At 63.8% G+C, this 114,534-nt stretch carries 91 protein-coding genes, 2 tRNA genes, 1 other RNA gene and 2 pseudogenes (1 of these 96 only partly in view); 54 read left to right on the forward strand and 42 right to left on the reverse strand.

Going from position 1 to position 114,534, the window contains the following annotated elements:
- A pseudogene (locus tag AABB87_RS16620) lies at window positions 1-627 on the forward strand (hypothetical protein); the annotation flags it as partial.
- Between the two features lie 36 nt (window positions 628-663).
- Here AABB87_RS16620 and AABB87_RS16625 read toward each other — a convergent pair.
- Window positions 664-1,077: an SRPBCC domain-containing protein gene (locus tag AABB87_RS16625; protein WP_341972385.1), complete on the reverse strand. Its 414-nt coding sequence runs from the start codon at window positions 1,075-1,077 to the stop codon at window positions 664-666.
- Between the two features lie 296 nt (window positions 1,078-1,373).
- Here AABB87_RS16625 and recC point away from each other — a divergent pair, with 296 nt between their 5' ends.
- The 4 genes from recC (at window position 1,374) to AABB87_RS16645 (ending at window position 11,030) form a co-directional block, all read left to right on the forward strand.
- Entirely contained in the window at window positions 1,374-4,943 is a 3,570-nt protein-coding gene (gene recC / locus AABB87_RS16630; RefSeq protein WP_341972386.1) for an exodeoxyribonuclease V subunit gamma, read from the forward strand.
- Window positions 4,936-8,745: an exodeoxyribonuclease V subunit beta gene (gene recB, locus AABB87_RS16635; protein ID WP_341972389.1), complete on the forward strand. Its 3,810-nt coding sequence runs from the start codon at window positions 4,936-4,938 to the stop codon at window positions 8,743-8,745. The genes recC and recB overlap by 8 nt, the downstream gene beginning before the upstream one ends.
- Complete coding sequence (recD, locus tag AABB87_RS16640; protein WP_341972391.1) at window positions 8,742-10,718, forward strand: exodeoxyribonuclease V subunit alpha; 1,977 nt, start codon at window positions 8,742-8,744, stop codon at window positions 10,716-10,718. The genes recB and recD overlap by 4 nt, the downstream gene beginning before the upstream one ends.
- Window positions 10,719-10,790: 72 nt before the next feature.
- Entirely contained in the window at window positions 10,791-11,030 is a 240-nt protein-coding gene (locus AABB87_RS16645) for a hypothetical protein (RefSeq protein ID WP_341972393.1), read from the forward strand.
- A gap of 223 nt (window positions 11,031-11,253) precedes the next feature.
- Here the strand turns inward: AABB87_RS16645 and AABB87_RS16650 are convergent, their stop codons facing one another.
- The 3 genes from AABB87_RS16650 to ispB all read right to left on the reverse strand — a co-directional run bounded on the left by AABB87_RS16650 (window position 11,254) and on the right by ispB (window position 13,152).
- Window positions 11,254-11,856, reverse strand: a complete 603-nt coding sequence (locus AABB87_RS16650; protein WP_341972395.1) for a 2-hydroxychromene-2-carboxylate isomerase — start codon at window positions 11,854-11,856, stop codon at window positions 11,254-11,256.
- A gap of 184 nt (window positions 11,857-12,040) precedes the next feature.
- Window positions 12,041-12,117, reverse strand: a tRNA-Pro gene (locus tag AABB87_RS16655).
- A gap of 105 nt (window positions 12,118-12,222) precedes the next feature.
- A complete protein-coding gene (gene ispB, locus AABB87_RS16660; RefSeq protein ID WP_341972582.1) occupies window positions 12,223-13,152 on the reverse strand; it encodes an octaprenyl diphosphate synthase in 930 nt (309 codons plus the stop codon).
- Window positions 13,153-13,464: 312 nt separating this feature from the next.
- Between ispB and rplU the strand changes: the two genes are divergently transcribed.
- The 4 genes from rplU to proB all read left to right on the forward strand — a co-directional run bounded on the left by rplU (window position 13,465) and on the right by proB (window position 16,452).
- A complete protein-coding gene (rplU, locus tag AABB87_RS16665; RefSeq protein ID WP_058720709.1) occupies window positions 13,465-13,776 on the forward strand; it encodes a 50S ribosomal protein L21 in 312 nt (103 codons plus the stop codon).
- 42 nt (window positions 13,777-13,818) lie between these two features.
- Complete coding sequence (gene rpmA, locus AABB87_RS16670; protein ID WP_058720708.1) at window positions 13,819-14,076, forward strand: 50S ribosomal protein L27; 258 nt, start codon at window positions 13,819-13,821, stop codon at window positions 14,074-14,076.
- A gap of 163 nt (window positions 14,077-14,239) precedes the next feature.
- The gene (gene obgE, locus AABB87_RS16675; RefSeq protein WP_058720707.1) at window positions 14,240-15,328 is read left to right on the forward strand and encodes a GTPase ObgE; all 1,089 of its coding nucleotides are present in this window, start codon (window positions 14,240-14,242) and stop codon (window positions 15,326-15,328) included.
- A complete protein-coding gene (proB, locus tag AABB87_RS16680; protein WP_341972397.1) occupies window positions 15,325-16,452 on the forward strand; it encodes a glutamate 5-kinase in 1,128 nt (375 codons plus the stop codon). Before obgE ends, proB begins: the two co-directional genes overlap by 4 nt.
- A 120-nt stretch (window positions 16,453-16,572) precedes the next feature.
- On the opposite strand, the pseudogene AABB87_RS16685 reads toward proB, so the two are convergent.
- Window positions 16,573-17,100, reverse strand: a pseudogene (locus AABB87_RS16685) (RNA pyrophosphohydrolase); the annotation flags it as partial.
- A gap of 140 nt (window positions 17,101-17,240) precedes the next feature.
- Here AABB87_RS16685 and AABB87_RS16690 point away from each other — a divergent pair.
- Window positions 17,241-18,986, forward strand: a complete 1,746-nt coding sequence (locus AABB87_RS16690; protein ID WP_341972400.1) for a proline--tRNA ligase — start codon at window positions 17,241-17,243, stop codon at window positions 18,984-18,986.
- Window positions 18,986-19,612 carry a lytic transglycosylase domain-containing protein gene (locus AABB87_RS16695; RefSeq protein ID WP_341972583.1) on the forward strand — a complete coding sequence of 209 codons (627 nt, stop codon included), beginning with the start codon at window positions 18,986-18,988 and terminating at the stop codon, window positions 19,610-19,612. The genes AABB87_RS16690 and AABB87_RS16695 overlap by 1 nt, the downstream gene beginning before the upstream one ends.
- 61 nt (window positions 19,613-19,673) lie before the next feature.
- Here AABB87_RS16695 and AABB87_RS16700 read toward each other — a convergent pair whose 3' ends face one another.
- The 6 genes from AABB87_RS16700 to hemA form a co-directional block, all read right to left on the reverse strand.
- Window positions 19,674-20,249, reverse strand: a complete 576-nt coding sequence (locus AABB87_RS16700) for a UbiX family flavin prenyltransferase (RefSeq protein ID WP_341972403.1) — start codon at window positions 20,247-20,249, stop codon at window positions 19,674-19,676.
- A gap of 8 nt (window positions 20,250-20,257) precedes the next feature.
- Complete coding sequence (grxD, locus tag AABB87_RS16705) at window positions 20,258-20,575, reverse strand: Grx4 family monothiol glutaredoxin (protein ID WP_058720702.1); 318 nt, start codon at window positions 20,573-20,575, stop codon at window positions 20,258-20,260.
- Window positions 20,576-20,638: 63 nt separating this feature from the next.
- Window positions 20,639-21,310 carry a hypothetical protein gene (locus AABB87_RS16710; RefSeq protein ID WP_341972406.1) on the reverse strand — a complete coding sequence of 224 codons (672 nt, stop codon included), beginning with the start codon at window positions 21,308-21,310 and terminating at the stop codon, window positions 20,639-20,641.
- Between the two features lie 138 nt (window positions 21,311-21,448).
- Window positions 21,449-22,291: a peptide chain release factor N(5)-glutamine methyltransferase gene (gene prmC, locus AABB87_RS16715; RefSeq protein WP_341972408.1), complete on the reverse strand. Its 843-nt coding sequence runs from the start codon at window positions 22,289-22,291 to the stop codon at window positions 21,449-21,451.
- On the reverse strand, window positions 22,288-23,376 hold the full coding sequence (prfA, locus tag AABB87_RS16720; protein WP_341972409.1) for a peptide chain release factor 1: 1,089 nt from the start codon (window positions 23,374-23,376) through the stop codon (window positions 22,288-22,290). Before prfA ends, prmC begins: the two co-directional genes overlap by 4 nt.
- Window positions 23,377-23,468: 92 nt before the next feature.
- Window positions 23,469-24,785, reverse strand: coding sequence for a glutamyl-tRNA reductase (gene hemA / locus AABB87_RS16725; RefSeq protein ID WP_341972410.1), 1,317 nt, complete (start codon window positions 24,783-24,785; stop codon window positions 23,469-23,471).
- Between the two features lie 136 nt (window positions 24,786-24,921).
- Here hemA and AABB87_RS16730 point away from each other — a divergent pair, with 136 nt between their 5' ends.
- Window positions 24,922-25,197, forward strand: a complete 276-nt coding sequence (locus tag AABB87_RS16730; protein WP_341972412.1) for a hypothetical protein — start codon at window positions 24,922-24,924, stop codon at window positions 25,195-25,197.
- Window positions 25,198-25,210: 13 nt separating this feature from the next.
- Here AABB87_RS16730 and miaB read toward each other — a convergent pair whose 3' ends face one another.
- From miaB to AABB87_RS16745, 3 genes are all read right to left on the reverse strand, one after another.
- On the reverse strand, window positions 25,211-26,575 hold the full coding sequence (gene miaB, locus AABB87_RS16735) for a tRNA (N6-isopentenyl adenosine(37)-C2)-methylthiotransferase MiaB (protein WP_341972413.1): 1,365 nt from the start codon (window positions 26,573-26,575) through the stop codon (window positions 25,211-25,213).
- 113 nt (window positions 26,576-26,688) lie between these two features.
- Window positions 26,689-27,072 carry a hypothetical protein gene (locus AABB87_RS16740; protein WP_341972415.1) on the reverse strand — a complete coding sequence of 128 codons (384 nt, stop codon included), beginning with the start codon at window positions 27,070-27,072 and terminating at the stop codon, window positions 26,689-26,691.
- A 197-nt stretch (window positions 27,073-27,269) separates the two neighbouring features.
- Window positions 27,270-28,649: a DUF2325 domain-containing protein gene (locus tag AABB87_RS16745; protein ID WP_341972417.1), complete on the reverse strand. Its 1,380-nt coding sequence runs from the start codon at window positions 28,647-28,649 to the stop codon at window positions 27,270-27,272.
- Between the two features lie 298 nt (window positions 28,650-28,947).
- Between AABB87_RS16745 and AABB87_RS16750 the strand changes: the two genes are divergently transcribed.
- The gene (locus AABB87_RS16750; protein ID WP_341972418.1) at window positions 28,948-29,295 is read left to right on the forward strand and encodes a CzcE family metal-binding protein; all 348 of its coding nucleotides are present in this window, start codon (window positions 28,948-28,950) and stop codon (window positions 29,293-29,295) included.
- 41 nt (window positions 29,296-29,336) lie between these two features.
- On the opposite strand, the gene AABB87_RS16755 is transcribed toward AABB87_RS16750, so the two are convergent.
- The 4 genes from AABB87_RS16755 to AABB87_RS16770 all read right to left on the reverse strand — a co-directional run bounded on the left by AABB87_RS16755 (window position 29,337) and on the right by AABB87_RS16770 (window position 32,276).
- On the reverse strand, window positions 29,337-30,686 hold the full coding sequence (locus tag AABB87_RS16755; RefSeq protein ID WP_341972420.1) for a heavy metal sensor histidine kinase: 1,350 nt from the start codon (window positions 30,684-30,686) through the stop codon (window positions 29,337-29,339).
- Entirely contained in the window at window positions 30,683-31,369 is a 687-nt protein-coding gene (locus AABB87_RS16760; protein WP_341972584.1) for a heavy metal response regulator transcription factor, read from the reverse strand. Before AABB87_RS16760 ends, AABB87_RS16755 begins: the two co-directional genes overlap by 4 nt.
- Window positions 31,370-31,539: 170 nt before the next feature.
- Window positions 31,540-31,980, reverse strand: coding sequence for a MerR family transcriptional regulator (locus tag AABB87_RS16765; RefSeq protein ID WP_341972422.1), 441 nt, complete (start codon window positions 31,978-31,980; stop codon window positions 31,540-31,542).
- Complete coding sequence (locus AABB87_RS16770; protein WP_341972424.1) at window positions 31,977-32,276, reverse strand: SCP2 sterol-binding domain-containing protein; 300 nt, start codon at window positions 32,274-32,276, stop codon at window positions 31,977-31,979. Before AABB87_RS16770 ends, AABB87_RS16765 begins: the two co-directional genes overlap by 4 nt.
- Before the next feature lie 146 nt (window positions 32,277-32,422).
- Here AABB87_RS16770 and AABB87_RS16775 point away from each other — a divergent pair, with 146 nt between their 5' ends.
- From AABB87_RS16775 to AABB87_RS16805, 7 genes are all read left to right on the forward strand, one after another.
- Window positions 32,423-33,310: an SDR family oxidoreductase gene (locus AABB87_RS16775; protein WP_341972426.1), complete on the forward strand. Its 888-nt coding sequence runs from the start codon at window positions 32,423-32,425 to the stop codon at window positions 33,308-33,310.
- Complete coding sequence (locus tag AABB87_RS16780) at window positions 33,307-34,917, forward strand: acyl-CoA carboxylase subunit beta (RefSeq protein WP_341972427.1); 1,611 nt, start codon at window positions 33,307-33,309, stop codon at window positions 34,915-34,917. The genes AABB87_RS16775 and AABB87_RS16780 overlap by 4 nt, the downstream gene beginning before the upstream one ends.
- A 24-nt stretch (window positions 34,918-34,941) precedes the next feature.
- Entirely contained in the window at window positions 34,942-36,087 is a 1,146-nt protein-coding gene (locus tag AABB87_RS16785; RefSeq protein WP_341972429.1) for an acyl-CoA dehydrogenase family protein, read from the forward strand.
- A gap of 84 nt (window positions 36,088-36,171) precedes the next feature.
- Window positions 36,172-36,972: an enoyl-CoA hydratase/isomerase family protein gene (locus tag AABB87_RS16790; RefSeq protein WP_341972430.1), complete on the forward strand. Its 801-nt coding sequence runs from the start codon at window positions 36,172-36,174 to the stop codon at window positions 36,970-36,972.
- A gap of 274 nt (window positions 36,973-37,246) precedes the next feature.
- Entirely contained in the window at window positions 37,247-39,160 is a 1,914-nt protein-coding gene (locus tag AABB87_RS16795; RefSeq protein WP_341972431.1) for an acetyl/propionyl/methylcrotonyl-CoA carboxylase subunit alpha, read from the forward strand.
- Window positions 39,161-39,168: 8 nt separating this feature from the next.
- Window positions 39,169-40,050: a 3-keto-5-aminohexanoate cleavage protein gene (locus AABB87_RS16800; RefSeq protein WP_341972432.1), complete on the forward strand. Its 882-nt coding sequence runs from the start codon at window positions 39,169-39,171 to the stop codon at window positions 40,048-40,050.
- A 53-nt stretch (window positions 40,051-40,103) separates the two neighbouring features.
- The gene (locus AABB87_RS16805) at window positions 40,104-41,918 is read left to right on the forward strand and encodes an AMP-dependent synthetase/ligase (protein WP_341972434.1); all 1,815 of its coding nucleotides are present in this window, start codon (window positions 40,104-40,106) and stop codon (window positions 41,916-41,918) included.
- A gap of 663 nt (window positions 41,919-42,581) precedes the next feature.
- Here AABB87_RS16805 and AABB87_RS16810 read toward each other — a convergent pair.
- The 4 genes from AABB87_RS16810 to AABB87_RS16825 all read right to left on the reverse strand — a co-directional run bounded on the left by AABB87_RS16810 (window position 42,582) and on the right by AABB87_RS16825 (window position 46,377).
- The gene (locus AABB87_RS16810; protein ID WP_341972435.1) at window positions 42,582-43,616 is read right to left on the reverse strand and encodes a plasmid recombination protein; all 1,035 of its coding nucleotides are present in this window, start codon (window positions 43,614-43,616) and stop codon (window positions 42,582-42,584) included.
- A gap of 281 nt (window positions 43,617-43,897) precedes the next feature.
- A complete protein-coding gene (locus tag AABB87_RS16815; protein ID WP_341972436.1) occupies window positions 43,898-45,238 on the reverse strand; it encodes a site-specific integrase in 1,341 nt (446 codons plus the stop codon).
- Window positions 45,239-45,318: 80 nt separating this feature from the next.
- A tRNA-Met gene (locus tag AABB87_RS16820) sits at window positions 45,319-45,395 on the reverse strand.
- Window positions 45,396-45,456: 61 nt separating this feature from the next.
- A complete protein-coding gene (locus AABB87_RS16825; protein WP_341972437.1) occupies window positions 45,457-46,377 on the reverse strand; it encodes a delta(1)-pyrroline-2-carboxylate reductase family protein in 921 nt (306 codons plus the stop codon).
- Between the two features lie 143 nt (window positions 46,378-46,520).
- Between AABB87_RS16825 and ftsY the strand changes: the two genes are divergently transcribed.
- Window positions 46,521-47,852 (forward strand): signal recognition particle-docking protein FtsY, encoded by a 1,332-nt coding sequence (gene ftsY / locus AABB87_RS16830; protein ID WP_445944882.1) that lies wholly within the window; start codon window positions 46,521-46,523, stop codon window positions 47,850-47,852.
- A gap of 109 nt (window positions 47,853-47,961) precedes the next feature.
- Here ftsY and ffh read toward each other — a convergent pair whose 3' ends face one another.
- Complete coding sequence (gene ffh, locus AABB87_RS16835; RefSeq protein ID WP_058720678.1) at window positions 47,962-49,347, reverse strand: signal recognition particle protein; 1,386 nt, start codon at window positions 49,345-49,347, stop codon at window positions 47,962-47,964.
- Between the two features lie 51 nt (window positions 49,348-49,398).
- Here ffh and AABB87_RS16840 point away from each other — a divergent pair, with 51 nt between their 5' ends.
- From AABB87_RS16840 to AABB87_RS16870, 7 genes are all read left to right on the forward strand, one after another.
- Window positions 49,399-50,283 carry a cytochrome C assembly family protein gene (locus AABB87_RS16840; protein WP_341972438.1) on the forward strand — a complete coding sequence of 295 codons (885 nt, stop codon included), beginning with the start codon at window positions 49,399-49,401 and terminating at the stop codon, window positions 50,281-50,283.
- Window positions 50,284-50,323: 40 nt separating this feature from the next.
- Window positions 50,324-50,593: a PP0621 family protein gene (locus AABB87_RS16845; protein ID WP_341972439.1), complete on the forward strand. Its 270-nt coding sequence runs from the start codon at window positions 50,324-50,326 to the stop codon at window positions 50,591-50,593.
- A gap of 2 nt (window positions 50,594-50,595) precedes the next feature.
- A complete protein-coding gene (locus AABB87_RS16850; protein ID WP_341972440.1) occupies window positions 50,596-52,548 on the forward strand; it encodes a sensor histidine kinase in 1,953 nt (650 codons plus the stop codon).
- Window positions 52,549-52,601: 53 nt separating this feature from the next.
- Window positions 52,602-54,206, forward strand: coding sequence for a sigma-54-dependent transcriptional regulator (locus AABB87_RS16855; protein ID WP_341972441.1), 1,605 nt, complete (start codon window positions 52,602-52,604; stop codon window positions 54,204-54,206).
- 712 nt (window positions 54,207-54,918) lie between these two features.
- Entirely contained in the window at window positions 54,919-57,810 is a 2,892-nt protein-coding gene (locus AABB87_RS16860) for a ribonucleoside-diphosphate reductase subunit alpha (RefSeq protein ID WP_341972442.1), read from the forward strand.
- A gap of 423 nt (window positions 57,811-58,233) precedes the next feature.
- On the forward strand, window positions 58,234-59,439 hold the full coding sequence (locus AABB87_RS16865) for a ribonucleotide-diphosphate reductase subunit beta (RefSeq protein WP_341972443.1): 1,206 nt from the start codon (window positions 58,234-58,236) through the stop codon (window positions 59,437-59,439).
- Between the two features lie 314 nt (window positions 59,440-59,753).
- Window positions 59,754-60,440 carry a histone H1 gene (locus AABB87_RS16870; RefSeq protein ID WP_341972444.1) on the forward strand — a complete coding sequence of 229 codons (687 nt, stop codon included), beginning with the start codon at window positions 59,754-59,756 and terminating at the stop codon, window positions 60,438-60,440.
- A 193-nt stretch (window positions 60,441-60,633) separates the two neighbouring features.
- On the opposite strand, the gene AABB87_RS16875 is transcribed toward AABB87_RS16870, so the two are convergent.
- From AABB87_RS16875 to AABB87_RS16925, 11 genes are all read right to left on the reverse strand, one after another.
- Window positions 60,634-61,998, reverse strand: coding sequence for a zinc-ribbon and DUF3426 domain-containing protein (locus AABB87_RS16875; protein WP_341972445.1), 1,365 nt, complete (start codon window positions 61,996-61,998; stop codon window positions 60,634-60,636).
- A 47-nt stretch (window positions 61,999-62,045) separates the two neighbouring features.
- Complete coding sequence (gene prmA, locus AABB87_RS16880; protein WP_341972586.1) at window positions 62,046-62,939, reverse strand: 50S ribosomal protein L11 methyltransferase; 894 nt, start codon at window positions 62,937-62,939, stop codon at window positions 62,046-62,048.
- Window positions 62,940-62,986: 47 nt separating this feature from the next.
- Complete coding sequence (gene accC / locus AABB87_RS16885; protein WP_058720671.1) at window positions 62,987-64,336, reverse strand: acetyl-CoA carboxylase biotin carboxylase subunit; 1,350 nt, start codon at window positions 64,334-64,336, stop codon at window positions 62,987-62,989.
- Window positions 64,337-64,660: 324 nt separating this feature from the next.
- Window positions 64,661-65,125, reverse strand: a complete 465-nt coding sequence (gene accB, locus AABB87_RS16890; protein ID WP_341972446.1) for an acetyl-CoA carboxylase biotin carboxyl carrier protein — start codon at window positions 65,123-65,125, stop codon at window positions 64,661-64,663.
- 102 nt (window positions 65,126-65,227) lie between these two features.
- Window positions 65,228-65,686 (reverse strand): type II 3-dehydroquinate dehydratase, encoded by a 459-nt coding sequence (aroQ, locus tag AABB87_RS16895; RefSeq protein ID WP_058720669.1) that lies wholly within the window; start codon window positions 65,684-65,686, stop codon window positions 65,228-65,230.
- Between the two features lie 152 nt (window positions 65,687-65,838).
- A complete protein-coding gene (locus AABB87_RS16900; RefSeq protein WP_341972447.1) occupies window positions 65,839-66,420 on the reverse strand; it encodes a TlpA disulfide reductase family protein in 582 nt (193 codons plus the stop codon).
- Complete coding sequence (locus tag AABB87_RS16905) at window positions 66,417-67,043, reverse strand: hypothetical protein (protein ID WP_341972448.1); 627 nt, start codon at window positions 67,041-67,043, stop codon at window positions 66,417-66,419. Before AABB87_RS16905 ends, AABB87_RS16900 begins: the two co-directional genes overlap by 4 nt.
- Before the next feature lie 4 nt (window positions 67,044-67,047).
- Window positions 67,048-67,818 carry a transglycosylase domain-containing protein gene (locus AABB87_RS16910; protein WP_341972587.1) on the reverse strand — a complete coding sequence of 257 codons (771 nt, stop codon included), beginning with the start codon at window positions 67,816-67,818 and terminating at the stop codon, window positions 67,048-67,050.
- A 5-nt stretch (window positions 67,819-67,823) separates the two neighbouring features.
- Window positions 67,824-68,690, reverse strand: a complete 867-nt coding sequence (aroE, locus tag AABB87_RS16915) for a shikimate dehydrogenase (RefSeq protein WP_341972449.1) — start codon at window positions 68,688-68,690, stop codon at window positions 67,824-67,826.
- The gene (locus AABB87_RS16920; RefSeq protein ID WP_341972450.1) at window positions 68,687-69,541 is read right to left on the reverse strand and encodes a TonB family protein; all 855 of its coding nucleotides are present in this window, start codon (window positions 69,539-69,541) and stop codon (window positions 68,687-68,689) included. Before AABB87_RS16920 ends, aroE begins: the two co-directional genes overlap by 4 nt.
- A gap of 2 nt (window positions 69,542-69,543) precedes the next feature.
- The gene (locus AABB87_RS16925; RefSeq protein WP_341972451.1) at window positions 69,544-71,613 is read right to left on the reverse strand and encodes a ribonuclease catalytic domain-containing protein; all 2,070 of its coding nucleotides are present in this window, start codon (window positions 71,611-71,613) and stop codon (window positions 69,544-69,546) included.
- Window positions 71,614-71,732: 119 nt separating this feature from the next.
- Between AABB87_RS16925 and AABB87_RS16930 the strand changes: the two genes are divergently transcribed.
- From AABB87_RS16930 to AABB87_RS16940, 3 genes are all read left to right on the forward strand, one after another.
- The gene (locus tag AABB87_RS16930; RefSeq protein WP_341972452.1) at window positions 71,733-73,913 is read left to right on the forward strand and encodes a prolyl oligopeptidase family serine peptidase; all 2,181 of its coding nucleotides are present in this window, start codon (window positions 71,733-71,735) and stop codon (window positions 73,911-73,913) included.
- Window positions 73,914-74,050: 137 nt separating this feature from the next.
- A complete protein-coding gene (locus tag AABB87_RS16935) occupies window positions 74,051-74,533 on the forward strand; it encodes a hypothetical protein (protein WP_058720661.1) in 483 nt (160 codons plus the stop codon).
- On the forward strand, window positions 74,530-75,453 hold the full coding sequence (locus AABB87_RS16940; RefSeq protein ID WP_341972453.1) for a DUF2145 domain-containing protein: 924 nt from the start codon (window positions 74,530-74,532) through the stop codon (window positions 75,451-75,453). The genes AABB87_RS16935 and AABB87_RS16940 overlap by 4 nt, the downstream gene beginning before the upstream one ends.
- Before the next feature lie 12 nt (window positions 75,454-75,465).
- Here AABB87_RS16940 and alkB read toward each other — a convergent pair whose 3' ends face one another.
- A complete protein-coding gene (gene alkB, locus AABB87_RS16945) occupies window positions 75,466-76,104 on the reverse strand; it encodes a DNA oxidative demethylase AlkB (protein ID WP_341972454.1) in 639 nt (212 codons plus the stop codon).
- 21 nt (window positions 76,105-76,125) lie between these two features.
- Between alkB and rnpB the strand changes: the two genes are divergently transcribed.
- The 3 genes from rnpB (at window position 76,126) to AABB87_RS16960 (ending at window position 78,951) form a co-directional block, all read left to right on the forward strand.
- Window positions 76,126-76,498, forward strand: an RNA gene (gene rnpB / locus AABB87_RS16950) — RNase P RNA component class A.
- A gap of 111 nt (window positions 76,499-76,609) precedes the next feature.
- Window positions 76,610-77,827: a multidrug effflux MFS transporter gene (locus AABB87_RS16955; protein ID WP_341972455.1), complete on the forward strand. Its 1,218-nt coding sequence runs from the start codon at window positions 76,610-76,612 to the stop codon at window positions 77,825-77,827.
- A 92-nt stretch (window positions 77,828-77,919) separates the two neighbouring features.
- A complete protein-coding gene (locus tag AABB87_RS16960; RefSeq protein ID WP_341972456.1) occupies window positions 77,920-78,951 on the forward strand; it encodes a carbonic anhydrase in 1,032 nt (343 codons plus the stop codon).
- A gap of 98 nt (window positions 78,952-79,049) precedes the next feature.
- Here the strand turns inward: AABB87_RS16960 and AABB87_RS16965 are convergent, their stop codons facing one another.
- Window positions 79,050-81,476, reverse strand: coding sequence for a hybrid sensor histidine kinase/response regulator (locus AABB87_RS16965; RefSeq protein WP_341972457.1), 2,427 nt, complete (start codon window positions 81,474-81,476; stop codon window positions 79,050-79,052).
- 412 nt (window positions 81,477-81,888) lie between these two features.
- Between AABB87_RS16965 and mraZ the strand changes: the two genes are divergently transcribed.
- From mraZ to AABB87_RS17055, 18 genes are all read left to right on the forward strand, one after another.
- On the forward strand, window positions 81,889-82,317 hold the full coding sequence (gene mraZ, locus AABB87_RS16970) for a division/cell wall cluster transcriptional repressor MraZ (protein ID WP_341972588.1): 429 nt from the start codon (window positions 81,889-81,891) through the stop codon (window positions 82,315-82,317).
- Window positions 82,317-83,303, forward strand: coding sequence for a 16S rRNA (cytosine(1402)-N(4))-methyltransferase RsmH (gene rsmH, locus AABB87_RS16975; RefSeq protein WP_341972458.1), 987 nt, complete (start codon window positions 82,317-82,319; stop codon window positions 83,301-83,303). Before mraZ ends, rsmH begins: the two co-directional genes overlap by 1 nt.
- Window positions 83,304-83,306: 3 nt before the next feature.
- Complete coding sequence (ftsL, locus tag AABB87_RS16980) at window positions 83,307-83,609, forward strand: cell division protein FtsL (protein WP_341972459.1); 303 nt, start codon at window positions 83,307-83,309, stop codon at window positions 83,607-83,609.
- Window positions 83,606-85,408: a peptidoglycan D,D-transpeptidase FtsI family protein gene (locus AABB87_RS16985; protein ID WP_341972460.1), complete on the forward strand. Its 1,803-nt coding sequence runs from the start codon at window positions 83,606-83,608 to the stop codon at window positions 85,406-85,408. Before ftsL ends, AABB87_RS16985 begins: the two co-directional genes overlap by 4 nt.
- 7 nt (window positions 85,409-85,415) lie before the next feature.
- A complete protein-coding gene (locus AABB87_RS16990; protein WP_341972461.1) occupies window positions 85,416-86,933 on the forward strand; it encodes a UDP-N-acetylmuramoyl-L-alanyl-D-glutamate--2,6-diaminopimelate ligase in 1,518 nt (505 codons plus the stop codon).
- 20 nt (window positions 86,934-86,953) lie between these two features.
- Complete coding sequence (locus AABB87_RS16995; protein ID WP_341972462.1) at window positions 86,954-88,375, forward strand: UDP-N-acetylmuramoyl-tripeptide--D-alanyl-D-alanine ligase; 1,422 nt, start codon at window positions 86,954-86,956, stop codon at window positions 88,373-88,375.
- Complete coding sequence (gene mraY / locus AABB87_RS17000; protein WP_058720652.1) at window positions 88,365-89,543, forward strand: phospho-N-acetylmuramoyl-pentapeptide-transferase; 1,179 nt, start codon at window positions 88,365-88,367, stop codon at window positions 89,541-89,543. Before AABB87_RS16995 ends, mraY begins: the two co-directional genes overlap by 11 nt.
- Window positions 89,544-89,549: 6 nt before the next feature.
- On the forward strand, window positions 89,550-91,418 hold the full coding sequence (gene murD / locus AABB87_RS17005; RefSeq protein WP_341972463.1) for a UDP-N-acetylmuramoyl-L-alanine--D-glutamate ligase: 1,869 nt from the start codon (window positions 89,550-89,552) through the stop codon (window positions 91,416-91,418).
- Window positions 91,415-92,683 (forward strand): putative lipid II flippase FtsW, encoded by a 1,269-nt coding sequence (ftsW, locus tag AABB87_RS17010; RefSeq protein WP_341972464.1) that lies wholly within the window; start codon window positions 91,415-91,417, stop codon window positions 92,681-92,683. Before murD ends, ftsW begins: the two co-directional genes overlap by 4 nt.
- A 249-nt stretch (window positions 92,684-92,932) precedes the next feature.
- Entirely contained in the window at window positions 92,933-94,021 is a 1,089-nt protein-coding gene (murG, locus tag AABB87_RS17015; protein ID WP_341972465.1) for an undecaprenyldiphospho-muramoylpentapeptide beta-N-acetylglucosaminyltransferase, read from the forward strand.
- Window positions 94,018-95,454, forward strand: coding sequence for a UDP-N-acetylmuramate--L-alanine ligase (murC, locus tag AABB87_RS17020; protein WP_341972466.1), 1,437 nt, complete (start codon window positions 94,018-94,020; stop codon window positions 95,452-95,454). The genes murG and murC overlap by 4 nt, the downstream gene beginning before the upstream one ends.
- On the forward strand, window positions 95,451-96,434 hold the full coding sequence (locus AABB87_RS17025; protein ID WP_341972467.1) for a D-alanine--D-alanine ligase: 984 nt from the start codon (window positions 95,451-95,453) through the stop codon (window positions 96,432-96,434). The genes murC and AABB87_RS17025 overlap by 4 nt, the downstream gene beginning before the upstream one ends.
- A 19-nt stretch (window positions 96,435-96,453) precedes the next feature.
- Complete coding sequence (locus AABB87_RS17030; RefSeq protein WP_341972469.1) at window positions 96,454-97,278, forward strand: cell division protein FtsQ/DivIB; 825 nt, start codon at window positions 96,454-96,456, stop codon at window positions 97,276-97,278.
- A gap of 43 nt (window positions 97,279-97,321) precedes the next feature.
- Window positions 97,322-98,551 (forward strand): cell division protein FtsA, encoded by a 1,230-nt coding sequence (ftsA, locus tag AABB87_RS17035; protein ID WP_058720645.1) that lies wholly within the window; start codon window positions 97,322-97,324, stop codon window positions 98,549-98,551.
- 138 nt (window positions 98,552-98,689) lie between these two features.
- Window positions 98,690-99,934, forward strand: coding sequence for a cell division protein FtsZ (gene ftsZ, locus AABB87_RS17040; protein ID WP_341972470.1), 1,245 nt, complete (start codon window positions 98,690-98,692; stop codon window positions 99,932-99,934).
- 219 nt (window positions 99,935-100,153) lie between these two features.
- On the forward strand, window positions 100,154-102,217 hold the full coding sequence (locus AABB87_RS17045) for a sensor histidine kinase (RefSeq protein WP_341972471.1): 2,064 nt from the start codon (window positions 100,154-100,156) through the stop codon (window positions 102,215-102,217).
- Between the two features lie 17 nt (window positions 102,218-102,234).
- Window positions 102,235-103,170 carry a UDP-3-O-acyl-N-acetylglucosamine deacetylase gene (gene lpxC / locus AABB87_RS17050; protein ID WP_341972472.1) on the forward strand — a complete coding sequence of 312 codons (936 nt, stop codon included), beginning with the start codon at window positions 102,235-102,237 and terminating at the stop codon, window positions 103,168-103,170.
- 9 nt (window positions 103,171-103,179) lie between these two features.
- On the forward strand, window positions 103,180-103,365 hold the full coding sequence (locus AABB87_RS17055; protein ID WP_341972473.1) for a hypothetical protein: 186 nt from the start codon (window positions 103,180-103,182) through the stop codon (window positions 103,363-103,365).
- Between the two features lie 59 nt (window positions 103,366-103,424).
- Here the strand turns inward: AABB87_RS17055 and AABB87_RS17060 are convergent, their stop codons facing one another.
- The gene (locus tag AABB87_RS17060; protein WP_341972474.1) at window positions 103,425-105,197 is read right to left on the reverse strand and encodes an ABC transporter ATP-binding protein; all 1,773 of its coding nucleotides are present in this window, start codon (window positions 105,195-105,197) and stop codon (window positions 103,425-103,427) included.
- 10 nt (window positions 105,198-105,207) lie between these two features.
- The gene (locus AABB87_RS17065; RefSeq protein ID WP_341972475.1) at window positions 105,208-106,989 is read right to left on the reverse strand and encodes an ABC transporter ATP-binding protein; all 1,782 of its coding nucleotides are present in this window, start codon (window positions 106,987-106,989) and stop codon (window positions 105,208-105,210) included.
- A 294-nt stretch (window positions 106,990-107,283) separates the two neighbouring features.
- Between AABB87_RS17065 and AABB87_RS17070 the strand changes: the two genes are divergently transcribed.
- Both AABB87_RS17070 and AABB87_RS17075 read left to right on the forward strand, forming a co-directional pair.
- Window positions 107,284-110,325, forward strand: coding sequence for an ExeM/NucH family extracellular endonuclease (locus tag AABB87_RS17070; protein WP_341972476.1), 3,042 nt, complete (start codon window positions 107,284-107,286; stop codon window positions 110,323-110,325).
- Window positions 110,326-110,343: 18 nt separating this feature from the next.
- Complete coding sequence (locus AABB87_RS17075) at window positions 110,344-110,835, forward strand: PEP-CTERM sorting domain-containing protein (RefSeq protein ID WP_341972477.1); 492 nt, start codon at window positions 110,344-110,346, stop codon at window positions 110,833-110,835.
- 35 nt (window positions 110,836-110,870) lie between these two features.
- Here the strand turns inward: AABB87_RS17075 and ruvC are convergent, their stop codons facing one another.
- The 4 genes from ruvC to AABB87_RS17095 all read right to left on the reverse strand — a co-directional run.
- Window positions 110,871-111,419, reverse strand: coding sequence for a crossover junction endodeoxyribonuclease RuvC (gene ruvC, locus AABB87_RS17080; RefSeq protein ID WP_341972478.1), 549 nt, complete (start codon window positions 111,417-111,419; stop codon window positions 110,871-110,873).
- Between the two features lie 143 nt (window positions 111,420-111,562).
- Window positions 111,563-112,549, reverse strand: a complete 987-nt coding sequence (locus tag AABB87_RS17085; RefSeq protein ID WP_341972479.1) for a phosphatidate cytidylyltransferase — start codon at window positions 112,547-112,549, stop codon at window positions 111,563-111,565.
- Window positions 112,546-113,175 carry a lysophospholipid acyltransferase family protein gene (locus tag AABB87_RS17090; protein WP_058720634.1) on the reverse strand — a complete coding sequence of 210 codons (630 nt, stop codon included), beginning with the start codon at window positions 113,173-113,175 and terminating at the stop codon, window positions 112,546-112,548. The genes AABB87_RS17085 and AABB87_RS17090 overlap by 4 nt, the downstream gene beginning before the upstream one ends.
- 91 nt (window positions 113,176-113,266) lie before the next feature.
- On the reverse strand, window positions 113,267-114,534 hold the 3' portion of the coding sequence (locus AABB87_RS17095) for a GMC family oxidoreductase (protein WP_341972480.1). It continues 376 nt past the right edge of the window; only the last 1,268 of its 1,644 coding nucleotides appear in the window; its start codon lies off the right edge, out of view; the stop codon is at window positions 113,267-113,269.

Genomic DNA, 114,534 nt, shown 5'->3' on the forward strand with positions numbered 1-114,534 from the left:
GCTGAACGCGCTGCGGCTGAACGCGCTGCGGCTGAACGCGCTGCGGCTGAACGCGCTGCGGCTGAACGCGCTGCGGCACTCAAGGCTGAAGCTGAGGCCAAGGCTGCAGAAGAGGCAATGGCAAGGCAGGCCCAAGTCAAAGCCTTGGCCGAACAGCGTGCTGCTGACCAGGCCGCCGAGCTAGCCCTGGCCGAAGCGCGAGCAACGGCTGCTGCCCAACTGGCTGAAGCGCAGGAAACTGAAGCGCAGGAAGTGGCTCGGCGCGAACAGGCTCGCTTGGCACGCGAAGCTCAAGCCGAGCGCGAACGCGCTGAGCTGGCCGCCTTTTTGCACATCGATTTGAATGTGGGCCTGGCCAATGCCAAGTCTGCGGCTTTCGACCCCACTCAAATCCAGATCCGTGAGCTAGCGCCGCAGCAAGACGCAAGCACCGCACAGGCACTTGAGCTTGATCTGGCCAGCATCCAGCTGCCCCCAGCCACGCCGGCACCTGCGCTGGATCTGGGTGCGCTGGGTGACTTGAGCCAGATGCTGGCCAAGGTGGCGCAAACATCGCGCCAGGCTGCACCCGCGCCAGAAGCCTTGGATCTGCATAGGGTGGCGCAGGCCGCCCAGTTGCGGCGCTGACGGGTACGCGAAGCGGGCTGTAGAACTGCCGGGCCTTCAGCCCAGGCGCGTCTTCTCCACATGCCGCGCAAAGCTTTCGAGAATGGCCTGCCAGCCGCTGCGCTGTTGTTCCTCGGTGTGGGTGGCTTCGCCGTCGAAATTGACGGTTACCGTGACGCCTTCCAGGGTTTCGGCAAAGTCGACCACGCCGATCCGCTCGCCAAAGCGGTAGGCCAGGTGATGCGGCGCCTGGACCTCGGTGTACTCGCCGGCAAAGTCGAAGCCGAAGGAGCCGTCCTTGGCTTCCATACGCGATGAAAACTGGCCGCCCACTCGCAAGTCCACACTGGCCGCGGTGGTGTGCCAGTCCGGCGAGGCGGTGTTCCAAACCTTGATGTCCTCGGGCGAGGTGTAGGCGCGCCAGACTTCGGCAATGGGGGCTTGGATGAGCGTGGTGACGGTGATCTTCATGGGAACTCCGGTCAAGAAGGTGCGAAGAGGGGGGCGAAGATGGGGCAAAAGAGGGGCGGCCCGATTCTGTGCCAGGCGGGCAAAGAAAGGATGCAGGGGATTTCCCCGCCCGCCAGACAGGCATCGGCTTTTGTCGTGAGCATTGCCATTCCGGCGCAGGAAGTTCCATCTTCATGGTCAAGCCGCCTTCGCCCTGGCTGACAATGGCTCACGCCAGCGGAACACTGCCCGCCTTGCCATCCGTCTCGCCTTGAATTGCCGACACCAGCACCGCCGCTACAGCCACTGAAAACTCCATGACTGACCGCCCCTCGGCCTCGTCCGAACTCCCCGCCACTTCGATCACGCCCGGCCTTCTGGTTCTGCACGGCAATCGCGCCGAGCTATTGGGCGACGCTGTATTCGAGTGGTTGCGCCGCCAGCCCTTGTTGCCGCTGGAGGAAGAGATCTTTCTGGTGCAAAGCAATGGCGTGGCCGAGTGGTTGAAGATGACGCTGGCTCAGCAAACCGGCATCTGCGCCGCCACCCGGGTGGAGCTGCCTGGGCGCTTTTTGTGGCGGGCCTATCGCCAGCTGTTGGGCCGCGCGGCGGTGCCTGCGGAATCGAAGTTAGACAAGCTGCCGCTGACCTGGCGTTTGATGCAATTGTTGCCGCAGCTGCAAGGGCAAGCCGGCTTTGAGCCCTTGCTGGGATTTTTGAGCCTGGGCGGCATGGATAGGCGCTTGCAGCTGGCCCAGCGCCTGGCCGACTTGTTTGACCAATACCAGGTCTACCGCAGCGATTGGCTGGAAGCCTGGGGCGCCGGCCATGACACGCTACCCGCTCAACTCGGCCAAGACCCGGCCGGCGCGCCAGCCCTGGCCGCCGACCAGCGCTGGCAGGCCCTGCTGTGGCGCGCGCTGCAACAGCCGCTGAGCGCCAGCGAGCGCGGCGCCAGCCGGCCGCAGCTGCATCAGCGCTTTGTCGCCGCGCTGCATACGGGCCAGCGCCCGGTGACGCCGATGGCGCGCCGCGTGGTGCTGTTCGGCATGACCCATGTGCCTATGCAGACGCTGGAGGCGCTGGCCGCTTTGTCGGCGCATTGCCAGGTGATTCTGGCCATCCCCAACCCTTGCCGCTTCCACTGGGCCGACATCATCGACGGCCGCGAGCTGCTCAAGATGAGCCGGCGCCGCCAGCCCTTGCGCGCCGGCCTAGACCTGGCCGAGGTGGGACTGGAAGCCATGCACCAGCATGCCCACCCCTTGCTGGCCAGCTGGGGCCGCCAGGGCCGCGATTTTGTGCGCCAGCTTGATGCTTTTGACGATGCCTTGCAGGCGCAGGAGCGCTTTGCCCTGGCCAAGATCGATTTGTTTGACGAAGGCGAGGGCGCCAGCCTGCTGAGCCAGGTGCAGGCGCGCATCCGCGAGCTGGTGCCGCTGGCCGAGCACCCGGCGCTGGCGCAGCCGCTGCAGCCGGAAGATCGCTCCATCGTTTTCCACATCGCCCACGGTGCGCAGCGTGAGGTGGAAATTCTGCAAGACCAGTTGCTGGACCTGCTGGCCAAAACACCCGGCCTGCAGCCGCGCGACATCGTGGTGATGGTGCCCGATATCGATGCCTTCGCGCCGGCCATCCGCTCGGTGTTCGGCCAGTACGGTTTCAATGGGCGCGGTGATAAGCGCTTCATCCCCTTTGACATCGCCGACCTGAAAGACCGCGGTCACAACCCATTGATGATTGCGCTGGAGTGGCTGCTTCGCCTGCCGCAACAGCGCTGCCGTTTGAGCGAGGTGCGCGACCTGCTGGACGTGCCCGCCGTTGCCGCGCGCTTTGGCCTCACGCCCGCCGACCTGCCGCGTTTGACACAGTGGATGGAAGGGGCGGGCATACGCTGGGGGCTCAATGCCGAGCAGCGCGGCGAGCTGGGTCTGGCCGCTTGCGGCGAGCAAAACAGCTGGCTGTTCGGCTTGCAGCGGATCTTGCTGGGCTATGCGGTGGGCGACACCACGGCGCACCGCGAGCCCTTTGCCGGCATTGCCGCTTATGCCGAGGTGGGGGGCCTGGACGCCGCCCTGGCCGGCCATCTGGCTGAGCTGCTGGGCGCGCTGGAAGCCTGGTGGCGCCTGAGCAGCACCCTGGCCACGCCGCAGGCCTGGGGCGAGCTCGGCCGTGAACTGCTGGCGAACTTCTTCCTGGCTCAGGACGATCAGGAGCGCGCCACGCTCGCCGCCGCCGATGCCGCGCTGACGCAATGGCTGGCCGCTTGCGAGACGGCGGAGTTTGCCGATGACATCGAGCTGGTGGTTGCCCGCGAGGCCTGGCTGTCGGGCTTGGACCTGCCCACTTTGAACAAGCGCTTCAAGGCCGGCGGCATTACCTTTTGCACCTTGATGCCGATGCGCGCCGTGCCCTTTGAAGTGGTTTGCCTGCTGGGCATGAATGATGGCGATTACCCGCGCCGCAGCATGCGCAGCGACTTCGACCTCATGGGCCTGCCCGGCCAGCAGCGCCCGGGCGACCGCTCGGGCCGCGACGATGATCGGCAACTGATTTTGGAAGCCTTGCTCTCGGCCCGCCAGCGGCTCTACATCAGCTGGAGCGGCCGCAGCGTGCGCGACAACAGCGAGCAGCCGCCCTCGGTGCTGGTTTCGCAGCTGCGTGACTATCTGGCCGCAGGCTGGGGCCAGGCCGAGGTGGACACGCGCACCACGGCCCATCCCTTGCAGCCCTTCAGCCGGCGCTATTTTGAAAACGATGCGCGCTTGCTCAGCTATGCCCGTGAGTGGCGTCAAGCTCATGCGGTGAGCGAGGGCGCTGCCGACGCGCCAGCCGCGGCCCTGCCGCCGCAAGACTTGCCGGCCCTGAACATGGCCGCCCTGGTGAACTTTTTGAAGAATCCGGTGCGTGAGTTTTTCAAGCAGCGCCTGGACGTGCAGTTCCGCGATGAAGACGAAGCACTGGAAGATGACGAGAGCTTCGGCCTCGATGGCTTGCAGGAATGGAGCCTGCTGAGCGAGCTGACGCATGCGGTCTTGTTGGGCCTGGGCGAGCAGGACTTTGCTCAAGCTGCCGCCTCGCCCGAGCTCTTGCTGGCCCAGGTGCAAGAGCAAAGCGCGCGCATTCGCGCCGCCGGCCGCCTGCCAATTGGCGAGTTAGGCCGGCGCCAGGAACGCCTGCTGGCCGAGGCCCTGATGCCCATGCTGCATCGCTGGTGCGAGATGCAAAGCCTGTTCCCGCACAAGGCGGCGATGGCGCGGCTGCAGTTTGAGCTGCCAGCTGCCGACTCAGCCGACTCAGCCGATAGGGCGACTGATTTGCGCCTGGATGACTGGTTGGACGGCCTGCAGGCCACGCCCGCGCAAGAGCAGCTGGTGTGGCTGCATTTGCTGCCCAGCCGCTTGTGCAAAGACGCCAAGAGCCTGACGCCGCGTGCCGACCATCTCTTGGGTGCCTGGGTGCGCACCCTGGTGGCCAGCGCCTGCGGCGAAGCGGTGCAGGGTTTGCTGGTCGGGCGCGACGCGTTGGTCTACGTCAATCCGCTGGCGCAGGACGAGGCGCACGCCATCTTGACCGAACTGCTGCGTGCCTGGGGGCGCGGCATGCAAGCGCCGCTGCCTTTTGCGGCCAAGACGGCGCTGGCCCGCGTCAGCGAGGCCGCTGATGTGGCCGCCGTGTTTGAAGGCGGCGGCTTCGGCGCGCTGGCGCAAGGCGAGGGCAGTGAGGCCACGCTGGCGCGCTGCTATGCCGACTTTGCCGCGCTCAGCGCCGATGGCCAGTTTGATGAACTGGCCCAAGCCCTGTTCGCCCCCTTGCATCAGTGGATGCAAACCCATGTGACGCTGCAACTGCACGGCAGCGCCGAGCTGGCCCAGAACCATGACTGAAGCCCTTGACCCCTTGCGCTTCCCCCTGTGGGGTAGCCGCCTGATCGAAGCCAGCGCCGGCACCGGCAAGACCTGGACCATCGCCGCGCTGTATCTGCGCCTGGTGCTGGGCCATGGCGAGGCCGGTGCCAGCTTCACGCGCCCGCTCTTGCCGGCCGAGATTCTGGTGATGACCTTCACCCGTGCCGCCACGCGCGAGCTGTCTGACCGCATCCGCGAACGCTTGCTGGACGCGGCCCGCTGCTTCCGGGGCGATCCCCAGGCCAAGCCGGATCCCTTCATGCTCAGCTTGCTGGCCGGCTTTGAGTCCGGCCCGGCGCGCGAGCGCGCGGCCTGGCAACTCAGCCTGGCGGCCGAGAGCATGGACGATGCGGCCGTGCACACTATCGATGCCTGGTGCCAGCGCATGCTGCGCGAACATGCTTTCGACAGCGGCTGCCTGTTTGACGAAGAGCTGCAGGGCGACGAGGCCGAGCTGCAACTGCTGGCCGCGCAAGACTATTGGCGCGCCGAGCTTTACCCCTTGCGTGGCGACACGCTGGAACAAGCCTTGGCGGTGTGGCCCAGTGTGACGGCGCTGAGCCAGGACGCGCGCAGCCTGCTGGACTTCAGCATGCCCGAAGGTGCCGGCACGGGCAGCTTGGGCGAGCTGATTGCCCGCAGCATTGCCGAGCATGCGGCCGCCTTGGCCGATTTGAAGCTGGGCTGGGCGGCGCGGGCCGAGGCCATGCAGAACTGGCTCGACGGCCTGTTCGCCAGCAAGACCTGTCCCTTCAACAAAGCCAAGCTGGCGCAGCGCCATTACAGCAACTGGCTAACGGCCTTGGCGAGCTGGGCCAATGAGCCTGAGCTGCTGGTGCCGGATGTGAAAACCGGTGCCACCCGCTTCACGCCCGAGGGCATGGCCGAGGCTTGGAAAGAGGGTCAGCCCATGGCGCTGCCCGCCGAATTTGCGGCCTTCGCGCAATTGATGCAGGCGCTGGAGTGCTTGCCCCAGCCGCGCACCAAGCTGCGCGAGCATGCGGCGGCGCGCATCCAGCTACGCCTGGCCGAGCTCAAGCAAAAAGCCGGCACCTTCGGCTTCGCCGATATGTTGAGCCGGCTGGACCGTGCGCTCGATCCGGCGCTCAACGGCCCCAATGCCCTGCGCTTGCGCGAACGCATGCTCAAGCAGTATCCGGTGGCGCTGATCGATGAGTTCCAGGACACCTCGCCGCTGCAGCTGCGCATCTTCAACCGCCTCTACGCGCTGGAGGCCAACGATGCGCAAAGCGCGCTGCTGCTGATTGGCGACCCCAAGCAGTCCATCTACGGTTTCCGTGGTGCCGATATTTACAGCTATTTGCGCGCCCGCCATGCCACCGCCGGGCGGCATTACATGCTGGGCACCAACCATCGTTCCACCCAGGATCTGGTGGATAGCGTCAACACCTTGTTTGTGCAGGCGGAAAGCCGTGCCGGTGAGGGCGCCTTCATGTTCCGCGCAGCGGGCGATGAGGGCGCTGGCGCCGGGGATGATTTGCCCTTCGAGCCTGTGGCAGCGAAGGGTCGGGCCGAGCGCTTGGTGCTCAGCGGCCAATCTGTCACGCCAGCCCTGAGCTTTGCTTTCGACGCCGAGCTGCGTGACGGCAAAAGCAGCCAGCGCCTGTTCGCCGCCCATTGCGCCGAGCGCATCGTTACCCTGCTCAATGACGAGGGGGCTGGTTTTGAGTCCGCACAGGCCGGCAGCTTCGTGCGCCTGCGCCCGGCCGATATGGCGGTGCTGGTGCGCACCGGCCGCGAAGCCTTGGCGGTGCGGCGTGAGCTGCGCCGGCGCGGTGTGGCCTCGGTGTATTTGTCTGACAAGGACTCTGTCTTTGCCAGTGCCGAGGCGCTGGATCTGCTGCGTTGGCTCAAGGCCGTCGCCGCGCCGCTGGATACGCGCCTGGTGCGTGCCGCCCTGGCCACCGGCATGCTGGCGCTGAGCCTGGACGAGCTGGCCCGCCTGGCCGCTGACGATGAGGCTTTCGAAGCCCGCAGCGAGCAGTTGAAGGCCTTGCGCCAGGTCTGGCTCAAGCAAGGCGTGCTGGCCATGTTGCGCCAGACCTTGCACCGCCTGGACCTGCCCGCGCGCTGGTTGCAGGATGAGGCCGCTAACGGTGAGCGCCAGCTGACCAACTTCTTGCATCTGGCCGAACTCCTGCAGGCGGCCAGCCGCCAACTCGAAGGCGAGCAGGCCCTGGTGCGCTGGCTGGCCACCGAGATTGAAGACGCGGCCGTTGGCGGCGGGGCGGGCGGCGACGAGCAGGTGCTGCGCCTGGAAAGCGATGCCGATCTGGTCAAGGTGGTGACGGTGCACAAGTCCAAGGGCTTGGAGTACCCGCTGGTCTTCCTGCCCTTCGCCTGCAGCTACCGGGCGGTGGAGCAAGCGCGCAGCAGCTTCGTCAAGGTGGTGGACGAAGCGGGCGAAAGCCAGCTGCATCTGCAGCTGAACAAGGACTTGGTGGCCGCCGCTGATCGCGACCGCCTGCGTGAGGATCTGCGCTTGCTCTACGTCGCCTTGACGCGCGCCCGCCATGCCCTGTGGGTGGGCGTGGCGGCGCTGAATGTGCGCGGTGGTAAGGACTGCACGGCGCACCGCAGCGCCCTGGGCTATTTGCTGGGCGGCCCGGACAAGATGGATGCCGCGGAGCTGCAGGCATGCCTGGAACATGTCGTGCAGGGGCGAAGGGCTTTTGCCCTGCTGCCCATGCCCAATCAGGCGCCAGTGGCCAGCGCGCTGCGTTCGCGCGGCGCGCCCCCGGCCCTGTGTGAGCTGCAGACCTACGCCGCCGAGTTCGAGCGCAACTGGACCATCGGCAGCTTCTCGGCCCTGGTGCGAGCGTTGGCTCAGCCGGGTGCTGCCAGCGCAGCGGCGGCTGCGACAGCGGTCAGCGTGGCCGCTGCACGTGATGACGAGGCCGCCGAAGCAGCAGATGCCGGGCAGCCGGGCGGCAGCACGCTTGTCTCGGCCCTGAGTTTGGCGTCGAGTCCATCGCTGAGTGAGACCGAGGGGCAAGACCTGGCCCCCTGGCATGCGTTTCCCCGCGGCGCCTTGGCCGGTAACTTCTTGCACGACCAGCTGGAATGGCTGCTGAGCGAGCAGACGCCGGGCGTCGGCTTGGCTGGCTCGCCTGATCTGCAGGAGCAATTGCGCCGCCGTTGCGAGCGCGGCCTGTGGGCCAAGCATGAGCCCAAGGTGCAGGCCTGGCTGGGCCGGGTTTGCAGCCGGTTATTGCCACCGCTGGGGCTGGCCCTGCAAGACATTCGTCATGCGCTGCCCGAGATGGAGTTCTGGTTCCCCAGCGCCGGCCTGGCTGTGGACGAGTTGGATTCTCTCTGCCGCCAGCACCTGCTGGGCGGCCCAAGCCGCCACACCCGGCCTGAGCTGCCGCAGCGCCAGCTGCGCGGCATGCTGATGGGTTTTGCCGACTTGGTGTTCGAGGCCGATGGGCGCTACTTCGTGCTGGACTACAAGTCCAACGCCCTGGGTTGGCGTGATGAGGACTATCACCCGGAGGCCCTGGAAGCCGCCATGGCCGCGCACCGCTACGAGGTGCAGGCCGCCATCTACCTCCTGGCCTTGCATCGCTTGCTGCAAGCCCGTTTGGGCGCAGGCTATGACCCAGAGCAGCATTTGGGCGGGGCGGTGTTCTACTTTTTGCGTGGGGTCAACGGCCCGGCAGCGGGTTGCTACACCTTGCGCCCGCCCGTAGCCTTCTTGACCCAGCTGGATCGTTTGTTCCAGCAGCAATCTTTGCAAGACGAGGCGACCGCGCCATGACCGAGCTGATTTTGAGTGACTTGCAAAGCTGGCGCGAGGCCGGTTGGCTGCGCCGCCTTGATTTGGCGTTTGCCCGCTTCATGGCCGAGCTGGACCCCCAGGCCGCCCCAGAGTTGCTGCTGGCCGCCGCCTTGCTGGCGCACCAGGAAGGTCAGGGCCACAGCTGCCTGGATCTGGCTGAGCTGGTGCAGGAGCCAGACGGCTTGCTGAGCTGGCCGCAGGATGGCTTGACCGCCTTGCGTGACACCTTGGCCCAGCACCGCCAGGATGTGGCTGAGTTGCTGGCGCGCATTGGCGCGAGCCCCTTGCTGCAAGGCGAGAACTCGCCCCTGGTGCTGCGTGGTTCGCGCCTGTATTTGCGCCGCTACTGGGCTTACGAGGGGCGGGTGGCGGCGCAAGTCTTGCGGCGCTGTGCGGCGGTGGGGGGCGCATCAGATGCGGTCGATGTGAGCCGGCTGCGCGCCAAGCTGGATCAGTTGTTCCCGCCCAGGGAGCCTAAGTTTGATTGGCAGAGCTTCGCCTGCGCTGTGGCCATGCGGGCCAATTTGACCGTCATCACCGGCGGGCCGGGCACTGGCAAAACCTACACGGCCGCGCGTTTGCTGGCGCTGATCTTCGCGCTGGACGAGCAGCCGCAGCGCCTGCGTGTGGGCCTGGCCGCGCCCACCGGCAAGGCGGCGGCACGGCTCAAGCAATCGATTGAAACAGCGCTGGCCAGCATCCCGGCGGACTTTGATTGTGGCTTGCCGCGCGCAGCGCTGACCAGTGCCATTGGCCCAGCGCGTACCCTGCATTCCTTGCTGGGTGCTCGGCCTGACACGCGCAAGCTGCGCGCCGATGCGGCCAGCCCCTTGGCGCTGGATGTGCTGATCGTGGACGAAGCCTCGATGATCCATCTGGAAATGATGGCCGGCCTGCTGGAGGCGCTGCCGCCCGGCGCGCGCCTGATCTTGCTGGGTGACAAGGATCAGCTGGCCTCGGTGGAGGCCGGGGCGGTGCTGGGTGACTTGTGCAGCGGCGCACAAGCCGGGCATTACTCGGCCGCCACGGCCGCCTTCGCCCTGGCCGCCACCGGCCGCGCGCTGCCGGACGAGATGTTGGCGTTGGAGGGCACACAGCTGGCGCAGCAAACCGTGATGCTGCGCGAGAGCCACCGCTTCGGCGGTCCGATCGGCCAGCTGGCCCTGGCCAGCAATGCGGGTGACGCCAAGGCCGCCACTGCCCTGTTGCGCGAGGAAAGAGAGGGTCAGGTCTTGCGCTGGGTGAATGCCAGCTCGGCTCAGGCCGTGCTGCCGCTGGCGCTGCAGGGCCGGCTTGGTGCCGAGGGGGCTGAGTGCGGCTATGGCCTCTATCTGGGCTTGCTGCCGCAGCGTCCGGTGAACGCTGAGCGCGCCGCGTTCGACCGGTGGGTGGTCGCTGTATTGACGGCTTTTGAGCGCTTCCGCTTGCTATGCGCCGTGCGCGAAGGCGATTGGGGTGCTGCGGGCCTGAATGCGACGGTGGAGCGCGCCTTGCAAGCCGCCGGCCTGCTCAACAAGACGGGCGAGTGGTACGAGGGCCGGCCCATCATGGTGACCCGCAACGACGCCAGCTTGGGCGTTTTCAATGGCGACATTGGCATCGTGCTCAAGCCCTGGTCAGCGGGTGGATCAGGTACCGGCGCGGCCTCGCTGCGAGCTTATTTTCTGGACGGCACGGCGCTGCGCTCGGTGGCTGTGAGCCGGCTGGCTGATGTGGAAACGGCGTTTGCGATGACGGTGCACAAATCGCAGGGTTCGGAGTTCGAGCACACCGTGCTGGTGCTGCCCGACCAGGCCAGCCAGACCTTGTCACGCGAGCTGGTTTACACCGGCATCACACGCGCCCGCAAGGCTTTCACCTTGGTCACCGGCCGCGCACAAAGCTTTGATCAAGCCCTGGGGCGCCGCACGCGGCGGGCCAGTGGCTTGCTTGATTTGCTGGATCAGCGTTAGCTCCTGCGGTAGCAGGGCCGCAGTGCCTTGCCGCTCCAGTACAGTGGTGGCCATTCAAAGGAGCTCAACAGCATGGCCACCAATAATTCCTCTTCACCCAAGAAGATTGACGTCAAACAAATCGCCTCGGACAGCGGCGTGGCCGTGGAGGCCTATGACACTTACGACAGCGACGAAGAAACGCTGGCGGCGGCGCATCGCTTTGCGGTGGGCTTGCTGAACCGGGTGGCGCAGATTTGCGAAGCCCAGCCCGGCAAGACCCTGGATGCTGCCGCGCTGCGCAGCTTGGCGGCGAGTTTGCAGCCTAAGTAATGCGAGCAAGGCCCTTGGCCTTGGGTCGGTCCGGCCTCGGCGAGGCATTAGGCCCGTGTGTCGGTCCTGCCTCAGCCAAGCCGCTTGCAAGCGGCTCGGCCTTCGTCAGGCGTCGACAAGGCCGCAGGGCCTTGCCTCGGTCCTGACTCAGCCAATCCGCTCGTAGGCGGCTCGGCCTTCGTCAGGCGTCGACAAGGCCGCAGGGCCTTGCCTCGGTCCTGACTCAGTAAGGGCCGTTGGCGAGCCAGCGTTCGAGTTGGGGCAGGCGGTCATTGCCCCAGAAGCGCTCGCCTTCGACGATGAAGAAGGGCGAGCCGAACACGCCGCGCGCCTCGGCCATGTCCACCTCGGCCTTCAGGCGAGCCCGGCTGGCCGAGCCGCTGCTGGCTTCGTGGAAGTCCTCGGCGGAGATGCCCATGGCTTCGCAGATGGCCTGCAGCACTTCGGCTGCGGCGACGTTCTGGTCCTTGATGAAATAGGCCTGCAGCACATGCTTGGCGAAGTCGCGGCCTTGCTGCGGGTTGCGGTCGTTGATCCAGTGGAAGATACGCGCTGCTTGCTCGGTGTGCACGCCCAGGGTCGAGGGGGTCTTGTAATGGACACCGTAATAGGTGGCCAGGCGCTCGGCATCGCGGCGGATGTAGTCGCTGCGCATTACGTTGTGCGGTATGCGGATGCGCTCGAGCGAGTTGAAATTGGCGTCCAGCACGATCACATGCCAGTTGACGCTGCGGCCGTGCCGTTCCGCCAGTTGGTCGATGACGGCCGAGGCGATGTAGCCGTAGGGCGAGGCGAAGTCGAAGTAGAAATCAATCGGCGCGGACATGCGTGCTAGCTCCATCAGTTTGGCGCGGATTGTAGGGGCGAGGATCGCGAGGCCTGCGCAGGCCGCGGGCGCATAGCCAAACTCGGCTAAAAGCTACTAGCCAAGGCTGACGTAGGCAAGCTTGAACCAACGATGGATCGATTGATTTGAAAGACCGAGGATTTCTGCTGACTTGAGAAATTCCTGGTCGGGGTGAGAGGATTCGAACCTCCGGCCTCCACGTCCCGAACGTGGCGCGCTACCTGGCTACGCTACACCCCGATGTTCTGGCGACTGGGACTTGGTATTTCACAAGTCCAGCGCAAAACTTCTTGTACTTCGTCTTGTACTTCTTTTACTGCTTGTCTCGAGTGGCTGAGAGTCGACTCAGAAAGAGCGCTCAACCGACCGAGCCGCAAATTCTAGCAGGGATTTTCGCCATTTTGAGTCGGGCAAGAGATTGAGGCAGTCGCGCGCCAATTTTGCTTCGGCTCTTGCGGCCTCGCGGGTCGCTTCCAGTGCGCCGGTTTCGCGCACGATGGCGACGATCTCGGCCAGCTTTTCCTGCTCGCCATGCTCGATGGCGTGACGCAAGAGCTGGCGTTGCTCGGCATTGCAGCGTTCCATGGCGATCAGCAGAGGCAGGGTGGTCTTGCCTTCGCGCAGGTCGTCGCCAACGTTCTTGCCCAGGGCTTGGCTATCGCCCTCGTAGTCGAGCACGTCGTCGATCAGCTGAAAGGCGGTGCCGAGCGCGCGGCCATAGCCAGCGCAGGCCTCTTCGATCTCGGGCCCCGCATCGGCCAGCACAGCGCCCAGGCGAGCGCTGGCTTCAAACAGCTTGGCGGTCTTGTAGCGGATCACGCGGAGATAGGCTTCCACCGTGATGTCGGGGTCATGCATATTCATTAGCTGCAAGACCTCGCCCTCGGCGATTACATTGGTGGCCTCGGCCAGCACATCCAGCACGCGCAGCTTGTTCACCGACACCATCATCTGGAAGGCGCGCGAGTAGAGGAAGTCGCCCACCAGCACGCTGGCGGCATTGCCGAACAGGGCGTTGGCGGTTTTTTTGCCGCGGCGCATCGAGGATTCATCCACCACGTCGTCGTGCAACAGCGTGGCGGTGTGGATGAACTCCACCACGGCGGCGAGTTCAAAGCGCCCGGGCTGTTGATAGCCGAGTGCGTTGGCAAACAGCAGCACCAGCTTGGGGCGCATGCGCTTGCCGCCGGCATGCACGATGTAGCCGGCAATCTGATTGATCAAAGCCACGTCAGAGCTCAGGCGCTGGGCAATGACAGCATCGACTTCCAGCATCTCTGCTGCCAGTGTGGCAAGTGCCTCGCTCAGGAGGGGATCGGTGGAGGGGGACGAAGCAGTCGCAGCGTGCACTCTCGGCTCTCATTGGGACGGAAGGTGGATTATAGGAACAGCCGCGCGAACCCCGGCGCGGCGCGCTTGGGTTTGCACAGCGGCTGTCGTGCAAGCGCTGCGGCACGGTCGCCTGCTTGTCAAAGCAGCAAGCTGTGCTATACTCGCGGGCTCTGTTGCTCTTGGGTGGCAGGGGTTTGGCCTGGCTTGCTCTGATGAATTGACGAGTGCCGGGCAGGTTTAATTGAAAGGGCTGATATGTACGCGGTCATAAAAACCGGCGGTAAGCAATACAAAGTTGCTGCCGGCGAAAAGATCAAGATAGAACAGATTGCTGCGGATGTTGGCCAAGAGATTGTGATCGACCAAATTTTGGCTGTCGGCAACGGCGCTGAATTGAAGATTGGCACTCCCTTGGTTGCGGGCGCAAGCGTTTCCGCCACAGTTGTGGCTCACGGTAGGCACGACAAAGTGCGCATCTTCAAGCTGCGCCGTCGTAAGCACTACAAGAAGAGTCAAGGCCATCGCCAGAACTTCACCGAGCTGTTGATCAGCACGGTGAACGGCTGAGCGCGGTTTTCTTCTTTAGCTAACAGTTCAAGGAGCTGATCCATGGCACAGAAAAAGGGCGGCGGTTCAACACGAAACGGCCGCGACTCCAAACCAAAGATGTTGGGTGTGAAGGCCTTCGGCGGCCAACTCATCTCGGCAGGTTCCATCATCGTGCGTCAGCGCGGTACCAAGTTCCATCCCGGCACTAACGTCGGTATCGGCAAGGACCACACGCTGTTCGCCTTGGTTGACGGCCACGTGTCGTTCGCCATCAAGGGTGAAAAGAGCCGCCAGACCGTGTTCGTGACGGCTGCCTAAGCGCAGACTTCAGCGAATGCGATTCGCCGACGGGGGCTAGCCGCCCGCCGGCGACCCAAAGCCCCGGCTAGCCCGGGGCTTTTGCTTTTTGCGGCGGCAAACAATGCCTGTGCGCATTGACTTAATATTGGCCGCTGTCCGCAAGAAGCGCAGAGAAAGACATATGAAGTTCATCGACGAAGCCACCATCGACATCGTGGCCGGCAATGGTGGTGCCGGCTGTGCGAGTTTTCGCCGCGAAAAATTCATCCCCTTCGGCGGGCCCGATGGTGGTGATGGCGGACGTGGTGGCAGTGTTTATGCCGTCGGTGACGTCAACCTCAATACCTTGATCGACTACCGCTATGCGCGCCGCCATGAGGCCCGCAATGGCGAGGCCGGTCGCGGTTCGGATTGCTATGGTGCTGCCTCGGATGACGTCATCCTGCGCATGCCCGTGGGCACCATCATCAAAGACTTGGAAACCGACACGGTGATCGCCGAGTTGTTGGAGCCGGACGAAAAAATCCTGCTGGCCAAGGGCGGCGACGGTGGCTTCGGCAACTTGCACTTCAAGACCAGTACCAACCGCGCCCCGCGTCAGAAGACGCCGGGCTGGCCCGGTGAGGCCAAGAAGGTCAAGCTGGAATTGCGGGTGCTGGCCGATGTGGGCCTGCTGGGCCAGCCCAATGCGGGCAAGTCCACGCTGATCACGGCGGTGTCGAATGCGCGCCCCAAGATTGCCGACTATCCCTTCACGACCTTGTACCCAAATCTGGGTGTGGTGCGCGTCGGGCCGGAGAAGAGCTTTGTGGTTGCCGACATCCCCGGCTTGATCGAAGGCGCGGCCGAAGGTGCGGGCCTGGGTCACCAGTTCCTGCGTCATTTGCAGCGCACGCGTTTGCTGCTGCATGTGGTTGATCTGGCTCCCTTTGACCCGGCGGTTGACCCGGTGGCGGAAGCCAAGGCCATCGTGGCCGAGTTGAAGAAGTACGACGAGTCTTTGTACGACAAGCCGCGCTGGTTGGTGCTCAACAAGCTGGACATGGTGCCGGAAGACGAGCGCGCCAAGCGGGTCAAAGACTTCATCAAGCGCTACAAGTGGAAGGGCCCGGTGTTTGAAATCTCGGCCTTGACGCGTGATGGCTGCCAAAGCTTGGTGCATGCCATCTACGACCATGTGGCTTCGGCCCAGCGCGTCATCGTCGAAGTGGATCCCCGCTTCCCGGATGGCAAGCCGGCAGCTCCTGCGGCGGACGACGACGCAGCATGAGTGGCGCGCTGAAAGGCGCGCGGCGCATTGTCGTTAAAGTAGGTTCCAGCCTCGTGACCAACGAAGGTCGCGGGGTGGATGCTGATGCCATTGCCAACTGGTGTCGCCAACTGGCGGCCTTGGCGAGTGAAGGGCGCGAGCTGGTGATGGTGTCCAGTGGCGCCATCGCCGAGGGCATGAAGCGCCTCGGCTGGGCCACCCGCCCCAAGGAATTGCACGAGTTGCAGGCCGCTGCGGCGGTGGGCCAGATGGGTCTGGCCCAGATGTACGAAACCAAGCTGCGGGAGCAGGGCATGGGCAGCGCGCAAGTGCTGCTGACGCATGCCGACTTGGCCGACCGTGAGCGCTATCTCAATGCCCGCTCCACGCTGCTGACCTTGTTGCAGCACCGCGTGCTGCCGGTCATCAACGAGAACGACACCGTCGTCAACGACGAGATCAAGTTCGGTGACAACGACACCTTGGGTGCGTTGGTGGCCAATCTGGTCGAGGCCGATGCCTTGATCATCCTGACCGATCAGCGTGGCCTTTACTCGGCCGATCCGCGCAAAGATCCCAATGCCCGTTTTATTGATGAGGCTCAGGCTGGTACGCCTGAGCTGGAATTGATGGCTGGTGGCGCCGGTTCAAGCCTGGGGCGCGGCGGCATGATCACCAAGATCTTGGCCGCCAAACGCGCTGCCGGCAGTGGCGCCAACACCGTCATCGCCTGGGGCCGCGAGCCCGATGTCTTGTTGCGCCTGGTGGCCGGCGAAGCCATCGGCACGGCGCTGCTGGCCAGCACGCCGAAGTTGGCGGCGCGCAAGCAGTGGATGGCTGATCATCTGCAATTGCGTGGCGCCGTGACGGTGGACGCCGGCGCAGCGGCCAAGCTGCAGGGCGAGGGCAAGAGCCTCTTGTCAATCGGCGTGACCGATGTGCAAGGCGACTTCCGCCGCGGCGAGGTGATCGCGGTGCGTGACGCTTCTGGCTTGGAGTTGGCGCGCGGCTTGAGCAATTACTCCAGCGCCGAAGCGCGGCTGATTGCCCGCAAGGCCAGCAGCGAGATCGAGCGCGTGCTGGGCTATGTGGCCGAGCACGAGTTGATTCACCGCGACAACTTGGTCTTGACCGCCACCGTTTAAGCCTCAGCCACCCGACCCGGGCTGATGCCTGGTGTCGGCTTGGTTGCCCGTCTTGGCGTCCGCGTCCTTGGGCTCAGTCGGCGCGTTTTCCGTGCCCGACTGCACCTCTTCGCTGCGGCCTGCCTGATGATGGTGCGAGCGCAGGCCCGAGCGCAGATAGCGATTGTGCTGATTGAGTCGCGGCAGGTAGCGCGCCAATTCGGTCAAGGCGTTCTCGTACACGCCGCGCTTGAACTCGATCACCGCCTCCAGCGGCACCCAGTACTCGTTCCAACGCCAGGCGTCGAACTCGGGGTGGTTGGTGGCGCGCAAGTTCATGTCGGAGTCGCGCCCCACCAGCTGAAGCAAAAACCAGATTTGTTTTTGCCCGCGGTAGTGCCCACGCGCATCGCGGCGAATGAAATGATCGGGCACTTCATAGCGCAGCCAATCGCGGGTGCGCGCAATGATGCGCACATGGTCGGGCACGAGCCCCACTTCTTCGTGGAGCTCGCGATACATCGCCTGCTCAGGCGTCTCGCCGTAATTGATGCCCCCTTGCGGGAACTGCCAGGAATGGGTGCGGATGCGTTTGCCCCAAAACACTTCATTCCTGTGGTTGAGCAGGATGATGCCGACGTTGGGCCGAAAGCCTTCACGGTCGAGCATAATCAACCTCGAATCTATAGTTGGTTTGATTATTGCATTGGGATGCCACCCCGGCATCGTCCTCGCTTACCCTGACCCCACCCTTTGCCTTGTTTCGCCGTGTTTGCGAAGCATCTTTTTTGCCGAGTCCGCCAGCCATCATGAAAGCTTCCCAGTTCTTCATTTCCACCCTCAAAGAAGCTCCGGCCGATGCCGAGGTTGTCAGCCATCAGCTGATGATGCGCGCCGGCATGATCAAGCGCATTGGCGCGGGCATTTACAACTACATGCCCATGGGCTTGCGCGTGATCCGCAAGGTGGAAGCGATCATCCGCGAGGAGATGAACCGTGCCGGCGCCGTCGAGCTCTTGATGCCTATCGTGCAGCCTGCAGAGCTGTGGCAAGAAACCGGCCGCTTTGACAAGATGGGCCCCGAGCTGCTGCGCGTGAAAGACCGCCATGGCCGTGACTTCATCATCCAGCCAACGTCTGAGGAGGTGATGACCGACATCGCCCGCCAGGAGTTGCGCAGCTACAAGCAGTTGCCGAAGAATTTTTATCACATCCAGACCAAGTTCCGGGATGAGCGCCGCCCGCGTTTCGGCGTCATGCGTGGTCGTGAGTTCACGATGAAGGATGCTTATTCCTTCGACCGCGATGTGGCCACCGCCAAACTGAGCTACCAGAATATGTACGCGGCTTACCAGCGTATCTTTGATCGCTTTGGCCTGCAGTTCCGCGCCGTGGCGGCCGACACCGGCGCCATCGGTGGCGAGATTTCGCATGAGTTCCAGGTCATCGCCGACACCGGTGAAGACGCCATCGTCTATTGCCCAACCAGCGACTACGCCGCCAATATCGAATTGGCCGAAGGCGTGGCCTTGCTGGCGGAGCGCGCGGCTGCGACGCAAGACCTGACCCTCGCGCCCACACCGGGCAAGAGCACCTGTGAAGACGTGGCGGCCCTGCTGGGCTTGCCGCTGAGCCAAACCGTGAAGTCGATTGTGCTGGCCAGTGATGAGCTGGACAAAGACGGCGCCATCATCAAGTCCACCGTTTGGCTGCTGCTGCTGCGTGGCGACCATGAGCTGAACGAAGTCAAGGCCGGCAAGATCGAGGGTTTGAAGGGCGGCTTCCGCTTCGCGACGCATACCGAGATCGAGGAACACTTCGGCTGCAAGCCGGGCTATCTGGGCCCGATCAAGCTGCTCAAGCCGGTCAAGGTGGTGGCTGACCGCACGGTCGCGCTGATGAGCGATTTTGTTTGCGGTGCCAATCAGATGGATTGCCACTTCACCGGCGCCAACTGGGGCCGCGACCTGGCCGAGCCGGATCTGGTGGCGGACATCCGCAATGTCGTTGCTGGCGATCCTTCGCCGGACGGCAAGGGCGTGCTGGCGATTCAGCGCGGCATCGAAGTGGGCCATGTGTTCTTGTTGGGTACCAAGTACTCCAAGGACATGAATGCCACTTTCTTGGATGAGAACGGCAAGCCCCAGCACATGGTGATGGGCTGCTACGGCATCGGCGTGACTCGCATCTTGGGCGCCGCCATCGAGCAGAACCACGACGCCCGCGGCATCATCTGGCCGGACGCCTTGGCGCCGTTCAGCGTGGTCATCTGCCCGATCGGTATGGACCGCAGCGAAGAGGTCAAGGCCGCCGCTCACAAGCTCTATGACGAGTTGCGCGACTTGGGTGTGGATGTGCTGCTGGATGACCGTGGCGAGCGCCCCGGCGCCATGTTCGCCGACTGGGAACTGATCGGCGTGCCGCAGCGTGTGGTGCTGTCGGACCGTGGCCTCAAAGAGGGCCAAGTCGAAGTGCAAGGCCGCCGCGATGCCGAGGCCAGCAAGCTGGCTCTGGCCGATGTGCTGGCTCATCTGAAGGGCAAGCTGAAGCTTTGATGGGCCCTCAGGAGTTGCGCCGCCGCGGCCTCTTGCTGGCTGCCTTGGCGGCGGGCTGGCTGCCGCGGCCGAGTCAGGCCGGCGCCCAGGTTGAAGAGCCTTTGATTGACTCGGTGCGCTCGGCCCTGAGCGCGGCGGTGGCCAATAGCGCGCCACCCAAACCGCGCTTTGACGACGTTGAGCAGCGCTTGGTCTATCTGCGCTGGCTGGGTGAGATGAGCGAGCGGCTCAAGCGCCGCAAGAGCGAGACGCAGACCCGCATCGAGTTTCTCGAGACGATCTGGTACGAGGCCAAGCGCGCCGGGCTTGAGCCCAGCTTGGTGCTGGGCCTCGTGCAGGTGGAAAGCGGTTTTCGCAAATACGCCATCAGCTCGGCCGGCGCGCGTGGCTATATGCAGGTGATGCCGTTCTGGGCCAAGTCGATTGGCGACGGGCAGGCCTCACGGCTCTTCCATATGCAGACGAATCTGCGATTCGGCTGCGTGATTCTGCGCCACTACCTGGATCGCGAGAAGGGCGATATGTTCCTCGCCCTGGGCCGCTACAACGGCAGCCGTGGTCGCCCCGAATATCCTGATGCGGTATTCGCCTGCCGCCGCCAGTGGCTGATGCCGGGCGAGCGCTAGGGCCAATGTGAACTCGGTCCGCAAGGCAGTGCGCAGTTCGGTTGCGCTGCGCCTTGCAACTTCAGTTCTTGAGGCCGCCCCAAGCCTTGGGTGCGGCACCCAGCACACCCGCCAATTCCAGCACGCGCTCGGCGCTTTCGTTGATCAGCTCTTCGATGCTTTGCGGGTGGTGATAGAAGGCCGGCAGGGGCGGGAAGATGATGGCGCCCATTTCGGTGGCCGCCGTCATATTGCGCAGATGCGCCAGATTGAAAGGCGTCTCGCGCACCATCAGGATCAGGCGGCGGCGCTCTTTCAGGGTGACGTCGGCGGCGCGCGTCAGCAAGTTGTCGCCGAAGCCGTGGGCCACCGAGGCCAGCGTCTTCATTGAGCAAGGCGCCACCACCATGGCGGCGGTGGCAAAGCTGCCGCTGGCCACGCAGGCGCCCACATCGGCGGGGGAGTAGGCGAAGCTGGCTTCGCGCTCCAGGCTCGATCTGTCCAGGCCCAGCTCGTGGTACGCATTCAGCACCCCAGCGGGGGTGACGATCAGATGCGTTTCCAGGCCGAGCTCGCGGCCCCGGCGCAGCAGACGCAGCGCGTAGGCCGCGCCGGTGGCGCCGGTGATGCCAACAACAAGCCTTTGCGGCGTTGTCACTGAGGGGCTCAGGCGCTGGTGGCCAGGGTCTGTTGCAACTCGCCGGACTCGTACATCTCCATCATGATGTCCGAGCCGCCCAGGAACTCGCCGTTGACGTAGAGCTGGGGGATGGTGGGCCAGTTGGCGTAGTCCTTGATGCCTTGGCGCACTTCGGCGTCGTCCAGCACATTGAAGGTCTTCAGGTCGGTGACACCGGCGGCCTTGAGGATCTGGATGGCGCGGCCCGAGAAACCGCACATGGGAAATTGCGCCGTGCCCTTCATGAACAGGACAACACGGTTGTTCTTGACCAGCTCGTCAATGCGCTGCTGAACGTCGCTCATAGCTCTACACCCCTTGGTTAATTAACTGGGGTGGATTATCGGTCAGGCGCAAAGCCCCCGAATTCAGTAGCTGTACGACAGGCCGAGTTGCAGCACCGGCTGGAAACGCAGATCGCGCAGCAACTCGTCCATGCCTGGCCCGCGGCTATTGCCCAGGCGCAGGCCGGTGCTATTGCTCAGCAGCCCTAAGTCGGCGCTGAAGCCCCAACCGCCTCGCAGCGACTGGCCGGTGTAACCCAAGCCCAGGTAGGACATGGTGGTGGTCGGGTCGCCCGCGTCCAGGCCCGGTGAACTGCTGACCAAGCTACGCTGGCTGATGGACCAGTTTTGCCCGAGTCTGGCGGAGTTTCCGCCCATCGCTGAGCCCAGGCCATGCTGGCTCATCGAGCGCGGCCCCAGCAACATCCCGCCGGTGGCGCGCAGCCCGCCTTGTACGCCGCCAAGGCCGGAGCCGGTGAGGAAATAGTCGCCCATCAACTGGGCGCTGAGCAGGCGAGAGGCCGAGCCGCTGTAGGCCTTGTCGGCGTCCGGGCTACCCAGCTCCAAGCGGGCCTGCCATTTCAGGCTGTCGGTGGGTTTGGCCGCTGCGGCGATGTCGCTGGCTTGGGCGGGCTTGGGTGAAAGCAGCAGCACGCTGGCGGCGGAAAAGGTCAAGGCGAAGGCCAGGAGCAGGCCTGTTGAACACTGGGCGGCATGCAGGGAGGGCAGACGGTGAGCTGAACACGCGGTCTTCATGGCGGTCTCCTGCGGCAGTGGTTTTAGATTGATGCTACGTCAGGCTAGGCCGCAGGGAAATGACAAATTGCCGGTGAAGCGCTTCCTTTTGTGGCGATCAAGCCACCGCCACCATCAAACGATCAGGCCGTCAGATCATCAAGCCGGCCAGCGCCCGCCGGTGACGCGCGGTTGCTCGCCCAGATCGCGGCGCAGGCTCACGTCGGCAAAGCCGCGTGCCTGCAGCGCCGCAGCAACGGCCGGCGCCTGGTCGTAGCCATGCTCCAGCAGCAACCAGGCGCCGGGCAGCAGATGCTCGGGCGCCTCGTTGATGAGGGTGAGTAAGTCGCGCATGCCTGTGGCGTCATCGCGGCCGGGCGTCAAGGCGCTGAGGGGCTCAAAGCGCAGGGCGGGCAGGTGTTCGTCCTGCCCGGCGATGTAAGGCGGGTTGCTGACGATCAGCGCGAAACGCTGGCCGTCCAGCGGTTCCCACCAGCTGCCTTGGTGGAATTGCAGCGGCAAATTCAATTCGCGTGAATTGGCTTGCGCCACGGCCAGCGCGGCGGGGCTGAAATCCAGCGCGTGCACATCGGCTTGCGGGTGGCTGGCTTTGATGGCCAGGGCGATGGCGCCGCTGCCTGTGCCCAGGTCGATCACGCGCGGCAGGCCCGGGCATTCGGTGCGCAGGATCTCCAGCGCCCAGTCCACCAAGGTTTCGGTGTCGGGGCGCGGGATCAGGGTGTCGGGCGTGACGCGCAGGCGCAGGCCGTGGAATTCCTTTTCGCCGGTCAGATAGGCCAAGGGCATGCCCTCGGCGCGCTGGCGGAATTGCTGCAGCAGGTTTTCGGCCACCTCGGCGGCCAAGGGCGCATCGTCATGGCTGATCAGCCAGGCGCGCTTGCGTTGCAGGGCATGGCCAAGCAGCAGCTGGGCATCCAAGCGATCCAGGCCCATGGCTTGTGCTAACTGCAGGGCGGTGCTGACATCGCTCGGCGCCGTCATGCCGACTTGCCTTCTTCCAGAATCGCCAATTGCTCGGCCGCCTGCGCGGCTTGCAGGCCGGCGGCCACATCGTCGAGGTCGCCGTCCATGATGGCACCCAGCTTGTAGAGAGTCAGATTGATGCGGTGGTCGGTCAGGCGGCCCTGCGGGAAGTTGTAGGTGCGGATGCGGTCGCTGCGGTCGCCGGTGCCGATCAGGCTCTTGCGGGCCGCGGCGTCTTTGGCTGCGCGCTCGTTGCGGTCTTTGTCGCGCAGGCGGGCGCTCAGCACGGCCAGGGCCTTAGCCTTGTTGCGATGCTGGCTGCGGTCGTCCTGGCATTCGGCCACCAGTCCGGTCGGCACGTGGGTGACGCGCACGGCGCTGTCGGTCTTGTTGATGTGCTGGCCGCCGGCGCCGCTGGCGCGGTAGGTGTCGATGCGCAGTTCGGCCGGGTTGAGGGTGATTTCCTCGGCCTCGTCGGGCTCGGCCAGCACGGCCACGGTGCAGGCGCTGGTGTGGATGCGCCCCTGTGATTCGGTGGCAGGCACACGCTGCACGCGGTGGCCGCCGGATTCGAACTTGAGGCTGCCGTAGACCTTCTCGCCATCAATGCGCAGCACCAATTCCTTGTAGCCACCCAGATCGGATTCGCTGGCCGACAGCACCTCGGTCTTCCAGCCGCGCCGCTCGGCGTAGCGCAGATACATGCGGGCCAGATCGGCGGCAAACAGGGCCGACTCGTCACCGCCCGCGCCGGCGCGGATTTCCAAGAAGGCCGGCCGCTCATCGTCCGGGTCGCGCGGCAGCAAGGACAGCTGCAAAGCCGCGTGCAAGCGCGTCATCTCGGCCTGCGCGCTGGCGATTTCTTCCTTGGCCATATCGGCCATCTCGGGGTCAGCCAGCCAGGCTTGGGCCTCGGCCAGATCGGCCTCGCATTGCTGGTATTGGCGGTATTGGCTGACCAGCTCGGAGATTTCCGCCTGCTCTTTGGTGAGCGAGCGGTAGCGCTTCATATCGGCGGCGGCGCTGCCGTCGGCAAGAATGGTGTCAAGCTCGGCCAGGCGGTAGGCCAGGCGCTCGAACTGCTGGCGCAGTGAGTCTTTCATGGGGGCGAATTCCGGGAACAGGGCGACAAGCGCATGCGCCAAGCCTTGTAGCAGGGGCTGGCGGGCGGGCAGGGGGAGGTGAAGCGCTGTCGCTAATGCTCGCCGCTATTGCCGCTATCACTGGTAACCGCGTTGGCCGGGTTGCGGCTGCTGCCGCGCAGGAACAGGCGCGAAACTGTTTGCGCCAGCTGCATGCGCTGCTCGCCTTCGCTGGCGTGCAGCTCGGCCAGGGTGCCGTGCAGCATTTTCTGGGTCAGGCCGCGCGACAGCGCTTCCAGCACCACATCCACATCAGCGCCCTTGGCCAGCAGCTTGCGGGCGCGTTGAATCTCATGTTCGCGCCAGCCATCGGCTTGGGCATTGAGCGCCAAGATCAGCGGCACCGTGTGGCGCTGGCCCAGCCAGTGCACAAAGCTTTGCACACCGGTTTCGATGATGGCCTCGGCCTGCTGCACAGCGGCCTGGCGCTTTTCGCCAGCGGTCTGCACCAGGCTGGCCAATTCGTCCACGGTGTAGAGGTAAACGTCGTCCAGCTTGGCGACTTCGGGCTCGATATCACGCGGCACGGCCAAGTCCACCATGAACATGGGCCGGTGTTTGCGCGCCTTCAGTGCCCGCTCCACCGCGCCCAAGCCAATCAAGGGCAGGCTGCTGGCGGTGCAGGAAATGACGGCGTCGAACTCGTGCAGGCGCTGCGGCAAATCGGCCAGGCGGATCGCTTCCGCGCCCAGGCGGCCGGCCAGCTTTTCGCCGCGCTCCAGGGTGCGGTTGGCCACGGCCATGGCCTTGGGATTGCGGGCGGCGAAATGGGTGGCCACCAGCTCGATCATCTCGCCCGCGCCGACAAACAGCACTTTGATCTGGCTGAGGTCTTCAAACAACTGCGCAGCCAATCGCACCGAGGCGGCGGCCATGCTGATGGAGTGGGCGCCAATCTCGGTGGAACTGCGCACTTCCTTGGCCACCGAGAAGCTGCGCTGAAACAGCTGGTGCAAGGTGCTGCCGACGGTGCCGGCTTGATCTGCCTCGCGCACCGCCTGCTTCATTTGGCCGAGGATTTGCGGCTCGCCCAGCACCATGGAATCTAAGCCGCTGGCCACGCGGAAAGCATGGCGCGCTGCGGCGCTGCCTTCCAGCACATAAGCGTGATCCATCAAGGCACTGGAGCCCACACCGCCGATGCCGGCCAGCCAATCCACGGCGGGCTGCACCATGCCGGCCTCGCCCGCCACATAAAGCTCGGTGCGATTGCAGGTGGACAAAATGGTGGCTTCGGCCGGCCGACCCGCCGACATTTGCTGGCGGAAACCGAGCAAAGTGGGGGCCAACTGCTCCAGCGAGAACGCGAAACGGCCGCGCAAATCCAGAGGCGCGGAGTTGTGGTTCAAGCCGAGGGCGAAGACTGACATGGCAGGATTATAAAATTGACAACGATCAGACCAGCCGCCCAAGCCGGGCAAGAGCCCCTTTTGTGCATACAAATGTCTTGAGCTAGCTCAAGACTGCGCCTGATTTCCCTTCACCCCCAGCCCCAAGGCCGCCCACTTGAGTCCCATCGACGCCTTCTGGCACCTCTGCAATCTCTTTGCCCCGGCTTGGGCTGTGGCCGGCCTGCTGGCCTTATTCGCCAAGCTGCTGTGGCGGCGTGAACTCAAAGCCTTGGCTTGGCGCCGCTTGGCCACTTGGGGTGGCGTGGGCGGCAGCCTGGCCACCCTGGCCGCCCTGGCCCTGCTGGGCCGCGACGGCAAGATGCTGGGCTATGGCTTGCTGCTGCTGGGCATTTGCCTGCCGCAGCGGTGGCTGGCGTTCAGGCCCAAATAGCTTTCTTGCAGGCTTAGGCCAGGGCGGTTTGCTCGTCAGCGATCAAGACTTCGGCGCGCAATGAGTGCGCGAAAGCCTGGGTGATCTTGACGTCCACCAGTTGATTCATCAGGCGCGCATTGCCCTTGAAGTTGACGATGCGGTTGCACTCGGTGCGGCCCATCAGCTCGGACGCATCTTTGCGGGCATTGCCGGTGACGAGGATGCGCTGGGTCTGGCCAACCATGGTCTGGCTGATGGCCAGGGTGTTGGCCTCGATCACGGCTTGCAGTTCCTGCAGGCGCTTGACCTTGACTTCATACGGCGTCAGATCTTCCAGCGCGGCGGCCGGTGTGCCGGGGCGCGGGCTGAAGATGAAGCTGAAGGAGGCGTCGAAGCCGATATCGTCCACCAGCTTCATCAGCTTGGCGTGATCTTCTTCCGTCTCGCCGGGGAAGCCGACGATGAAGTCGCTGGCGATGCGGATGTCGGGGCGGATGGCGCGCAGCTTGCGAATCGTGCTCTTGAACTCCAGCGCGGTATAGCCGCGCTTCATGGCCATCAAGAGGCGGTCGCTGCCATGCTGAACCGGCAGGTGCAGATGGTTCACCAGCGCGGGGATCTTGGCGTAGGCGTCGATCAGGCGCTGGCTGAATTCATTCGGGTGGCTGGTGGTGAAGCGCAGGCGCTGGATGCCGGGGATCTCGGCCGCGTATTCCAGCAGCAGGGCCAGATCGGCGAATTCGTTCGTGCCGCCCATCTTGCCGCGATAGGCGTTGACGTTCTGGCCCAGCAGATTGATTTCCATCACGCCCTGGTCGGCCAGGCCGGCGATTTCGGTCAGCACATCGTCAAAAGGGCGCGACACCTCTTCGCCGCGTGTGTAGGGCACGACGCAGTAGCTGCAGTACTTGGAGCACCCTTCCATGATCGAAACAAAAGCCGAGGCGCCTTCTACCTTGGCGGGCGGCAGGTGGTCGAACTTCTCGATCTCGGGGAAGGTGATGTCGACTTGGGGCCGGCGCTGGTCGCTGCGCGCGGCAATCATGGCTGGAAGGCGGTGCAGGGTTTGCGGGCCGAAGACGAGGTCCACATAGGGCGCGCGCTCGATGATGGCCGCACCTTCTTGGCTAGCCACACAGCCGCCCACGCCGATCAGCACGCCTTTTTCCTTCAGGTGCTTGACGCGACCCAGGTCGCTGAACACCTTCTCCTGCGCTTTTTCGCGCACCGAGCAGGTGTTGAACAGAATCAGGTCGGCTTGCTCGACATCGTCGGTCTTTTCATAGCCTTGCGCGGCGCCCAGGACGTCGGCCATCTTGCCCGAGTCGTACTCGTTCATCTGGCAGCCGAAGGTTTTGATGAAGACTTTTTTGGTCGCGGGGGTGTTGGTGCTCATGGGGTGCTCGGGTGTGATGCGTGGGGGCGCGCTGTTGGCGGGCGCTGTTTGGAAGCGCTCGGGCGCGCCAGCTGACGTGGCCGCTGTGGCCACGATGGCCGTGGATCAGTGGCTCAGCGCTTGAGCCAGGTCTGGGTGGCGGGATCAAAAGCCCAGGTGGCGGCCTCTTGCGCTGTGCGCGGCCAGGTCTTGTTGGCCACTTCGGCCGGGTTCAGCACCCAGACGTCCATCAGCAAACCATTGGGGTCTAGCGTGTAATGCACGGTCAATTTCTGGCCCGCCACGCTGCCGGGCGGCAGGAGCATATGGCTGTCGCTGCGCAGGCGCGCGCCAGGCGCCAGGCGGGCCGGCTTGCCGTTCAGCGTGACATCGGGGCTTTGTTGCACCACCAGTTCGCCGCGCAAGGTTTGCGGCGTGAAGGGGCGGTGGGTTTGCGCGTGGGCCGTCAGGCTCACAGCGGCGGCCGCAAACAGGGCGGCAATGGCACAGCGGTTCATGGTATTTGTCCAGGGGCTGCGTTGATGGGATGAACCCACCATTGTAATTTACCCCTAGCGCCCGGGCCTTAGCCATCAATGCAGCGCCGTGCATCAATGCTCAGCGGCCACGCCTGGCAAGCGTGGGAAGGTGGACGTTTGCCTCCGCGCGCAGCCCCCGCAAAGCGCAAACCAGCGCCCAGCTGCTTTTGCGGCATTCAGTCTGAGCTGGCCTGCGCTTCCTTCGCCGCTGGCGCCAGGCTTGCCAGCGCTTTTGCCAGGCTGCTGGTGCTGGGCTTTTCGACGAAGACGCATTGCTTGCCGTGGCGCTTGCAATGGTCTTTGACGCGCCAGTAGGCGTCATGGCTGATGCAACCGGTCTGGCAGATCACCAGGTCGGCGGCGGCCAGGCTGGCGTCAAGCTTGGCGCAGGCGTCTTCCTCGCCGCCGTCGTGGTGCAGAAAGCGGCCACCGCTTCGTTCGACCAATTGACGATAGATGGGAATCACGCCGCGCCGGCCGCCCACGCAGAGGATGGCGCGCTCGCCCAGCTGTGGCGTGGTGCTGCCTGTTTCGCCCGATGTGCTGTTGCTGTTTGGGCACGCAGGCGTCGCTTGCATAGTGTCTTGAGCACCTTGCGCGGCCTTCGCCTCCTCGTTGCGGCGGCGTTCGCGTTCCAGCTGCTGCTGGCTGGCCAGCAGGGCGCGTTCCAGGTCTTGGATGCGGCTGAATTGATGTTGGATCTGCTCGGCCTGGGCGTGGCGCTGGCGCAAGCCCGGCACGGCGGCTTCCAGCTGCGCCAGCTCATCGCGCAAACTGGCGAGCAAGGTAGCGTTGCCCAGCAACTCCGCGCGCAAACGCATCAACTCGGCCGCTTGTTTTGCGTTCACCGTGGCGCGCTCTTCCAGCAATTTGCTGCTGCGGGCCTGGGCCCTGGCCAGTTCGCGGCCGAGGACCTGGTTCTCGGCCTCCAGTGCTTCCAGTCGCTGCAGATCAGCGCGGTTGGCACTGCCGACTTGGTGCTGCAGCATATGGATGTCGCGCAGCACCTGTTCTTGCAGGCCGGCATCACAGCGGGCATGGGTCAGCGTTGCCCACATGGCGCCCGCCACTTCTTGGCCCTGGCAAGCCTGTTGCCATGCCAGGCTCAATGCCTGAGTGCTCTTGTGCGCGGCGGCCGCGCGAATGCTGCGCACAAAGCGCTGCTCCAGCTCGGCTTGTAGCAACTCGGCGATGGGTGAGCGGCCATCGCAGGCATTGATGGCGCCGCAGTGGAGCTCGTAGTCATTCAGCCGCGTTTCGCCGCCCAGCAGCTTATCGACCCGGCGGCGCAGCACGGCCATGGGCAGGCAAACGCCAATCACCGGGCACAGCGCTTGGGTGGGCAGATCCCACAAGCGCCGCCGCCGGGAGCCGCCTTCGCTGCTAGCGTTGCTGCTGCCATTGGTGGCGGTGAGAGCGGTTGTTACGGTGGCTTGGATTGAGCCAGGGCGGGCGCTGCGGCCGAATGCGGCTGCGGTGGGCGTCAGGTGGCCCGGGTGGCCCGGGTGGCCTGGCGCAGGCTGTTGCTTGGGGCCACTGGCTTTGTGTTCACACATGATCTTGTTTCCTCCTTCGATACCGGCTCAGGCTCCGAATGTCTAAATCATAAATGAGAATTATTCGTATTTGTATTGTTTTCGTGGGATGTGGGATCAAACGGCGGGCTTTGCAGTTGCCCTTGGAGTTCTTGAGACTGCGCCTCCGACGGCCAAGATTTCTGGCTGAAGCTGATGACAAATTGGTCATCCCGCCGACGGCATTCTGTCGAGCACCGCTTCATAAAGTACTCCTGGGACGCATCAAAAGCGCTTGCGCAGTTGGCACAAGCCGCGTCTTGCAACAGGAGAGATTTGTATGAAGTTCCAGACCTTGAAAGCCGCTGTTCTTTTTGCTGGTATTGCCTTGACGGCTCAAGCCTCCTTGGCGGCGACCAGTGCTACCTTGCTCAATGGCAACTCGGTTTACGGCGTGCCTGCACAGGCGACTGCGGCAAGCAAAGTCATCGATGTGACGAAGGCGGCTCAACAAATCAATCTCAAGTGCGGGGAAGTCGTCAGCTTCCGCAATGGTGATAAATCCTTCACCTGGAAGTTCGACAGCGTCGGCCATGCGGCCGTTGACCTAGCCGCCATCGCGCCCGCAGGTTTCGCTAGCGCGGGCGTCAAGGTCTATGTGGAGCGCAACGAGGGTGAGCGTAACTAAGGCCTAGGGTTGCTAGGCAAGATGAGCGAGCTTCTCGCGGCTCATGGGTGCGGCGACTTCGCCGGCAGTGAGATGCCGATGCGCGTCACGCCGTCTTTTGAATCCGCGAAGGGCTCGCCACCGTGCATGCGCGAGATGGCGGCAACGATGGACAGGCCCAGGCCATGGTTCAAATCGGCGTTGGCGCGCGCGGGGTCGGCCCGGTAGAAGCGGTCGAACAGCCGGGGCAGATGGGCGGCGGCAATGCCGTCGCCTTGGTTGACGACGGCGATCTTGATCACATGGCCCGGGCCATCGGACTCAATCTCAATCCGCATGGCGCTGCCCGGCTTGGCATAGCGGGTGGCGTTGCCCAGCAGATTGGACAGCGCCCGGCGCAGCAGGCCGGCGTCGAACAAGCCGGAGGCATCACCAATGACCTCGGCGATGAGAGACGCCTCCTGCATCGCGGCTTCATGAAACTCGACCACATCGCTGGCGAGGGCGGCCAGGCTGTGAACAGGCGTGCGGCGAGCGCTGGCGCCGCGATCGGCCTGAGACAGAAAGAGCATGTCTTTGACGATGCCGGCAATGCGCTGCAAGTCGTCAAGATTGGCGGCCAAGACCTCGCGCAACTCTTCAACGCTGCGGGACTTTCGAAGTGCCAACTCGCTGCTGCTGATGAGTGTGGCCAAAGGGGTGTTCAGCTCATGCGCGACGTCGGCGTTGAAGCCTTCCATCCGGTGATAGGTCTGATCCAGCCGCTCCAGCAGGGCGTTGAACTGTTCGATCAGCGCTTGCAGTTCGCGCGGCTGGGCAGAGCCGTCCAGGCGCTTGTCGAGTTGGCTGGCCGACAGCAGCCGGGTTTGCTCCACCAGCTGGCGCAAAGGCGCTAGGCCCAAGCTCACCAAGTAGTAGCAGCCCAAGGAAACCGCGGCGGCACCGATGATGGCCGCTGCGGCCAGCGTCAGCGCCAGCTGCCGCAGCAAAGCGTCATCCGCTTGCGTGCCCAGGCTCAGCTCGGCACGAAGGGGCTCGCTGGCAATAGAGGTGGCGAGCACTTCGAAATGGCGCTGTTTGACCGCGCCCACCAGCGCGCGGGGCGGCGAGGAGGCGTAGATCGATTGGCCGCCCGGGGATTGCAGCTTGAGCGTCAGCTCTTCATGCCCGGCCAAAAAGTCGTTGAGCTGATGCTGCAAGCCGGGGTCATCAAGCTGCGCGCGGCCCTCGCTGAGCAAGTGCTGGACCATGGCAGCTTTTTGGTCCAGGGTTTCGTTCTGTCGGTTGCTGAGGGTTGTTGCGGTGACCAGGTAGACCGCGCTGCAGACCAGGCCAAGCCCGATCAGGGTTTGCAGGGCAAGCCAGCGCGACAGGCGTTGCCGCAAAGCCGGGGCGGATAGTCCGGCCCTCATGTGTCTCGCACTTCCAGCACATAACCCATGCCGCGCACGGTATGCAGCAGCGGGCGTTCAAACGGCAGGTCTAGCTTGCTGCGCAGCCGGCGCACGGCCACTTCGACCACATTGGTCTCGCTGTCAAAGTGCATATCCCACACCTGCTCGGCCAACTCAGTCCGGGAGATGACCTCGCCTTGGCGGCGCAGCATCAGGCTGAGCAGATTGAACTCCTTCACGGTCAGATCCAGTCTTTGCCCGGCGCGCGTGGCCTTGCGCCGGATCAGGTCGACGTCCAACTCGCCCAGCCGCAGCTGGATGGGTTCTGAGTCTGCGCGCACCGGATTGGCGCGCCGCAGCAGCACCTGAATGCGGGCAACCAGTTCGGAGAAAGCGAAGGGCTTGAGGAGATAGTCATCCGCGCCACTCTGCAAGCCCTTGACGCGATCCTCCACCTGCACGCGTGCCGTCAACATCAGCACCGGAGTTTGTTTGCTTTGCCGCAAGGCCGTGAGCACGGCCAAGCCGTCGATGCCGGGCAACATGCCGTCCAGAACCAGCAAGTCGTAGTCACCGGTGCTGGCGAGATGCAGGCCATCTATGCCGTTGTGGGCCAGGTCGACCACATAGCCTTCCTCACTCAAGCCCTTGCGCAGGTACTCGGCCAGCTTGAGCTCGTCCTCGATCACCAAAAGTTTCATGCCGCTATTGTTGCGGCTGAGGTGCAAGCCCAAGATGACGAATTTGTCATCCACGGGCGGGCGAGCGGCGATCTAGGGCGCACTTGAGTCAAGCGCCCTAGATGGGCGGCTTGAGCCGTGAAATGCCTGCCAGCTGTCGTGCGTCCGGGTTCAGGGGTGCGGAGCGGCGGCTACTTCTTGGCCGCGAGCTGGGCGCGCACGGTCTCGTTGATCAGGCGCAGCTCGGCCAGGGTGGCGTCGATGTGCGCACGCTTGAGCTCCAGCTCCGCAATGGCCACGTCGGTGCGCTCCAGCGTCCACTGCAGTTGCTTGGCGCGGCCCTCGCCATGCGAGCCGTAAAGATCCAGGTAATGCCTGATTTCTTCGAGCGATGAGCCAATGGCCTTGGCGCGCTGGATGATCTTCAGCCGCGCCCGGTCGCGCTGGGTGTAGACCCGCGCACCGTTGACGCGCCGTGGCGCCAGCAGGCCCTTGTCTTCGTAAAAGCGTATCGCCCGCGGCGTCAGCTCAAACTCATCGCACAGCTGGGTGATGCCGTAGAGCTGCTCTTGCGGCGCGCTATTGCTGCTCTCCAGCATTTCCCGCGCGGCGGCGTTCGCATGGCTACTCATCCCACCACGCGCTGCAGCTTCATGGCCACGCCCATATCGCCGCTGACCTTGACCTTGCCCATCATGAAGGCGTTCATGGGGTTGAGCTCACCGCTGAGCAGGGCGATCAGGTTCTCGCGCGTGATGGCCACGGTGCAGTCGGCCTCGCGGTCCTCGTTGCTGACGCTATTGGGGATGTTCTTGCCATCGATCACGGCCAGGCCATCGGCGCCCATATCGAATTTGAGGATGGCGTCGAGTCCGCTCTCGGAACCTACTTTGCCGCGCAGGGCTTCGGTAATCGCTTGCAGATCCATGGTTCAAAACTCCAGCAGAAGGAAATAGAAAAAGGGGATGTTCGCATGCTAGGGCCAATGACTTCCCTTTTAATGATGGTATTCACCGATATGAAAGATGCATGACGTTAAGGGAAGCTATCGACCATTCGCGTAATGGAGGCGGCATGAATCAAGCAAGCAGCGCAGCAGCGGCGCGCTATGACAGTGTCTTTCGTCCGGGCTTGTTCAGCGGGCACTGCATCTGGGTGACAGGCGCCGGCTCGGGCATCGGCCGATGCACCGCGCATGAGCTGGCGGCGCTGGGCGCCAAGGTGATCCTCTCCGGGCGCAGTGCCGACAAGCTCGAGCGCGTGGCGGCGGAGATACGGGAAGACGGCGGTCAATGCGACTGGCGCGCTTTCGATATCCGCGAGGAAGAGGCCGTCAAGGCCAATATCGCCGCGGTGCTGGCCGAGCATGGCGCCGTCACCGGCCTGGTGAACAACGCGGGCGGCCAGTTCCCGGCCCCGCTCATGGCTATTTCCAAGCGCGGCTTCGAGGCGGTGGTTGCCAACAACCTCACCGGTGGCTTTTTGATGATGCGCGAGCTCTTCAACCAGAGCCTGCAGCAGCACGGCGGTGCCATCGTCAATATGACGGCGGACTTTCGCAACGGCATGCCCGGCATGGCGCACAGCGGCGCGGCGCGTGCGGGCATGAGCAACCTGACCATGAGCGCGGCTTTTGAGTGGGCCCATGCCGGTGTGCGCGTGAACGCGGTGGCCCCCGGCTGGGTGGCGTCCAGCGGCATGGACAGTTATGGCCCCGCCATCCAGCCCTTGATCCGTCAGCTTAAAAGCCATGTGCCGCTGCGCCGCCTGGCCAGCGAGGCCGAGGTCTCGGCCGCCATCGTCTTCCTGCTCTCGCCAGCGGCGGCCTTCATCACCGGCGTGACCTTGCAGATCGATGGCGCCGCCTCGCTAGGCAACCCCATGTTCCCGAATATCGACCATGCCGGCACGGCGCCCTTCAATGGCTTTCACCGCGCTGCCACGCCGGAGGTGCTGAAGTGAGCACGCTGGTCAGCCGCCTGAATCCCAAGGCCAAGGCCTTTGCCGCCAATGCCGAGGCCATGGGCGCCAAACTGGCCGATCTGCACGCGCTGGAGGCCAAGGTGGTGGCGGAGTCGGAGTCCAAGCGCGACAAGTTCGAGGCGCGCGGCCAACTTCTGCCGCGCGAGCGGGTGGCGCGTTTGTTGGACCGTGGCTCGGGCTTTTTGGAACTCTCGTCCCTGGCCGGACTCGGCATGCACGACGATGACGGCAAGAAGGCCGTGCTGGGCGGCGGCTCCATCGCTGGCATTGGGGTGGTGGCCGGCAAGCGGGTGCTGATCTCGGCCAGCGACAGCGCCATCAAGGGCGGCACCATCGCGCCCATGGGTCTGAAAAAGGCCTTGCGTGCCCAGGAGATTGCGCGCGAGAACAAGCTCCCGCTGATCTATCTGGTGGAGAGCGGCGGCGCCAATTTGATGTACCAGAGCGAGATGTTCGTGGAGGGCGGGCGCAGCTTCGCCAACCAGGCGCGGCTCTCGGCCGCCGGCATTCCGCAGATCGCGGTGGTGCATGGTTCGTCCACCGCGGGTGGTGCTTATCTGCCGGGCCTCTCAGACTACGTGGTCTTGGTGCGCGATCGCTCCAGCATCTACCTGGCCGGCCCACCGCTGGTGAAGGCCGCCATCGGCGAGGACACGACGGACGAAGAGCTCGGCGGCAGCGAGCTGCACGCCAGCGTTACCGGCTTGGGCGAGTACCTCACCGACAACGATGCCCATGCGCTGGCGCTGACGCGCGAGCTGGTGGACAAGCTGAACTGGCCCGGGGTGAGGGCCCAGCCCCCCAGCCAGCCACCGCTCTATGACGCCGAGGAGTTGCTGGGCGTGGTGCCTGCTGACGAGCGCGAACCCTACGATGCACGCGAGGTGATTGCGCGCATCGTCGATGGCTCGGACTTTCTCGAGTTCAAGGCCTCTTATGCGAGCGAGACCTTGTGCGGACACGCCCGCATCGAGGGTCAGCTGGTCGGCATTCTGGCCAATAACGGCCCGATCCAGCCGCAGGGCTCGACCAAGGCCGCGCAGTTCATCCAGCTCTGCGACCAAAGCGGCACGCCTCTGGTGTTTTTGCAGAACACCACCGGCTATATGGTCGGCCGCGAGGCAGAGCGCCAGGGCGCCATCAAGCACGGCGCCAAGATGATTCAGGCGGTGGCGAATGCGCGCGTGCCTAAGTTCACCATCGTGCTGGGCGGCAGCTTTGGCGCGGGCAACTACGGTATGTGCGGGCGCGGTTTTGATCCGCGCTTCATCTTCAGCTGGCCCAGCGCACGCACCTCGGTGATGGGCGGCGCCCAGGCGGCCAAGGTGATGGACATCATCAACCGAGCCAAGCTGGAGCGCATGGGCGCACCCGTCAACGACGAAGCCCTGGCTGCGATGAGCGAGCAGCTGCGCCAGCGCATCGAGCGCGAATCCAGCGTGCTCTTCGGCACCGCACGTCTGTGGGACGACGGCGTGATCGACCCGCGTGAAACGCGCAGCGTGTTGGCTCTGGGCCTGGCGCTGGCGCGCGAGGCCGAGGCCCACAGCCTCAGGCCCAACGCTTTTGGCGTGGCCCGCTTCTAACGACACAACACCAGGAGACCCGCGATGCAACTCACCGCTGAACACCGTGCCCTTTACGACACCGTGGCCAAGTTCGTTGAAAAAGAGCTCAACCCCTATGTGCCCGAGTGGGAGAAGGCCGAGCAGTTCCCGGCCCACGAGGTCTTCAAAAAGCTCGGCAATCTGGGCTTGCTGGGCCTGAAATACCCCGAGGAGTACGGCGGCGCGGGCCTGGACTTCAGCTATTCCATGGTGATGGCCGAGGCCCTGGGCACGTGCGCCTGTGCCGGCGTGCCCATGGGCATCGGCGTGCACACCGATATGTGTACGCCGGCGCTGGCGCGCTTCGGTTCGGACGAACTCAGGCGCGAGTTTCTGGCGCCATCCATCGCCGGCGATGTGGTCGGTTGCTTGGGCGTCTCCGAGGCCGGCGGCGGCTCGGACGTGGCCGCCATCAAGACCACGGCCAAGAAGGAGGGCGGCGACTATGTGATCAACGGCAGCAAGATGTGGATCACCAACGCCATGCAAGCGGACTGGTGCTGCCTGCTAGCCAACACCAGTGACGGCTCGGTGCACAAGAACAAGAGCCTGATCATCGTGCCCATGGACACGCCCGGCATCACGCGCCAGAAGATCCACAAGATCGGCATGGATGCGTCCGACACCGCCCAGCTCTTCTTCGACAACGTGCGCGTGCCGCAGCGCAATCTGATCGGGCAAGAGGGCATGGGCTTTATGTTCCAGATGATGCAGTTCCAGGAGGAGCGGCTCTGGGGCGCGGCCAGCTCGTTGAAGAACCTGGACCGCCTGATCGACCTGACCATCGGCTACACCCGCGAGCGCAAGGCCTTTGGCAAGTCCATCCTCGACAACCAGGTGGTGCATTTCCGCCTGGCCGAGTTGCGCACCGAGGTGGAGGCGCTGCGCGCACTCACCTATACGGCGGTGGATCAGTATGTGAGTGGCAAAGACGTCACCAAGCTGGCCTCCATGGCCAAGCTCAAATGCGGCCGGCTGATTCGCGAGGTGTCCGATTCCTGTTTGCAGTACTGGGGCGGCATGGGCTTCACCTGGGACAACCCCATCAGCCAGGCCTTCCGCGATGGGCGCTTGGTCTCCATCGGCGGCGGCGCTGATGAGGTGATGCTGTCCATCATCTGCAAACTCGAAGGCACGCTGCCGAAATGACCCACCCCTACGCGCGTCGGGCGCCAAGGCCATGGGCTCGTGGCCTGCGACGGGCTGTCCCCTTTGGTGTAAGGACGTTCTCGTATGAGTGAACCGAAAACTGTTCTGCTGCGGCGAGAGGGCGGCGTGCTGCACCTCACGCTCAACCGGCCCGAGCTGCGCAATGCGCTGTCGATCGCCATGGTGGCCGAGCTGCGTGCCGCGCTAGCGGCGGCCGAGGCGGATGCCTCGGTGCGGGTGATCGTGCTGCGCGGTGCCGGTGGGCATTTCTGCGCGGGCGGCGACCTCAAGGACATGGCCGCTGCGCGTATGCGTTTGGCCGAAGACGGCCCGCGCGTGCTGGCCGAGATGAACGCCGCCTTCGGCCACCTCTGCGGCGCTTTTGCGGCCAGCAAGTTGGCCATCGTGGTGCTGCTGGAGGGTGTGGTGATGGGCGGTGGCTTGGGCCTGGCCTGTGTTGCCGATGTGGTGCTGGCGGGCGAGACGGCGAGCCTGCGCTTGCCCGAGACCTCGCTGGGTGTGGTGCCGGCACAGATTGCCCCATTCTTGGTGGAGCGCCTGGGCTACTCGCAGGCGCGGCGCCTGGCTGTCACCGGCGGCAAGCTGGACGCTCGCCAGGCCTTGGCCCTCGGCCTGGTGCACGAGCTGCATGTGGGCGCTGAACTGGACGCGGCCCTGCAGCGTGTGTTGGGCGAAATCCTGCGCTGTGCACCCGGCGCACTTGCGGCCACCAAGGCCTTGATGGCCAGGGCGCGCTTGCATGCCCCGGCCAGCCTGGTGGATGAGGCGGCCGAGGCTTTCACCAAAGCCGCGCTGGGCCCCGAGGGCATGGAAGGGGTGAGCGCCTTTCTCGAACAACGCAAGCCGCTATGGGCACCGCTATGAGCAGCTTCAGCAAGATGCTCATTGCCAATCGTGGCGGTCGCGCCGCAGGCGCGGGGGTGCGCTCATATGCGCAGCATGTGAGCAAACACCAAATCGCCTGTCTCGCGCAGCGAGCGGCGATTGAGCCGCGGAGCAGCCATGTTTAGCAAAATTCTTGTCGCCAATCGTGGCGGTCGCGCCGCAGGCGCAGGGGTGCGCTCATATGCGCAGCATGTGAGCAAACACCAAATCGCCTGGCTCGCGCAGCGAGCGGCGATTGAGCCGCGGAGCAGCCATGTTTAGCAAAATTCTTGTCGCCAACCGCGGCGAAATCGCCTGCCGCGTAATGCGCACGGCCCGCAATCTGGGTTATCGCACCGTGGCCGTCTACACCGAGCCTGACGCACAGTCGCCCCATGTGGCGCAGGCCGACGAGGCGCTGGCGATCCATTCCTATCTGGACATCGCCGCCATCTTGGATGCCGCGCGCCGCACCGGTGCCGATGCCCTCCACCCCGGCTACGGCTTCCTCTCCGAGTGGCCTGACTTCGCCCAAGCCTGTGTGGACGCGGGCCTGGTGTTCATCGGCCCGCCGGCGGCCAGCATTGCGGCCATGGGCAGCAAGTCGGCCGCCAAGCAGCGCATGTTGGCGGCAGCTGTGCCCTGCGTGCCGGGCTATCTGGGCGCGCAGCAGGACGAAGCCACGCTCACAGCCGAGGCCGCGAAGCTGGGCTACCCGCTGCTGGTCAAGGCCGTGGCGGGCGGCGGCGGGCGGGGCATGCGGGTGGTGCATCAGCCGGCCGAGTTGGCCGGCGCGCTGGCCGGCGCGCGCCGCGAGGCCGAGAGCGCCTTCGGCGACGGCACCCTGATGCTGGAGCGCCTCATCACCCAGGGCCGGCACATCGAGATTCAGGTGTTTGCCGATGCCCACGGGCATTGCATCCACCTGGGTGAGCGCGACTGCACGGCGCAGCGTCGCCGTCAGAAAGTGATCGAAGAATCGCCCTCGCCGGTGGTGAGTGCGGCCATGCGTGCCGCCATGGGCGCCGATGCGGTGGCGGCCGCACAGGCGGTAGGTTATGTGGGGGCGGGCACGGTGGAGTTCATCGTCGATGCGGAGTTGAAGCATTACTTCCTGGAGATGAATACGCGCTTGCAGGTCGAGCACCCGGTGACCGAATGCGTCACTGGTCTGGACCTGGTGGAATGGCAGCTGCGCATCGCCGCGGGCGAGCCCTTGCCGCTGGCGCAGCAGGATGTGCAGTTCCAGGGCCATGCCATCGAGGTACGGCTCTATGTGGAGAATCCCTACGAGGGCTTTCGGCCGCAGACCGGCCAGATCACCTGGTGGCGGCCTGAGCTGGCGCTTCGCCCCGGTGTGCGCATCGATGCCGGCGTGGCCGAGGGCGGCGAGGTGGGGCCGCATTACGACGCCATGGTGGCCAAATTTATCGCCCATGGGCGCGACCGCGAGGATGCCATCCGGCGCCTGCGCGCCGCCCTTGTCGATGCGCCTCTTTTGGGCATAGTCAACAATGGGAGCTTCTTGGTCGATCTGCTGGACCACCAGGACTTCCGCGCGGCCCGCTTGCACACCGCCTCTTTGGACGAATGGGCCTTGCTGGCGCCCCAGCCCGCGCCGGCCGACTGGCTGATCGCCGCCGCCCTGCTGCTGGGTGAAGGGCCTGCCACCGCGCGGCCCGCTGGCGTGGCCAGCTTTGACTTTGCCCTGCAGCAGGGCGAGCAGCGCCGCCACTGGCGTGTCACGGCCAGTGGCGCCCAGCTGCGCCTGCAAGGCCCCGAGCAGGTGCACCAAGTCAGCCTGCTGGGCCAAGACGCCGAGGGCCGCTGGCGCGTGGCCCTGGACGGTGTGCAGCGCAGCGTCATTGCGGTGCGTGATGAAAGCAAGCGTCGCCTGGAACTTGCCAGCGCTGCAGCCGTGTTCAGCTTCCACGAGCCTTCGGCCTTTCCCGAGGCCCGCGATCTGAATAACCCCGCCCATGCGCGTGCCCCCGTGGCGGGCCTGGTGGCGCAGGTCTTGGTGGCGGTGGGCGATGCGGTGGCGGAGGGTCAGCCCTTGCTCAGCGTGGAGGCCATGAAGATGGAAATGTGGCTCACCGCCGGCCGGGCCGGGCGTGTGAAGGCGCTGCATGTGGGGCTGCGCGAATCTGTGGCGGCCGGCGCCTTGCTGGTCGAACTTGAGGATTGAGGAATCACATGGACAAGAGCAAAGCCATTTTGAGCTGCGCGCTGACGGGCGTGCTCACCAATCCCAAGCAGCACCCGGTGCCGGTGACGCCGGCGCAGATGGCGCAAGAGGCGCGCGATGCCTTCAACGCCGGCGCCTCGGTGATGCATGTGCACTTGCGCATGCAGGATGAGGGTTTGAGCCATCTGCCCAGCTGGGATCCAGACGTGGCCGACAGCGTGGTCAGTGCCATTCGGGCCGCTTGCCCCGGCGTCATCATCAACCTCACCACCGGCGTGATCGGCCCGGACATTTCCGGTCCCGCCGCTTGCATACGCCGGGTGCGCCCCGAGATTGCCGCCTGCAATGCCGGCAGCCTCAACTACCTCAAGCTCAAGGATGATGGCAACTGGGCCTGGCCGCCGATGGTGTTCGACAACCCGGTGGCGAAGGTGCAGGCCTTTTTGGATGTGATGGCGGAATGTGGCGTGCACCCCGAGTTTGAATGCTTCGATGTGGGCATCGTCCGCGCGGTGGGCATGTTCGTGAAGAACGGCATGTTCAAAGCCGAGACCATGGGCCGGCCCGAGTACAACTTCGTGATGGGTGTGGCTTCGGGCATGCCTTGTGATGCCGATCTGCTCGCGCTCTTGCCGCGCTATGTGGTGGAGGGCGCGGTGTGGCAGAGCACCTTGATCGGCCGCGCCGAGATCTGGCCGGTGCACCAGCGCACTGCTGAGCTCGGCGGCATGTTGCGCACCGGGCTGGAAGACACCTTCTACCTGCCCGACGGCACCCGCGCCAGCGGCAACGGTGTGCTGATTCAAGCCTTGGCGCAGTGCGCCGAGCGCGCCGGGCGTGCCATTGCCAGCCCCGCTGAAGCGCGGTCGCTGCTCGGCTTGAGCTGCTGAGCACGAGCACCACCACCCGCAGTGCTTAGTCCAGCAATCCGAAGGAGACGGCGATGACCGACACCCATGCTCCCGGTGGCGCTGCTGCCGAGCGGCAGCTGACCCCGTTTTGTCTGCTGGCCACGGCCGCGCGCATCCCGGATCGCCCCGCCTACTACGTGCGCGGCGAGCGCAGCTGGGAGCCTCACAGCTGGGCTGAGCTGCTGGCCGTGGTCCAGCGTGCTGCGCGCGCCCTGGTGGCGCTGGGCGTGCAGCCGCATCAGAGCGTCTGCATCCTGGGCTTCAATCGGCCCGAATGGCTGATCATGGATCATGCCGCGATGATGGTCGGCGCCACCACGGCAGGCATCTACTGGACCAGCGCGCCGACCGAGGTCGACTACATCCTGAACCATGCCAAGGCGCCGCTCTTGCTGCTGGAGGATGCGGCGCAGTTGGCCAAGATCGAGGGCCGGCGCAAGGCGCTGCCCTATCTCAAGGATGTCGTCAGCATGGGGGGTGTACAGCTGCCGCAGACCCTGGCTTGGGATGCTTTCTTGGCTTTGGGCAGCGGCGCCGATGCGGCGGATCTGCAGGCCGAGGTGGAGGGCCGGCTGGCGGCATTGCAGCCCAGCGATCTGGGGGCCTTGATCTATACCTCGGGCACCACCGGCCACCCCAAGGCGGTGATGCTCAGCCACGGCAATCTGGCCTGGACCGCGCAGGCGCTCAATCAGATCTACCGCACGCATGAGCGCTCACGCCTGATTTCCTTTTTGCCCTTCGCCCATGTGGCAGAGAAAGTGGGCGCCATCCATGCCCCCGCGCGGGGCGGCTATGCCATCTATTTCGCGCGCGCCATCGATCAGCTGCTGGACCATATGAAGGAGGTGCACCCGACCATCTACTTCGGCGTGCCGCGGCTGTGGGAGAAGATGCATACCGGTCTGGCCGAGAAGATCGGCGCGGCCACCGGCATCAAGGGCGTGCTGGCGCGTTGGTCCATGGGCGTGTCGCGGCGCTGGCATGAGTGCCGGCTCTACGGCCGCTCGCCCGGCCTGCTGCAGCGCCTGCAAATGGGCCTGGCGCGCCGGTTGGTGTTGAACAAGGTCAAGAAGGCGCTGGGCCTGGACGAGGCGGTGCTGCTGATCTCGGGCGCGGCACCGATTTCGCCGGAGAACCTGAACTTCTTCCTTGGCTTGGATCTGGTGGTGCGCGAGGTTTACGGGCAGAGCGAGGTGTGCGGCCCGGCGACCCTCAATGTCGAGGGTGCCACGCGTATCGGCTCGGTGGGCCGTGCCATTCCGGGGCTGGCGCTGCGCATCGCCGAGGATGGCGAGGTGCTGATGCAGGGCCCTGGCGTCTTTGTGGGCTATGCCGGCGATGCGCGGGCCACCGCCGAAGCGCTGCAAGGCGGCTGGTTGCACAGTGGTGATCTGGGGCGCCTGGATGAGCAGGGCTATCTCTACATCACCGGCCGCAAGAAGGACCTGATCATCACCTCCGGGGGCAAGAACATCTCGCCAGCCAATGTGGAGAGCGACCTGATGAGCCAGCCTCTGATTGAGCATGCAGTGGTGGTGGGTGAAGGCCGGCATTTCTTGGCGGCCTTGCTGACGCTCAAGGCTGCGGAGTTGCAAGCCTTTGCCGAAAGGGAAGGTTTGCCGCAGATGGGCTTGCTACAGCATCCCAAGCTATTGGCTGCCGTGCAGGCGCAGGTGGACGAGGTCAACGCGCGGCACGCGCGGGTCAGCCAAGTGCGCAAGTTCGACATCATCGCGGGCAATTTCAGCATCGATGCCGGGCAGCTGACGCCCACGTTGAAGCTGCGCCGCACCGCGGTGATCGAGGCGCATCGCGATGTGGTGGAAGCGCTCTACCGCGACTGAACGGTGGAGCGGGAGGTGAACATCGCTGGTGGCGGTGTCGGCGCTGCTCTGGCGGACTTGCGCGCGAACTGCCGGGGGCTCTGCGTGCGGGTGCTGGAGTTGGGCCGGCGTGGCAGCAGAAGTAGGAGCGGGACAGGGCAGGGTGCGGTCAATGGAGTAGCAGAGGCTTGGATCCCGCCGCGGGCGTTCCATTTGCAGTCCTGAAAATGAAAAAGCCTTGTAAGTCGTCGACTTACAAGGCTTCCATTTTTTGGTGGCGCTTCAGGGACGATCACCTAAAACGACCACCAAAACTCAAAAATTCGTTGCAAATCAATAACTTAGGTTCAGATGCGACGGCCATTTTTGCCCTGAACCGTGACACCTAGTGTATCACCAACCGGATCACCTACCATGTTGGCACATGTGAGTGAAACCGTTTGATTACGCATGTGGGCTTGAGTGCCCTACTGGCAATGGTGCCAATAGGGCCAACTCAAGTTTCAGGAAGACACGGGATGAGGAGACTTCCATGAAAGGAAGCAAACTCTTCTGGCTAGTCATCAAGATTGTTGTTGCAATCTTATTGGCTTTGATGCCAGTCTGTGCTTATTAGTACAGTTAACGATAAACCCGCTGCGGCGGGTTTATTTATTATGCACAGAAGCGATTATTTGTCAAGAGTTATTTCGGTGCGAAGCCCATTTTCTTTGATTTGACTGCAACCTGCTTTCTCGCATACTGAATATTGAATGAGGCGGCAATTTCTGGATTGTTCTTTTTCACGTACTGGGCAAGCTCAAGATCCTTTGTGCCACTTTCCAGAGCTTTTGTTTCCTGTTCCAGTCTGTTTTCCCACTCTTGATTTTCCGCCATTTGGATTTCAAGCTCATTGGCTAGCTGCTCGATCTTCTCGCCCCGGCTTTGAACCGATTTTGCCTCTACCTTCAGTTTTCTGACCACATCTCGCATTCTCTTGTTTGCCTGCTTTCTGGCCTTCCATTCATTTCTGTTCATTCGCTGAACCTTGGGGCCGAGGCGATCAAATCCACAGTAAACGGAAACTTCGTTGTAGTATGCATCCTGAAAATCCCGCATTGCTGCACGATAGGCTTTTGTCATTTCGCTGGAATTCGGCTTTTTGTTATTTGTCTTGGCTTCCTTTTCCAGTTTGATGTTTGAGGCATGCCCAGGATGAAGAATAGGAGTCTCAGAAATTCTCTGACGATTGACGGCATAAAAATGCAAATGGGGATATGCCTCATCCTGGTGCTCAAGTGCACAAATCAAGTTTTCCCCAAACTGATTTTTCAGAAAGTCTAGGGTCTGCTCTTTCCACAACTCGTAGTTCTGACGATCATCAGGAGTCCAGTTATCCGCCTTAACTGGTTTAGGATAACTTGCAGTTCCTGCCAACAGAATATTCTTGTCAGCCCGAATTTTTCGACCCATCGGATCTCGTTCAGTTTCCACTTGGGCCAAAATTTCCCCCATGTGCTGATCGAGAGTTTTTCCGTCCACACTATATATATGGGATGGTGGGGAAGGTTGTCCCCCATCTTGGAGAATGTGATCCACAAAACCCGGCGTGCGGATCGCTTCATTCACTACACCGCCCACACTGGTTTTTGTGTTCTTCTCGCTCTTGTTCAATGTGCCTGATCTGGAATAAAGTTCCAGATGCATCCATTGGCTTTTTGGTTTTTCTTGTTCAGCCATTTTTCACCTGCCTAATATTACATTAGCAGATTTTTTGTCGGCGTCAATACCCTTATGGTAGCCTTATGTCATCGGTTTTCTTGCTATTTTTGTTTTGGAAGTATGGGGTAGGTTTTTGGCTTTTTGATACCTTTAGGTACAGACTAGGGGTATCTTCGATACCCACGCTGCGAACTTCGTTCTTGCTCAGTCTGCCAAAGGGGCTGCGCCCCTCTGGACTCCCCTTCCGACCACAAAAAAACCGCCTCAAGGGCGGTTTGTTTTGTTGGCCGGGTTGACCTTCATTCCCAACTTCGGGTTGGAAATTTGAGGTCAAAACTCAGCTTTTGGACAGCTTCGTTCAGAACAGCCAGCGGCTTATTTTTCTGGTAAACCGAAAAATGAGGGCTGCTCAGATCGAGGTTGCCTTGTTCAAAGTGGCCCACCACTGCCATCAAAATTGCAGGGTGAGTGTTCAGGTAAGTCATCCGATTAATGAAGGTTGACCGAAAACTGTGGAACACTTTTCGGCCATCCTTGATCCCGATTTTTTCCAAATACAGGCCAAACCTTCGGCTGCAATTTTTGGAAAATCCGTTGATGGAGTCCTTCAAGTGGGGGAACAATTGACCCCCTTTATCCTTCACGGATTCAGTGTATTTGTCAAATCCAAGGGCCATAATTTGGGGGTGAATTGGAATCTGACGAACTGAATTTTTGTTCTTGGCCTTCTCGATTTTGAAGAACCAGACCCCGTTTTCTTGTCGAATTTGGGTCAATTTCAGGCTTGCCAGTTCCTCAATTCGCGCACCAGAATGGAGCGCAAGAAGAGGGAGCCAGTAATAATCTGGCTTGTTCATGTAGGTCAAAAACTCAGGATTTTCAAAAATGGCTTTCAGGTCATCGTCAGAAAATGCCTCGTAACTTTTCACCTTTTGGGCAAGTTTTGACTTCCGACTGATGCCCAAATTCTGGAAAGGGTTGTCCTGGAAATACAGCCTGTTATTGATGGAATATGTGAAAAAATCACGGAGAAAGCCCACCCGTTTATTGATACGAAGGGCACTCAATCCATCAGAAATTTGACGATTTTTGTAGGAAATGGCCTGCTCAGCAGTGAACAAATTCAAATCCAAATCGCCAAAAAATCGCTGAAATTCTTCGAGGGTTGATTGCTTTTCCAGCAGAGTTTTGGCCGAATTGTCGTGTTTCTTTTCGGCCAAATAGAGGGCCACACAATCAGAAAACGGCTTAGTTTTTGCTGGCGAAGCCTGAGACTCGTTAGAGAGAAGGGGGGATTTTTGGGAAAGGCCAGCGCCGTTTGAGTGCACAGGTTTGGAAGCTGAAAGCCTCACAAGTTCCTGAAAATGGCGATCTGCTGCAAGCTGCGTGAAGCGTTCCACATCTTCAGCGGTATTGAGATTGCGTACTTCAAAGCCCCCAGGAAGTACGACATCAAATTTTCTTATTGCCACGCTCGACCTTTCCAGATGGACACGCATTGCCAGAAGTTTAGCAAGCTGCCAATCCTTGGTTCCTAGCGAAAACCGCCGCTCTTGTCCACCTTCGTAGATGCGAAAGTACCACACACCGTGGCGACTCTTGACAACATTCGGAAGCTTGTGTATGCGATTGCCTGCCATGTCCACACCGTGACACCGACCGTCGCACCGGAAAGGAAAAAAGCCCTGTAAGTCATTGACCTACAAGGCTTTTTTTGATTTGGTGGCGCTTCAGGGATTCGAACCCCGGACCTGCGGATTATGATTCCGTCGCTCTAACCGGCTGAGCTAAAGCGCCTCAAGCCCTCTACTATAGCACCGTTATTTTTTGCTCCGCAAGAGTTTTTCTAAAAAAACTTTCAAATAGTTGAATTGCCGGTGTCGGCGCCCATGGCGACCCGCACGGCGGCCAGGTCCCAGGCGGCGTGGCCGACGGTTTTCAGCAGCATGGGGGCGCGGCGCACCTCGGGGGTAAGCAGGGCGTCGCTGAGCGGGTGAACGCGCGACCAGTCGAGGCCGGCTTGCAGCAAGTCACCGGCCTCATGGCGGGCGCCGTCCAGGTCGTCGACCCAGACCTGGCGTGTGCGTACCTGGGCGGCGGGTAGTTCGGCCATCTCGGGGGTGAAGCTGCCCAGGCCGACGATCAAGGTGCTGGCGTCCACATCCGGCGGCAAGACCGCCGTCAGCGAGGTGGTGGCGGCGACAGCCACGGTGGCGCCGAGCAGGGCTTGTTCCAAGGACAGGGCTTTGATGTTGATGTGTGCCTCGTCGGCCAGGCTGGCGGCGAACAGCTTGCTTTGCGACGCGGTGCGGCCAACGCTGCGCAGCTCCACGCCGGGCCAGCGTTCGGCCATGGCCAGTGCGTGCATGCGGGCTTGGCCACCGGTGCCGACCAGGGCCACGCTGCTCGGGGCGCCGCCGAGCAGTGTTTCGATCCCGAGCAAGGTGACGGCGGCGGTGCGGCGGGCAGTTACGACCGAGCCGTCCAAGACCATCAGCGGTGTGCCTGTGCTGGCCTGGCTGACGATGACCCGGCCTTGGATGGTGGGCTGGCCCACAAGTCGGTTGGCCGGAGTCACGGCCACCAGCTTGGTGATGGCGAACTGCGCATCGGTGCAGGGCATGGCAAGGTAGCTGCCGCCTTCGGGCAGGGGCAGCACGGTGCGCTGGCTGGCGTGGATGTGGCCGGCGCGCAGGTCCAGCATGGCTTGCGCCACGGCGGGAATCAGACGATCAAAGGGCAGCAGGGCGGTGGTGGCTTGCTCGTCGTGGATGTGCATGGGGTGTGGGCCGGGAGTGGGCAAGTCGGCCGATTATGATTCGGGCCTTCGGGTCGGGGTGCAAGCCTAGGCCTCGCGCCGGGTGCTCAATCAGCGAGGATGTTCCTTGCGAGGAGCCGAACCCGGAGATTTCAGGTTCTCAGATGTTTAGTTTCCTCAAGAAAAAATTGTTCGGCGAAGCGCCGGCGCCGGTGCCTGCTCCAGCTCCTGTGGCCGAAGTGTCGCCGGTCGCCGTGAACCTGCCTGAGCCGGCCGCTGTGCCGGTGCCTGTGCTCGCGCCTGCGGCCCCGGCGTTGCCTGATGTGAGTCCTGAGCCAGTCATGGTGGATGCCTCGCCTGAAGTTGAGCCTGAGGCTTTGCCGCCGGTCGTGCAGCCTCCCGCGCCCATCGAATCGCCTGCGCTTGTTCAGTCAGTCGCAGCACCAGCACCACAATCAGTGCCAGTGCCAGTGCCAGTGCCAGTGCCAGTGCCAGTGCCAGTGCCAGTGCCAGTGCCTGCACCTGCACCCGCACCCGCACCCGCACCCGCACCCGCACCCGCACCGGCACCGGCACCCGCACCGGCACCCGCCGAACCGCGCCGCAGCTGGATCGATAAGCTGCGCCAAGGCCTGCGCAAGACCGGCTCCAGCATCGCCCAGGTCTTCACCGGCACGCAGATTGATGACGCGCTGTACGAAGAGCTGGAGGCCGCGCTGTTGATGGCCGATGCGGGCGTCAAAGCCACTGAGTTCTTGTTGGCCGACTTGAAGCGTCGCGTCAAAGAGTCGAAGGCGACGGACCCGCAAGCTGTGCGCGGATTGTTGGTGGAGGCGTTGGCCGAACTGCTCAAGCCCCTGGAGAAATCCTTGGCGGTGGGCTTGCATACGCCCACGGTGATGATGGTGGTGGGCGTCAACGGTGCGGGCAAGACGACCAGCATCGGCAAGCTCACGCGGCATCTGGCCGAAGCCGATCAGAAGGTCTTGCTGGCGGCGGCCGATACCTTCCGCGCGGCGGCGCGCGAGCAGTTATCGGTCTGGGCCGACCGCACCCAGGTGCAGATCATCAGCCAAGAGGGCGGCGACCCGGCCTCGGTGACTTTTGATGCCGTCAATGCCGGCCGTGCGCGCGGCTGCGATGTGGTGATTGCCGATACTGCCGGTCGCCTGCCGACTCAGCTGCATCTGATGGAAGAGCTGAAGAAGATCAAGCGCGTCATCACCAAAGCACAGGCCGACGCGCCGCACGAAGTCTTGCTGGTGGTGGATGGCAATACCGGCCAGAACGCACTCAGCCAGGTCAAGTCATTTGACGATGCGCTGGGCCTCACCGGCCTGATCGTCACCAAGCTCGACGGCACGGCCAAGGGCGGCGTGCTGGCCGCCATCGCGCGCGAGCGGGCCATTCCGGTCTACTTCATCGGCGTGGGTGAGAAGCTGGAAGACTTGCAGACCTTCAATGCGCGCGAGTTCGCGCAAGCGCTGCTGGAGTAAGCGAGGAAGGGCTGGCGCCTAGCGCCACCAAAAAGCAAAAAGGGGCCAAGGCCCCTTTTTGCTTTTACCCCCTCGGGGGGTGGACTGCGTACCCGCAGGCCGGGGGACTTTACATCCCGGGCATCATGCCCTTCAGCCCCTTCATGCCGCCCATCTTCTTCATCATCTTCATCATGCCGCCGCCGCTCATCTTCTTCATCATGCCCTGCATCTGATCGAACTGAGTCAGCAGGCGGTTCACATCCTGGATCTGCACGCCGGCGCCGGTGGCGATACGGCGCTTGCGGCTGGCCTTGCTCTTGCCGTCCAGCAGCAGATTGGGTTGACGGCGCTCCTTGGCGGTCATCGCGTTCAAGATGCCTTCCATGCGTTTCATATCGCGCTCGGCGCGGTCCATGTCTTGCGGACCGGCTTTGGCTGTCATCTGCGTGGGCAGCTTGTCCATTAGGCCGGCCAGGCCGCCCATCTTCTTCATCTGCGAGATCTGCGCCAGGAAGTCGTTCAGGTCAAAGCCGCTGCCGCTCTTGAGTTTCTCGGCCAGCTTCTGCGCCGCGGCCACGTCGACGCCCTTGGTCACTTCCTCGACCAGGGCGACGATGTCGCCCATGCCCAGCACGCGGCCGGCGTGGCGTTCGGCGTCGAAGACTTCCAGGCCGTCGATCTTCTCGGACACGCCGGCGAACTTGATCGGCGCGCCGGTGATCTGGCGTACCGACAGCGCCGCGCCGCCGCGTGAGTCGCCGTCCAGCTTGGTCAGCACGATGCCGGTCAGCGGCAGCGCTTCCTTGAAGGCTTTGGCTGTGTTGATCGCGTCCTGACCCTGCATGGCGTCGACCACGAACAGGGTTTCGATCGGGTTCAGGATGGCGTGCAGATCGCGGATCTCGGCCATCAGCGCTTCATCAATCGCCAGGCGGCCGGCCGTGTCCACCAGCAGCACATCGAAGTAATGCTTTTTGGCGTAGTCGATGGCGGCCAGCGCGATCTCGCGCGGCTTTTGATCCGGCGCCGAGGGGAACCATTCGGCGCCGGCCTGGGCCGTCACCGTCTTGAGCTGTTCGATGGCAGCGGGGCGGTAGACGTCGGCCGAGACCGTTAGCACCTTCTTCTTGCGCTTTTCAATCAGGTGCTTGGCCAGCTTGGCCGTGGTGGTGGTCTTACCCGCACCCTGCAGGCCGGCCATCAGGATGACGGCGGGCGGCTGGGCGGCGAGGTTGAGATCGGCCACGCCCTCGCCCATGGTGGCGGCGAGTTCCTTCTGCACGATGGACACCAGCACCTGGCCGGGGTTGAGCGACCCCACCACTTCGGCGCCCAGGGCTTTTTCTTTGACGCGATTAATGAAGTCGCGCACCACGGGCAGGGCCACGTCGGCCTCCAGCAGGGCCATGCGCACTTCGCGCAGCATCTCCTGGACATTGCTCTCGGTGATGCGGGCTTGGCCGCGCATCGTTTTCACGAGGCGACTGAGGCGGTCGGTCAAATTGGAAGCCATTGGGGGTGGCGCCCTCCTGTAGAGAGAGGCGCGCAAAAGTACACTGTGGCCATGATTTTATCCATCGCATCTTCGGGGGCCGCCAATCTGCTGCTGGCGGGCGCCAGTTTGTTGGCGGTTGTGGCTTATGGCGTGGTGGCGGGCCATAGTGCCAAGTCGGTGTTGCCGCAGGTGCCGGAGCAGGCGCCCACGGGCCTGGCGCAGCGCTTGCCCGGTCTTTTGCTGCTGGCCTGGGGCTTGCATCTGCTGGCCTTGCTGCTGGATTTTTCGGGCTTGGGTCAGGCTGTGCCTGGCACCCGCTTCGGCTTTGGGCCGGCCCTGTCGGCCACGGTGTGGTTGGTGCTGGCGGTGTATATGTTGGAAAGCCGCTTTCTGCCATTGCCGAGCGTGCGGCGCATCTTGGCCTTGATCGCTGCGGCAGCGGTGTTGGTCGCCTGGGTGTTCCCGGGTGAAAGCCGGCCGCATGCAGGTTCGCCCTGGGCTCCGCTGCATTGGTTGCTGGGCCTGGCCTCTTACGGCTTATTTGGCGTGGCGGTCTTGCATGCCGCGTTGCTGAACCGGGCCGAGCGCATGATGCGCACCCTCAACAAGCCCGGCCTGGGCGGGAGCAGCGAGCCTGCAGCGCAGCCGGTGATGCCCTTGTTGCGGCTGGAACGGCTGACATTCCAGTTTGTGGCCGCCGGGGTGGCGGCCTTGTCGGCAGCCATTTTGCTGGGCTGGTGGTTCACGCCGCACTGGCGTTGGGATCACAAGAATTTGCTGGCCGTGCTGGGTTGGCTGGTGTTGACGGGCTTGTTGACCGGGCGGCGCGTGTTCGGTTGGCGCGGGCGGCGCGCCACGCGCTGGTTGTACTTTGGCGCCATGCTCTTGCTGCTGTCCTATGTGGGCTCGCGCTTTGTGCTGGAAGTGCTGGTGCAAAAGCCAGTTGCCTACTAAGTGGTGCGAAGCACCCAACCTTTGAGAGTAGGCCTGTGAGATGAAATTCTTTCTGATTCTTTTGCTGCTGGGCCTGGTGGTTTTCTTGCTGGGCATGAAGCATTCACGCCCCGCGCAGACGAAGGCGCCCAAGCCCAGTGCGCCCGGCACGCCCGCCGATCCTGAAGCGGCGCCGCAGACCATGCTCAGCTGCGCCCATTGCGGCCTGCATTTGCCGCGCGACGAAGCTCTGCCAGGCAAGGGTGGCGTGTTCTGCTCGGCCGCGCATCGCGCTGCCTTCGAGGCGCAGCAGCCCCCGTCGGGCGCCTGAGCATGGCCGGGTCCAGGGCGAATTGGTTCGGCTTGGCGCCAAGTGCGCAAGCGGGCCAGGAGGAGGGCGGCGGCGTCTCGCAGTTCGACGAAGGTGATAGCGGCATCGGGAGGGAAGAGGCGGAGCGGCCTGCCCCCCATGAGCTTCATGGGCCTGGTGAGGATGCCGCCGCAGTGGCCTCGGGCGCTGGCGTGGCCGGCCCCGAGTCGCGCTTCTTTTTTCAGCAGGCGCGGCGCTTGGTCAATACCGGCGGCAGTGCGTTTGCGCGGCTTTACCGCACCTTTCTCGGCGCCCGCGCGGCGCTGGGTGTGGTGCTGGTGGCCGTGCAGCTGATGGCTGTTTTGCTGGGCAGCGCGGCAGTGCCCTTGACCTTGGCTTTGTGCGTGCTGTATGCCGTGCAAGCGATGAGTTTGTGGTTGTGGCCGCAGCTGATGCGCGGCGCTTCGGCGCAAACCATGGCGCGGGTCAGCAGCCCGCAGTGGTGGGGCAGCATCGGCCTGGATTTGCTGGTCTTCGGCGGCCTGCATGCGTTTGAGCGCGCCGCCAATGTCAATTACGGCGCCTTGCTGGTGATGCCGGTGCTGATGGCCGGCGTGCTCACGCCCCGGGTTTTGGCCCTGGCCACTGCCGCGGCGGCCACTTTGTGGATGTTGGGTGTGGCGGCCTGGTCGGTGCTGGAGGGCGGCGATGTGGGCCTGCGCCTGACCCAGGCCGGTCTGCTGGGTGGCGGCTTCTTTGTCTTCAGCTTGATGGCCAGTGAATTGGCCAGCCGCCTGGCCAAGGAAGAGCGCAGCGCGCGCGGCAGCATGGAGTTCGCGCGCCAGCAAGCGCAGCTCAATCGCTTGGTGATTGACGAGATGCAAGAAGGCGTGATGGTGGTGGACAGGCGCGGCCGGGTGCGCGCCGCCAATCCAGCCGCGCGGGCCTTGCTGGCCGATGGCACGATGGTTCGCCCCGCCCCTTTTCAGTTGCGCGGTGTGCCGGCCTGGGTGCCCTTGGTGCAGGCGGTGGAGCAGGCCTTTGCCGAAGGCGCTTGGCCCGAGGCCGGGCGCGATGTGGATCTGCGTTTCGACGAGCAGGGTCAGGTGCTGCGCGGCTTGCGCCTGCGCATGCGCTTCACCCGCCGGCGCGAGTCCGACACCAGCGAAGACCTGTGCGTGCTGTTTGTGGAGGACACGCGCTTGTTGCAGGCCCGCTTGCAGCAGGACAAGCTGGCGGCGATGGGCCGGGTGTCGGCCGGCATTGCGCATGAGATTCGTAACCCGCTCGCAGCCATCGATCAGGCCAATGCCTTGCTGGCAGAAGATGCCCAAGAAGCGCAAGAGGCGCGCGCCCAGCAGCTCACCCGCATGGTGGCGGCCAATGTGCAGCGGCTCAAACGCATTGTTGATGATGTGCTGGAAGTGGCGCCGGGCGCCAAGTCGGTGGCCGTGCCGGTTGACGCGGCGCTGCTGGTGAGTGAGACCTGCCTGGACTGGGCACGCACCAATCAATTGCCGCCGGGGCCCTCTGACCCGCTCAGCTGCACCGTGCCCTTGCAGCCCTTGATCATTGCCTTTGACCCCGAGCATCTGCGCCGCGTGCTGGTCAATTTGCTGGACAACGCCTGGCGCCATGCCGAGCCGGGGCCGGCCTGTGTGCAGGTCGAGCTGGCGCTGGAGCCCGAGGCAGACGAGGTCTGGGACGGCCAAAGAGAGCTGCCGCGGGACAGCCCGCGCTGGGCCCGCTTGCGCGTCTTCAATTGCGGCGCGGCGATACCGCCCGAAGTGGAGCGGCATCTGTTTGAGCCTTTCTTCTCCACCCGCAGCCGTGGTTCGGGCCTGGGCTTGTACATTTGCCGGGAGCTGTGCGAGCGCTACGGTGCCAGCATTGATTACCACTGGCGCCCGGGCGGCGTTCAGGCGGGCAATGAGTTCAGCCTGCGCCTGCGCTTGATGCCACCAGCGCGGCCCTGACTTGATGTGGTCAACGAAGCAACCAACGAATGAACGAGTGAAGAAGAACGCGCATGAGCACAGCGAACCCGATCTTTAGCCTGCTGGTGGTGGACGACGAGCCCGATCTACGCACGCTCTACGAGCTGACCCTGCTGCGCGAAGGCTATGAAATGGAGACGGCCGGCACCGTCAGCGATGCCTTGCGGCATTTGCAGGCGCGCAGCTTCAGTGCCGTCATCACCGATATGCGCCTGCCCGATGGCAGCGGGCTGGACATCTTGCAGTGGCTGGAGGCCCAGGGCCGGCAAGAAAAGGCCTTGGTGATCACCGCCTTTGGCTCGGCCGAAAACGCGGTCGAGGCGCTCAAGGCCGGGGCTTATGACTACCTGACCAAGCCGGTGGACCTGCGCCAATTCCGCTTGGTGGTGGCCTCGGCCCTGGGCCGTATGCCGGCCACGGCCGCGACCGTGCAAACCTCGCAACTGCCCAGCCAGCAGGCCTTGAATGCCAGCGAGGCGGCCACCGCCGCAATTGCCGCCAAGGCCGGCGCGCCCAGCAAACCGGCCGCGCTTGCGCCTACGCAGGCCTCATTTGCCGCGCCAGTCAGGCCGCAAGCCATGCCCGCGCAGACGGCCGCCGCGGCGGCCTTGTCGCGCTTGGCAGGCCAGTCCGCTGCTATGCAAGAGGTGCGTGCCTTGATCGACAAGGTGGCCCGCAGCATGGCGCCGGTGCTGGTGCAGGGCGAGTCCGGCACCGGTAAGGAATTGGTGGCACGCGCCATTCACGACAGCGGCCCGCGAGCGCGCCAACGCTTCGTCGCGGTCAATTGCGGGGCAATCCCTGAACAATTGCTCGAAGCCGAGTTTTTCGGCTACCGCAAGGGTGCCTTCACCGGCGCCAACGAAGACCGCGAAGGTTTTTTCCAGACGGCCGATGGCGGCACCTTGTTCTTGGATGAAATCGGCGATCTGCCGCTGGCCATGCAGAGCAAACTGCTGCGCTGCATTCAGGAGCGTTCGGTGCGTCCAGTAGGGGCGGTGGTGGAAACGCCGGTGAATGTGCGCATCCTCAGTGCCACCCACAAAGACCTCGGCAGCGAGGTGACGGCGGGGCGCTTCCGCCAGGATTTGTTCTACCGGCTCAACGTCATCCAGCTGCGCGTACCGCCGCTGCGTGAGCGCATCGAAGACATCCCGCTGATTGCCGACAAGGTGCTGAGCCGCATCGCGGCCGATGCCGGCGTGTCACCCACGCCGCGCCTGACCCCGGCGGCGCTGGCCCAGCTGACCCGCTATGCCTTCCCAGGCAATGTGCGTGAGCTGGAAAACCTGTTGCACCGTGCGCTGGCGATGGCGGGTGGCGAGTGGATTGACGCGCCCGATCTGGGTCTGCCCGAGTCCATGCTGGACGAGGTGGAGCCGCTGGATGCGGGTGATGCGCTGCCGCCGGCCTCAGCCTTGCGCGAAAAAGCGGCCGGCGTGCCCAGCTTGGCGCCCGGGGACATTCCTGCGGATTTGGCGGTGTATCTGGACGAGGTGGAACGCGAAATCTTGCTGCGCGCGCTGGAACGCCATCGCTTCAACCGCACGGCCGCAGGCGCCAGCCTGGGCCTGTCTTTGCGGCAAATCCGCTACCGCATGGCGCGGCTGGGCATCACCGAAGGCGAGGGCGGCTGAGTTCGGGCCAAGCCCTCACCCGGCTCGCGGGATTGAGGGTGAATTTGGCCTGGGACTTACCCTTTGCGCGGTGCTGGCAGCGTGCCAGTCGTGCTGCCGAATGCGCTGGATCGCAGCGGCGCTGCGCTCTCAATCAGCACTTCTCAAAGCAAGCATTGGCGCGGCTTAGCGGGGCGTTTTCGGCGCCAAGCAAGGCCTGATGCGGGTTGGCGCGGGCGCGCTGCGATGCCATCGGGCTTGGCGTGCTGTGCGAGCTGCGCGCAAACCGAAAAAAAGCCGCTAATTCAAGCCCGGCTAGCCGTTCAAACCGGTGGCGTCAAGCGGATAGGTACGCTATCCGTAGTGCTTGATGGGGTACTTGGCCCCAGATATAGTGCGCTTCATGGTATCCTTCAGCCCTGAGTTCAGCACCTTGTCCGACTGCTTTTCGAGCCGGCAAGGGCGCAGGGTTCGTGTGGAGTTTGAATGCGATTTCGCGCCGCGAAGCGTATTTGCAAGCCCCCGCCGATCACCCCAGGAACGCGCTGCCGTCTCTGGTCAGGCCTTGATGCCTGACCGTCGGGGCGGCACTCCAGGCGCGAGCAATTCAGCACAACAGAAATTCCAATCGCAGGCACGAGATCGCGCCGCCGTGAGCTTCATAGCTCGGTAGCGGCGTTATCGACTGCCTGTTTTTGACTCCGACAAAACCACAGAAGAAAGGACTTCATCCATGCAAACTCATGTTGATCAAGCAGTGTCAGACGGCGATCGCCACGCAGCCGCAGTGAGTCATGGCCAGGGCCAGGCCTCGGCCTATCTGGCGTATCACATCCTGCGCCGCAACGGTGCTGTGGTGTCGTTTGAGCCTAGCAAGATCGCCGTGGCCTTGATGAAGGCATTCCTGGCCGTGCATGGCACGACCGGCGCGGCCTCAGCCAGCGTGCGCGAGACGGTGGATGGCCTGACCGAAGCGGTCGTGCGCGCCCTGGTGCGTTCGCGCCCCAGCGGTGGCACCTTCCACATCGAAGACGTGCAGGACCAAGTTGAACTGGGCTTGATGCGCGGTGGCCACCACGAAGTGGCGCGCGCTTATGTCTTGTATCGTGAACGCCGCTTCCAAGAGCGTGCCCGCCAAGTGGAGCAAATGGCCCCGGTGGCTGCGGCTGCGCTGACCGTGATCGACCGTGGCCAACGCGTGCCACTGGATCTGGCGCATCTGCAAAGCCTGATCGTGTCGGCCTGTGCCGGCCTGGGCGCCGATGTGAAGCCCGAGCCCATCCTGGCTGAAACCAAGCGCAATCTGTACGACGGTGTGCCGATCGACGAGGTCTACAAGGCCTCCATCCTGGCCGCGCGTACCTTGATCGAGAAGGATCCGTCCTACAGCCGCGCCACCGCGCGCCTGCTGCTGCACACCATCCGCCGTGAGGTGATTGGTGGCGAGATCACGCAAGAGCAGATGCACACCCGCTATGCCGAGTACTTCCCCGGCTACATCAAGAAGGGCATCAAGGCCGAATTGCTGGACGAGAAGCTGGGTCAGTACGACCTGGCCCGCCTGGGTGCCGCGCTGAAGGCTGACCGTGACCTGCAGTTTGACTACCTGGGTCTGCAGACTCTGTATGACCGCTACTTCCAGCACATCGACGACCAGCGCATCGAAATGCCGCAGGCCTTCTTCATGCGCGTGGCCATGGGCCTGGCGCTGAACGAAATCGACCGCGAAACCCGCGCCATCGAGTTCTACGAAGTGCTGTCGAGCTTTGACTTCATGTCCAGCACGCCGACGCTGTTCAATTCCGGCACACGTCGCTCGCAACTGTCGAGCTGCTACCTGACCACCGTGGCCGACGATCTGGACGGCATCTACGAGGCGCTGAAAGAAAACGCCCTGCTGAGCAAGTTCGCCGGCGGCCTGGGCAATGACTGGACGCCAGTGCGCGCCCTGGGCTCGCATATCAAGGGCACCAACGGCAAGTCGCAAGGCGTTGTGCCTTTCCTGAAGGTGGTCAACGACACGGCTGTGGCGGTGAACCAGGGCGGCAAGCGCAAGGGCGCGGTCTGCGCGTACCTGGAATCTTGGCACCTGGACATCGAAGAGTTCCTGGAGCTGCGCAAGAACACCGGCGATGACCGCCGCCGCACCCACGACATGAACACCGCGAACTGGATCCCCGATCTGTTCATGCGCCGTGTCATGGATGGTGGCGACTGGACCCTGTTCAGCCCCTCCAACACGCCTGACCTGCACGACCTGTTCGGCGCTGCCTTCGAGAAGGCTTATGTCGAGTACGAGGCCAAGGCCGACCGTGGCGAGATCAAACTGTTCAAGCGCCTGCCGGCCAAGGACCTGTGGCGCAAGATGCTCTCGATGCTGTTCGAGACCGGCCATCCCTGGATCACCTTCAAGGACGCTTGCAATGTGCGCTCGCCCCAGCAGCACGTGGGCGTTGTCCACTCCAGCAATCTGTGCACCGAGATCACACTGAATACCAATGACAGCGAAATCGCCGTCTGCAATCTGGGTTCGGTCAATCTGGTCCAGCATTTGAAGGACGGTGGCGTTGACCACGACAAGCTGCGCAAGACGATCTCGACCGCCATGCGCATGTTGGACAACGTCATCGACATCAACTACTACGCCGTCAAGAAGGCGCGTGACTCGAACCTGCGCCACCGCCCGGTGGGCCTGGGCCTGATGGGCTTCCAGGACGCGTTGTATGCGCTGCGCACGCCTTACGCCTCGGACGCCGCGGTGGAGTTTGCTGACCGCTCGATGGAAGCCATCTGCTACTACGCTTATGAAGCGTCGACCGAGCTGGCAGCTGAGCGTGGCCGTTACTCCAGCTACCAAGGTTCGCTGTGGGATCAAGGCATCTTGCCGATCGATTCGCTGGACCTGCTGGCCGAAGCCCGTGGCGGCTATGTGGAAGTGGACCGCAGCACCAGCATGGACTGGGCGGCACTGCGCGCCAAGATCAAAGCGCACGGCATGCGTAATAGCAACTGCGTGGCGATCGCGCCGACCGCGACCATCTCCAACATCATCGGCGTGGACGCTTCGATCGAGCCTTGCTTCGGCAACCTCTCGGTCAAGTCGAATCTGTCCGGCGAGTTCACCATCATCAATGAATCCTTGGTGCGTGACCTGAAGAAGCTGGGCCTGTGGGATGACGTGATGGTCATGGACCTGAAGCACTTCGACGGTTCGCTGCGTCGCATCGACCGCGTGCCTGAAGAACTCAAGGCTCTGTACGCCACCGCCTTCGAAGTGGAAACGCAGTGGTTGGTGGAAGCCGCCGCGCGCCGCCAGAAGTGGATCGACCAGGCTCAGTCCCTGAACATCTATATGGCCGGTGCCTCGGGCAAGAAGCTCGATGAAACCTACAAGCTGGCTTGGTTGCGTGGCCTGAAGACGACCTACTACCTCCGCACCATGAGCGCTTCGTCGGCCGAGAAGAGCACCGTCACCAAGTCGGGTCAACTCAACTCCGTCTCGTCCGGCGCGGCTGCCCCGATCTTGTCGGCGCCAGCACCTGCCGCACCGGTGGAAGAAGAGCTGCCCGCCACCGACATGAAGTTCTGCTCGATTGACAACCCGGATTGCGAGGCCTGCCAGTAAGCAAGCGACCGGCAAGCGGCTTGCGGCGACGGCTCAACATCGCCCCGCGATGTGAGTTGCAGCCACAAGTCGGACCGCCATGCTTGCCAGCAAGCATGGGCTCTGCAGGATGGATGGGGTGAAAACACAGCATCGCGCGGCGATGTGTGCGATAGCCACCACCCGGACTGCTCGGCCCTTCAGTGAATGAGGGCAACGCGCGCACTCAGCTTTGGCTTAAAGCGCGCGATGCCTTGGAAGCCACTGTTCATCGGCTCAAAGTCGGTTCTCGTTTTAACGTGCCGGCTTCTGTGTTTGGTGGGATCTGCGTAAATTGAGCGTTAGGACGATGCTCGCGAGCAACGCAATTCGTTGCGCGATGTCAAGAAGTTCTTGGTGTTTGAACACAACACTCTGATAATTCGTTTCGATAGGAAGGCCACTATGTTGGTTTGGGAAGAAGACCTGAAGCCTGCTGATAAAGCACATGCAAATACCGCGTCCGGCACTGCTGCGAACGCGGGTGCAACCGTCACTGCTGTGACGACCGCTAACTCCCCAATTCGCAGCGCCGCTGCGTCGGCCCCGGTGTCTTCGGCCGCGGCTGTGGCGCCGACCTTGAGCGCTGCCGAGCGCCGCGTCAAAGCGGCCGACAAGCGCATCATCAACGGCCAGACCGACGTCAACCAGTTGGTGCCCTTCAAGTACAAGTGGGCCTGGGAAAAGTACCTCGCCACTTGTGCCAATCATTGGATGCCGCAGGAAGTGAATATGTCGCGCGACATCGCCTTGTGGAAAGACCCGAACGGTCTGACCGAAGACGAGCGCCGCATCATCAAGCGCAATCTCGGCTTTTTCGTGACCGCCGATTCGCTGGCCGCCAACAACATCGTGCTGGGCACCTACCGCCACATCACGGCGCCCGAGTGCCGTCAGTTCCTGCTGCGCCAAGCCTTTGAAGAGGCGATCCACACCCACGCGTATCAGTACATCGTGGAGTCGCTGGGTCTGGATGAGTCCGAGATCTTCAACGCCTACAACGAAGTCAAGTCCATCCGCGACAAGGACGAGTTCCTGATCCCCTTCATCGAAGCGATCATGGACCCGCACTTCCACACCGGCACGCCCGAGACTGACCAGACGCTGCTGAAGAGCCTGATCGTCTTCGCCTGCTTGATGGAAGGCCTGTTCTTCTACGTCGGCTTCACGCAAATTCTGGCCATGGGTCGGCAGAACAAGATGACCGGCGCTGCTGAGCAGTACCAGTACATCTTGCGTGACGAGTCCATGCACTGCAATTTCGGCATCGACCTGATCAACCAGCTGAAGATGGAGAACCCGCATTTGTGGACGGCCGATTTCAAGGCCGAAATCAAGGCGCTGTTCATGAAGGCCGTGGATCTCGAATATGCCTACGCCGAAGACACCATGCCGCGCGGCGTCTTGGGTCTGAATGCATCGATGTTCAAGGGCTATCTGCGTTACATCGCCAATCGGCGCGCGACTCAGATCGGCTTGGAGGAGTTGTTCCCTAACGAGGAAAACCCCTTCCCTTGGATGAGCGAAATGATTGACCTGAAGAAGGAACGTAACTTTTTTGAAACTCGCGTCATCGAATACCAATCCGGTGGCGCCTTGAGCTGGGATTGAGCCCGGACGCAAGACAAGCCCTGCGGCTTGTCTTGTGACTCGTTCAAGCCAAATGGCCTGCGTGCCAAATGACTGAACTCCGACTTGGGTGCTTGCTACGCATCCATCTCAGTTCTTAGCTCAAGAAGAAATTGAATTTGTCGAGGACCAAGGGCTCGTGCTGAAAGCGCGGGCTCGGGTTGTCGAAACCAAAATTCACCGTACTGGGGCGCTCCTCCTGGGCGACATCTGGGCGATGAATAGCTGCGAGGCAGCGGCGCTTAACCGTGCTGGCTGTGCGCAGTGCTTTTTCCACTTGATCAAGGAGAACTGAAATGGCAACTGCAAAGAAAGTCGTGGCTAAGAAGGCCGCCGCACCCGCAAAGAAGGCAGCCGCACCGGCAAAGAAGGTCGCTCCCGTGAAGGCAGCTGCACCTGCTAAGAAGGCTGCCGCACCTGCGAAGAAGGCCGCTGCACCTGCGAAGAAGGCTGCTGCTCCTGCTAAGAAGGCTGCCGCACCTGCGAAGAAGGTTGCTGCTCCGGCGAAGAAGGCTGCTGCACCTGCGAAGAAGGTTGCTGCTCCGGCGAAGAAGGCCGCTGCACCTGCGAAGAAGGTTGCTGCTCCGGCGAAGAAGGCTGCCGCACCTGCTAAGAAGGCTGCTGCTCCTGCTAAGAAGGCCGCTGCACCTGCGAAGAAGGCTGCTGCTCCTGCTAAGAAGGTCGCTGCACCTGCGAAGAAGGTTGCTGCTCCTGCTAAGAAGGCCGCTGCGCCTGCGAAGAAGGCTGCTGCTCCTGCGAAGAAGGTTGCTGCTGCTCCTGCCAAGAAGGCTGCTGCACCTGCGAAGAAGGTCGCTGCTCCTGCAAAGAAGGACACGCCTCCAGTCAAGCCTCCGGTGAAGACCGGCAAGGCCGCAGCGCCTGCCAAGAAGCCCGCTGCCAAGCCCGCTGCCGCTGCTCCCGCAGCCAAGACCGCGCTGAGCCCCCAAGCCGCATGGCCCTTCCCGACAGGCAACAAGCCCTGATCGTTCGAGATGGTGATCGCCAGCGTGGGTTTAGACCCATGCTTGGCGGCCCAGCAAAACCCGGCTTAGGCCGGGTTTTTTTATGCCTGAAGGTATGGCGTTAGGGCGGGCGCTTTACGCCGTCTGCTTGTCGCCAGATCGGCGCGGCAGAGGCCGTCAGCCCTGGCTGTCGATGCGTGCTTCGCCCTGCTGCTCAGGGGTAGAAAATTTCGACGGTGTAGCCGCTGATGCTTTGCTGGCCGGTCGAGAGCAGGGCGAGCAAGGGCAGTTCAGCGCCGGCGGGCATGGCCTTGATGTCCGGGCTTGCGGCCAGGGCATTGGCTGTGGCGCCCGAGGCAGCACCTGATGCCGAGCTTGATGGGGCGGAGGCCGCTGATGCTGCCGCAGCCGCACGCTCGATCCTGAACTCCTTAGGTGCCAGCAGGCGGCGGCTGATCAATGCGCCCGTGCTATCGGTCAGGCTCAGCTCCACCCAGGGTGTGGCCACTTCGATATGACCTTTGTTGCGCAGGCTGATGGCCAGCTGATAGTGATTGCCGGTGTTGCCGGGGCTGAGTTGGCTCAGCGCCGTGCTTTCCACGGCGATCTGGTCGATGCGCTGCCAGGGTTTGAGCTCACAGCCGCTGAGCTGGCAATAGCTTTGCACGGCCGGCCGCGCGCTCGGGAATAGTGCGGCGATGGCATCGTGAAAATGCTGCAGCACCTGCACACTGAGCGTGAGCATCAGTAGCAAGGCCGCCACGCTGAGCCCAGCACGAACCGACGTCCGCTGCCAGAACTTTGCGCTGTTGGACTGCCGCAAAAAGGACGGAACGTTTTCCTCACCGCTACCGCCGTTGGCCATACTCGGCTTCGTCGGCTTTGCTGCACCGGCCGCCAGTCGCTCAGACAAAACCACATCGGGCTTGTCGTCTGGAACAGGCGCAATGGCGGGCTCGGTGGCGACGGCCGGAGTCTTAGCTGCTGCTGGCGCTGCGCCGCGGCCACTGGCTTTGCTGTGCGGCTTGGCAGGTGCTTTGCTGGCTGGCTCTGGCTCACTGGGTGTGTCTGCCCAGGCCTGTTCTTCGTTGTCTACCCACTGCGGCTCAAGACGGGTTTCGTCAAAGTTGCTGACGGTGCTGATGGGCAAGGGCTCGTCGTCGGCCGGCTCATGAATATGCGCATGGGTTACCGGTGTCGGCGAGTGGGCAGGCCTTGCTACATGGCGTGCTGGAGGTGTGAGCGGAGCGGGAGGGGCAGGTCTTGCGTCGCGCCCATCGTCCTGCCAATCTTCCACGGCGATTGGCTCGTCCTCTTGCTGCCAGCTGGCGCGGCCATCGTCCGGTGCCTGGGGTGACGCTGGCGTGTCGTCGCTGGAGAAAGGGGCGGTTTTCGCCTCGCCTGCGGCCTGGGCAGGCCAGGGCGGGGGCGGCTCACGGTCGATATCGAAGAGCTGTTCGCGGGCGTCAAACACCTCGGCGCAACGGCCGCAACGAACAAATCCTTCGGAAACACGAAGCTGATCTTGCACCACCCGAAAGATGGTGCCGCAAGCGGTACAACGGGTGGCAAGGCTCATGGCCGAATCATGCCATGAGTCTTGCTACTGTCAGCTGCAAGTGCAGCTTAGGCACGTTGAGCGTGCATCAAAATCCAACCCTCTTGGCTGTCGCTGACGTCCAGTTGCAACCAAGGCGCGTAGGCTTGCTTCAGATCGTCGGCTTGACGCTCCAGAATGCCGGCCAGGATCAGATGACCGCCGTGGGCCACATGGGCGCACAGCAGCGGCGCCAGCAGCTTCAGCGGCGTTGCCAAGATATTGGCGATGACCAGTGGGTACTCTCCCTTGGCGGCATCGGGCAAGGCAGCGTTGAGGCTGACTTGATTGCCTTCGGCATTGGCCTGGCTGGCGATGATGGCCGCCGGGTCGATGTCCACCGCGTCGATGTTCACTGCGCCATGCAAGGCCGCGCCGATGGCGAGGATGCCCGAGCCGCAGCCGTAGTCCAGCACGCGCTGCCAGGTTGGCGCCAGGTCTTGATGGGCCGCGATCCAGCGCAAGCACATGCGGGTGGTCGGGTGGGTGCCGGTGCCAAAAGCCAAGCCCGGGTCCAGGCGCATGACCTTGCTGGCTTGCGCCGGCGCTTCATGCCAGGAGGGCACGATCCAGAATTCCGGCGTGATCTCAACGGGCTGGAACTGCGATTGCGTCAGCCGCACCCAGTCCTGCTCGGCCACGGCCTGAATGGCTTGGACATGCACGTCTTGCGCCCAGTCCTGGCTCAGGATCAGGGTGGCGCATTCGGTGGCTTCGGCCTCGTCCGGGAACAAGGCCTTGACCACCGATCGCTGCCAGCCGCCGCGCGGCGCCGGCATGCCGGGCTCGCCGAACAGGGCTTTTTCAGCGTCGGTATCGGCGTCGGCGTCTTCCACCGAGACAGCCAAGGCGTCGAGTTCCATCAGCGCATCGCTGACGGTTTCGACATCATCTTCGCCGCAGATCAGCAGCAGCTCGTGCAGCGTGGCCGGGTTGGGTTCAGCCTGCGGGGTGCCGGTGTTGGAATCGCTCATCGCTTGTGCTGGCTCATCCAGCCCTCAAGGTAATGGATGTTGGTGCCGCCTTCGACGAACTTGGCGTCCACCATCAGCTCGCGGTGCAAGGGGATGTTGGTCTGAATGCCTTCCACCACCGTCTCGGACAGGGCGATGCGCATGCGCGCCAGGGCCTGCTCGCGGGTGTCGCCGTGGACGATGATCTTGCCGATCATGGAGTCGTAATGCGGCGGCACGAAGTAGTTTGTGTAGACATGCGAATCCACCCGCACGCCCGGTCCGCCCGGTGCGTGCCACATCGTGATGCGGCCCGGCGAGGGGGTGAACTTGAAGGGGTCTTCGGCGTTGATACGGCACTCGATCGAGTGGCCGCGCATGGTGATATTGCGCTGCGTGAAGGGCAGCTTTTCGCCGGCCGCCACGCGGATTTGCATTTGCACAATGTCCACACCGGTGACCATCTCCGTCACCGGATGCTCCACCTGCACGCGGGTGTTCATTTCGATGAAATAGAACTCGCCGTTCTCGTACAGAAATTCGAAGGTGCCGGCGCCGCGATAGTTCATCTTGCGGCAGGCTGCGGCGCAACGGTCGCCGATCTTTTCGATCACGCGGCGCGGAATGCCGGGTGCCGGTGCTTCTTCCAGAATCTTCTGGTGGCGGCGCTGCATGGAGCAGTCACGCTCGCCCAGCCAAACGGCACTCTTGTGCGTGTCGGCCAAAACCTGGATCTCGATATGGCGCGGGTTCTCGAGGAACTTCTCCATATAGACCTCGGGATTGCCGAAGGCTGCACCGGCTTCCGCCTTGGTGGTTTGCACCGCGTTGACTAGGGCCGCCTCGGTGTGCACCACGCGCATGCCGCGGCCACCGCCGCCGCCTGCGGCCTTGATGATGACCGGGTAGCCAATGGCGCGGGCGATCTTGACGATTTCCTTCGGGTCGGGGGGCAGGGCGCCTTCCGAGCCGGGCACGCAGGGCACGCCGGCGCGAATCATGGCCTGCTTGGCCGACACCTTGTCACCCATCATGCGGATGGATTCGGGCGAGGGGCCGATGAAGGTGAAGCCGCTTTGCTCGACGCGTTCGGCGAAGTCGGCGTTCTCGCTCAGGAAGCCGTAGCCGGGGTGGATCGCTTCGGCGTCGGTGACCTCGGCCGTGGCGATGATGGCCGGCATGCTGAGGTAGCTTTGCGAAGAGGCGGCGGGGCCGATGCAAACGGCCTCATCGGCCAGCTTCACATACTTGGCTTCACGGTCGGCTTCGGAGTAAACCACCACCGACTTGATGCCCAGCTCGCGGCAGGCGCGCTGGATGCGGAGTGCAATTTCGCCTCGATTGGCGATCAGAATTTTTTTAAACATATATGCCTCGGCTCAATTGCCCTGTCGTGCTGCGCCCGACGAGCAATGTGGCTGCGCCGCAAGGCCTGCGGCCTTTTCGCCTGGATGGGCGATCAGATTTGTTTTAAACAATTGTGCTGCCTCGGCTCAATTGTCCTGTCGTGCTGCGCTCGACGAGCAATGTGGCTGCGCCGCAAGGCTTGCAGTCATTTCGCGTCGAGTAGCGATCAGAAGATTTCTAAACATTTGTGTCGCTGCTCAATCGCCCTGTCGAGCTGCGCCCGACGAGCAATCTGGCTGCGTCCTCCTGATTTGCATCAGAAGTCTCTTGAACATGTCGAGGCTTTACTCGATCACGAACAAGGGCTGACCAAATTCAACCGGCTGGCCGTTCTCGCACAAGATCTTGGTGACCGTGCCGCTGAAGTCGGCATCGATCTCGTTCATGATCTTCATCGCTTCGATGATGCAGATGGCTTCGCCTTCCTTGATGGGTTGGCCCACTTCAACAAAGGCCTTGGCATTGGGGCCGGAGGCACGGTAGAAGGTGCCGACCATCGGCGAGGTCACGACATGACCGGTTTCAACCGCCGGGGCGGCCGGTGCGGCGGCCGGAGCGGCTGCAGCGACGGCGGGGGCGGCTGCCGCTGGAGCGGCTTGCTGGGGCACGGCCTGCATCATCATGGGCACAGCGACGGCGCCGTCGGACTTGACGATGCGCACCTTGCCATCGGCCTCGGTGATTTCAAGTTCAGAAATATTCGACTCGGACACCAGGTCGATCAGGGTCTTGAGCTTGCGCAGATCCATAAGGTTTCTCCAGCGGATGATTATTTTGTTTTAGGGAACAGGGGGGAGCGTGCCGCGCCGCAGTGGGTCGTCGCTACGCGGCAAAAACGGTGAGCTTGGTGTTCAGGACTGTCCTGATCCACTCAAGCGGCTGAGCGCGAAGCGCAAAGCAAATTGATAGCCCTGGGCGCCAAGCCCGCAGATCACACCAACAGCCAGATCTGAGAAATAGCTGTGCTGCCGGAACGACTCTCGTTTATGAACATTGGACAGATGAACTTCAACAAAAGGCAGTGCCACCGCGGCCAAGGCATCCCGGATCGCCACACTGGTGTGGGTGTAGGCGGCGGGGTTGATGATGATGAACTGGCAGCCATCCTCGCGCGCAGCCTGAATCCTGTCCACCAAAGCCCCTTCGTGGTTGCTTTGGAAGGATTTTAGCTCAGCCCCTTCATTAGCAGCGAACGCGGCAAGATCTGCATTGATCTGTGCCAAAGTGAGTGAACCGTAAATCTCGGGTTCACGTGTTCCGAGCAGGTTGAGGTTGGGGCCGTGAAGGACAAGAATCTGTTTGCGCGTCATCGTGGGTCTGTGTCCGTTCAATTAGAGTCCGGACACTAGAGGCGAAGAAGGCCGGACTTTACGCGTTTTGTGGCCCGATCCCGGGGCTTGCCGTGAAATAAATTGCTTGACCCGAATTGCGGATTGAGACAAGGCGCGGGCGGGGGCTTGACTCAGCCGGCCTTGATGGTACTGGCCAATTGGCGCAATTCTTCCAGATTTGTCACGCCTACTTTGGTCCAGACGAGCTGCCCGGCTGGATTGAACACGACGCTGAAAGGCAGGCCGCCCTGGGCATTGCCAAGGGTGCGCGTCAACGTGGTGCCCGCCGAGCCGGCCATGGCCAGGGAGAAGTCCAAGGGCATTTTCTGCAGGAATTCGCGCACCGGGCCGATGGCGTCCACCGCCAAGCCCAGGACTTGCCAGCCTTGGGATTTAAATTCTTGCTGGAATTGATTGAGCTCCGGCAGCTCTTTCACGCAGGGCGCGCACCAGGTGGCCCAGAAGTTCACCAGCAAGGGTTTGCCGCGCAGGCTGGCGGTAGCCAGCAGTTCTGCCGGTTCAGCCGTCGAAGGTGCGGCGCTGACCCGCTCGAAGCTGGCGGCCCAGAAGGCTTGTTCCGCCGGGTTCAGCACCGGGGCGGCGGGCTTTTGTCCGCGCCAGGCTAGGGTCGCGCCAAGCCCTGCGGCGCCCAGGCCGGCGGCGGCCAGCAACAAGTTGCGGCGGCTGCCGGTGTTTGGGGTCTTGTCGCTCATAGGGATTCGTCGGCCTCTTCGGTCAGCAGTTTTTGCAGGGCGGCCAGATCACCGCGCTCGCTGCGCCCGCGTGCATCGGTTTTGAGTGCGCCGCGTAAATCGTCAAAGTCCAGAATGCTCAGGTGCAGGGTGACCAGCTCGTTCAGGTCCCGGCAGGGCGCGGCCAGTGACAGCACATCGATCTCGCGCGCGCCGCCCCGTCCCTTCGGTCCTGCCGTGGCGCCGACCTCGTAATCCACATTCATATTGATCAGCGCGATCTCGGCCGATTTGCTGTCGTCGCAATACAGCTGCAAATGGATATTGGACAAGCGGGTGGCGGTGCCGCGCCAGACGGCACCGCACAAATGAGGGCGAAACTCGGCCAGCCGGGCCATCCACTGCGCGGCCAGTTCGCGCAAGGCGCGCAGTTCCTGCGGCTGGGTGTCGGCGCAGAACAGGGCCAGGTAGTCGCGCACCTGGTCTTCCAGCTCATCGTTGCTGGGCAGGGCGGCGCGGCTGCGGCCCAGGCCCAGGGTTTTGAGCGCGCGTTGCTTGGCCGGGCCGTATTCCAGGCCTTCTTCCACCACCAGGCGGGCGGCGGTGGCGGCAATCTCGGCGGTCACGCTGGATTCGTATGGCATGGTGTCAGGGGAGTTCAACCGCTGGCATGCGGGCCTCGATGGTAGCCGCGCGGGACAAGACATAGCCTGAGGCCGGGCGTTTCTCGAAGCGCTTGGGCGCCGGCAGCATCACGGCCAGTCTGGCCGCCTGGCTGCTGGAGAGTTGGCGCGCATCGACGCGGAAGTAGTGCCGGGCCGCGGCCTGGGCGCCAAACACGCCTTCACCCCATTCCACATGGTTGAGGTAGATGGTGAGGATGCGGTCCTTGCTGAGCAGAGCTTCCAGCATGAAGGTGATCAAAAATTCCTGGCCCTTGCGCAGCAGATTGCGCTCGCCGCTCAGGAACAGGTTCTTGGCCAGCTGCTGGGTAATGGTGGAGCCGCCGACGATCTTGGCTTGGGGTGCAGGCTTGGGCGCGGCCTTGGTCTTGGCCGCGTTGTTGGCCTTGGCACTTTGTTGGGCGGCGCGCTGCTCGGCCAGGGTTTGGGCGCGCTGATTCTTTTCCCAGGCTTTCTCCAGGGCGTCCCAGTCCACGCCGCCATGCTCCACAAAGCCTGCGTCTTCGCTGGCGATGACCGCGCGCTTGAGTTGGCGCGACATGGCTTCACCATCGACCCACTGCTGGCTCCAGGCGATCTCGTGCTTCTCGACCGCCAGGCGCCAGGCCTCGGAGCGCTCGAAACTGGTGGATTCGGGCGGCAGCCAGGCCATCAAGGCGATGCGGCCGGCAAAGTAGATCTGCAGGGCCAGCACGCCCATCAAGAGCAGCAGGCCTAAGCGCGCCAAGCTCTTCATCATGTTCATCGCGCCGCGGCGTCGGCCCGCAAGCCGGCCAGCACCGCTGTGGTGTCAGGGGTAATGCCTCGCCAGACCGCAAAGGCCTCGGCCGCTTGCTCTACCAACATGCCCAGGCCGTCGCGCGGCTCGGCGCCATGCTGGCGGGCCCAGTCGAGAAAGGGCGCGGCCGCGGGGCCGTACATCATGTCCAGCGCCAATGCGCCCGGGGCCAGCACGCTTGGGGCCACCGGCACGCCGGCGCCGGCCAAGCTGGCACTGGTGCCGTTGATCAGCACATCAAAGCTGCTGCCGCAACTGCCAAGCTCGCTGGCGTGCAGCCGCACCCCATGCTGTTCCGCCCAGGCAAGATGGGCCGCGACGATGGCTTGCGCCTTGTCCAGGCTGCGATTGGCCAGGCAGATCTCGGCCGGCTTGGCGGCAATCAAGCTGCCCAGCACGCCCGCGGAAGCGCCGCCTGCGCCCAGCAGCAAGACGCGTTGCCCCGCCAGTTGGCGGCCGGCATTGGCTTGGATGTCGCGCACCAAGCCGGCACCGTCGGTGTTGTCGCCGTACCAGCCGCCGTCATTCGCCGCATCGAAGCGCAAGGTGTTGACGGCGCCGGCCAACTGGGCGCGTTGGCTGAGCCGGGCGGCCAGGGCATGGGCCTCAAATTTGAAGGGCACGGTGATATTGCAGCCGCGCCCGCCCGCCGCCGCAAAGGCTTGCACGGTAGAGGCAAATGCGTCCAACGGGCAGAGCAGGCGCTCATAGCTCAGTTCTTGGCCGGTCTGCTGCGCGAACAGGGCGTGGATGCGCGGCGACTGGCTGTGCGCCACCGGGTTGCCGGCAACGGCGTAGCGATCAAGGCCGGGGGTGGAAGTTGTCGTCATTGCGGGGCAGTCACACTGGTTTCCAGGCCATCTTCGCGGGTGAAGCGAAAACGAGAGGTGATCACCAGCACTTCGGCGCCCTGGCGCATGGCGCTGGTGAAGGGGCCAAAGGGGGCGGCGGCGCGCACGATGGCCACGGCGCGGCGGTCCAGATTGGCATTGCCTGATGGCGCCACGATGTCGGTGGCGATGACGCGACCTTTGGTGTCGACGTGGATATTCATGGTCAGCTCGCCATAGAGCTTGCGGCCGGCGTGCTCGGGGAAGTCGCGAGTGCCGCGCTCCTCGATGCGGTGGCGCAGCTTGTCGTAGTAGGCGGCGTAGACCACCTCGCGGGTGGCGGGGCTGATGTAGCGCTTGCGGGGGCGCGCGCTTTCTTCGTTGACGCGCTTTTCGATCTCGGCCAGCAGCTGCACCAGGGCGCGGCGGCGCTCGTTTTGCTCGCGCGCGGCTTCCGAGCCCTGGTCGCGCTTGGGGTCGGGTGGCGGCAGCAGGGCCAGGTCACGCCGCAGCTGGCTCAGCAGATGCTGCTCCTGTTCCTTCAGCTTGGCGATCTGGGTACGCTGGGCTTCCAGCGCATCACCCACTTCCTGGGTCTTAGCGGGCGGCAGGGGTGAGGTGGCCCGGCCGGCCTCGGCCTCACCACCGCCGCTCAAATTGGCTTGTGCCAGCGCGGCAGCCTTGGTGGGCGCTTCTTTGCTGCGGGCATTTACCAGCACCACTTCCAGAGGCGTGTCCTGAAAGATGCGGTTAAAGCCCGCCGGGTCCACCAGGCGCAGCGTCAGCAGGGCGCCATGCAGACCCAGCGAAACCAGCAGCGCGACATGAAGGGTGCTGAGCCGGCGCCGCATCGTCAGGTCGCAGCGACCTCGGGGGTGTCGCTGGCGGACTCGCCTTCACCGTCGGCGCTGAGGTCCAGCGCCAGGGTCAGCGGGCCGCTGCCGGCCGCTTCGTCTTCGTCCTCGTCCATGGCTTCGGCATCGGTCGCCTCGGCGCTGGCCTGCGCCGCGTCCAAACGCTCAATCAGCGTGGCATGCACATCCAGCGTCATCTCATCGGTGCCGGTGATGCGCACCCGCACATGGGCGCCGCGCGCCAGGTGCTCGCAGCCCAGGGCCTTGAAGACCAGGGGCAGCTCATCGGCACGCACCAGGCCGTCCTTCATCACGGTGGCGGTGAGTTCGGTGATTTGGTTTTGCACCAGATAGCGCAGGGTCCAGAAGCGCTCGATGCCGTTCTGGAAGCCGTTGTAGGCGGTGTACGCGGCATCAAAGCCCGAGATGATGGAAAACAGCTGCGCGTCTTTGGGCTTGAAGGGCGCCACCAGGGCGGCCGTGCGGCCATTCTTGGCGCAGGCAATGATTTGCCACTGATTGACCAAGTCCACATAACGCCGCAAGGGGCTGGTGGCCCAGGTGTACTGCGCCACGCCCATACCGGCATGCGGCTGGGCACGCGTGCCCATGCGCACCTTGACGCCAGGGGCCATGCTGGCCTGGCTGCGATAGATGCCGGGCAGGCCCATCTCATTGAGCCAGCCGCCCCAGGTGGAGTTGGCCAGAATCATGGCCTCGGCCACGATCAGGTCCAGCGGCGAGCCGCGCACCCGGGTGCTGATGCGCACAATCTCATCGCCCTTGGGCTCATTGCCCTCATTGCCGGCCTCGCGCTCCAGGCGGAAGTTGTAGTCCGGCCGGTTGAAGTTCTCCGGCTTGCCGCGCACCACTTCGCGCTGCGCCTTCAAGGCGTTAGCGAGGCGGAAGGTGAAGGCCAACTCGGGCGCGAAGGCATAGTCGGCCGTCGCCTCGCCACTCAGCGTGGCGGCGGTGATGACGCCGTCCAGCTTGTCGTGACGCAGATTGGCGCGGATGCTGACGCGTTCGAGCTTGGTCTCGCTGCTTTGAATCGCCAGCGTGGCTTCGTCGATGGTGAAGTAGATCGACACCGCCGGGCAATCGCGCCCTTCGATCAAGGTGTAGGCCTGCACCACCTCGTCCGGCAGCATGGTCAGCTTCCAGCCGGGCATATAGACGGTCGAGAAACGCTCGCGCGCCACCTTGTCCACGGCCGAGTCGGGCGCAAACGCCAGGCCAGGCGCGGCAATGTGCACACCGAAGATGATGGTGCCGCTGCCCAGGCCTTGCACCGACAACGCATCGTCGATCTCGGTGGTGGCCGAGTCGTCGATGGAGAAGGCTTGCGCCGCCGACAGCGGCAGCTCGTCCTTGATCTCCGGTGCGCTCAGGGCCGGGAAGCCCACGCCCTTGGGGAATTCCTCAAACAGGAAACGCTTCCAGTGGAACTGGTAGGGGCTGGAGATGGCGCCAGCGGCCTTCAGCAAGTCCAGCGGAGCCTTGTGCGAGGCGCGGGTAGCCTCGACCACGGCCTTGTACTCGGGGCCGTTCTTGTCGGGCTTGAAGAGAATCTTGTAGATCTGGTCGGCAATCGGCTTGGGGCAGGTGCCCGCCACCAGCTCGGCCGCCCAGGCCTCGATTTGCAGGGCTTGCTGGCGCTTGCGCTCAATGCCCAGCAGCGCGGCCTTGACGGTTTCTTCCGCCGCCTTTTTGAATTGGCCCTTGCCGGCGCGCCGGAAGTAATGCGGCGCCTCGAACAGACGGAACAGCGCCGCCACCTGGTGCGCGGTGCCGCACTTGGCGTCGAAATAATCGCGCGCCAGATCGGCAAAGCCGAACTCGCCTTCGGGGGCGAACTCCCAGGCCAGGTCGAGATCGATCTCCTGCGCCAGGCGTTGGCCTTCCGCGATCAACTCGGCGGGGGCGGGTTTATCGAATTTGAGCAGCACATTGGCTGATTTCACTTTGACGCGCTTACCCGATTCCAGTTCGACTTGCATCGAACTATCGGCTTCAGACATCACGCGGCCGGCGAGGAATTTTCCGGCGTCATCGAACAGGGCAAACATATGGCCGGCATTGTCGCTGATTGGCGGGCGGCTCCGCCTCGAGCCTGTGCTTAAGATACGGCACCGCCTTCTAACCTCTCTACTGCGCGCCGACCCGGCGCCGCCACGGAAGTTTGTTCATGACACCCTCGACGACCTTCAAAGCTGTTTCCAAGCTGAGCATCCTGGCCGCTGCCAGCTTGAGCCTGCTGACCCTGGCGCAAGCCGCTGAGCCCTATCCGGCCACGCCGCAAAAGCCCGTGACCGACAACTATCACGGCACCGCGGTGGTCGACCCCTACCGCTGGATGGAGGATATGAATGCGCCGGAGTTCCAGGCTTGGATGAAGACGCAGTCGGCTTACGCGGCCGAGCAACTGGCCCGGCTGCCGGGGCGCGCGGCTTTGCGTGAGCGCTTGGGCAAGCTCTCTGACGCGGGTGAGTCCACTGCGGGCTACGACATCGTGGCCGGCAAACTCTTCTATTTGAAGCGGGCGCCGGGCCAGAACCAGGCGCGGCTGTGGCTGCGGGATGGCCTGAACGGCGCTGACCGCGAACTGCTGGACCCGAATAATCTGCCGGGTGAAGCCGGCAATCACGCCATCGACTGGTACAGCGCCGCGCCCAATGGCCGCTTGCTGGCCGTGGGCCTGTCCAAGGGTGGCTCGGAGAACAGCGTGCTGCGCGTGCTGGACCTGGCCAGCGGCAAATTCCTCAGCGAGGCGATTGACCGTACCGGCCTGAACGAGGGCGGTGTGGCCTGGCTGCCGGACTCCTCCGGCTTTGCCTACAACCGCCATCCCGCCGACGAGCGCTACAACAAGAGTGCCGTCTTCTTGCACAAGTTGGGCCAGGACGACGCCAAGGATCAGGCCTTGATCGGCTGGCAAGTCAGCGCCAAGCAGAAGTTCGCGCTGCCGGACCTGCCTTATCTCCGCCTGAGCAAAGACTCCAGCTTCGCCCTGGCCGAGGTGCTGCATGGCGACGCGGTCGATCATTCCTTCTGGGTGGCGCCCGTCAAGCAACTCCAGGGCGCGGCCACGCCCTGGCGCCGGGTGATCCGGCCGGAAGACCGGGTCATTGCTGCGGCCTTGGCCGGCGAGACGCTTTACGCCCTGACGCAAAAGACCGCCTCCCGTCGCCAGCTGCTGAGCCTGGATTTAGCCAAGCCGCATGCCAAGTTCAAGACCGTGATGCCGGCCGGTGACAGCGTGCTGCAAAGCCTGGAAGTGGCGGAAGACGCGGTCTATGTGAAGGCGCTGGACGCGGGCGTTAGCAAGCTCTGGCGGGTGGATCGCAAGAGCGGCAAGACGGCGGCCGTGGCCCTGCCTTTCGAGGGCACGCTGCGCAGCATCGCCCCGCTGAAGGACGGCAAGCTGCTAGTCTTGTTGGAGGGCTGGACCCAGGCGCCGCAAAGCCTGCTGCTGAATCCGCGCGAGCCGGGTGCCGCGCCGCAGCCGGTGACGGTGCAAAAGCCGATCACGCTGGACGTGAGCGGCATGCAGGCCAAGCGCGTGATGGTGAAGAGCCATGACGGCGTGATGGTGCCGCTTTCGATCGTGGCGCCTAAGGATGTGGTGCTGGATGGCTCCCACCCCACGGTGCTGACCGGCTACGGTGCCTACGGCATCACCATGGAGCCGCGTTTTGCTGCCACCCGTCTGGCCTGGATCGAGCGCGGCGGCGTGCTGGCGACCTGCCATGTGCGGGGCGGCGGTGAGCTGGGCGAAGAATGGCATCAGGGTGGCTACATCGCCACCAAGCAGAACACGGTGTCGGACTTCATTGCGTGCGCGGAATGGTTGATTGCCAACAAATACACCAGCACGTCCAAGCTGGCGGGCACCGGCGGCAGCGCGGGCGGCATCACGATTGGCGGCACCATCACCCAGCGGCCGGATCTGCTGGCTGCTGCACAAAGCTCGGTGGGCCTGTCCGACATGCTGCGGATGGAAAACACCCCGAACGGCGCGCCCAATGTGGCCGAGTTCGGCACGGTGACGAACCCGGCACATTTCAAGAGCATGTATGCCTTGAGCCCCTATCACCGCGTGGTCGATGGCAAGGCCTATCCGGCGGTGATCGTCACCACCGGCGCCAATGATCCGCGCGTGGAAGCCTGGATCCCAGCCAAGCTGGCCGCCCGCCTGCAGGCCGCCAACCCGGAGAGCTACAAGAGCAAGCCGACCCTGTTGCGCATCGACTTCGATGCCGGCCACGGCATGGGTTCCAGCGTCTCGCAACGCCTGGATGAGACTGCCGATGTGTGGAGCTTCTTCCTCTGGCAGTTCGGCGATGCGGCATTTGCGCCCAAGCCTTGAGGCTTGATCGCCTGTTGATTGACGCTTGATTGCGCGCCGGCCCCAGGGCCGGGCGCTAATATGCGCCCCAAACAGTGGCCGAACGTCTGCCTGGCGTTCGGCCTCGGCCCACCATCACCATTTAACTCTCAATCAGCATGTCTCAAGTATTCGTCAAGACCGCCGCCAGCCTCGTCGCCGCATTGGCGCTGGGTGTCGCCAGCTTCTCCAGCCTGGCCGCCAGCTCGGCCACGTCCTCGGTGTCTGACAGCCTCAGCACCTCGGTGGGCAGCTTGTCGGACTCCATCAAAGGCTCCAGCAACAGCTCCACCGGCGGCAACAAGGTGGCTGCAGGTGACTACAAAATCATCGACGTCGCCGCCATCCCCGGCCAGCCCGGCATGGTGGGCATGACTTTGCAGGCCGCCGTGGCCCAGCATGGCCAAGCCGCTGCCGAGTTCACCCTGGTGCTCCCCCAGCAAGCCCTGGATAAAAGCCGCCTGGCGCAAGGCCAGACCGTGAGCGCGCGTGAGCATGCCTATGGCCTGGAGTTCGCCGTGGCCACCACCCAGCAGGCTTTCTTCCTGGTTCTGCGGGACGAGTGGTTCAAGGAATTGCAGAGCAACCCCGTCACGCTTTGAGGCGGATTCGGGGGCTGCGGGCGGCCGCGCTGCTGTGTGCGGCGCTGGCCGTTTCAGCCAGCGCACACGCCGATTTGCTGGGCTATTGCGGGCGCCAAGCGCCCATGAGCGCGGCGGCGCAAGACAAGCTCTTGCGCTTCACCGAAATCGTCAAGAACGAACTGAGCCAGTCTGGCCAAGGCATGGCGTTGATTTCGCGCTCGGGCCTGGACCTGACGCGCTTTGGTCAACGCTATTCCCATGCGGGTTTGAGCCTGCGTGACAGTGAAAACGCGCCCTGGTCGGTGCGTCAGCTGTATTTCTCTTGCGATGAAGGTCGGCCGCGCATCTACGACCAAGGCATGGCCGGCTTTTTGCTCGGCACCAATGACCCCAAGCTAGGCTATGTGTCCTTGGTGTTTTTGCCTGAGGAAGGCTCGGCGCAGCTGGCGCGGGCCGCGCTGGACAAGCCGCTCAGCCTGCAGCTGCTGAGCCCGAACTACAGCGCTAATGCTTATGCCTTTGGCCTGCAATACCAAAACTGCAATCAATGGGTGGCGGAGCTGCTGGCGGCCAGCTGGGCGGGCGCCCAGGGTGCCCAGGGGGCCGATGGGCAGAGCCGCGCTGCGGCGCAGGACTGGCTCAAAAGCAATGGCTATCAGCCCGCCGTGATGGCGGTGGACTGGCGCCCGATGATGTGGCTTGGTGCCTTCATCCCTTGGGTGCACAGCGATGATCACCCCGAGGAAGACTTGGCGCAGCTGCGCTTTCGCGTCAGCATGCCGTCCTCACTCGAGGCGCTGATTCAGGCCCAGGCACCTGGGGCGCAGCGGGTGGAGATGTGCCATACCGAGACACAGGTGGTGATCCGCCGCGGCTGGGTGCCGATCGCCGAAGGCTGCGTGGCCGAGCCGCAAGACAGCGTGATCGCCTTGAATTAGTGCGGCGCGGCTTTAGCCGGCCTTGCGAAAAGTCAGATTGATGCGCATAGCGCCCAGCGCTGGGTGCTGGCCCTCAGCTACCGGCATCACGCCGTGAAAGCGCAGCCGCGCCGGGCCGCCCCAGACCAGTACATCGCCATGGCTGAGTGGCAGGCGGGCCGTTTTGTCGCTGCGGCTCAGGCTGCCTAACAAAAAGACGGCAGGCAGCCCCAGCGATACCGAGACGATGGGCTGCGCGAAGTCATGCTCGTCGCGGTCTTGGTGCAAGCTCAGCCGCGTGCCGGGCAGGTAGCGGTTGACCAGGCAGGCGTCGGGCGTGAAATCGGCATAACCGGCTTGTTCGGCGGCTTCATGCGCCAGTGCGGCGAATGCGGCGGGCAGCGCCGGCCAGGGCCGGGCGCTTAATGGATCGCTGGCTTGATAGCGGTAGCCGGCGCGGTCCGACACCCAACCCAGCGGCCCGCAATTCGTCATCCACACGGCCATGTTTTGCCCGCCCGGCGTTTGCATTTGCCGCCAGGGCGCGGCGTCAATTACCGCGGCAATGGCGCCGAGCAAGGGCTTTTCAACTGGCAAAGCCAGGCCGCGCAAGAGCGTCACGCCGGGTGCGATGGCTTGCACGGCGGGTTCGTCAAACAGGCTGGCGTTCATCGTGAGGGATAATGGTGTGGTGAAGCAAGTCAGACCGCCGCTGGTGCGAGCATGGAAACATGGCACTGGAGGAAGGTCCGGACTGCAAAGAGCAGCGTAGCAGCTAACGGCTGTCCGGCGTGAGCCGAGGATTAGAGCAACAGAGACGAGTCGATCAAACGTGCAGGGCGCAAGCGCTGCGGGACCGGAAGCGCAGCCTCCGGGGTCGGGTGAAACGGGCAATCTCTACGCGCAGCAACACCAAGTAGGCCAGTATTGATGCGGCTCGCAGAGCTGGCGGGTAGGTGGCACCGAGCCGGGCAGTGATGCTCGGCCAAGAGGAATGGCGGTCACGGAGCCGCGTTCGCAAGAACGCGGTTCTGCACAGAATCCGGCCTATCGACTTGCTTCACTCTTAATTTTGCGATTCGCCCTGCTGCGCTTGGCATGTCGCTGGCATGTCAGCGCCACGGCGGCTGCATCGCTACACTGCTGCCTTACCTCTGCCTGGCTTGCCGCCCCCGCTATGAATCCTGATGCCAGTCGTTTGTGGCGCGCCCCGCGCTGGGCCTTGGCCGTTTTGTTGGCCGCCCTGGGCATGATCGGCCCCTTCTCGATCGACACCTATCTGCCCGCCTTCTCTGGCATCGCCACTGCGCTGGGCGCCACGCCGGTGCAGATGCAGCAAACCCTGTCGAGTTATCTGCTGGGCTTTGCCCTGATGAATCTGTTCCACGGAGCCTTGTCGGACAGCTTCGGCCGCCGGCCAGTGGTGCTGTGGGGCATGGCGGCGTTCACGCTGGCCTCGGTGGGCTGCGCGTTGTCCACCAGCATTGGCCAGTTGGTTTTCTGGCGCACGGTCCAGGGCATGTCGGCGGGGGCTGGCATCGTGGTGTCGCGGGCCATCATTCGCGATATGTTTGCGCCCTCGGAAGCGCAGCGGGTGATGTCGCAGGTGACCATCTTCTTCGGCGTGGCCCCGGCCATCGCGCCCATGATTGGCGGCTTTTTGTTTGTGCACTTCGACTGGCACATGATTTTTTGGTTCCTGGTGCTGATTGGTGCCGCCTTGTTTGTCGCCAACTGGCGCTTGCTGCCCGAAACCTTGCATGCGCAGGCGCGCCAGCCTTTCCACGTGGGGCCGCTGATGCGTGAGTACGGGCGCTTGCTGACCAGCCGGCGCTTCATGCTGCTGGCGCTGGCCAGCGGCATTCCCTTCAACGGCATGTTCCTCTATGTGCTGGCCGCGCCGGTGTTCGTGGGTGAGCATCTGGGCCTGGCGCCAACTCAGTTCTTCTGGTTCTTCTGCTTTTCCATCGGCGGCATCATGGGTGGCGCCTGGCTCAGCGGACGCTTGGCCGGCAAGGTGCGGCCGCGCCAGCAGATCCGCTATGGCTTCATCATCATGGGGGTGATGTCCATCATCAACGTGACGCTCAATCTGCTGCTGCCACCTAGCCCGTTCTGGGCCTTGCCGGTGATTTCTGCCTTCGCCTTTGGCTGGGCCTTGATGGTGCCGGTGGTGACCTTGATGGTGCTTGACGAAGTGCCCGAGCGGCGCGGCTTGGCCTCCAGCCTGCAGGCCTGCATCGGCAGCGCCGCCAATGGGGTGGTGGCCGGGGTGGTGGCGCCTTTGGTGATGCACAGCACGCTGGCGCTGGCGCTGGCCTCGATGGGCCTGATGTGCATCGGCTTGGCTTCTTGGCAGGTGATCAAGCGGGAAATCAGCGCCGGGCAAGCCTAATGAGGCCTGACAAGGCTTAAGTCAGCTCAAGCATTGGCGCAAAGCGTCCGAAGACGCCAGGGTAGGCCGCACGGTTTGGCCTGGAGCTTCCAATGCAAAAAAAATATCACCACGCTTGTGATCAAGGCCGGGCCACGCGCCCAGGACACGCCACCGCCCGCAGTTTCAAGCCACGCTGGACCCGGCTTAGCGCCGCTGCCTTGGCTGCGCTGATGGGCGTCACCTTGCTGCTGAGCCTGCCCCGGTCCGCGCGCGCTGAAGAAGAATCGCTGGAGGCCTTGCGTCAACGCCTGGCCGAACGGCTGAGCAATAAGGACGGCGCAGGGGCGCTGAAGGTCAAGCCCAAGCCGGGTGAAGAGGCCGGCGGCAAGGCGGGCAAGGCCGCCACCAAGAAGGCGGAGGGCGCCGACAAGGGTGGGCATGGCGGCAAGGCTGGCGCCCATGTGCATTGGGGTTATACCGGCGATGGTGCGCCCGACCGTTGGGCCGCCTTGAACCCGGAATTCGCCACCTGTGCCGTGGGCACGCGGCAGAGCCCGATCGACATCCGTGAGGGCATCCGTGTGGACCTGGAGAAGATCCAGTTCGACTACCGCCCCAGCAACTTCTCGGTGCTGGACAACGGCCACACCGTGCAGGTCAATGTGGCGCCGGGCAACTCTTTGCAAATCATGGGGCGGCGCTTTGAGTTGCTGCAATTCCATTTCCATCGCCCCAGCGAAGAGCGCATCAACGGCCGCCAATTCGATATGGTGGCCCACCTGGTGCACAAAGATGCCGAGGGCAAGCTGGCTGTGGTGGCGGTGCTGCTGGAGCGTGGCCGCGATCAGGCGCTGATCCAAACGATCTGGAACAACCTGCCGCTGGAGAAGAACGAGGCCCTGGCGGCCCAAGTCAGCATCGACCTGAACCAATTGCTGCCCGAGGACCGCGGCTACTACACCTATATGGGTTCACTGACCACCCCGCCTTGCTCAGAGGGCGTGTTGTGGATGGTGATGCGCCAGCCGGTGCAACTGTCGATGAACCAGATCAATATCTTCTCGCGCCTGTACCCGATGAACGCCAGGCCGATCCAGAGCGGCTCGGGGCGCTTGATCAAGGAATCGTCGGCCGGGAATTGATGGGGCAGGGCTTGCGTGCGGCCAGCCTAGGCCGCGATGACTGCGGCCTTGTTGTCTACGGGATCGAATGGGCTTGGGCGCCCTCAGCCCGGCTCAGTTCAAGGTGCTGATGATTGGGCTTGCTGTGCCTGACTGCGCGTCAGCCACAGCTTCAAGGTCGTGAACAGCTGCTCGGCCACCACGGGCTTGGCCACATGGTCGTTCATGCCGGCGTCCAGGCAGCGCTGCTTTTCTTCGGCGAAGGCGTTGGCGGTCATGGCCAGGATGGGAATATGGCGGCCGCGCTCGGTCTGGCGGATGGCACGGGTGGCGTCCAGCCCGTCCATCACCGGCATCTGCACATCCATCAACACCAGGGCATAGGGCTTGCTCGGATCTCTCAGCATGTCCAGCGCGGCTTGGCCGTCACCCGCCACATCGACTTGGATGCCGGCGCTGCCTAGCAAGGCGATGGCAACTTCCTGATTGACCGCATTGTCTTCGGCCAGCAGCACCAGGCTGCCGCGGAATGGGGCCAGCGCGTCGCGCGCGGCATGCTTGTTGACGGAGGGGCTTCGGCCCGCAGTGGACGTCGTGGCAAGACCTTGCAAGAGATCGAAACCGGTCTCTTGTTGCTGCGTTTGAGTCAGGGGCATATCGGTTTGCTCGAGTTGCAACTCCAGCCAGAAGGTGCTGCCCTGGCCGGGCTTGCTGTTGACGCCGACTTCGCCGCCCATGGCGTGGGCTAGGCGGCGGCAAATGGCCAGGCCCAGGCCGGTGCCGCCGTAGCGGCGGGTCGTGGAGCTGTCCGCCTGCTCGAAGTCTTGGAACAGACGGGCGCAGGCGTCGGCGGCGATGCCGATGCCACTGTCTTCCACCTCAAAGCGCACCGTCAGGCGTCGGCCCTGCGTGGCCAGCACCTGGGCGCTGATTTTGACAAAGCCGCTGTCGGTGAATTTGATCGCGTTGCCGGCGAAGTTGAGCAAGATCTCGGCAATGCGCTGCGAGTCCCCTAGCAAAGCCTGCTTGCGCAGCGCTTCAGCCAGCTCCACTTGCAGCGGCAGGCCTTTCTCAGCGGCGCGCTGGGTGAGCATGCTGGCGACGCTGTCGAGCACTTGGCTGACGTTGAATTCGGTATGGAGTAGCTGCAACTTGCCCGCCTCAATTTTCGATAGGTCCAGGACGTTGTTGATCACCCCAAGCAAATGCTCGGCGGCGTCGGCAACCTTCTGCAGCCGGTCCTGTTGCTTGGGTTCCTTGGCTTCGCTTTGGACCAGATAGGTCAAGCCAATGATGGCGTTCATAGGCGTGCGGATTTCATGGCTCATATTGGCCAGGAAAGCACTCTTGGCAAAGCTAGCCGCCTGTGCGGCTTGACTGGCCTCGGCCAACTCGGCGGTGCGGGCCTCCACCAGCTCTTCCAGATGATTGCGGTAGCGCATCAACTCCAGTGCATCGCGGCGTTGGGCCGAAATATCGGTCAGGAAACCATGCCACAGCACGCCTGCGGTTTCGGTGTTGTCGCCATTGCCCTCGGCATCCGGTGTCAGGGCTTGAGCGATGGCATTGCCGTAGAGCCAGCGCTCCGAGCCGTCTTTGTTATGGGTGCGGAACTCCAGCTGCCAGGGGGTGAGTGCGCGCGCCGACTGCAGCAGGCTGTCGCGCACGGTTTGGCGGTCGCTGGCGTGAATGCCTTCAAACCAGCGTTCAGCGTCCAGGCTTAATTCGGCCGAGCTGAGCTGGAAAAAGTCTTTCACCGCCTCGCTGACATAGGCGAATGAGAACTCGCCCCGCGCATTGAGGCGCAGCTGGAACACCACGCCTGGCACGGTCTCTGCCATGCCGCGCAGGCGTTCGATCAGGGCACGCTGCGCGCCAAACTGCTCCTGCAGCGCATCGCGCATATGTTCCAAGTGTTGGCCCAGCTGGCCGATTTCGTCGCTGCGACCGGTGTTCTCGAGTTTGGCCTGGAAGCGGCCTTCCGCCAAATCGTTGGCGAAGGCGCCTAATCCATGCAAAGGCCTGAGCAGGCGCCGGTTCAGCAAAAACAGAATCAAGGCCAGCGAGACCAGCAACTGCCCGCCCACGGTGGCGCCGTAAAGCCAGCGCTGGCGGGACAACGCGGCCTTGCTGAGCGAGTCGTCCAGTTGGATGCGGATGCGGCCGATGTGGGCGCCGTTGCGGATGATGTCGCGCTCACCTGTGATCAGCTGGCCTTGCTGGCGCGAGGGGTCGATGGCGTCGACAAAGTTGCTGTCTTGCGAGTGGTCGCTGATCTGCACCAGCACCACATCGGGCGACTTCATGATGGCGTGCACCACTTCCTGTGCCGCCACCGTGTCGAGGTTCCACAGCAGCTCGGGCAGGCTGCTGGCCAGCACGTCGAGCTTGGCTTCGAGTTCACTTTGCTGGCTGGCGGCGCTGACTTGCGATTCGCGCCAGCCGACCAGAAGGCCGCCCACCACCACCGCGGGAAGCAGCAGGCCGACGCTGGCGCCCAAAGCGATCGCGAAAAACAGCGAGGAAGAGGATTTGCTACTGCTCAAAAAAGCCTCATGGTTGTCGCCTTGCTCTTGTCTCGGCCTGCCCGGCTGCCGGTGGCAAGCCTAGCGCGGCAAGCCATTTTGCAGTGTGCGGCAGGCCGCTGGCGAGCTTGCCGGTGAACTTTCCCCTCTCGCCAACAAGCGGCGCATGCGCGCAGCGTCGGCGGTTCGGCAGCTGGGTGTGAGTCTATCGCCGGATTAGGGGGGTAAGGAGTCACCAACTAAGTTCATCTTCCACTTGCAGACAGCTTTGCAAGTCCTTATTTTTGAACGAATTTTGTTTTAAAAATCTTCTCAGCAAGCTGTTCTAAGTGCTTGATTTCATTGGAAGTTTTTACGAATTGCCTTGACCTGCCAAAGTTCGATCAGTAAAGTGGTGAAAAGTGTACTTTGGTGGGTCGCCGTGGCGAATTTTGTGTTTCAGGGGGCTTCGTCCTTGGCAATGGATGCCAAGGGGCGCTTTGCCGTCCCAACACGCCATCGCGAAGTCTTGCAAGCGCTGTGCGCCGGCCAGATGACCGTGACCCGCCACCCGGAAGGCTGTTTGATGGTCTTCCCGCGTCCGGCCTGGGAAAACTTCCGTGATCGCATCGCCGCGCTGCCCATGTCGGCTGCCGGTTGGAAGCGGGTGTTCCTGGGCAATGCCATGGATGTGGAGATTGACAGCGCCGCGCGCGTGTTGATCTCGCCCGAGCTGCGTGCGGCGGCCGGCATCACTCGCGACGTGATGCTGCTGGGCATGGGTAGCCACTTTGAACTCTGGGATTCTGGCGCCCACGCCCAACACGAAGCCGCAGTCATGCAGTCAGAGCTGCCTGACGCACTCAAGGATTTCAGCTTCTGATGGATACCAATCCCGCCCAGTTTTCCCATACCACCGTGCTCTTGCATGAGACCGTGGATGGCGTGCTGACCGACCCCGATGGCATCTATGTGGATGGCACGTTCGGGCGCGGCGGCCATTCGCGCCTGTTGCTTTCCAAATTGTCGGAGCGCGGCCGCCTGATCGCCATCGACCGCGATCTGGAGGCCATTGCTGCGGCCACCGAAGGCGAGTCGCGCATCACCGATCCGCGTTTTTCCATCATTCATTCCGGCTTTGCCGATATGCGTGCGCAGCTGGCTGCGCGCGGCATTGAGCAAGTGCAGGGCGTGCTGTTGGACCTGGGCATCTCCAGTCCGCAGATTGATAACCCTGAGCGTGGGTTCAGCTTCCGTTTTGACGGTCCGCTGGACATGCGTATGGACACAAGCCGCGGTGAAAGTGCTGCGGAATTCCTGGCCCGCGCCGATGAGCGCCAGATTGCGGAGGTCATACGCGACTATGGGGAAGAACGGTTTGCTGTTCAGATTGCAAAGGCGCTTGTTGCTCGCCGGACAAGCGGGAGTCCCGTTGGAAGCACCAATGAGCTGTCCGAGGTCGTGGCTCGTGCGGTCAAGACCCGGGAAGCGGGACAGAACCCCGCCACGCGCACCTTTCAAGCTCTTCGGATTCACGTCAACGGCGAACTGGAAGAGCTGAAGCAAGGTCTCGAGTCCACCCTGGCTCTGCTGGCCCCGGGTGGCCGCATGGCCATCATCAGCTTCCATTCGCTGGAAGACCGTATCGTCAAGACCTTCATTGGCGGCCACAGCAAAGATGTGGTCGACCGCCGTGCCTTGTTCGCCGAACCCAAGCCCTTGGCTTTGATGGCGCTGGCGCGTATCAAGCCCTCCGAGGCCGAGGTGGCTGCCAATCCGCGCGCACGCTCGGCCGTCTTGCGGGTGGCTCAGCGCACCGATGCGCCTTTGGCCGTCGAGCATCACAAAAAGCGCCGTCGGAGCGAATAAGCCATGGGGCGCTGGAACCTCATCCTCCTGTTGGCGGTGCTCTTCAGTGGCACGGCCCTGGTGCGCAGTGCTTACGACGCCCGTCTCTTGTTCACCGAGTTGGATCGCGCGCAGGCTGAAGGCCGCCGCCTGGAGGCCGATGGCCAGCGCCTGCAAGCCGAGCGCCATGCCCAGGCGACGAACTTGCGGGTTGAGCAAGTGGCTCGCGAGCGTCTGCGCATGCATGCCATCACGCCGGCCTTGAGCCAGGAACTGGACACGGCCGTCACTGCTTCGGCGCCAGCCAAGCCAGGAGCCAATCAATGAAGCTGCCCGGCGCCAAACGCAAGACCGAGGCGGCTGCGCGTTCGCTCAGCACCCGCAGCGTCAATTACTCCACCAGCCCTTTGCTGGCGTCCAAGACGCCAGCCTGGCGTTCGCGCTTTCTGGTGGCACTGGTGGGTTTGGCCTTTGCCGGCTTGCTGGGCCGCGCCTTTTATGTGCAGGTGATCGCCACCGAGTTCTATCAAAAGCAGGGCGAGGCCCGCTACGCCCACACGGTGGAGTTGCCGGCCAGCCGAGGCCGCATCATCGACCGCAGTGGCCAGGTGCTGGCGGCCAGCGTGGCCGTGCCCTCGTTCTGGGCGATTCCCAAAGAGGTCGATGCTGACCCCGAGAAGCGCCGCGCCCTGGCCAAAGTTCTTGGCTGGTCTAACGCTGAGATGGAGCGCAAGCTCGATCCTGCCACCAAGTTCGTCTGGCTGCGCCGTCAGGCTGATGAGCAAACTGCCGCGGGCATCAAGGCCCTGGGCCTGAAGGGCGTTTTCGCCGACCGCGAATACAAGCGCAAGTACCCGGAAGGCGAGGCCGCTGCCCATGTGGTGGGTTTCACCAATATTGAAGAGCGCGGCCAAGAAGGCATCGAGCTGGCCTTCCAGAAAGATCTGCAGGGCCGCGACGGTTCACGCTCGGTCGTGCGCGACCGCTTAGGGCGTGTGGTGGAAGACATTGGCGACCGCATCCCGGCCATGAATGGCCGCGACATTGATTTGTCGCTGGACTCCAAGGTGCAGTTCTTCGCCTACCAAAGAATCCGTGATGCGGTGGCTCAGCACAAGGCCAAGGCCGGCTCGGTGGTGGTGCTGGACGTGCAAACCGGCGAGGTCTTGGCACTGGCCAACTTCCCCAGTTACGACCCCGGCGAGCGCAAAAACCTGAGCGGTGCTCAACTGCGCAACCGTGCCCTGACCGATATTTTCGAACCCGGCTCGACCATGAAGCCCTTCATCGCCGCGCAGGCCCTGGAGAGCGGTCGCGTCAAGCCTGAGACGGTGCTGTCCACGTCGAAGGGCAGCGTCAACATCAGCGGCTGGTCGCCCACCGACGCGCACCCGCATGGCGACTTGAGTGTTGAGCAAATCATCCAGAAGTCCAGCAATATCGGCGTGGTCAAGATGGCCATGATGATGCCGCCGCGCGAGCAGCATGAGCTGTTTACCGCCATCGGCCTGGGCCAGCGCCCGCAGCTCAATTTCCCCGGCGCCATCACCGGCAAGCTGCGGCCCTACAAGAGCTGGCGCCCGATTGAGCAGGCCACCATGTCCTATGGCTACGGCCTGTCCGCCTCGCTGTTCCAGCTGGCGCATGCCTACACCATCTTCGCGCGCGAAGGCGAGATCATCCCCGTCACCATGATGCGCAAGCCCGGTGCCGAGCCGGTCGCGGGCATCAAGGTGTTCTCGCCCAAGACGGCCGCGCAAGTGCGCCACATGCTGGAGATGGCCGCCGCCCCGGGGGGCACGGCGCCCATGGCCATGGCCAGCGGCTACAGCGTGGGCGGCAAGTCCGGCACGGCGCACAAGCAAGAAGGCAAGGGCTACGCGGGCAATAAATATCGCAGCTGGTTTGTCGGCATCGCACCCATCAGCAAGCCCCGCATCGTGGTGGCGGTGATGGTGGACGAGCCCAGCAACGGCGTCTATTTTGGCGGCGCGGTGGCCGGCCCGGTGTTCAGCCAGGTGGTGTCGCAAAGCCTGCGCCTGATGGGCGTGCAGCCCGATCTGGAAGTTAAACCGCAAATCGTGGCCAAGCAGCAGGCGACTGCCGCGGTTGAAGAAAGTTTCTAAGAACATCATGCTGACCAAACTCAAATCCCCCGAGGCGGCCGCCCGCTGGCTGCAGGAGTGGACCACCGGTGCCCTGCGCACCGACAGCCGCGCCGTGCAGCCGGGGGATGCCTTCATCGCCTGGCCGGGCTATGCGCGCGATGGCCGTGAGTTCGTCGCTCAGGCCCTGGCAGCCGGCGCCTCCACCTGCTTGGTGGAGGACGATGGTGTCGAGCCTTACGCTTTTGTGGATGCCCGCGTGGCGTCCTTGCCGGGCCTGAAAAGCAAGACCGGCCTGATCGCCGCCGCCTATTACGGCCAGCCGGCTCAGGCCTTGAGCGTGATCGCCAGCACAGGCACCAATGGCAAGACCTCCACCGCTTGGTGGACCGCGCAAGCCCTGAGCTTGTTGGGCCAGCGCTGCGGCGTGGTCGGCACCTTGGGCGTGGGCCAGCCGCCCGTGCCGGGCAACGCTGCACCCGCGCAGATTGAATACACCGGCCTGACAACACCTGACCCCGTGCTGCTGCAGCAGGGCTTTCGCCGCATGGCTGAGCAGGGCTTCAGCGCCTGCGCCATTGAGGCGTCCAGCATCGGCTTGAAAGAGCATCGCTTGGACGGCACCGCCATCCGCGTGGCCTTGTTCACCAATTTCACCCAAGACCATCTGGACTATCACGGCAGCATGGACGCCTACTGGGCGGCCAAGCGTGAGCTGTTCGACTGGCCCGGTCTGCAAGCCGCTGTGCTGAATCTGGATGACCCCAAGGGCGTGGCGCTGGCCGCTGAGTTGGCTGGCAAGCTGGACCTGTGGACCTATGCCCTGGGCAGCGATGCCGCGCGCTTGTCGGCCCATGATTTGCATTACCGCGCCGGCGGCCTGGCCTTCACCTTGCGTGAGCAGGGCGCAGCCGAGTCGCTGTTGCTGGAAACCGGCCTGATCGGTGAATACAACATTGCCAATCTGCTGGCCGTGATCGGCGGCTTGCGTGCCCTGGGACACCCGCTAACCGAGGTCGCCCGCGTTGCCGCCTTGGTGACGCCGGTGCCGGGCCGCATGCAGCGCGTCGGCAACGGCACGGAGTTGCCGCAATTGGTGGTGGACTACGCCCACACGCCCGATGCCCTGGACAAAGCCCTGCAAGCCCTGCGCCCGCTGGCCGCTGCGCGCGGTGGGCAATTGGCTGTGGTGTTTGGCTGCGGTGGTAACCGCGACCGCAGCAAGCGCCCGCTGATGGGCGCGATTGCGGCCCGCTTGGCCGACCAAGTGGTGTTCACCAGCGACAACCCGCGCCATGAGGCGCCGGAAGCCGTCCTGGCCGACATCGTCGCTGGGTTGGGTGAGAGCGCCGCTAACGCCGCACATCAACAGATCACCGACCGCCGCGCCGCCATCGCGCAGGCCGTGCAGCAAGCCGGCAGCCGCGATGTGATTTTGGTCGCCGGCAAGGGCCATGAGGACTATCAAGAAGTGGCTGGCGTGCGCGAGCATTTCTCCGATGTTGAAGAAGCCCGCGCGGCGCTGATCCTGAGGGCTGGGCTGTGAGCGCTGGGCATGATTTCTTGATGACCCTGGGCCAGGCCCATCAGCTGCTGCTGCCGCTCGTGCCGCAGGCGCGCCTGTTCGGCTCACCCGAGCTGGCCATTCAGCGTGTCCACAGCGACAGCCGCAGCCTAGCCGCCGGCGATTTGTTCGTGGCCCTGCGTGGCGAGCGTTTCGACGCGAATGACTTTCTGCCTCAAGCGGCCGCCGCCGGTGCCGTTGCGGCCCTGGCTGAGCGTGGCTTGGCCGCAGCCGGCTTGCCCGGCATCGAGGTGCCGGACGCCAAGGCCGCGTTGGGCTTGCTGGCCCAAGCCTGGCGCGCCCGCCAGGAACTGCCGCTGATTGCAGTGACCGGCAGCAATGGCAAGACCACGGTGACGCAGATGCTGGCCAGCATCCTGCGCGCTTGGCATGGGGCTTCTGCTCTGGCGACCGTGGGCAATTACAACAACGATATCGGCGTGCCCCTGACTCTGCTGCGCTTGCGCCAGGATGAGGCGGTGTTCCACAAGGCCGCCGTGGTCGAGTTGGGCATGAACCACCCCGGCGAAATCGCCCCGCTGGCCGCCATGGCTCGGCCCACCGTGGCCTTGGTCAATAACGCCCAGCGTGAGCATCAGGAATTCATGCAGACGGTGGAGGCCGCCGCCCGTGAGAACGGCGAGGCCATCAACGCACTGGGCGCCAGCGGCGTGGCCGTGTTCCCGGCCGACGATGCCTGCGCGCCGATCTGGGCCGAACTGGCCGGCAGCCGCCCGCACTTGAGCTTTGCCTTGCAAGGCGAGGCCGATGTCACCGGTCGCGCCACGTGGATGGACGCCGGTCACTGGGCGCTGGAATTGCACACGCCGGCAGGCATCGCCCCGGTCGCTCTGGGCCTGGCCGGTCAGCACAATGTGCGTAACGCTTTGGCGGCCACGGCTTGCGCCCTGGCTGCTGGCGCGCCGCTGGCGGTGATCGTGCGTGGTCTGGAGGACTTCCGTGCCGTCAAGGGCCGCTCGCAACTCAGCCAACTGCGCTGGCAGGGCGGGGCGGTCAATTTGATCGACGACAGCTATAACGCCAACCCCGACAGCGTGCGCGCCGCCATTGATGTGCTGGCCGATCTGCCCGGTGCCTCCTGGCTGCTGCTGGGCGATATGGGCGAGGTGGGCGATCAAGGCCCGGCCTTCCACGCCGAAGTCGGCTCCTATGCCGCGCAGCGCGGCTTGCAGCATTTGTGGACAGCGGGCGTGGCCGCGGCCGATGCCGCCAAGGCCTTTGGCCCGAGCGCCCGTGCCTTCGCCACCGTGGCTGAGCTGCAAGCGGAGCTGAGTCAAGGCCCGGCGGTGCAGAACATTTTGGTCAAGGGCTCGCGCTTCATGCGCATGGAGCAGCTGGTGCTGGCTTTGCAGCAAATTTCAGAACAAGAACAACAAGAAGAAGGAGGCAGCGATGCTGCATAGCCTAGCCCAATGGCTGCTGAGCCAATATCCCGACCTGGGATTTCTGCGCGTCTTTTCCTACATCACCTTCCGTGCGGTGATGGCGGCCATGACGGCCTTGCTGATCGGCCTGGCTTTTGGCCCCTGGGTGATTCGCCGCCTGACCGAGATGAAGATCGGCCAGCCCATCCGCGAGTATGGCATTCAGCAGCATCTGGCCAAAAACGGCACGCCCACCATGGGCGGTGTGCTGATCCTGATCGGCATTGCCGTGTCGACCCTGCTGTGGTTTGACTGGAGCAACCGCTTCGTCTGGGTGGTGATGGTGGTGACGCTGGGCTTTGGCGCGGTCGGCTGGGTGGATGACTGGCGCAAGGTGGTCGACAAAAACCCCGAAGGCATGCGCAGCCGCGAGAAGTTCTTCTGGCAGTCGCTGATCGGCCTGATTGCCGCGCTGTATTTGGCTTTCAGCGTGTCGGAGACCTCTTTCCTGGGCGTCGTTCAGCTCTTCTTCCGCTGGATCAGCAGTGGCTTTTCCACCGACTTGCCGCCGCGTGCCGACTTGATCGTGCCTTTCTTCAAAACCGTCAGCTACCCGCTGGGCGTGTTTGGCTTCATCGGCCTGAGCTACTTCGTCATCGTTGGCACCAGCAATGCGGTGAACTTCACCGACGGTCTGGACGGCTTGGCCATTATGCCGGTGGTGATGGTGGGCTCCGTCTTGGGCCTGTTCGCCTACCTGACCGGCTCCTCGGTGTTCTCCAAATACCTCTTGCTGCCCTATATTCCCGGCGCCGGTGAGTTGCTGATCTTCTGCGCCGCAATGGCGGGGGCAGGTCTTGCCTTTCTGTGGTTCAACGCCCATCCGGCTCAGGTCTTCATGGGCGATGTGGGTGCACTCTCGCTGGGCGGCGCGCTGGGCACCATGGCCGTCATCACCCGTCAGGAAATTCTGCTGGGCATCATGGGCGGCATCTTCGTCGCTGAAGTCTTGTCGGTGATGCTGCAGGTGACGTGGTTCAAGTACACCAAGAAGAAATACGGCACCGGCCGGCGCATCTTCAAGATGGCGCCGCTGCACCACCATTTCGAAAAGTCGGGCTGGAAGGAAACGCAGGTCGTGGTGCGTTTCTGGATCATCACCATGCTTTTGTGCCTGATTGGCTTGGCCAGTCTGAAGCTGCGGTAATCCGTGATGAACAAGAAGCTGCAAGCTCAAACGGTATTGGTGCTGGGTCTGGGAGACTCGGGCCTGGCCATGGCTGTTTGGGTGGCGCGTCTGGGTGCGAGCGTGCGGGTCTGGGACTCGCGCGCCGCGCCTCCTCAGTTGGCGGCCCTGCAGGCGGTCCTCCCTGAAGCGCGCTTCTTCAGTGGTGAGTTGGCTGAGGCCGAGCTGCAAGGCGTGGGTCTGGTGCTGAAGAGCCCCGGCCTGTCACCGCGCGACCCGCGCATCGCGCCCTTGCTGAATCTGGCCCGCCAGACTGGCGTGCCGGTTCAGGGCGAGCTGGATTTGTTCGTCCAAGCTCTGGCCGATTTGAAGGCGCAGCGCCAGTACGCGCCGGCGCTGCTGGCCATCACCGGCACCAATGGCAAGACCACCACCACTTGCATGACCGCCTTGCTGGCCGAGCGCGCCGGCAAGCGCGTGGCCGTGGCCGGCAATATTGGCCCCAGCATGTTGACCACGCTGAGCGTGGCGCTTGACCAAGAGCCGCTGCCGGAGGAAGTGCCTGAGGCAGAAGTGGCAGCAGAAGGCGAACTCGCTGCCGAGGCCGAAACAGCGCCTGAGGTGACCGAGCCGGCTGGCGATGCAGCAGAAGATGCTGCCGCCGCTTTGGCCAGCACTGATGAAGCTACGGCTTCCTTGCCCGTGGTGGAAGCCATGGCCACCGAGCCTGCCGCAGAGTCCATCCCCGCCGAAGCAATTGCAGTGGAGGCCGTGCCTGCCGCACCCGCAGCCACCACCATGGAAATGGTCGACGCCCTGCTGGACGAGGCCCCGCTGCCGATCAAGCCGCCGCCGCCCAAGGGCCCGGTGTTTGAGTTCTTGCCGGAGGTCTGGGTGCTGGAGCTGTCCAGCTTCCAGCTCGATGGCGTCAAAGGCTTCGAGCCTACCGCCGCCACCGTGCTCAATATCAGCCAAGACCACCTCGACTGGCATGGCGATATGACCGACTATGTGCGCGCCAAGGCCCAGATCTTTGGCGAGCAAGGCCTGATGGTGATCAACCGTGACGACCCGTTGGTGGAGGCTATGGTGCCCGCCGGCATTGTCGTCAAACAAGGCCGTGGCCGCGCGGCCAAGACCGTCTCGCGCCGCGTGGCGCGCTTCGGCCTGAATGCCCCGCAGCGTCCCGGCGACTTCGGTCTGGTGGAAGAAGGCGGCATGGCCTGGTTGGTGCGAGCCCGCGAGTTGGACGAAACCATCAAGCGCAAAAAGGGTGATGAGGAAGAAGAGATCACCCTGCAACGCCTGATGCCAGCCGACGCCCTGCGCGTGCGCGGCCGCCATAACGCTGCCAATGCTTTGGCGGCGCTGGCTCTGGCCACGGCCGCGGGTTGCGCCCTGGCGCCGATGTTGCATGGCTTGCGCGAATACCGTGGTGAGCCACACCGGGTGGAGCATGTGGCCAGCATCGATGGCATCGATTTCTATGATGACTCCAAAGGCACCAATGTTGGCGCCACTGTGGCGGCCATCACCGGCCTGGGCGCGGATCGCGCGCCGGCCAAGTTGGTGCTGATTCTGGGTGGCGACGGCAAGGGCCAGGACTTCAGCCCCTTGGCCGCTGGCGTGACGCGTTACGCGCGCGCCATCGCTTTGATCGGCCGTGACGGTGCCCAGATCGCCGCCGCCCTGCAGGACAGTGGCGTGCCCATGCAAGCGCACGAGACGCTGGAAGCCGCCACTGCTTGGTGCCTCGCGCAAGCCGCGGCCGGTGACAGTGTTTTGCTCAGCCCCGCCTGTGCCAGCCTGGACATGTTCCGCAACTACGGCCATCGCGCCGAAGTGTTTGTGGCCGCCGTACATGAGTTGGCGGCCGAGCGAGGTTTGTCGGCATGAGCCAAGCCCAAGCCCTGCTGCAGAACCTGGGTGAGCGCCTGCGTGGCGTGTTTGCCAAAGGTGAGGGCACTGGGACCGAGAAGGTGCCGGTGCGCGACTGGGTGTCCAGCTCGGCCGGCCAGCCCACCCGTGTGCAGGGTTTGGATCTAACGCTGATCTGGGTGGTGCTGGCCTTGATGGGCCTGGGCTTGCTGATGGTCTATTCGGCCTCCATCGCGATGCCGGACAACCCCCGCTTTGCCAACTATCAGTCCACCCATTTTCTGGTACGCCACATCATCGGCCTGAGCTTTGGCCTGGTAGCGGCGATTCTGGTGGTGCAGATTCCGGTCGCCAACTGGGAGCGCTGGGCGCCCTGGTTGTTTGTGGTCTCGCTGGTGCTGCTGGTCATGGTCTTGATCCCGCATGTGGGCAAGGTTGTTTACGGCGCGCGGCGCTGGCTGCCGCTGGGGGTGATGAACTTTCAGCCTTCGGAGCTGTCCAAGTTCGCCATTGCCATGTACGCGGCCAGCTACATGATGCGCAAGATGGATGTGAAGGAGAACTTCGTTCGCGCCGTCTGGCCCATGGCCGTGGCCTTGGCGGTGATCGCAGTTCTGCTCTTGGCGCAGCCCGATATGGGCGCCTTCATCGTCATCGCGGCCATCGCGATGGGCATTCTGTTTCTGGGTGGCGTGAACGGCCGCATGTTCTTCCTGATCGTTGTGGTGCTACTGGGTGCTTTCGCGCTGATGATCACCTTGAGTGACTTCCGCCGCGAGCGCATCTTTGCCTACCTGAACCCCTGGGATGAAAAGTACGCCCAGGGCAAGGCCTATCAGCTGACGCACTCCTTGATCGCCCTGGGCCGCGGCGAATGGTTCGGCCAGGGCCTGGGTTCCAGTGTGGAGAAGCTGCACTACCTGCCTGAGGCGCATACCGACTTTTTGCTGGCGGTGATCGGCGAGGAGTTGGGCTTTGTGGGCGTGGCCATCGTCATCATTGCCTTCTTCTGGCTCTCGCGCCGGCTCTTCCACATCGGCCGCCAAGCCATCGCGCTGGACCGCGTGTTCGCCGGTCTATATGCCCAAGGCATTGGCATCTGGATGGGCGGCCAAGCCTTTATCAATATGGGCGTGAACCTGGGCGCGCTGCCCACCAAGGGGCTGACCTTGCCTTTGATGAGTTTCGGAGGCTCGGCAATTTTGATGAACTGTGTGGCCCTGGCCGTGGTGTTGAGAATTGATATTGAAAATCGGCAACTCATGCGAGGAGGCCGAGCATGAGCGGCTTGAAGCGAAGCGAAAAGCCGACGCACCGCAGCATGCGCTGCGACTGCGGATTTGGGCGCAGCCAGAACAGACAGCTCATGCGCGGAGGCCGCGCATGATGGCCCTGAACGCAGTGAAGGGACTGCTGTGCGGCGAGCACAGCAGCGCTCTGTTCCGGCGCAGGCTCATGTCGCGTAGCGACGTGAAGCGCGCAGCGCGCGCGTGCCGAAGCCAAAACTGGCAACTCATGCGCGGAGGCCGCGCATGAGTTCAAAACACCTCGTCATCATGGCCGCCGGCACCGGCGGTCACATCATTCCCGGCCTGGCTGTGGCTGAGGAAATGAAGCGCCGCGGCTGGAGCGTCAGCTGGATGGGCACCGAGCAAGGCATGGAGAACAAGCTGGTGCCGCCCACCGGCATCCCGCTCGACCGCCTGGCCTTTGCCGGCCTGCGCGGCAAGGGTTTGATGCACACCGTCAAGGGCGTGTTCAAGCTGGTGCAGGCCTTTGTGCAAAGCCGGCAAGTTTTTGTGACGCGCAGCGCCGATGCGGTGCTGGGCATGGGCGGCTATGTTTGCTTCCCTGGCGGCTTGATGGCTTGGTTGACGGGCAAGCCGCTGCTGCTGGTGAATGCCGATGCGGCCATGTTGCTGAGCAATGCCAGCCTCAAGCCTTTCGCCCGCCGCATTGCTTTCGGATTTGATGGCGCAGCCGCGGCCAGCACGACTAAGGCCGTGGTCACCGGCAATCCGGTGCGGGCCGAGATTGAAGCGCTCGATTCACCTGAGCAGCGCTTTGCCGGCCGCCAAGGTCGCTTGAAGATTTTGGTGGTGGGCGGCTCGCTGGGCGCGCGCGCCATCAACGAGGCGGTGCCCAAGGCCTTGGCGCTTTGGCCCGAGGCCGAGCGGCCGCAAGTCGTGCATCAAACCGGCCAAGCCAATCTGGCTGCGGTGCAGCAGGCTTATCGCGCCGCAGGCCTGGAAACGGGCTTTGAGCTGCTGCCCTTCATTGACAATATGGCCGCGCAATTGGCGGCAGCGGACTTGATCATCTGCCGCGCCGGCGCGGTGACGGTCAGCGAGCTGTGCGCCGCCGGCCTGCCCAGCGTCTTGGTGCCCCTGGTGGTCAGCACCACCTCGCATCAGCGTGACAACGCCCAATTCATGGCCCAACACGCGGCGGCCATTCATATGCCGCAAGAAGACATGAACCCGCAAAGCTTGTTTGAAATTCTGAAGAGCCAGGACCGCGCGTCCTTGCTGCAAATGGCCCAGCGCGCGCGTCAGCTGGCGCGCCCGCGTGCGGCCAGCCGCGTGGCCGATGAGATCGAAGCCTTGGTGAGCAAGACATGAAGCACGCCATTCAGCACATCCATTTTGTTGGCGTGGGCGGCGCCGGCATGAGCGGCATCGCCGAGATCCTGCACAACCTGGGCTACACCGTCTCGGGCTCCGACCAAAGCGATAGCGCCACCGCGCAGCGCCTGGCCAGCTTGGGCCTGCAAATCCATATCGGCCATGCGGCCGCGCACATCGCCGGCGCGCAAGTGCTGGTCACCTCGACGGCGGTCAAGTCCGACAACCCCGAAGTCATCGCCGCTCGCGCTCAGCAGATTCCGGTGGTGCAGCGCGCCGTCATGCTGGCCGAGCTGATGCGCCTGAAAAAAGGCATTGCGATTGCCGGCACGCATGGCAAGACCACCACGACCTCGCTGGTCACGGCGGTGCTGGGCGAAGCCGGCGTGGACCCGACCTTTGTGATCGGTGGCAAGCTGATGAGCGCGGGTGCCAATTCGCGCCTGGGTTCGGGCGAGTACATCGTCGTTGAGGCGGATGAGTCCGATGCCTCCTTCCTAAACCTCTTGCCCATGCTGGCCGTCGTCACCAATATCGACGCCGACCATATGGAAACCTATGGCCACGACTTCGCCAAGCTGAAAGCGGCGTTTGTGGAGTTTCTGCACCGCATGCCTTTCTACGGCGCGGCGATTCTGTGTGGCGACGATGCGGGTGTGCGCTCCATCATGCCGCTGCTCTCGCGCCCGGTGATCAGCTACGGCTTTGCTGAAGGCAATCAGGTGCGCGCGGTGGACGTGCAAGCGCTGGCCGGTGGCCAGATGCGCTTCACGGTGCAGCGCCAGTTCAGCCAGGGTCAGGCCTTGCCCGATTTGTCCGTAACGCTGAATCTGGCCGGCATGCACAACGTCTTGAACGCGCTGGCCGCCATTGCGGTGGCGACCGAGTTGGAGTTGGCCGACGAGCCCATCGTGGCCGCGCTGGCCAAGTTCGGCGGCGTGGGCCGGCGTTTCCAGCGCTACGGTGATTTGCCCGCCGCGCAGGGCGATGGCCAGTTCACCCTGATCGATGACTACGGCCACCACCCGGTGGAAATGGCCGCGGTGATTGCTGCTGCGCGCGGCGCCTTCCCCGGCCGCCGCTTGGTCTTGGCCTTCCAGCCCCACCGCTATACCCGCACGCGTGATTGCTTCGAGGACTTCGTCAAGGTCATGTCGCAGGCCGATGCGGTGCTGCTGACCGAGGTGTACTCGGCCGGTGAATCGCCCATCGTTGCGGCCGATGGCCGTGCCCTGGTGCGCGCCCTGCGCGTGGCCGGCAAGCTGGAGCCTGTGTTTGTGGACGATGTGGCGGAGATGCCGCAGGCCATTGCGCAAGCGTCGCGCGCTGGCGATGTGGTGATCGTGATGGGGGCTGGCTCCATTGGCGCCGCACCCGCCGCCACGGTGGAATTGTTGTTGACTAAGAAAGCAGGGGGCCTGCTGGCATGAAGCTCAATCTGAATATTGACCCCCAATCGCTGGGCAAAGTGGCGGTGCTGATGGGTGGAACCTCGGCCGAACGCGAGGTGTCGCTGACCATGTCCGGCCCCGGCGTGCTGGCTGCTTTGCGCGGCGCCGGTGTGGACGCTCATCCCTTCGACCCAGCCGATCGTGAGCTGAGCGAGCTGAAGCATGAAGGCTTTGAGCGCTGCTTCATCGCCCTGCATGGCCGCGGCGGTGAAGACGGCAGCGTGCAAGGTGCGCTGGAATTGCTGGGCATTCCCTATACCGGTTCGGGCGTGATGGCGTCGGCCATGGCCATGGACAAGATCACCACCAAGCGCCTGTGGCTGGCCGACGGCCTGAACACGCCGCGCTACCTCAAGCTCAAGCGCAGCGAGATTTCGCGCGAGCGCTGCATGACCATTCCCGATGAGCTGGGCCTGCCGGTGTTTGTGAAGCCGCCGCATGAAGGCTCCAGCATTGGCGCCAGCAAGGTCGAGGGCCATTCGCAAATGCTGGACGCCGTCAATCTGGCCGCCCGCTACGACGACGAGATCCTCTGCGAGGAATTCATCGACGGGCCTGAGCTGACCTGCCCGGTGCTGGGCGAGGGCGAGGCGGCGTTTGCCCTGCCCACCGTGCGCATCGAAGCCGACCACGGTGACTACAACTACCAGAACAAATACTTCACCGACACCACCCGCTATGTGGTCGGCTCGCTGAGCCCGGCGCAAGAGCAGGAAATTCAGGCCCTGGTGCTGGCGGCGTATCGCTCGCTGGGTTGCCGCGGCTGGGGCCGGGCTGATTTGATGTTGCGCAAGAGTGATGGCAAGCCTTTCCTGCTGGAAATGAATACCTCGCCGGGCATGACTTCGCATTCCCTGGTGCCGGTGTCGGCCAAAGCGGCTGGCATTTCTTATCCCCAGCTGTGCCTGTGGCTCTTGTCACAAGCGCGCCTGGACCATGTCACCGCCGCCAAGGCCTGAGCGAACCCAAAACTGAACCATGCGCGCCGACAAGCTGCCCGCCCAACTGCCGCCAGACATCCGTCTGATGCAGGCAGTCACGGCCCTGCTTTTGGCGGCCATGGTGCTGGCTGTCGCCTGGCTGAGCTTGCGCTGGGTGACGCGGCTGCCGGTGTTTGCAATTCGCGCCATCCAGGTCGAGGGCGATGTGCTGCGCAATAGCGCGGCCACTTTGCGCGCCAATGCCTTGCCCCAGCTCTCGGGCAGCTTTTTGAGCATGAGCTTGCCGCAGGGCCGCGAGGCCTTCGAGGCCGTGCCCTGGGTGCGCACCGCAGTGGTGCAGAGAGTTTGGCCCAATCGCCTGCGCGTCAAGCTGGAAGAACACAAGCCGGCCGCTTACTGGGAAGCCGAAGGTGCGGTGGTGCAAGGTGACACCAGTGTGGATCGCAGCCTGGTGAATAGCTATGGCGAAGTCTTCCAAGCCAATCTGGGCGATGTGGAAGACGATGAATTGCCGGTTCTGGCTGGTCCCAAGGGCAGCGCGCCCGCGATGCTGCAGATGTGGCAACAGCTGCGCAGCCGTGCTGCTTTGCTGGATGAGTGGCCGGAACGGCTGGATTTGTCGGGTCGCGGCTCATGGCGCCTGACGATGGAAAAAGGTGCGGTGCTGGAACTCGGGCGGGGCACGGAAGAAGAGGTCCTGGCGCGTTTTGACCAATATGTGCACGCCATCACCCAAATTACCTCGCGCTACCAGGCGCCGGTTTTGTCCGCCGATTTACGTCATGCCGATGGTTTTGCCGTGCGCTTGCGCGGCATTGCCACCACGCAGACGCCGCCCAAAGGCGGCAAAAAGCCCCGTTGACCTCACCGTGCTGCTCAAGAAGAAACTCTAAGGAAAAGAAATAATGGCCAAGGAATACAAGGATTTGGTCGTCGGCCTGGATATCGGCACCGCCAAAATCATGGCGGTGGTGGCCGAGGTGCTGGGTAATGGCGAATTGCGCATCGCCGGCTTGGGCGTTGCCACCTCGCATGGCTTGAAGCGCGGCGTGGTGGTGAATATCGACGCCACCGTGCAATCCATCCAGCAGGCCTTGAAAGAGGCCGAAATGATGGCCGACTGCAAAATCTCACGCGTTTACACCGGCATTACCGGCAGCCATATTCGCGGCCAAAACTCCACCGGCATGGTGATTGTGCGGGACAAGGAGGTCACGCCGGTGGATGTGGCGCGGGTGGTTGAAACCGCCAAAGCCATCAATATTCCCAACGATCAGCGCCTGCTTTTGGTCGAGCCGCAGGAATTTGTCATCGACGGCCATGAGGTCAAAGAGCCCATCGGCATGAGCGGCGGCCGCCTCGAAGTCAAGGTTCATATTGTGACCGGCGCCCAAAGTGCGGCCGAAAACATCGTCAAATGCGTGCGCCGCTGTGGTTTGGAAGTGGATCAGCTGGTTTTGAATCCCAGCGCCTCCAGCCATGCTGCCCTCACTTCCGACGAGCGTGACCTGGGTGTGGCCATCGTGGATATTGGCGCCGGCACCACGGACGTCGCGATATTCACCGGCGGCTCCATTCGTCATACCGCCGTCATACCAATTGCCGGTGATTTGATTACCAGCGATATTGCGATGGCCTTGCGCACGCCGACCAAAGATGCCGAGGAAATCAAGGTCGAGCACGGTGTGGCCAAACAATTACTGGCGGATCCGGCCGATCAAGTGGAAGTCCCCGGTTTGGGTGACCGCGCGCCGCGCATGTTGTCCAAACAAGCCTTGGCGGGGGTGATTGAGCCGCGCGTCGAGGAAATATTTTCGCTGGTGCAGCAAGTCATTCGCGAAAGCGGCTACGAGGAATTGCTGTCCTCCGGCATCGTTCTGACCGGCGGTTCTTCGGTCATGCCCGGCATGATTGAGCTGGCCGAAGACATATTCCTCAAACCGGTGCGTCGCGGCAATCCGACCTATAGCGGCGCCTTGTTTGACATGGTTTCCAACCCACGTTCCGCGACCGTGATGGGCTTGTTGGAAGAGGGCCGTATGTCGCGCACCCGGGGTTTAAAAGCGGCGCAACAGGCGGGTTCCATGAAGACCGCGTTTGGGCGCGCCAAGGACTGGTTCTTGGGTAATTTCTGAGGTCCTGGCCAAGAGTTTGGCTAAGACAGCGATTTTGAAGATTTAACTGTCGGAATTCAGCGGCAGAGCATGAAAAAAGAGGGTCATCCCGGTGGTTTTTCATGAGTAGTAACGGCACAATTGGCATAGGAGGTATTTATGGCGATCGAAATGATTGAAGAGTTTGACCAAGGCACCCAAATCAAGGTGATCGGGGTTGGTGGTGGCGGTGGCAACGCGGTTGAGCACATGATTGCTCAGGGCGTGCAAGGGGTGGAATTCATCTGCGCCAATACCGACGCTCAAGCACTCAATCGCTCGAAGGCTGACCAGCTGCTGCAGTTGGGCACCTCCGGCCTGGGCGCTGGCGCCAAACCCGAGATGGGTCAGGCTGCTGCAGTGGAAGCCGAAGCGCGTATTCGCGACGCCATTCAAGGCGCCAATATGCTCTTCATCACCGCCGGCATGGGTGGTGGTACCGGCACCGGTGCGGCACCCGTGATCGCTCGTGTGGCCAAGGAAATGGGCATCCTCACCGTCGGTGTGGTGACCAAGCCTTTCGAATTTGAAGGCAACCGCCGTGCCAAGGCTGCCGATGCTGGCCTGGCTGAGCTGGAAGCCAATGTCGATTCGCTGATCGTGGTGCTGAACGACAAGCTGCTGGACGTGCTGGGTGACGACGTCACGCAGGACCAGGCGTTTGCGCATGCCAACGATGTGCTGAAGAACGCCGTGGGCGGTATCTCCGACATCATCCACATCCCCGGTCTGGTGAACGTCGACTTCGAAGACGTCAAGACCGTGATGAGCGAGCCCGGCAAGGCCATGATGGGCACGGCGCAAGCCAGCGGCCCGGATCGCGCCGCCAAGGCCGCCGAAGCTGCTGTGGCTTGCCCGCTGCTGGAAGGTATCGATCTGTCCGGCGCGCGTGGCGTGCTGGTGCTGATCGCCGCGGCCAAGGGCAATTTCAAGCTGAGCGAGTCGCGCAACGCCATGAACGCCATCAAGCGTTACGCCTCCGAAGAAGCCCACATCATCTACGGCACGGCCTACGATGAAAGCCTGGGCGACTCGCTGCGCGTGACCGTGATCGCCACCGGCCTGTCCTCGCAACGCGCTCGCCAAGCCGCGCCGCTGCAAGTGGTGCAACAGCAAGTGCAGCTGCGCACCGGTACCGACAATATGCCGGTGCTGACGCAGGCTGTGAACATGGCCGCAAGCGCGCCTGGCCAAGGTGGCATCACCCATTCGCCGGCCCTGGGTGGCGGCAATGACTTCGCGGGCATGAGCGTGCCCAGCGTCTGGCGCCATGGCCGCACGGCCGCCGCCAAGGTGGAAGCCTTGTCGTCCAATGGCATGGATGAGATCGAGATCCCGGCCTTCTTGCGCAAGCAAGCCGACTGATCCGCTGCTGTGCGCCCGGCTTCGCGGCTGGTCGCATCAAGCATGAACCCGGTGCCGTGAGTTGCTCACGCCGCCGGGTTTTCCTTTTGGCGCAACGCCTGCATGAGGGGGCGGCGAGCTCAGGGTCCGGCGCGACGCGACGTCTGGCTGTGGCATGCTTGCGCCCATCCGAGATGGGTGAATTGGCGTATCGGCCAATCGGCTTGCGGTAAACCTTGAATGCCTGAATCCTTCGAATTTGCCTTGATGCCACTGAGCTTGAGCTGGACACCGGCGGCGCTGCTGCGCCGGGCCGTTTGCTTGTGCATGGGCTGGCTCCTGGGGCTGGCGAGCGCGCATGCGCAGATGGGGCCGACACCTCCGCCTGCAGGCCAGCCGGCCGGGCATCAGATGGTGCAAGCGGAGTTGGCCCTGAGCCGTTGGTCGCGTGACGACCTGAATGAATGGTGGGCGGCGCTGCGGGCCATGGATGGCAGCCCGGGCAGCCTGCCGGCGGATTTGCAGCCGCCCGCCGACCCGGCCACCTGGAAGCCGGTGCAATTGCCCGATGTGCGCAACCGGGAGGTGGCGGCCCGCTACGGCGAAGAGCGGCAGTATCAGATGCGCTGGTATCGCTTCCGCTACGAACCTGCACAAGGCCTGTGGCCGACCAGCGTGGCGCTGTACATGCCGCGCCTGCGCGCCATGGCGGCTGCGGTGCTGGTGCATACCGACGAAGGTTGGCGCCCGGTGTTTGACAACCAGTCCGGCGCCCGCGAGCAATGGGTGCGGCCGCTGTGGGTGGCATTCCCGGCCGCTCTGACCGAGCTGAATAAGGCGCAGACCCTGGAAGTGGTGCTGGCCGTGCCGGTGCTGGAGGACAGCTTTTATTCCGTATCCACTGCGTGGATGGGGCCACGTGAGGATCTTGAGCCGCGTTTCCAGCGCCGCTGGGCCTTGCAGATCGGCGTGCCGCAGGCCACCGGCCTGACCTTGGTGGTGCTGGGGTTGTTTGCCCTATCGCTGTGGATCAAGCGCCGCGATGAGCCGGCCTATCTGCTCTTTGCCCTGGCCTCGGTCGGCTGGCTTTTGCGCAATCTGCACTATCACATCGATCTGCCGCGTACCCGTCTGGGCCTGGAGTGGTTCTGGTGGCTGACCCATGCGGCGATGGCCTGGGTGATGGTGCTGACCTTTTTGTTTGTGCTGCGCTTTTGCCGGCGCTGCTATCCGCGCTTCGAGGCTGCGCTGGGCGTGTTTGTGCTGCTCAGCAGCGCCGCCACCTTGCCGCTGTGGAGTCATTTGTTTGATGGCCTGGTGGCCCAACATGCCGTCAATGCGGTGGTGGGCGCGGTCTGCACCGGCTTTGTTGGCGTGGTGGCCTTCACGGAGCGCCGCTACGGCCTGCGCTTGATCGCCTTGAGCCTGGTGCTGAGCCTGATTTTGGGCTTGCACGATCTGGTGGTCTTGGCTGGTTGGGCTTGGCATGAGCATCTCTACCTGATGCCTTTTGCGACGCTGATGATCGTGGCCAGCTTTTTGTTTGCGGTGCAAAACCGTTATGTGGGCGCGGTCTACGAGGTGGCATTGCTGAACGAAAACCTGGCTCAGCGCCTGGACGCGCAAAGCCGTGAGCTGCAATTGCAGCACGACAAATTGCGCGAGGCCGAACGCCAGCAGGCCTTGCTGCTGGAACGCCAACGCCTGATGCAAGACATGCACGATGGCTTGGGCTCCTCGCTGCTATCGGCCATGGTGGCGGTGGAGCAGGGCAGCATGAATCAGGACCGCGTGGTCGAGGTCTTGCGTGAGTGCGTGGACGATTTGCGTTTGGTGATCGACTCGCTGGAGCCCATCGGTCATGACTTGGTGTCGCTGTTGGCCACCATGCGCTACCGCCTGGGCAAGCGCCTGCAAGCCGGTGGCCTGACCCTGGAATGGGATGTGCAAGACCTGCCCATGCTGGACTGGCTGGAGCCGCCCGATGCCCTGCATGTCTTGCGCCTGATGCAAGAGGCGCTGACCAATGTGCTCAAACATGCGCGCGCCAGGCGCGTGCGCCTGGTGACCCGCCATCAAGGCGGCCAGGTGGAGATTCGTGTTGAGGATGATGGCGATGGCTTTGACCTCGCCACGGCCCAGCGCGGCCGCGGCCTGAAGAGCCAGCAGCGGCGCGCCCAACGCCTGGGCGGCAAGTTGCGCATTGACTCCAGCCCCGGCCAAGGCACCCGCCTGAGCCTGCGTTTGCCGGTCGTGCGCGAGGAGCCCGGCGCAGAGCCCGTGGGCCAGCAAGCCCACGGGTAATCACCGACAATCGAGGCATGCTGCAACAAAGAACGCTCAAGTCCTTGACCCGCGCCGTGGGCGTGGGCATTCACAGCGGACAAAGGGTTGAATTGACTCTGCGCCCGGCCCCGCCGGACACCGGCATCGTGTTCCGCCGCGTGGATCTGAATACGCCGGTCGACATCCCCGTGCGCACCGACACTGTCTGCGACACCCGCATGGCCACCACGGTCAGCCCCGGTGGCGACCCCGGCGGGCCCAAGGTGCAGACCATCGAGCATTTGCTCTCGGCCTGCGCGGGCCTGGGGCTGGACAACCTCATCGTCGACATCAATGCCGACGAAGTGCCCATCCTCGACGGCTCGGCCGCCAGCTTTGTCTACCTCTTGCAAAGCGCCGGCATCGAGCAGCAGAAGGCGGCCAAGAAGTTTCTGCGCGTCAAGAAGACGGTGGAAGTGCGCCAGGGCGAAGGCAAGCGCCTGATGTGGGCGCGCCTGAGCCCGCACCACGGCTACACGCTCAGCTTCGAGATCGAGTTTGACAATCCGGCCGTCTCTGCCACCGGCCAGCAATATGTGTTCGATATGGGCTCGGGCCAGTACAAGCGCGAGATTGCCCGTGCCCGCACCTTCGGCATGACCAGCGATATCGAGCTGATGCGCTCACGCGGACTGACCCTGGGCGGCTCGATGGACAACGCCATCGTGGTGGACGACTACAAGGTGCTCAATGCCGACGGGCTGCGCTACGACGATGAGTTCGTCAAGCACAAGATCCTCGACGCCATCGGCGATATGCAGGTGGTGGGCTACCCGCTGCTGGCGGCCTACACCTCCTTCAAAGGCGGCCACGCGCTCAATAACAAGCTGCTGCGCGCCTTGCTGGCGGATGAGTCCGCCTACGAAATTGTCAGCTTCGACAATGAAGCCGACGCACCCGCCGGCTTTGCCAAGCTGGCACCTGCCTGGTAATCACGCCTCATGATGCTTTTCCGCTTGGTTGTCGGCCTGCTGCTGTTTGCGGGCGTGGTGTCTTTCGCGCTCTACATCGGCACCGGGCAAGTGGTGTGGCGCCAGCGCGGCCTGCTGATCATCAAATGGACGGTGCTGGCCGGCTTGGGATTTTTCGCCGTGCTGATTCTGGAGCGGCTGGCCTTGATTCTTTAGTCTTGTGTGACAGACCGCCCGAGCGAGCGAAGCGAGCGAGTAGCTCTGTCACCAACTGATTAAGCGCAAGCCTCAAGCGCAGACGGCTCTTCCAGCGCCTGCAGCTGCACCAGGCGTTGGTAAATGCCGCCGGGCAGCGCCATCAATTCCTCATGCGTGCCGCGCTCGGCCAGCTGGCCGTGGTTGAGCACAATGATCTGATCCGCCGCGCGGATGGTGGACAGGCGGTGGGCGATGGCCAGCAAGGTGACTTGGCCGCGCAGCGCGCTCAGCGCCTCGCCCACGACTTGCTCGGTGGCGCTGTCGATATTGGAGGTGGCTTCATCCAGGAACAAGATCTTGGGCGCACCGGCCAGGGCGCGTGCCATGGCGATCAGCTGCTTCTGGCCGGTCGATACGCGCGCGCCGCCTTCGCCCAGCAAGGTGTCGTAGCCCTGTGGCAAGGCACTCAGAAAATCGTCGATGCGGGCGGCGCGGGCGGCGGCACGCAATTGCTCTTCGCTGATGTCGCGGCCCATGCTGATGTTCTCGCGCGCCGAAGCGGCCACCAAATAGGGCTCTTGCGGCACCAGGCCCACGGCGGCGCGGAAGGCCTCGTCCGGGATGCCGGACAGCGCCTGGCCGTCGATGCTGATGCGGCCCAGCTGCGCGGAATAGAAGCGCAAGAGCAGGGACAAAAGCGTGGACTTGCCGCTGCCGGTGTGGCCGACGATGCCCACAAAAGATCCGGCCGGGATATGCAGATTCAGCTCATGCAACACTGGCCGCTCGGGCGTGTAGCCAAAGCTTAGCTGCTCAATATCGATCTGGCCCTTCTTGATGTCCTGGCCGGCGGTCGTGACCGGCACGGCCGCGCTTTCCTGCAGCAAGCTGCGCACCCGCGAGGCCGCCACCATGGATTGCTGCAACTGCCCGAACTGCATGGTGATCTGAATCAGCGGCTCCACCACGCGGGCGATATAGCTCAGGAAGGCGTAGAGCAGGCCCACTTCCAGGCCCGACAGTTCGCGCCGGCCGAAGCCGTAAATCACCGTCACCAGCAGCAGCACATTGAGTAAGTCCAACGCCGGGCGCAGGAGCCAGGCATTGGCCCGCAGCTCGTCAATGCGAGCGGCCCAGTGCGCGCCATTGGTGTGCTCGAAGCGCTGGCCAAAGCGTGCCGCCGCTCCTGCCGCCTGCAGCATGGCCATGCCGGCCATGCTCTCCGCCATCTGCGCATTGATCTCGCTGCGCAATTGGCGGGCGCGCGCCACGGCCGGGGCGCTGAGGCGCTGGTACAGCAAGATGATCACCACCATGGCCGGTATCAACATGGCCACGATCAACATCAGCTGCCAGTCCAGCCAAGCCATGGCCACCAGCGAGCCCAGCACCACGATGCTGGAGTCCAGCATCACGTAAAGCACCTGGCGGTACAAGGTGTTGACCGCCTCGCTGTCGTTGGTGACGCGGCTGACCAACTGGCCGGTAATCGCGCGGTCGAAAAACGCCATCGGCAAGGCCAACACGTGGGCATAGACCCGCTCACGCAGGCGCAGCACCGAACGCTGCGCCACGCCGGCCATGCGGCTGAGCTGGGCATAGCGAATCCAGCTGGCGGCCCAGCCGCAGGCCAGCAGCGTGGCCAGTAGCAAGCCCATGGCATTCAAATCGAACTGGCGCGGCAGCAGGTGCTGATCAATGAAGCGTTTGCCCAGAATGGGGGTGAGCGCTTCCAGCCCGGCGGCCACCAGCAGCCAGATCACGCCGCGCCACAGCTCAGCTTTCTCCGGTGCGGCGGATTCCAGCAGCAGGCCGACCGAGGCCCAGGGCCGTTCGTCTTTTTTGGTCACGGTTTCCGGCTCAAGCAAGGCTGGCCTCCAGTTGTTGATAGCGCCATTGCGTGGCGTACCAGCCGGCACGCGCCAGCAGCTCGGCATGGCTGCCGAGTTCGGTGATGCGGCCATCGCGCAGCACAGCAATTTGGTCGGCGTCCATCACGGCGCTGAGGCGGTGGCTGTTGATGATGACGCTGCACTCGGGCCGCGCCTCGCGCAGCTCGCGCAGATGGGTCAGGATTTGCGACTCGGTACCGGTGTCCACGGCCGACAGCGCATCGTCCAGCAAGAGGATGGGTGCAGCGGCCAGCAAGGCCCGCGCAATCGCCACCCGCTGGCGCTGGCCGCCGGAGAGTGCCACGCCGCGCTCGCCCACCTCGGTGTCGTAGCCGCGGGGCAGGCGAGTAATGTCCTCGTGCACGGCGGCTTGGCGCGCGGCCGCTTCGATCTCGGCGCGGCTGGCCGAGGGCTTGGCCAGGGCGATGTTGTCCGCAATGCTGGCCGAGAACAAAAACGGCTCTTGCGGCACCCAGGCGATGCTTTCGCGCAGGCTTTGCAGGCGCAGCTCGGGCAGGGCCAAGCTGGTTTGTGCGTCGGGGTCGGAACTGGCGCTGGAGCCACTGACCGTGATGCGCCCGCTGCTGGGTTCACGCTGGCGCAGCAGCAAGCTCAGCAAGGTCGATTTGCCCGCACCGGTAGGCCCCACCAGGCCCAGGGTGCTGCCGGGCGGCAGGCGCAGGCTGACCTCGTGCAGGGCTTGGCGGCCGGCCTCGGGGTAGCTGAAGCTGATGGCCCCGAAGTCGATCTGCGCGTTCTTGGGCATGCTGGCCTGGCCCTCGTCGCTGAGGCTCAGCGGCGCGGCCAGCACCGGCTGCAGGCGGTCCCAGGCGGCGCGGCCGCGTTCCAGCAGCGACAGCACCCAACCGGCGGCAAACATCGGCCAGATCAGCTGGCCCAGATACATGGTGAAGGAGGTCAGCTGGCCGATGCTCAGCTCTTGCTTGGCAACCAGCAGGCCGCCCAGGCCCAGGGCAATGACGGTGGCGGCGCTCAGCGTCATGCCGACCGCTGGCTCGTAGGCAGCCTCCCATTTCTGCGCCTGGTAGCTGGACTCGGCGGCGCTGGCGGCCAGGGTGTGGAACTGCTGGCCGTTGTGGCGGGTCAGGCCCAGGGCGCGCAGGGTGCGCACGCTGGCCAGGCCTTCTTGCACATGCTGGTTCAGCAGCGAGAAGCGCGACAGTGAGCTTTGCCAGGCCAGATGCACATGGTCTGAAATGCGCCAAAAGGCCAGGGCCATGAAGGGGAAGGGCAGCAGTGCGGCCAAGCCGAGGCGCCAGTCCACGCCCAGGGTCATCATCAAGAGCACCAGGATCAAGGTCAGCGAGCCGTCAAACGCCGCCAGCAAAGCTTCGCCCGCGGCCATCTCGACGGCGTCCACATCATTGGTGGCCAGAGCCATCAGGTCGCCCGTGCGTTTGGCTTGGAAAAAGCCCGGGCCTTGCAAGCTCAGGCGCGCATAAAGCTGGGTGCGCAGCTGCTGGCCCAGCCGGTAAGCGGCGGCAAACAGGGCCAGGCGCCAGCCCACCCGCAGCAAATAGATCAGCGCCCCGGCGCCGATCAGCAGGCCCAGTTCGGTCAGCAAGACCTGACCCCGTAGCGTGCCCGCCACCATGCCGTCCACCACATGGCCGACCTGGCGCGGGATCCAGGTGGTCAAAACGGCAATGCTCAGCAGCATCAGGGCCGATGCCGCATAGGCGCGCCAGTGGCGGCGCACAAAGCCGGCCAGCATTTGGGTCAGGGTCATCGGCGGGCGGTCCGGGTGGGGAAGGGGTGGGGTGGGTGGCAGATTCTAGGTGTCGAGCCTGAAGCGCCTGCGCATCGACAGCGCGCCAGGCCAAAAATGGGTGGTCGATGAGGGGGAACCCGACCCCTCAAACCGAGGGCCGAATATGTCATCGGGCGTCATATTCGGGCGCTAGTATGAGTCGCAGTGCCTGGCTGAATCGGGCGCAAGCGCCGGGCGTGCACGCGCTGCCAAGTTTTGCTGGCGCAGCCGACGAGTCCGGACCCTCGGTATCTTCTTGACAACGCAAACTCCATGAAACTCAAACCCCTTGCCGCCTTGCTGGCGGCTGTTTTCGCCGCACCGCTGGTGCTGGCGTCTACGTCCGGCGTGGTGATTAGCCAGGTCTACGGCGGCGGCGCAGCTACTTCCGGCTCGCCCTCGTTCAAATACGATTACGTTGAGCTGTTCAATGCTGGCTCGGCACCCGTCAATCTGACGGGTTACTCGCTGCAATACGGCAGCGCCACCGGCACCGGCAACTGGAACGTGTCGGCGCTGAATAATCTGGCCAATCCGGTGCTGGCACCCGGCCGCTATCTCTTGATCCGCCAAAACACGGGCACGGGCGCTCTGGGCGCTGACATCACCACCCAAGACGGCATTGGTACCCTGACCATGAGCGCGGCCAGTGGCAAGGTGGCCTTGGTGAGCAGCACCACGGCATTGAACGGCGCCAATCCCAGCGGCGGCGCGCTGATCGACATGGTCGGCTACGGCAGCAGCAACGGCTTTGAAGGCGCAGCTACACCGCTTTTGAACAGCACGACCGCTGCGCTGCGCAAGAACAATGGTTGCACCGACAGCGACAACAACAACGCTGACTTCAGCCTTGGCACCCCGATGCTGCGCAATTCGGCGACGCCAGCAAACGTTTGCGGTGGCGGCTCTGTCGCTCAACCCATCATCGCCAGCTGCCCGGATGCGTCCAGCGCCGCAGGTGCGGCCAGCAACTTCTTGCTCAGCGCCACTGATGCCGACAGCCGCGTCAATAGCGCCCAAATCAGCGGCAACTGGCCGAGCGGCGTAACCCTGGGCACCTTTACGGCGGCGGCGGCTGCCGGTGGCGTGGCCACGCAGTCGGTCAGCGTGACCGGCGCTGTGCCGGCGGGTAGCTATCCCCTGAGCCTGCAGTGGAGCAATAACGATGGCCAGCAGGCTTCGTGCAGCTTCAATTTGTCAGTGGCGGGCCTGAGCTCGATCTCCAACATTCAAGGCAGCGGCGCCAGCAGCCCGCTGGTCGGCCAGACCGTCAGCACGCGCGGCATCGTCACCCATGTGGTGGCCACCGGCTTCTATATGCAAGACCGCCTGGGTGATGGCGACGCCAACACCTCGGACGGCATCTTTGTCTACACCGTCACGGCGCCCACTGTCGCTGTCGGCGCGGAGGTCTCGCTGAGCGGCCAAGTCGCCGAATTCACGGCCGGCCAGGGCACCATCACCCAGCTGAAGAACATCACTGGCCTGAGCACGCTGAGCACCGGCAACGCCATCACGCCCACCGCAGTGGACCTGACGACGCTGGCGCCCGGCGGCCTGGAAGCCTATGAGGGCATGCTGGTCACGCTGACCGGCCCCATCACCGTGCAGCAGAACTACTTCCTGGGTCGCTATGGTCAGCTGACCCTGGCCGCAGGTGGCCGCCTCTTGCAGCCGACCAATGTGATGCGCCCCGGTGTGGACGCGCAGAATTTGGCCAGCGCCAACCTGGCCCGCGCCATCATCCTGGACGACAACAGCTCGGCCCAGAACCCGGCCGTGATCCCGTATCTCGGCGAGGACAAAACCATCCGCGCGGGTGACACCACCGAATCGCTGACCGGCGTGATCGACTTCGGCCCCGCCACAGCCAATGCCACCGGCGCTTCGATGTATCGCCTGCAGCCCACAGTGGCTCCGGTCTTTGCGCGCAGCAACCCGCGTCCGCTGACACCACCTGCCGTGGGTGGCAATGTGCGTGTGGTCAGCGCCAATGTCTTGAACTTCTTCACCACCTTCGTCGATGGCAAAACGGCTGCCGGCGGCAGCGGTGAGGGCTGCTCCTTGGGCGGCGTGGTGGCGGCATCCAACTGCCGTGGCGCCAACAACCTGAACGAGTACCAGCGCCAAATCGCCAAGACCGTGGCCGAGCTGAGCACGCTCAACGCCGATGTGGTGGGTCTGATGGAGATTCAGAACAACGGCGATGTGGCTTTGCAAACGCTGGTGAATGCGCTCAATGCCAAGATGGGCGCGGGCACCTACGCCGCCGCTCCGCTGCCGGCTCAAGGCACCGGTGACGATGCCATCCGCGTGGCCATGATCTACAAGCCCGCTACGCTCAAGCTGGTGGGTGCCTCGATCTCTGACGTCAATCCGGTCAACAACCGGCCCACTTTTGCGCAAGGCTTCCAGGCCCCCAATGGTGAGCGTTTCGCGGTGTTGGTGAACCACTTCAAATCCAAGAGCTGCTCGGGTGCCAGCGGCGTCAATGCCGACCAGGGCGATCTGCAGGGCTGCTACAACGCCCAGCGGATCGAACAGGCGCTGCAGCTGCAGAACTTCATCAACCAGGTGAAGACGACGGCCGGCACGCAAGATGTGCTGCTGCTGGGTGACTTCAATGCCTATGCGCAGGAAGATCCGATTCACACGCTGACTCAAAGCGGCCAGATCGTCGACTTGGTGGGTATGTTCGATCCGGAGCACTACTCCTACGTCTTCGACGGTTTCGCCGGCCGTCTGGACCATGGCTTCGGTAGCGCCAGCATTGCGAGCAAGGTGACGGGCGCCACGTCCTGGCACATCAACGCCGATGAGCCGCTGGTGATCGACTACAACACCGAGTTCAAGCCGGCGGATCACTACGCGCCCACGCCCTTCCGCTCCTCCGACCATGACCCCATGGTGCTGGGCCTGAACCTGGTCAAGAACGTCAAGGGCACGAATGGCAATGATGTGATCGTCGGTACAGCCGGTGACGATGTGATCGAAGGCGGCCTGGGTCGTGACACCCTGAGCGGCAACGGCGGCCGTGACCAGTTCGTCTACAACACCGGCGCCGATGGCCTGGACACCATCACCGACTTCAAGCCCGGTATTGACCAGTTGGTCTTCACCGGCTTGCTGCGCAGTGTTGGCATCAGCAGCAGTGCTCCGCTGGCCCAGGGCTTTGTGACTTGCTCCGCCTCCGCTGGCGGCGCCCTGATCGGCTACGACCCTGACGGTGCCGCCGGCCCCGCCAAGTCGCGCCCCGTGGTCGCGCTCAAGGGCCTGGCCTGCGCGGCCGTGCAAGCCAATAGCTTCAAGTTCTAATTCGAGGAGAACCCCATCATGATGTTCCGTAAAACCACCCTCGCCCTGGCCTTGGGCCTGGCCAGCCTGGCCGCCCAAGCCGCCAGCTTCAACTTCAATGGCCAGCTTGACGCCGGCCCCTTGCTGGGCCAGAGCTTCAGCGGCCAGTACAGCTACGCCGATGCCGCGCTCAGCGGCTCGGGCTTTGAGACCTTGTCGCTGACCGGCTTCAGCCTGAGCTTTCTGGGCCAGAACTACGGCTTGGCCGATGCCAGCTTGGCGCCGACCGCTGACTTCCAGGACGGCGTGTTCCTGGGGCTGAGCTATCAGTACGCCAGCCCCGCGGCGCAGCTGAACATGACCTCGGGCAGTTTGGATGCCAGCAACGCGTACTTGTCCTACCAGCCAACGTCGGGCATTGAGAGCTCGGGCGCCTACGCCATCAGCGCCGTGCCTGAGCCGTCGAGCTGGGCCTTGAGCCTGGCCGGCTTGCTGGCCGTGGGCATGTTGGCTCGCCGCCGTAAGGCATAAACCTGCGGCAGCGTCAGGGGCTGCCGGGCTAGGACTTAATAAGTCCGGCTGCCCTTGAACTGCGCATGCTGGCGCCGCTGCAAGGTGGTGCTGCGGCTCATGGCCGCAAAGCTCACGCTGGCATGCGCGTGCATGATGGCCAGGCCCAGGGCATCGGCGGCATCCTTGCCGGGCTCGCCGGGCAGGCTCAAAAGGCGCTGCACCATCAACTGCACCTGCTCCTTCTTCGCATGGCCGTGGCCCACCACGGCCTTTTTCATTTGTAGCGCGGTGTACTCCGACACCGTCAGGTCGCAAGACACCAGGGCGGTGATGGCCGCTCCGCGTGCCTGGCCCAAGAGCAAGGTGGACTGCGGGTTGACGTTGACGAAGACGATCTCCACCGCCGCGCAAGTCGGCTGATAACGCGCCGTGACCTCCCGCACACCGTCGAAGATGATTTTCAAACGCGCCGGCAAGTCGCCGGTGGCCACGGCGCTGGTCTTGATGGTGCCGCTGGCGATATAGCTCAGGCGCGGCCCATCCGCCTCGATGACGCCAAAGCCCGTTGTCTGTAGACCGGGGTCAATACCGAGGATACGCATGGTGTTTGAGGCAGCCAATGGGATGAAGTTGTGAAGGGTTTCAGCGCAGGCTCATGTCCGCGCAGCGGACGTGAAGGCGCGCAAGCGCCGGCCGGAGCTAAAGCCCGTGGTTTGTAGACCGGGGTCAATACCAAGAATTCTCATCAACTCGCCCACCTGAAATACCAACGCACCGAGTGAAAGAACACCGGCGCAGAGAAGCACAGCACCGCGATGCGATCCAGCAGCCCCACCGCGCCGGTGATGGAGCTGCGATTGCCCCAGTAGCGCACGCCGGCATCGCGCTTGAGCGCCTCCATCACCAGGGCGCCGAAGCTGCCCGCCCCAGCCGCTGCGGCGGCCATCAGCATGGCTTGCCAGACATTGAAGGGGGTGATCCAGAACAGTGCTGCGCCCAGCAGTGCGGCCCCCAGCACGCCGGCCCACCAGGCGCGCATGGAGAAGTCGCGGTCAACATGGCGGGCCAGTGGCCGGCGTCGCAGCCAGGTGGCGGCGCGCTCTTCGGCCAGATGGCCGCCGCTGACCACAATCACGAGAAAGAACAGCAGGAACGCGCCACGGCCGGAGTAGCTGGGCATGTCCAGCAGCAGCAGGGCGGGGGCATGCGAGAGGCCGTAGATGCAGACCATGATGCCCCACTGAATCTTGGCGTTACGCTCCAGAAAATTGCGCGGGTCACCGGCCAGGGCGCTGACCACGGGAATGGCCAGAAAGCTGTAGACGGGGATCAGAACGGTGAAGAGATTGAACTCCCGCAAGCCCACCACCAAGTATTGCAGCGGCAGCAGCACGAAGAAGGCCAGCAGCAGGCTGCGGTGGTCGCCGCGGCGGGTGTGCAGCAAGGTGATGAACTCCCGCAAGGCCAGGAAGGACAGCACGCCAAACAGCACCGTTGCCCCCACCGGCCCGGAGACCCAAGCGGCCCAGAAGATGCTGGCGCCCAGCCACAGCATGCGCAGCTCATGGTGCCAGCGGCGGCGCCGTTCCATCACGGCCTCGTCGGTGCTTTCGCTTTCGCGCAAGCTCATCAAAAAGCTGCTGCAACTCAGCAGCACCAGGGTGCTGAGCAAGGCGATGAAGAGCAGGGCGGTTTGCTGGTGCGGCGCCAGCTTTTGCAGCAAGGCCATCATGGACGTTCACCTGCGGGGCGCTGCGCCAACACCGCGGCGCGGGCGCGCTCGAGGAAGGCGCGTTTGTCCTCGCCCGCCTCCAGGTGTAGCGGCTCGCCGAAGGTCACTGTGCACAGAATCGGCACCGGCACCACTTCGCCCTTGGGCATGACGCGCTGGACGTTGTCGATCCAGGTCGGCACCAGCACGACTTGCGGGAACTGCTCGGCCAGATGGAAGAGCCCGGCCTTGAAGGGCTGCGGCTCGCCTTTGTTGGAGCGCGTGCCTTCCGGGAAGATGACCAGCGAGTCGCCCGCCGTCAGCGCGTCCGCCAGCGGTTCGAGTGGATCATCATCCGGCGTGGCGCGGGTGCGGCTGACGTAGACGGCGTTGAACACGGCGGTGGTGAGCCAGGTCTTGAGCGGGCTGCTGGTCCAGTAGTCGCGCGCGGCAATGGGGCGGGTCTGGGCGCGCATATCCCCGGGCAGGGCGGCCCAGATCAGCACCCAGTCGAAATGGCTTTGATGGTTGGCGAAATAGATGCGCTGCTCGGCCTTCGGCGGGCAGCCCTTCCAATGGCCTTGGGCGCCGGTGATCAGCCGCGCCAGGCCGGCCAGAAAATGGCCGGTGAATTTGGCAAGAGACATGCCGCCATCCTAGCCGGGAACGCCGGGCCGGCCCGGAGTTCCCGCGCCGCAAGCGCCCCCGGGCCGGACTGAGCGCAAGCTCAGGCCCAGTTCAAGCCAGTTGCACCGCCTTGCCGCTGAGGCTTTGCGCCAGGCCGGTGGCCAGGCGCGCGGCCAGGGTGTAGACCGTGACCTGCGGATTGGCGCCGATGCTGGTGGGGAAGAGCGAGCCGTCATGCACCGACAGGTTCTTGAGCTGCCAATGCCGGCCGTCCGGTTGCGCCACGCCGCGGCTGGCCTCGGCGGCCAGGCTGCAGCCGCCCATCACGTGGGCGCTGCCGACCACGGTCAGGAAGGGCTTGTAGTCCAAGCGTGCAATCGCGGCTTTGGCGGCCTCCCAGCTGCCGTAGTCCTCGGCCCGCTCGTGGCCGGGGCGCACGGTCTTGGCGCCTGCGGCGAATTGCAGTTCGGCCATGCTGAGGTGGGCGCGGCGGGCGCCTTCCAGCAAATAGTCGCTCAAGGTATAGGCCAGGGCGGCGCTGCCGTCGGACTTGAGGCTGACCGTGCCGCCGGGCGACTCGGCATGGAAGCCGTCGCGCAGCAGGGCGATGCCCACATGGGTGTGCGGAAAGGCTTTGACGCGCGGGCCCAGCTCGGCGCCGAAGCCGCCCAGATTGGTCATCGCAAAAGCCGGGTGCACCGGCGCGGTTTCGAGCTTGAAGCCGACCGGGCCGTCCACCGGATGCTGGTGCAGGAAATGGTCAGAGAAGACGCTCATGGGCGCACCGGCCCAGCCCTGCACGGCCTCGGGCATGACGGCGCTGCTGACCAGGGTGGGGTGCAAAAAGGTGCGCTTGCCCAGCAGCTTGTGCGGGTCGGGCGCGCCCGAGCGCATCAGCAGGGCGGGCGAGTTGATGGCGCCGCCGGCCAGCACGAAATGCTTGGCCGTGATTCGCAGCGGCGCGCCATTGGCATCGCCATTGAGGTGGATGGGCTGGCAGATCAGCGCCTGCACCCGGTCGCCCTGCAACTCGTAGCGCTGGGCGCGCGTTTGCACCAGCAAGGTGGCGCCAAGATCAAGCGCCGCCGGAATCGTGGTGACCAGCATGGACTGCTTGGCATTGGTGGGGCAGCCCAGGCCGCAGGAGCCCAGGTTCCAGCAGCCCTTCACATTGCGATGCATCTTGACCGGCTCGGCGCCAATCTTCAGCGCGCCGCGCCGCAGCACATCGTTATTGGCATTGGGCTCACCCATCCACTCGCCGATATTCAGGCGTCGTTCCACCTGCTCGAACCAGGGGCCTAAGGCCGCGGGCGTCATATCGCTGAGACCGTATTTGCTGGCCCAAACTTCCAGTGTGGAGGCCGGCGTGCGGAAGG

Origin of the sequence: Roseateles sp. PN1, from assembly GCF_038419725.1 — a bacterium.
Lineage (GTDB): Bacteria > Pseudomonadota > Gammaproteobacteria > Burkholderiales > Burkholderiaceae_C > Paucibacter_A.

Excerpts from the sequence above, each read along its gene's own strand:
- AABB87_RS16920 (WP_341972450.1), bottom strand. The coding sequence starts at position 69,541 with ATGCGGCGCCGGCTCAGCACCCTTCATGTCGCGCTGCTGGTTTCGCTG.
- AABB87_RS16750 (WP_341972418.1), top strand. The coding sequence starts at position 28,948 with ATGAAGTTCCAGACCTTGAAAGCCGCTGTTCTTTTTGCTGGTATTGCC.
- AABB87_RS16860 (WP_341972442.1), top strand. The coding sequence starts at position 54,919 with ATGCAAACTCATGTTGATCAAGCAGTGTCAGACGGCGATCGCCACGCA.
- AABB87_RS16795 (WP_341972431.1), top strand. The coding sequence starts at position 37,247 with ATGTTTAGCAAAATTCTTGTCGCCAACCGCGGCGAAATCGCCTGCCGC.
- AABB87_RS16865 (WP_341972443.1), top strand. The coding sequence starts at position 58,234 with ATGTTGGTTTGGGAAGAAGACCTGAAGCCTGCTGATAAAGCACATGCA.
- AABB87_RS16790 (WP_341972430.1), top strand. The coding sequence starts at position 36,172 with ATGAGTGAACCGAAAACTGTTCTGCTGCGGCGAGAGGGCGGCGTGCTG.
- AABB87_RS16930 (WP_341972452.1), top strand. The coding sequence starts at position 71,733 with ATGACACCCTCGACGACCTTCAAAGCTGTTTCCAAGCTGAGCATCCTG.
- AABB87_RS16855 (WP_341972441.1), top strand. The coding sequence starts at position 52,602 with ATGAGCACAGCGAACCCGATCTTTAGCCTGCTGGTGGTGGACGACGAG.
- AABB87_RS16905 (WP_341972448.1), bottom strand. The coding sequence starts at position 67,043 with ATGCCATACGAATCCAGCGTGACCGCCGAGATTGCCGCCACCGCCGCC.
- aroE (WP_341972449.1), bottom strand. The coding sequence starts at position 68,690 with ATGACGACAACTTCCACCCCCGGCCTTGATCGCTACGCCGTTGCCGGC.
- rsmH (WP_341972458.1), top strand. The coding sequence starts at position 82,317 with ATGGATACCAATCCCGCCCAGTTTTCCCATACCACCGTGCTCTTGCAT.
- AABB87_RS16985 (WP_341972460.1), top strand. The coding sequence starts at position 83,606 with ATGAAGCTGCCCGGCGCCAAACGCAAGACCGAGGCGGCTGCGCGTTCG.
- AABB87_RS16910 (WP_341972587.1), bottom strand. The coding sequence starts at position 67,818 with ATGAAGAGCTTGGCGCGCTTAGGCCTGCTGCTCTTGATGGGCGTGCTG.
- AABB87_RS17065 (WP_341972475.1), bottom strand. The coding sequence starts at position 106,989 with ATGACCCTGACCCAAATGCTGGCCGGCTTTGTGCGCCGCCACTGGCGC.
- miaB (WP_341972413.1), bottom strand. The coding sequence starts at position 26,575 with ATGAGCACCAACACCCCCGCGACCAAAAAAGTCTTCATCAAAACCTTC.
- AABB87_RS16955 (WP_341972455.1), top strand. The coding sequence starts at position 76,610 with ATGAATCCTGATGCCAGTCGTTTGTGGCGCGCCCCGCGCTGGGCCTTG.
- ffh (WP_058720678.1), bottom strand. The coding sequence starts at position 49,347 with ATGGCTTCCAATTTGACCGACCGCCTCAGTCGCCTCGTGAAAACGATG.
- mraY (WP_058720652.1), top strand. The coding sequence starts at position 88,365 with ATGCTGCATAGCCTAGCCCAATGGCTGCTGAGCCAATATCCCGACCTG.
- AABB87_RS16900 (WP_341972447.1), bottom strand. The coding sequence starts at position 66,420 with ATGAGCGACAAGACCCCAAACACCGGCAGCCGCCGCAACTTGTTGCTG.
- recC (WP_341972386.1), top strand. The coding sequence starts at position 1,374 with ATGACTGACCGCCCCTCGGCCTCGTCCGAACTCCCCGCCACTTCGATC.
- ispB (WP_341972582.1), bottom strand. The coding sequence starts at position 13,152 with ATGCTGGAAGTCGATGCTGTCATTGCCCAGCGCCTGAGCTCTGACGTG.
- AABB87_RS16775 (WP_341972426.1), top strand. The coding sequence starts at position 32,423 with ATGAATCAAGCAAGCAGCGCAGCAGCGGCGCGCTATGACAGTGTCTTT.
- prfA (WP_341972409.1), bottom strand. The coding sequence starts at position 23,376 with ATGAAAGACTCACTGCGCCAGCAGTTCGAGCGCCTGGCCTACCGCCTG.
- AABB87_RS16840 (WP_341972438.1), top strand. The coding sequence starts at position 49,399 with ATGATTTTATCCATCGCATCTTCGGGGGCCGCCAATCTGCTGCTGGCG.
- AABB87_RS16650 (WP_341972395.1), bottom strand. The coding sequence starts at position 11,856 with ATGTCCGCGCCGATTGATTTCTACTTCGACTTCGCCTCGCCCTACGGC.
- rplU (WP_058720709.1), top strand. The coding sequence starts at position 13,465 with ATGTACGCGGTCATAAAAACCGGCGGTAAGCAATACAAAGTTGCTGCC.
- accC (WP_058720671.1), bottom strand. The coding sequence starts at position 64,336 with ATGTTTAAAAAAATTCTGATCGCCAATCGAGGCGAAATTGCACTCCGC.
- AABB87_RS16810 (WP_341972435.1), bottom strand. The coding sequence starts at position 43,616 with ATGGCTGAACAAGAAAAACCAAAAAGCCAATGGATGCATCTGGAACTT.
- ftsL (WP_341972459.1), top strand. The coding sequence starts at position 83,307 with ATGGGGCGCTGGAACCTCATCCTCCTGTTGGCGGTGCTCTTCAGTGGC.
- prmC (WP_341972408.1), bottom strand. The coding sequence starts at position 22,291 with ATGACGGCGCCGAGCGATGTCAGCACCGCCCTGCAGTTAGCACAAGCC.
- AABB87_RS16935 (WP_058720661.1), top strand. The coding sequence starts at position 74,051 with ATGTCTCAAGTATTCGTCAAGACCGCCGCCAGCCTCGTCGCCGCATTG.
- AABB87_RS17085 (WP_341972479.1), bottom strand. The coding sequence starts at position 112,549 with ATGATGGCCTTGCTGCAAAAGCTGGCGCCGCACCAGCAAACCGCCCTG.
- AABB87_RS16825 (WP_341972437.1), bottom strand. The coding sequence starts at position 46,377 with ATGCACATCCACGACGAGCAAGCCACCACCGCCCTGCTGCCCTTTGAT.
- grxD (WP_058720702.1), bottom strand. The coding sequence starts at position 20,575 with ATGAGCGACGTTCAGCAGCGCATTGACGAGCTGGTCAAGAACAACCGT.
- murG (WP_341972465.1), top strand. The coding sequence starts at position 92,933 with ATGAGTTCAAAACACCTCGTCATCATGGCCGCCGGCACCGGCGGTCAC.
- ftsY (WP_445944882.1), top strand. The coding sequence starts at position 46,521 with ATGTTTAGTTTCCTCAAGAAAAAATTGTTCGGCGAAGCGCCGGCGCCG.
- AABB87_RS17075 (WP_341972477.1), top strand. The coding sequence starts at position 110,344 with ATGATGTTCCGTAAAACCACCCTCGCCCTGGCCTTGGGCCTGGCCAGC.
- AABB87_RS17030 (WP_341972469.1), top strand. The coding sequence starts at position 96,454 with ATGCGCGCCGACAAGCTGCCCGCCCAACTGCCGCCAGACATCCGTCTG.
- lpxC (WP_341972472.1), top strand. The coding sequence starts at position 102,235 with ATGCTGCAACAAAGAACGCTCAAGTCCTTGACCCGCGCCGTGGGCGTG.
- AABB87_RS17090 (WP_058720634.1), bottom strand. The coding sequence starts at position 113,175 with ATGTCTCTTGCCAAATTCACCGGCCATTTTCTGGCCGGCCTGGCGCGG.
- AABB87_RS16760 (WP_341972584.1), bottom strand. The coding sequence starts at position 31,369 with ATGAAACTTTTGGTGATCGAGGACGAGCTCAAGCTGGCCGAGTACCTG.
- AABB87_RS16645 (WP_341972393.1), top strand. The coding sequence starts at position 10,791 with ATGGCCACCAATAATTCCTCTTCACCCAAGAAGATTGACGTCAAACAA.
- AABB87_RS16740 (WP_341972415.1), bottom strand. The coding sequence starts at position 27,072 with ATGAACCGCTGTGCCATTGCCGCCCTGTTTGCGGCCGCCGCTGTGAGC.
- AABB87_RS16755 (WP_341972420.1), bottom strand. The coding sequence starts at position 30,686 with ATGAGGGCCGGACTATCCGCCCCGGCTTTGCGGCAACGCCTGTCGCGC.
- AABB87_RS16785 (WP_341972429.1), top strand. The coding sequence starts at position 34,942 with ATGCAACTCACCGCTGAACACCGTGCCCTTTACGACACCGTGGCCAAG.
- AABB87_RS16960 (WP_341972456.1), top strand. The coding sequence starts at position 77,920 with ATGCAAAAAAAATATCACCACGCTTGTGATCAAGGCCGGGCCACGCGC.
- alkB (WP_341972454.1), bottom strand. The coding sequence starts at position 76,104 with ATGAACGCCAGCCTGTTTGACGAACCCGCCGTGCAAGCCATCGCACCC.
- proB (WP_341972397.1), top strand. The coding sequence starts at position 15,325 with ATGAGTGGCGCGCTGAAAGGCGCGCGGCGCATTGTCGTTAAAGTAGGT.
- AABB87_RS16870 (WP_341972444.1), top strand. The coding sequence starts at position 59,754 with ATGGCAACTGCAAAGAAAGTCGTGGCTAAGAAGGCCGCCGCACCCGCA.
- AABB87_RS16850 (WP_341972440.1), top strand. The coding sequence starts at position 50,596 with ATGGCCGGGTCCAGGGCGAATTGGTTCGGCTTGGCGCCAAGTGCGCAA.
- AABB87_RS16990 (WP_341972461.1), top strand. The coding sequence starts at position 85,416 with ATGCTGACCAAACTCAAATCCCCCGAGGCGGCCGCCCGCTGGCTGCAG.
- recD (WP_341972391.1), top strand. The coding sequence starts at position 8,742 with ATGACCGAGCTGATTTTGAGTGACTTGCAAAGCTGGCGCGAGGCCGGT.
- AABB87_RS17055 (WP_341972473.1), top strand. The coding sequence starts at position 103,180 with ATGATGCTTTTCCGCTTGGTTGTCGGCCTGCTGCTGTTTGCGGGCGTG.
- ftsW (WP_341972464.1), top strand. The coding sequence starts at position 91,415 with ATGAGCCAAGCCCAAGCCCTGCTGCAGAACCTGGGTGAGCGCCTGCGT.
- AABB87_RS16800 (WP_341972432.1), top strand. The coding sequence starts at position 39,169 with ATGGACAAGAGCAAAGCCATTTTGAGCTGCGCGCTGACGGGCGTGCTC.
- AABB87_RS16995 (WP_341972462.1), top strand. The coding sequence starts at position 86,954 with ATGACCCTGGGCCAGGCCCATCAGCTGCTGCTGCCGCTCGTGCCGCAG.
- AABB87_RS16875 (WP_341972445.1), bottom strand. The coding sequence starts at position 61,998 with ATGAGCCTTGCCACCCGTTGTACCGCTTGCGGCACCATCTTTCGGGTG.
- AABB87_RS16815 (WP_341972436.1), bottom strand. The coding sequence starts at position 45,238 with ATGGCAGGCAATCGCATACACAAGCTTCCGAATGTTGTCAAGAGTCGC.
- rpmA (WP_058720708.1), top strand. The coding sequence starts at position 13,819 with ATGGCACAGAAAAAGGGCGGCGGTTCAACACGAAACGGCCGCGACTCC.
- ruvC (WP_341972478.1), bottom strand. The coding sequence starts at position 111,419 with ATGCGTATCCTCGGTATTGACCCCGGTCTACAGACAACGGGCTTTGGC.
- hemA (WP_341972410.1), bottom strand. The coding sequence starts at position 24,785 with ATGTCAGTCTTCGCCCTCGGCTTGAACCACAACTCCGCGCCTCTGGAT.
- AABB87_RS16765 (WP_341972422.1), bottom strand. The coding sequence starts at position 31,980 with ATGAGTAGCCATGCGAACGCCGCCGCGCGGGAAATGCTGGAGAGCAGC.
- AABB87_RS16925 (WP_341972451.1), bottom strand. The coding sequence starts at position 71,613 with ATGTTTGCCCTGTTCGATGACGCCGGAAAATTCCTCGCCGGCCGCGTG.
- obgE (WP_058720707.1), top strand. The coding sequence starts at position 14,240 with ATGAAGTTCATCGACGAAGCCACCATCGACATCGTGGCCGGCAATGGT.
- AABB87_RS17070 (WP_341972476.1), top strand. The coding sequence starts at position 107,284 with ATGAAACTCAAACCCCTTGCCGCCTTGCTGGCGGCTGTTTTCGCCGCA.
- AABB87_RS16625 (WP_341972385.1), bottom strand. The coding sequence starts at position 1,077 with ATGAAGATCACCGTCACCACGCTCATCCAAGCCCCCATTGCCGAAGTC.
- AABB87_RS17025 (WP_341972467.1), top strand. The coding sequence starts at position 95,451 with ATGAAGCTCAATCTGAATATTGACCCCCAATCGCTGGGCAAAGTGGCG.
- AABB87_RS16695 (WP_341972583.1), top strand. The coding sequence starts at position 18,986 with ATGGGCCCTCAGGAGTTGCGCCGCCGCGGCCTCTTGCTGGCTGCCTTG.
- AABB87_RS16770 (WP_341972424.1), bottom strand. The coding sequence starts at position 32,276 with ATGGATCTGCAAGCGATTACCGAAGCCCTGCGCGGCAAAGTAGGTTCC.
- murD (WP_341972463.1), top strand. The coding sequence starts at position 89,550 with ATGAACAAGAAGCTGCAAGCTCAAACGGTATTGGTGCTGGGTCTGGGA.
- murC (WP_341972466.1), top strand. The coding sequence starts at position 94,018 with ATGAAGCACGCCATTCAGCACATCCATTTTGTTGGCGTGGGCGGCGCC.
- accB (WP_341972446.1), bottom strand. The coding sequence starts at position 65,125 with ATGGATCTGCGCAAGCTCAAGACCCTGATCGACCTGGTGTCCGAGTCG.
- AABB87_RS16805 (WP_341972434.1), top strand. The coding sequence starts at position 40,104 with ATGACCGACACCCATGCTCCCGGTGGCGCTGCTGCCGAGCGGCAGCTG.
- AABB87_RS16710 (WP_341972406.1), bottom strand. The coding sequence starts at position 21,310 with ATGAAGACCGCGTGTTCAGCTCACCGTCTGCCCTCCCTGCATGCCGCC.
- ftsA (WP_058720645.1), top strand. The coding sequence starts at position 97,322 with ATGGCCAAGGAATACAAGGATTTGGTCGTCGGCCTGGATATCGGCACC.
- aroQ (WP_058720669.1), bottom strand. The coding sequence starts at position 65,686 with ATGACGCGCAAACAGATTCTTGTCCTTCACGGCCCCAACCTCAACCTG.
- AABB87_RS16845 (WP_341972439.1), top strand. The coding sequence starts at position 50,324 with ATGAAATTCTTTCTGATTCTTTTGCTGCTGGGCCTGGTGGTTTTCTTG.
- AABB87_RS16690 (WP_341972400.1), top strand. The coding sequence starts at position 17,241 with ATGAAAGCTTCCCAGTTCTTCATTTCCACCCTCAAAGAAGCTCCGGCC.
- ftsZ (WP_341972470.1), top strand. The coding sequence starts at position 98,690 with ATGGCGATCGAAATGATTGAAGAGTTTGACCAAGGCACCCAAATCAAG.
- AABB87_RS16745 (WP_341972417.1), bottom strand. The coding sequence starts at position 28,649 with ATGTGTGAACACAAAGCCAGTGGCCCCAAGCAACAGCCTGCGCCAGGC.
- recB (WP_341972389.1), top strand. The coding sequence starts at position 4,936 with ATGACTGAAGCCCTTGACCCCTTGCGCTTCCCCCTGTGGGGTAGCCGC.
- AABB87_RS17045 (WP_341972471.1), top strand. The coding sequence starts at position 100,154 with ATGCCTGAATCCTTCGAATTTGCCTTGATGCCACTGAGCTTGAGCTGG.